The sequence below is a fragment of the Ancylobacter sp. genome (genome assembly GCF_965249975.1).
Lineage (GTDB): Bacteria > Pseudomonadota > Alphaproteobacteria > Rhizobiales > Xanthobacteraceae > Ancylobacter.
Map to the genome: position 1 here is coordinate 500,284 of NZ_CBDFNE010000003.1, position 113,295 is coordinate 613,578.

Genomic DNA, 113,295 nt, shown 5'->3' on the forward strand with positions numbered 1-113,295 from the left:
CTTGATGCCGGGCGGCACGCGGAACGGCACGGCCGGACGGTCGGCCAGAGCCAGCTTCATGAAGTCGCGCACGACCGGGGCGGCGATCAGGCCGCCGGTCGAGCCCTTGCCCATGGGCTTGGGCGTGTCGAAGCCGAGATAGACCGCAACGACGAGCTCCGGCGTGTAGCCGACGAACCAGGCGTCCTTTTCCTCGTTGGTGGTGCCGGTCTTGCCGGCGATCGGCTTGCCCAGCACCTTCAGCGCCGTGCCGGTGCCGCGTTGCACCACGCCTTCCAGCATCGAGGTGATCTGGTAGGCGGTCATCGGGTCGAGCACCTGCTCGCGGCGGTCGACCAGCACCGGCTCGCTCTGGCCCTGCCAGCCGACGGCGTCGCAGCCGCGGCATTCGCGCTCGTCGTGGCGGTAGATGGTCTTGCCGTAGCGGTCCTGCACGCGGTCGATCAACGTCGGCTTGATGCGCTTGCCGCCATTGGCGAACATGGAATAGCCGCCGGCCATGCGCAGCGCCGTGGTTTCGCCGGCGCCAAGCGACATGGAGAGCACGGGGAGCAGATTGTCGGAGACGCCGAAGCGCTTGGCGTATTCCACGATCAGCGGCATGCCGAGATCATTGGCGAGCCGAACCGTCATCACGTTGCGCGACTGCTCGATGCCGAAGCGCAGGGTCTGCGGCCCATAGAACTTGCCGGAATAGTTCTCCGGCCGCCACGTCGCCTGCCCCTGCTGAGCGAGTTCGAACGGCGCGTCCATGATGACGCTGGACGGCGTGTAGCCATTGTCGATGGCCGCCGCATAGACATAGGGCTTGAAGGACGAGCCGGGCTGGCGCATCGCCTGGGTGGCGCGGTTGAACTGGCTTTCGTCGAAGGAGAAGCCGCCGGCCATGGCCAGCACGCGCCCGGTGGAGGGATCCATCGCCACCAGCGCGCCCTCGATCTGCGGCTGCTGGCGCAGGCGCCACTGGTCGGGCTTGCCGTCGACCGGCTCGACATAGACGACATCGCCGGGCTTCAGCACGCCCGCCACGCCGCCCTTGGCGTTGCGGATCGCCCATTTGGCGCCGTCGGCGGTGATCATACCGACATCGCGCTGCGAACTCAGCACGCCGGAACGGTCGCGCTGCGGCTGCAGACCGATGCGCGCGCCCTTCGCGTCGGAATCGAGCACCACGGCGAGGCGCCAGGGAATGTCGGTGAAGGTGCGCACATCCGCGAGGCGCGCGCCCCAGTCGCCCGTGGTCTCGATGCGGGTCACCGGGCCACGGAAGCCGCGCTGTTCGTCATAGCGGGTCAGACCGTCGAGCAGCGCCTGCTTGGCATATTGCTGCAGCTTGGGGTTAAGCGTGGTGCGCACCGACAGGCCGCCGCCATAGAGCTTGTCCTCGCCATAGCGCTCGAAAATCTCGCGGCGCACTTCCTCGGCGAAATATTCGGCGGAGAAGATGTGCGCGCCGGTCGGGCGCACGGTGACGGCGAGGTCGGTCTTCTTGGCTTCCTCGGCCTGCTGCTCGGTGATGTAGCCGTTCTCGGCCATGCGGTCGATCACCCAGTTGCGGCGCTCGACGGCGGCGTCGTGGCGGCGGAACGGGTGATAATTGTTCGGCCCCTTGGGCAGGGCGGCGAGATAGGCGGCCTCGGCGATGGTCAGCTCGGAAACCGACTTGTCGAAATAGAGCAGCGAGGCGGCGGCGACACCATAGGAGCCGATGCCGAGATAGATCTCGTTCAGATAGAGTTCGAGGATCTTGTCCTTGGAATAGGCGCGCTCCATGCGCAGCGCCAGCAGCGCCTCCTTCACCTTGCGGTCGATGGAGACCTCGTTGGTGAGAAGGAAGTTCTTCGCCACCTGCTGGGTGATGGTGGAGGCGCCCTGCGGGCGGCGACCGGAGCCGTAATTCTGCACGAAGGCATAGACCGCACGGCCGATGCCGGTGAGATCGATGCCGCCATGGGAATAGAAGTTCTTGTCCTCGGCGGAGATGAAGGCTTCCTTAACCAGCGGCGGGATGTTCTGGATCGGCAGATAGAGCCGGCGCTCGCGGGCATATTCGGCCAGCAGCGAGCCGTCCGCCGCGTGAACGCGGGTCATCACCGGCGGCTCGTAATTCTGCAGCTGGCTGTAGTCCGGCAGGTCCTGCGAGAATTTCCACGCAAAATAGCCCGCCGCCGCGCCGCCGACCACGAAGACGATCGTGCCCAGCGCGAACATGAAACCCAGAAACCGCAGAAGCAGCCGCATGCGGCCAGGCCCCCATAAGCTGAGGACGCCACCGCGCGCCAGCACGATGCGAGTCCAGTGTCCGTCGTCGCCCTAAGGGCAGCGTGTGCGCGGCAACTATGGCCTAATCGCGACCGTTCAAGGCACGGTCGCGGCCAGGGGATCGCCGCCTGTCCGGCCTGCGCTGGCCGGCAGCGCCACGGGGGTACCCTCGACGGGTCCCTGAGCGGCGAAATAGGCATCGATCGCCGCAGCCATGGCCTCGGTCACACTAGCCTGCCACGCGGCCGATGTCATGAGTTCGAGGTCCTTGGCGCTGGAGAGATAGCCGAGCTCGAACAGAACGGAAGGCACGTCCGGCGCCTTCAACACCTTGAACCCGGCCGATTTCAGCGGCGATTTATGCATCCGCGCCACGCCGCTGACGCTCCCCGCCAGGCTGCGGGCGAAAAGCGAGGAGAAGTTGCGTGTTTCGCGCTGGGCGAGGTCGAACAGGATGCCGGCGACATCCGCCGGCTCCTCGGAAAGGTCGATTCCGGCGATGAGATCCGCCTTGTTTTCCGAATCCGCCAGGCGCTGCGATTCGGCGTCGGAGGCGCGGTCGGAGATGGTGTAGATCGTCGCCCCGCGCACATCGCCGTCCTTCGAGCCGAGCGAATCGGCGTGGAGCGAGATGAACAGCCGGGCGCCGTTTTCGCGGGCGAAGCGCACGCGCTGGCCGAGCGACACATAGGTGTCCTTGGTGCGCGTCATCAGCACGCGGTAGCGGCCGGTCTCCTCGAGCCGCCGCTCCAGCTGGCGGGCAATGACCAGCACCAGCTGCTTCTCATTGACGCCGAACTTGGCGTTGACAGCGCCGGCGTCGATGCCGCCATGGCCGGGGTCGAGCACGATGACCGGGCGTGTATCGCCTGCGACGGCAGCCTCGGCCTGCGGCATGTCCGGCTGCTCCGCGGCGCGCTGCGGGGCGGCGGCCGCCTGCAGGAAGCTGGCGCGGTCGGTCTTGACGAGATCGATCACGAGCCGCGCCGGCTGGTCGTCCATGGGGTCGAGCACGAAGGCCTTGTCCACCTTCACCGGCGCCGTCGCGTCGAGCACGATGCGCGCCTTGCCCGGCGCAAAGAGGCCGAAGCGATAGGCCGAGACGAGGCCGCGCCCCTCCTGCCCCGCCGAGGCCGGCAGGGCGAAGATGACATCGGGAATGTCGATGACGACGCGATAGGGATCGGCCAGGGTGAAGGCGCCGAGGGGGACCGAGCGCGAGAGGTCGATCACCAGCCTTGTGCGCTGGTCGTCACCGGCAAGGCGCGCATCGCTCGCCACCACCGGCTCGCTGGCGCCGGCGGCATGGGACGTGGAGAACCACGCCGGCAGCAGCGCGAGCGCCACCACGAGCCAGATCGTCCGCATACCCCTTGGCCACGCCATGGCTGCCCGTGTCTCCTCATGTCCCGGTCGTCCGCACGAAGGTGGGGCGCGTGCCCCGCCTTTCTAGCGAATTACGCAGGAAGGGTTAACCAGCCCTTGCGCCCGGCCCCGTTTCGCCCGGCGGGCGTGGCCGGCGGGCAACGCCCGGCGCGCGGCATGTCGGACGCGATCCTTGCCAAATCGCCATGCGTGCCGCTATTAAGAGCATGCATATGGTTCGCATTCCGGTCGCTCGTCGACGTCCGGCTTTCGCGGCCCCTGCGGCGAAGGGCTATCCAGCGATGGTGGGCCCGGCACAAGGCGCGAATTCCGTTCAGGACCCGTAGCCGTGCCTCGGCGGTCGTCATGACTGCGCGCCCGGGGAACGCGGCCCGGTTTCGTCATTCACGGACGATTGGACGTGGGGCTCCCGCGCGGTGCTTTTCGCCGTGTCGTGTTCCACGGTCTTCGCGGCCATCTGACGTGAGCCGGACCGCGCGCGGTCGCGGTTCGCCCTGTTCGGTCGTGTAAGGACGGCAACCAACGATGATGCGTCAGCCGGCAAGTGTGGGTCTCGTGCGCAAGGCGGTTCACCGCTGCGCACCTGCCCGCAGGCCCGCGACCTGCGCACCGCGTCGGCGCCCCGCCTGCGAGGCTCCCCGTCCTGCCCGCCGCATCCCCTTCGCGCTTTCAGTTTCCGCTTACTGGCACGGTCCGAGCCGTCCGGCGTCGCTGGCGACGTCGACGCGGCCGCTGCCCCATATGAGAGTTCAATGGCCAACAAGATGCTCATCGACGCCACCCATCCCGAGGAGACTCGGGTGGTGGTGGTGCGCGGCAACCGAGTCGAGGAATTCGACTTCGAGGCCGCCAACCGCAAGCCGCTGCGCGGCAACATCTACCTCGCCAAGGTCACGCGGGTAGAACCTTCCCTCCAGGCCGCCTTCGTCGAATATGGCGGCAACCGGCATGGCTTCCTCGCCTTCAGCGAGATCCATCCCGATTATTACCAGATCCCGGTCGCCGACCGGCAGGCCTTGCTGGCCGAGGAAGAGCGCCAGCAGCGGCGCGACGCCGAAGCCGAGAACGAGGACAAGCCCAAGGGCCGTCCCCGCCGGCCGCGCGGCGCCGCCAAGTCCGCCGAGGGCGACGAGAGCGTTTCCGAGGAAGCCACGACCGAAACCGCCGGCGAGACCGAGGGCGACGCCGCCCCGGCGCGGCGTTCGCGCCGTCGCCGCTCGTCCGATGAAGAGGGCGGTGGCGAGGGCGGCGAGGTCGAGGAGATCGCCGACGAGGAAGAGATCGTCGACGAGGTCGGCTCCGACGACGCCATGGAAGAAATGCCGGAGCGCGCCCCGCCGCGCGGCCGGGCCCGCACCTACAAGATCCAGGAAGTGATCAAGCGCCGGCAGGTGATGCTGGTGCAGGTTGTCAAGGAAGAGCGCGGCAACAAGGGCGCGGCGCTCACCACCTATCTCTCGCTTGCCGGCCGCTATTCGGTGCTGATGCCCAACACGGCGCGCGGCGGCGGCATCTCCCGCAAGATCACCTCGGCCGAGGACCGCAAGCGGCTCAAAGAGGTCGCCTCCGACCTCGAAGTGCCGGAGGGCATGGGCGTCATCCTGCGCACCGCCGGCGCCAACCGCACTAAGCCGGAGATCAAGCGCGACTTCGAATATCTCCTGCGCCTGTGGGAGAATGTGCGCGAGCTTACTCTGGGCTCCACCGCTCCGTCGCTGGTCTATGAGGAAGGCTCGCTGATCAAGCGCTCCATCCGCGACCTCTACAACAAGGACATCGACGAGGTTCTCGTCGCCGGCGAGGATGGCTACCGCGAGGCCAAGGACTTCATGCGCATGCTCATGCCGAGCCATGCGAAGAACGTGAAGATCTACAAGGACCTGCAGCCGGTGTTCACCCGCTTCGGCGTGGAAAGCCAGCTCGATGCGATGTTCCTGCCGCAGGTGCAGCTGCGCTCCGGCGGCTATCTCGTCATCAACCCGACCGAAGCGCTGGTCTCCATCGACGTGAACTCCGGGCGCTCGACCCGCGAGCACAATATCGAGGACACGGCGCTGAAGACCAATCTGGAGGCCGCCGAGGAGGTGGCCCGCCAGCTGCGCCTGCGCGACCTTGCCGGCCTTGTCGTGATCGACTTCATCGACATGGACGAGAAGCGCAACAACCGGGCGGTGGAACGCAAGCTCAAGGACTGCCTGAAGAACGACCGCGCCCGCATCCAGCTCGGCCGCATCTCGCATTTCGGCCTGATGGAGATGAGCCGCCAGCGCATCCGCACCGGCGTGCTCGAATCCTCCACCGAGGTGTGCCCGCATTGCGGCGGCACCGGCCATGTGCGCTCGTCCGCGTCGGTCGCGCTGCAGATGCTGCGCGGCGCCGAGGACATTCTCCAGCGCTCCAACACGCATAACCTCATCATCCGCACCCGCGCCGAGAACGCGCTCTATGTGCTCAACCACAAGCGCGCGCATCTGCACGAGCTGGAAGAGCGCTTCGGCGTGCTGATCACCATTGCGGCCGACCCGTCGCTGACCGGGCTCACCCCCTTCGCCATCGACAAGGGCGATGCGGTGCCGAACCCGATCCCGCTGCCGCGTCCGCCCGAGCTGGTCTTCGAGCCGGAGGAAGAGATCGTCGGCGAGGAGAGCGAGGACGAGGTCGAGACCGAGGCGCCGGTGGAAGCCGCTGCCGAGCCCGAGGCCGGCGAGAGCCGTGACCCGGCACCCACTGCCTCCGGCGACACGTCAGGCGAAGGTGGACGCCGTCGGCGCCGCCGGCGCCGGCGTCGGCGCGGCGGTGGCGGCAATGGCGAGAATGGCGAGCGCCATGCCGACGGCGAGACCGGTTCGGACATGTCCGGCGTCGAGTTCGAGGATGACGGCGAGGACGGCGAAGGCGACGAGCCTGCCGAGACCACCGAGGTCGCGGGCGAGGTGACGGCGGAAGCCGTCGCCGAGGTGCCGCCAACCGACGCGCCGGCAACCGACGTGCCGGCCGAGGCTCTGCCCGAGGACGCGGCGATCACCCCGGCCGAGGCGCAGGAGATTGCTGCGGCAGAGCCGGCCCCTGAAGCCGTGGCTGAGGCCGCTGCGGAAGCCGCGCCCGTCGAGGACGAGAAGCCGCGTCGCGGCCGTCGCGGCGGCGGACGCCGCACCAAGGCGGCGGCGGCCGAGGCCAGCACGGAGGCCGTGCCGGCCACCGAAGCCCCCGTCGCAGAAGCCCCTGCAGCGGAAGCGCCCACCGCGGAAGCCCCGGCGGCTGAGGCGGCGGAAGCTGCCGAGGCGAAGCCCAAGCCCCGCCGCCGCCGTTCGACGGTGCGCGAGAAGGCGCCGGCCGCAGTGGAAGGCGATACGGTAAGCGAAAGCGTGAGCGAGGCGCCCGTGGAAGCGGCCGCGCCGGAAGCCACGGTCGCGGAAAGCGCGCCGGAGCCGTCGGTTGCCGCAGAGTCGGCGCCGGTGGCCGCCGCGCCGGCTGAGGAGACACCCGCTCCTGCCGAGCCTGCTCCTGCCGAGCCCGCTCCGGCACCGGAGCCCGACCGCCCGCGCCGTACCGGCTGGTGGCAGCGCAAGATCTTCGGCGAGTGATCGCCGGAGCGAAGCTTCGACCCGCAATTCGGCGACAGGGCGCGCGCGCACGCGCGCCCACCTCGCTCCACCCCTGAGAACGGCGCCTCGCGGCGCCGTTTTTCTTTTCCTGCCCGCCTGCGCTCCTGCCGGCCGGAACCTCCATGCACGCGCGGTGTTCTGCTCGGGTATGACAGCGATGCGGGGCCTTGAATGATCACCCTACAATGCGGGTACCGGATCGAGGTCGCGTGCGACCGCCCGACCGCCGCCATCACCTTGCTCGACCCGCATCCGGAACGGCAGGTCGACATCCTTGATGTCGTGACCATGAGCGTTGTGGCGCTCGGCGATGGCAGCCCGGTTCCTTGCGAGACCTATGAAGACGGTTTCGGCAATATCTGCCGGCGCCTGGTCATCCCACCCGGCGGCGCGCGGTTCGAGAGCCGCATCAACGTCGCCGATCCCGGCACGCTTGATGTGTTCGACCTCAACGCCATCGAGCACAACCCGGCCGAGCTCCCGCCCGATGTGCTGCAATTTCTGCTGCCGAGCCGGTATTGTGAGGTGGACGAACTGTCCAACACGGCGTGGGGCCTGTTTGGCAGCTACGCCCCCGGCTGGAACCGGGTGCAGCAGATCTGCAATTTCGTCCACGCGCAGATCCGCTTCGACTATCAGTGCGCGCGCAGCACCCGCACGGCGGCGCAGGCATTCAACGAGAGGGTCGGCGTCTGCCGCGACTTCACCCATCTGGCGGTGGCGCTGACCCGCGCGATGAACATTCCGGCGCGCTACTGCAACGGCTTTCTCGGCGATGTCGGCGTGCCGCCCAACCCGGCGCCGATGGACTATAATGCGTGGTTCGAAGCCTATATTGGCGGGCACTGGCACACATTCGACGCCCGCCACAACGTGCCGCGGATCGGCCGGGTGCTGGTGGCACGTGGGCGCGATGCCGCCGATATCCCGATGCTTCACACTTTCGGCCCGCATATCCTGCAGCGCTTCGAGGTGATCACCGAACAGGTGGCGGCATAAGCAGCGCCCCGTCTCCCGGAAACCTCCGAGAGACAGGGCGCCCGCCTTCACGCCCGCAGCGCCGCCGCGTGGTCCTGCGCCCATTGCGCGACCGAGCGCGGCGCGTGGCCGGTCAGCGTCTGCACAGCATCGGTGACGCCGGCGGTCCAGCCCTCGCGCACGGGATAGAAGATGCTGGCGAGGAAGCGGGCATAATCCTCCCCGATGCCGACCCCGGTGAGAATGCCGACAAAGGTGTCGTCATCGACCGGGGTATAGGCGACCGGCTTTCCCATGACGGGGGCGAGCACCGCCGCCGCCTCGGCATAGCTCAGCGCCTCCGGCCCGGAGAGGTTGAACGCCTTGCCGTCAAAGGCATCGCTCGTGAGCACGCGGGCCGCGCTGGCGGCGATGTCGCGGGCGTCGATGAAGGCGGACTTGCCCTCGCCCGCCGGCACGGCGATGACGCCGGCATGGTCGATGCCCGGCTTCCAGAAGTTCAGGAAATTGTCGGTGAACCAGTTCGGCCGCAGGATCACATAGGGCGTGCCCGAGGCGATCAGCGCCAGTTCGACCTGGCGGTAGGGAATGGAATCGTCGGCATCGACGCCGAGCGCGGTCTGCAGCACCACCTTCACCTTGCGCGCCGCGGCTGCCTCGATCACCGGGATGAGCAACTCCCTGGAATTCACATAGCCCCCCGGCAGCATCACAAAGGCGCGGTCGACGCCGTCAAACGCCGCCGCGAAGTCCGGTGCGGCGAAGTCAAAGGCGACGCCCTCGGCGCCCTCGACCGGCTGGCCGCCGCGCGAGGCCGCCTTCACCGCCTCGCCGCGCGCCAGCAGCTCTTTCACCAGCGGCCGCCCGACATGACCGCTCGCGCCGAGAACCAGAATCTTGCCTGCCATCGTCTGCCTCCTTAGTATCTACTGGAAACCATGTTTCGGATGACAACCTACGCCCGTCTCCCATGTACGCAAGAGAGCACTTTGCGCTCACATGGTGGCGTCGAGGAAACCGGCCTGCCGGTGTCAGCCGCGAGGGAGACCGCGATGCGCTACGCCTATAATGTCTATGAAGACCGCTGCCCGACGCGGCTGGTGCTGGACCGGCTCGCCGACAAATGGGCGCTGCTGATCCTCGACCGGCTGGAGAACGGGCCGGTGCGGTTCAATCATCTGCGGCGCGACATCAAGGGCATCTCGCAGAAGGTGCTGTCGCAGACGCTGAAGAAGCTGGAGCGCGACGGGCTGGTGACGCGCACAGTGACTCCCACCGTGCCGGTCACGGTGGAGTACGCGCTGAGCCCGCTGGGACGCGCGCTGGGCGAGACGGCGGCAGCCCTCACCCATTGGGCCGAGCACAATATGGACGCCATCCTCGCCGCCCAGGCCGCCTATGACGCGGCGCTGGCGGATCGGTAAGGGCTACCGGACACCGCCCGCATGCTTCGAGGCCGGCCTTACGGCCGGCACCTCAGCATGACGGCCGTTGTGAACAGACGCAGCCCTGCGCGGCCCGTCATCCTGAGGTGCGAGCAAAGCGCGCCTCGAAGGACGCAGGGCCGTGCCGCCCTGCCCTCATCCCTTGCGCAGGAAATCGCCGATCCGCCGCACCGCCTCGCGCATCTCGTCCGGCGCGCCGGCATAGGAGAGGCGCAGATAATGGTGGCCGCGATGCGGGTCGAAATCGACCCCCGGCGTCGCCGCCACATGCGCCTCGTCGAGCAGCCGCCGGGCAAAGGCAGCGGAATCATCGGTGAAGCGCGCCACATCGGCATAGAGATAGAACGCCCCGTCCACGGGCAGGAACTCCGGCAGGCCAGCGGCGGGCAGGCCCTGCGTCAGGATCAGCCGGTTCTCCTCATAGCCGTGCTTGACCGCCTCCATCTCGCCCGCGCCATCAAAGGCCGCCTCGGCGGCGATCTGCGAGAGGGTGGGCACCGAAATCATCAGGTTCTGCTGCAGTCGCTCCACGGCACGCACGAGGCCTGCCGGCATCACCATCCAGCCGACCCGCCAGCCGGTCATGCAGAAATACTTCGAGAAAGAATGGATGATGGTGGCCTCGGAGCTCACCGCCGCCGCCGTCGAGGCGGGGAAGGCGTAGTCGAGCCCGTGATAGATCTCGTCAGAGATAAAGCGGATGCCCGCCTCTTCCGCCGTGCGGATCAGTTCGGCCAACGCTTCCGGGCGCATCATCGTGCCGGTGGGGTTGGCCGGGCTCGCCACCAGCACGCCCTTGAGCGGGGCGCGGCGGTGGGCGTCGAGCAGCGCCTCCGGCGTGATGACCCAGCGCGAGGCGGCATCGGTCTCGATCAGCACCGGCTCACAGCCGAGGGCGGTGAGGATGTGGCGATAGGGCGGGTAGCCGGGATTGGCGATCGCCACCCGGTCGCCGGGCTCGAACTGGGCGAGGAAGGTGAGCAGGAAGCCGGAGGACGAGCCGGTCGTCACCACCACACGTCCCGGATCGAGGTCGAGCCCGTAGGTCTCGCCATAATGCAGGGCGATGCGGGCGCGCAGCGAGGGGAGACCGAGCGCGGTGGTATAGCCGATGCGGCCATGGTCGAGGGCGCGCCGCGCCGCCTCGCGCGCGGTGGACGGGGCCGGCGCCGCCGGCTGGCCAACCTCCATATGGATGACATGACCGCCCGCCGACTCGATGCGCGCGGCCCGCTCCATCACGTCCATGACGATGAAGGGGGCGATCTCGCTGCGGCGGGAGGCGCCGGCAAGCCGCGCGGCGGCTGAGAGGCGATCTGACGGGAAAGATGTATCCATGATGCCGAACCTTGCCCAGGCGCCGCACCCGTGCCGCATTGTTTCGCGCGTGTCGGCGGATGTTCAATAGAAGATGATAACGGGCAGGCTTGACCCCGCCGTCACGACAGCGTCAGTTCCCCCGGAAACATAACGTGTCGATGGATGATGCCTTCGCTGCTGCTTGACAACCCCTCCTGCGCCACCCGCCGCCCGAGCGGTCGCCTTGTCGCGCGCATTGGCGCCGGCCTTTCGCGCGGCGCCACCTTTCTTGCCGCCGCCGCGCTGCTCGTCCCCGCCGCCCCGGCACAGGCGCAGAGCCGCCAGCCCGGCATCATCCGCGATGCCGAGATCGAAACGCTGATGCGCGATTACACGCGCCCGATCTTCAAGGTCGCGGGCTTGCAGCAGCAGAACATCCAGGTCGTGCTGGTCGGCAGCGACAGCTTCAACGCCTTCGTCGCCGACGGCCGGCGCATCTTCATCAACACCGGCGCGCTGCAGCAGTCGAAGACGCCGAACGAAATCATCGGCGTGCTCGCGCATGAGACCGGCCATATCGCCGGCGGGCACCTCGCCAATATGCGCCAGCAGCTGGAATCGGCGCAGACCGCAGCGATTGTCGGCATGCTGCTCGCCGCCGGCGGTGTCGCGGCTGGCGCGGCGACCGGCGCCAATATGGGCGGGGCGGCGGCAGGCGCCATCATGGCGCCGCAGGAAGTCGTCCGCCGCACGCTGCTCTCCTATCAGCGCGGTCAGGAAGCCTCCGCCGACCAGGCGGCGGTGAAGTACCTCACCGCCACCAAGCAGTCCGCCAAGGGCATGCTGACGACCTTCGAGCGCTTCCAGAACGACCAGATCTTCCTCAGCCAGCGCGTCGACCCCTATGTGCTGAGCCACCCGATGGCGACGGAGCGCATCGCGCTTCTGTCGGAGATGGCGCATAAGAGCCCCTATTTCGACGCCAAGGACCCGCCCGCCTTGCAGGCGCGGCACGATATGATGCGGGCCAAGCTGGTGGGCTTCACCCAGCCGCCGGACACGGTGAACCGTACCTATTCGCGCTCCGACACCTCGCTGCCGGCGCGTTATGCCCGGGCGATTTCCGGCTACCGCTTCGGCAGCATCCCGGACGCGCTGAACCAGATCGATTCGCTCATCGCCGAGCAGCCGAACAACCCCTATTTCTATGAGCTGAAGGGCCAGGCGCTGCTGGAGGCCGGGCGGGCGCGCGAAGCCGTGCCGCCGCTGCGCCGCGCCGTCGCGCTGTCCGATGGCAACCCGCTGATCCGCATGCTGCTCGGTCAGGCGCTGGTCGCCAGCGACGACAAGGCGTCGATGGAAGAAGCGGTGCGCGAACTCACCTTCAGCCTGCAGCGCGAGCCGACCTCGCCCGCCGGCTGGCGGTATCTCGCCATGGCTTATGGCCGCAAGGGCGACATTCCCAATGCCGACCTCGCCTCGGCGCAGGCCGCCTATATGAGCGGCGATTTCCGCCTGTCGCGCGAGCTTGCCTCCCGCGCCCGCAACGGCTTCAAGCTCGGCTCGCCGGGCTGGCTGAAGGCAGACGACATCGTCAACTACAAGCCGCCGGTGGACCCGAACGCCCGCCGCAAGCAGGCCGGCCAGTGACGGCCGGCACCGCCCCTTTCCCGCTGGAGACTCCCATGCTGCCCCTTCGCCTCCTCCGCCGCGCCGGCCGCGCGACCTTCGCGCTCGGCCTTGCCGCCGGCCTGCTGCTCGGCGCGGCGCACACACCGGCCTCCGCGCTCGACGATGCTCAGCGCAAGGAATTCGAGAGCGTCATCCGCGACTATCTCGTGAACAATCCCGAGGTGATTCAGGAAGCCATCGTGGTGCTGCAGCAGCGCCAGGCCGCGGCTGCAGCCAAGCAGCGCGAGGCGGCGGTGGCCGAGCTCAAGCCCCGCATCTACGACACCACGCGCGGCGTCGTGGTCGGCAACCCGCAGGGCGATGTCACCCTGGTCGAGTTCTTCGATTACAATTGCGGCTACTGCAAGCGCGCACTGGGCGACATGGTCGACCTCATCAAGGGCGACCCCAAGCTCAAGGTGATCCTCAAGGAATTCCCGGTGCTCGGACCGGGGTCGGTGGAAGCGGCACGCGTGGCGGTCGCCGTGCGCCTGACCGCGCCGGACAAGTATTTCGACTTCCACAAGAAGCTGCTCGGCGAACGGGGCCAGGCCAATAAGGACAAGGCGATCGAGGCCGCCGTCGCGGCCGGCGTCGACAAGGCCGCGCTGGAGAAGGCGCTCGACAATCCGGAAGTCAACGCCACGCTGCAGGACGACCTGCAACTGGCCGAGGCGCTCGGCATCGATGGCACGCCGAGCTATGTGCTGGGCGACCAGGTGGTGGTCGGCGCGGTCGGCCATGACCAGCTGAAGGACGCCATTGCCTCCGTGCGCAAGTGCGGCAAGACCCAGTGCTGACCGTCCGTGGCTGAAGCTCCGGCGCGGACCGCCCCCACGGACCGCGCCGGATGCGCCCCCGCCGCGAGGTCCGCCGGCCGGGGATAATCCAAGGGAAAGCACGGCAGGGCTTGGCGCGAGGCCAGCCATTGCCTATAAACCCGCGGCCGTCCCGGCATGGGGCCGCCGGCGGCTGGCTCAACGAGGCGCGATGCCCGACACGGTGCATGTTCTCAACGGACCGAATTTGAACCTGCTCGGCACGCGCGAGCCGGAGATTTACGGCCGTGCGACCATCGCCGATGTGGAGGCCGCCTGCCGCGCCGCCTGCGAGCGCCATGGCCTCGACCTCGTCTTCCGCCAGACCAACCATGAAGGCGAGCTCGTCACCTTCCTGCAGGAAGCGCGCGGCTCGCGTGGCGTGGTGCTGAACGCGGCGGCCTATACCCATACATCCGTCGCCATCGCCGACGCCATCAAGGCGGCCGGCCTCATTGTCGTCGAAGTCCACCTGTCCAACGTCTTCGCGCGCGAAGCCTTCCGCCATCATTCCTATATTTCGCCGGTCGCCCGTGGGGTGATCTGCGGCCTGGGGATCGACGGCTACCGGCTCGCCATCGATGCGCTCGCCACCGCCGGTGGCAAGATCAGCTGAGGGAGACGGGCGAGCGACCGTCACGGGATCATGATGAAAACCAACAAGCCGAACATCGACCCCGCGCTCGTGCGCGAGATCGCCAACCTGCTGTCCGAGAGCGACCTCACCGAGATCGAGGTGCAGCACGAGGATCTGCGCATCCGCGTCGTCCGCGCCGCGCCCACCGTCTATGCAGCCCCGGTTGCGGTCGCGCCGGCCCCCGTAGCCGCCGCCGCTCCGGCACCGGCCGCTGCGCCGGCTTCTGCCGCGCCCGTGGCCGACCTGTCGAAGCATCCCGGTCTCGTCACCTCGCCGATGGTGGGCACCGCCTATCTCGGCCCCGAGCCCGGCGCGAAGTACTTCGTCGAGGTCGGCTCGGTGGTGAAGGAAGGCCAGACGCTGCTCATCGTCGAGGCGATGAAGACCATGAACGCGATTCCCGCGCCCCGCGCCGGCACCGTGACCCGTATCATCGTGGAGAATGCGCAGCCGGTCGAATATGGCGAGCCACTCCTGATCATCGAGTGAGGCGCGCCTGATGTTCGGCAAGATCCTGATTGCCAATCGGGGCGAGATCGCCCTGCGCGTGCTGCGCGCCTGCAAGGAAATGGGCATCGCCACCGTGGCGGTTCATTCCACCGCCGACGCCAACGCCATGCATGTGAAGCTGGCGGATGAGAGCGTGTGCATCGGCCCGCCGCAGGCCCGCGACAGCTATCTCAACATTCCGGCCCTGCTCGCCGCCTGCGAGATCACCGGTGCCGAAGCCGTGCATCCCGGCTATGGCTTCCTCGCCGAGAATGCGCGCTTCGCGGAAATCCTCATCGACCATGGCGTGCAGTTCATCGGGCCGAAGCCCGAGCACATCCGCATCATGGGCGACAAGATCGAGGCAAAGAAGACCGCCAAGCGGCTCGGCATTCCCTGCGTGCCCGGCTCGGATGGTGGCGTCACCTCCGACGACGAGGCGATGAAGGTCGCCAACGAGATCGGCTATCCCGTGCTCATCAAGGCCGCCGCCGGCGGTGGCGGGCGCGGCATGAAGGTGGCGCGCTCGGAGCAGGAACTGTCCGCCGCGCTCTCCACCGCGCGCTCGGAAGCCCGCGCCGCCTTCGGCGACGACGCGGTCTATATCGAGAAGTATCTCGGCACGCCCCGGCACATCGAAATCCAGGTGCTGGGCGACGGCAAGGGCAACGCCATCCATCTCGGCGAGCGTGACTGCTCGCTGCAGCGCCGTCACCAGAAGGTGCTGGAAGAGGCCCCCTCGCCCATCCTCACGCCGGAACAGCGCGCCCGCATCGGCGGAACGGTGGCGCAGGCCATGCGCGACCTTAAATATCTCGGCGCGGGCACCATCGAGTTCCTCTACGAGAATGGCGAGTTCTACTTCATCGAGATGAACACCCGCATCCAGGTGGAACATCCGGTGACCGAGGCGATCACCGGCGTCGATCTCATCAATGAGCAGATCCGCGTCGCTGCCGGCCTGCCGATGAGCGTGACGCAGGACGACATCAAGCTCAACGGCCACGCCATCGAATGCCGGGTGAATGCGGAGCATCCGCGCACCTTCCGGCCCTCGCCGGGACGCATCGACTACTGGCACGTACCGGGCGGGCCGGGCGTGCGCATCGATTCGGCGGTGTATCAGGGCTATACGATCCCGCCCTATTACGACAGCCTCGCCGGCAAGCTCATCGTCCACGCCGCCACCCGCGAGGAGTGCCTCGCCCGGCTCAAGCGGGCGCTGAACGAGTTCGTGGTGGAGGGCATCGAAACCACGCTGCCGCTGTTCCGCGAGCTGGTCGAGAATGACGACATCAAGCGCGGCGCCTACGACATCCACTGGCTGGAGCACTTCCTCGCCGAGGGCGAGCCGGGCGCCTGAGGCGCCTTCAGATCAACTCTCGAACGACATCATGGCCGGGCATGTCCCGGCCATTTTCATGTCCGCCGTCGCCGTGCCAAAGGGCACGGCGCCTTCACAGCGCTGCGCATCTCGGTCATGCTGGCGTCATGTCACACCCGCGCGAACATCAGGTCGAGATCACCCCGGACGTGCTGCTGAAGGCCTATGCCTGCGGCATCTTCCCGATGGCCGAGAGCGCCGACGACCCCGGCCTCTACTGGATCGAACCGGAGCGGCGCGGCATCATTCCGCTGGACGACTTCACCCTTACGAGCCGCCTCGCCCGCACGGTGCGCGCCGACCGTTTCGAGATCCGCATCGACCATGACTTCGAGGCGGTGATCGATGGCTGCGCCGCCCCCGCCGACGGGCGCGGCTCGACCTGGATCAACCGGCGCATCCGCAAGCTCTATTGCGACCTGCACGCGCGTGGCTACTGCCACTCCGTCGAGGCCTGGCAGGATGGCGCGCTGGTCGGCGGCCTCTACGGTGTCCGGCTGGGGCGGGCCTTTTTCGGCGAGAGCATGTTCCACATCGCCCGCGACGCCTCCAAGGTGGCGCTCGTGCATCTGGTGGCGCGGCTGAAAAAGGGCGGCTTCGTGCTGCTCGACACCCAGTTCGTCACCGATCACCTGCGCAGCTTCGGCGCGATCGAAGTGCCCAAGCGCCAGTATAGCCGGCTGCTGGCACAGGCGTCGGAAGCGGGCGAAGGGGATTTCTACTGCTGGCCGCCCGGCGAGGCGATCACCGGGGCGGTCTGCTTGCAGTCGGTCAGCCACACATCATAGATCGGGTGCTCGACCCCGTGCAGGCCGGGGCTGGAAGCGAACATCCAGCCACCGAACAGCGGCTGCACCTTGCCGTCGAGCGCGATTTCCTGGATCTCGACGAAGCCCGTGGTGTTCTGCTGCTCGGTCTCCGGCCGCGTGTAGCAGGCGCGGGGCGTGATCCGCAGCGCACCGAACTGCACCGTCTCGTTGATCGCCACGTCGAAGCTGGTGATGCGGCCGGTGATTTTGTCGAGGCCGGAGAACTCGGCGGTGCGGTTCTCGATCTTCTGCTCCGGCGGCTGAATCACCTCGATGTCGCCGCTCGGACCGACGGTCGCCTGCCCCGGCACTTCCGCCGGCGCCTGGGCGGGCGCGCGCGGCGCACCGGCGTCGGGGTCCTCCATGATCGAGGGCACACCCGCCCCGCCCGGTGGCGAATCGGGGTCTTCGACCGGCCCTTCCATCTGCGGCGGTGGTGCCAGCGGCTGTGATTCCACCCCGCCCTGCCACCCCTGGGCAGCGACAGGCGCGGCGGCAAAGCCCGCCAGCATCACCCCGGCGAGAAGCGCGGAGCGCAGGAACGGTCGGAAAGCGGAAATGCCGTGCACCGGAAAGCCTCGCGAAGCGCACTGCCCCTCCGGCGCGCGCAGGGGGCCAAGATGCCGGGCAATGCGGCGATGTCGGGGCAGCCGCGAAAATGGCGCGCGCAGCCCCGCCTGCCCCGCCGGCGCGGCGGGCGTCACTCGGGCGTCCAGGCCTTGTAGTCGCCCGTCACGGCGGGGCGATGACCGAAGCCGATGGCCGAGCCGGGCGGGTGGTAGGCATTGACGGTGCCGGTGGGGTTCGGCCGGTGCGGCTGCTCCCACTCGCGGGCGACATAGGTTTCCTCGCTCGGCGGCACGTCGGAGCGCTGGTGCATCCAGGCGTGCCAGCCGGGCGGAATGGCGGTGGCTTCGGCATAGCCATTATAGATCACCCAGCGGCGCTCGAAGCCGAGCGAGGGGTCGATCTTGCGGCCCTTGGTGCGGTAGTAGCGGTTGCCGAACTCGTCCGTGCCGACGAACTCTCCATGCCGCCAAGTGTGGAAGCGCGTGCCCATGGTCTGGGCGTTCCACCAGGTGAAGGTCTCGGTGATGAAGTCGGAAATCTTCACGGAATTCGTCCCTGCGCCGGCCGTCGATCTCGCGCGGAACATGCCACCCGCACCGCGCGAAGTCCAGCCGCGCGCGGCCCGGCGCGGCGCTTAACCACGGCTGCGGAACTCCGTGGCATAATAGGCCAGCGCCAGCAGCAGTACGGCGCCGCCCGCCACCGTCACCGCTCCCCAGCCGCCGAGTTCGTAGAGCGGGCTCGCCACGGCGGAGCCCAGAGCGCCGCCGAAGAAGAAGGTCGCGATATAGAGCGCGTTCAGCCGCGCCCGGATTTCCGGTGCCAGCATGAAAATGGCGCGCTGGCCGAAGACCAGATTGGCCGTCACCGCGCAGTCGAGCACGATGGCGCCGAGCGCCAGCACGATCAACGAGGACGTGCCGCTGCCGAGTTCGGTCAACAAGAGGCCGGCCAGCGCCAGCGCCAGCGCCCCGCCCGTCGCGATCCTCGACCATCCCCGGTCGGCCAGCCAGCCGGCGAGCGGCGAGATGACGACGCTGGCAGCCCCCGCCAGAGCGAAAAGCGCGATTCCCTGCTGGCCGAGCCGGAATTCCGGCCCGGCGAGTTCCAGCGGCACCGCCGTCCAGAACAGCGTGAAGACCGCGAACATGGCCGCCTGATAGAGCGCCCGGCGGCGCAGTACCGGCTGCGAACGCAGCAGGGGCCAGAGCGAGCCGACGAGGCGTGCGTAGCTGGTGCGCCCGCCGGGGTGGCGGGGCGGCAAGGCGAGACGCAGGCCGACCGCCAGCGCCAGCATTGCCAGCGCGGCGATGAGGAACACCGACCGCCAGCCGAACCAGTGGGCGAGCAGGGAGGACACCGGCCGTGCCAGCAGGATGCCGGTCATCAGCCCGCTCACCACGCTGCCGACCTTGCGGCCGCGCTCTTCCGGCCGGGCCAGATGCGCTGCGAAGGGCACGGCGACCTGCGCCACCACCGAGCCGATGCCGAACACCAGCGCCGCCAGAAGGAACACGGCCGGTGCGTGCGCGAGGAACGCCAAGCCGAGACCGGCCGCGGCGCACAGCAGGATCGCGGAGATGAGGCGCCGGTTCTCGACGATGTCGCCCAGCGGCACCAGAAGCAGCAGGCCGGCGATATAGCCGAGCTGCCCGACGGTGACGACGAGGCTGGCCAGTGTCTCGTCGAGGCCGATGTCGTCGGCGATCAGCGCGATCAGCGGCTGGGCGTAATAGAGATTGGCGGCGCCGAGCCCCGCCGCGAGCGCGAGCAGGAAAAAGGTCGGGGCGCCGGCGGCGGGGGGCGCGTCGGGGATCGAGGTCATCGGGGCATGCCAGGTTGGAAGAACGGTGTTGCCGGTCATTTGGGGACCCGGGGCCGCCGCTGTCCAGATGCCGATGGGTCAGCGCGCCCTTGCCGTCGTGCGAAGGGAAAATGGCAAAAGCGCAAAGTGCGGTGATGCCCGTCATCCCCACTGTTCACCGGCTGTTTCGAAGGACGCGGATTGGCGCTGGACTCAGCGGCCGAATCCCCTCTCGATTGGGGTTCGCCCCTGGCGGGCGATGTGTGGTGCCCCCATCTAGATTTAGCGATTTTTTCACACACTCCACACTAGAGTTTGTGACGCAAGGTTGACGGGCACGAAGGAGTCGGACAGTTTGGCGCCGTCGGTCGCAGCGTGATTTTAGCGGACCGGCTCATCCAGATTGAAGCGGGCTCCATCGCCGGTACCACCTTCCGGCGGGGCGTTTATGCGTTCCACGTGCGTACCAACAACACACCGGAACGCAGCGGTCGCTTGGCCGTTCGATTTCGGATGACGGGGTATGCGGACGCAGGTCCGAGGCTTTGAAGATCGATACGCGGGCCGCGGACAGGTCCGCCCGAACCGGGGACGAACCAGAATGCGCATCCAGCGCCGTTACACGCAGGCCGGCCGTTCACCCTATGCGGACATCGCGTTCCGCAAGGCGACGAGCGAGATTCGCAATCCTGACGGATCGGTGGTGTTCCGCCTCGAAGCCATCGACGTGCCGGAGCATTTCTCGCAGGTCGCCACCGACATCATCGCGCAGAAGTACTTCCGCAAGGCGGGCGTGCCGGCGCGGCTGAAGAAGGCCGAGGAGGAGACTGTCCCCTCCTTCCTCTGGCGCGGCGTCGCCGATGAGAAGGCGCTCGGCGCCCTCCCCGAAAAAGAGCGCTATGTCGGCGAGACCGATTCCCGGCAGGTGTTCGACCGGCTGGCCGGCACCTGGACCTATTGGGGCTGGAAGGGCGGCTATTTCGATTCGGAGGAGGACGCACAGGCCTTCTTCGATGAGCACCGCTACATGCTGGCCATGCAGATGGCCGCGCCCAACTCGCCGCAATGGTTCAACACGGGCCTGCACTGGGCCTATGGAATCGACGGCCCGAGCCAGGGCCACTTCTATGTCGACTATGTCACCGGCGAGCTGACCCGCTCCAAGTCGTCCTATGAGCACCCGCAGCCGCATGCCTGCTTCATCCAGTCCGTCGGCGACGATCTGGTGAACGAAGGCGGCATCATGGACCTGTGGGTGCGCGAGGCGCGCCTGTTCAAGTACGGCTCCGGCACCGGCTCCAACTTCTCCGCGCTGCGCGGCGAGGGCGAGAAGCTTTCCGGCGGCGGCCGCTCCTCCGGCCTCATGTCCTTCCTCAAGATCGGCGACCGTGCGGCCGGCGCCATCAAGTCCGGCGGCACCACCCGCCGCGCGGCCAAGATGGTGGTGGTCGATGTCGACCACCCCGATATCGAGACCTATGTCGACTGGAAGGTGAAGGAGGAGCAGAAGGTCGCCGCTCTCGTCACCGGCTCCAAGACCGTCGCCAAGCACATGAAGGCCGTGATGAAGGCCTGCGTGAATTGCGAGGGCGAGGGTGACGATTGCTACGACCCGGAAAAGAACCCCGCCCTGAAGCGCGAGATCCGCGCTGCCAAGAAGGCGCAGGTGCCGGAGAACTATATCCGCCGCGTCGTGCAGTTCGCCAAGCAGGGCTACACGGAAATCGAGTTCCCGGTCTACGACACCGATTGGGATTCGGAGGCCTATCTCACCGTTTCCGGCCAGAACTCGAACAATTCGGTGCGCGTCGATGACGCGTTCCTGAACGCGGTCGAGGCGGATGCGGACTGGAACCTGACCTCCCGCATCACCGGCAAGGTGGTGAAGACTCTGAAGGCGCAGGAGCTGTGGGAGAAGATCGGCCATGCCGCCTGGGCCTGCGCCGACCCCGGCATCCAGTTCCACACCACGATCAATGACTGGCACACCAGCCCGGCCGGCGGCCCGATTCGCGCCTCCAACCCGTGCTCGGAATACATGTTCCTGGACGACACGGCGTGCAACCTCGCTTCGCTGAACCTGCTGCAGTTCCGCAAGGCGGACGGCACGTTCGACGTGGAGAGCTATGAGCATGCCTGCCGGCTGTGGACCGTCGTGCTCGAAATCTCGATCCTGATGGCGCAGTTCCCCTCGAAGGAAATCGCGCAGCTTTCCTATGATTACCGCACGCTCGGCCTCGGCTACGCCAATATTGGCGGCCTGCTGATGACCTCCGGCATCCCCTATGATTCCGCGGAAGGCCGCGCCTATTGCGGCGCGCTCACCGCGATCATGACCGGCGTCGCCTACGCCACCTCGGCCGAAATGGCCAAGGAGCTGGGCCCGTTCCCGGAATACACCCCCAACGCGCCCCACATGCTGCGGGTGATGCGCAACCACCGCCGCGCCGCCTATGGCGAGAAGGCCGGCTATGAGGGGCTGAGCACCAACCCGGTGCCGCTGGACCATGCCAAGGTGCCCGAGAAGCTGCTGGTCGAGCGCGCCAAGGCGACCTGGGACCTCGCCCTCTCGCTCGGCGAGGCGCATGGCTACCGCAACGCCCAGACCACGCTGCTCGCGCCCACCGGCACGATCGGCCTGGTGATGGATTGCGACACCACCGGCATCGAGCCCGATTTCGCGCTGGTGAAGTTCAAGAAGCTGGCCGGCGGCGGCTATTTCAAGATCATCAACCGCGCCGTGCCGGAGGCGCTGCGCACGCTCGGCTATTCCGAGAGCCAGCTCGCCGAGATCGAGGCCTATGCGGTCGGCCACGGCTCCATCACCCAGGCGCCGGCGATCAACCACTCCACCCTGCGCAGCAAGGGCTTCGACGACGCCATGCTGGCGAAGATCGACGCCAGCGTGAAGGCGGCCTTCGACATCAAGTTCGTGTTCAACCGCTGGACGCTCGGCGACGAGGCGCTGGCCAAGCTCGGCGTGCCGGCCGACAAGCTGGCCGACCCGGCCTTCGAGCTGCTGCCCTTCCTCGGCTTCTCCAAGAAGGACATCGAGGCGGCCAACATCCATGTCTGCGGCGCGATGACGCTTGAAGGCGCGCCCTTCCTCAAGACCGAGCACTATCCGGTGTTCGACTGCGCCAATCCGTGCGGGCGCATCGGCAAGCGCTACCTCTCCGTCACCAGCCACATTCTGATGATGGCCGCGGCGCAGCCCTTCCTCTCCGGCGCCATCTCCAAGACCATAAACATGCCGAACGAGGCGACGGTGGAGGACTGCAAGGAGGCGTATCTGCTCTCCTGGCGCCTCGCGCTGAAGGCCAACGCGCTCTACCGCGACGGCTCCAAGCTGTCCCAGCCGCTGAACTCGCAGCTCATCGCCGACGAGGACGACGAGGAGGACGCGGTCGAGGCGCTGCTGGAGAAGCCCGCCGCCGCCCGCGCCACCCAGATCACCGAGAAGGTGGTGGAGAAGATCGTCGAGCGCGTCGTCGCCCTGCGCGACCGCGAGAAGATGCCGGACCGCCGCAAGGGCTACACCCAGAAGGCGGTGGTCGGCGGGCACAAGGTCTATCTGCGCACCGGCGAATATGATGATGGCCGCCTCGGCGAGATCTTCATCGACATGCACAAGGAAGGCGCGGCGCTGCGCTCCTTCATCAACAACTTCGCCATTTCGGTGTCGCTGGGCCTGCAATATGGCGTGCCGCTGGAGGAGTATGTCGACGCCTTCACCTTCACCCGCTTCGAGCCCGCCGGCCCGGTGCAGGGCAATGAGGTGATCAAGTACGCCACCTCGATCCTCGACTACATCTTCCGCGAGCTCGCCGTGTCCTATCTCGGCCGCCACGAGCTCGGCCATGTCGAGCCGAGCGAGTCGCATTTCGACGCGCTGGGCAAGGGCGTGGAAGAGGGCAAGGCCTCCCCGACCTCGGCCGCCTCGCGCATGGTCTCCAAGGGCCTGATGCGCGGCAAGAATGTGAGCCTGATGGTGGTGCCGGCCGGCACCCCGACGGCGCCCGCCGGCGCGGCCTCCAATGTCACCGCGCTGCGCGGCGGCATCCAGGGCGCCACGGCGCTGAAGGCGGAGCCGATGGACGAGGAGGAACTGGAGCTGGGCAGCACCGACGCCCTGCCCTGGTCCGCCCCCACCCCGGCCCCGGCGGCGAGCGGCCCGACCAAGGCGGAAGCCCGCGCCATCGCCCGCGCCAAGGGCTATGAGGGCGAAGCCTGCCCCGAGTGCCAGAACTTCACCATGGTGCGGAACGGCACCTGCCTGAAGTGCGAGACCTGCGGAAGCACGACCGGGTGCAGCTGAGCAAGGTCAGGCTCATGTTCGACCACCTCATCCATGCGGACTGGAGCATGGATGAACGGAAGAGGTGGATGACGATGGCCACCCGTCAGAAAGACGGGTGGCTTATCGATTCCGCCTTTAAGGCAGCTTCTCCCTCTGTCTTTGTTCAACAGCTCGCGGAGATTGGTCGGAATGGACGCGTTCTGGTCGGCTTCGACTTTCCGATCGGCGTTCCATCGGCCTATGGCGTGCAAACCGGCTTTGCTGATTTTCCGGCCGCACTGAGAGGCTTTGGAGAGGGCGACTGGTCCGACTTTTTCAGGGTCGCCGACACTTCCTCAGAGATTTCCCTACAGCGACCGTTCTATCCCCGTGTCTCCCGGAAAGGGTCGACACGGACTGACCTCACGACCGGCCTAAGCGTCCTGACGTTCGCCGACCTGTTACGGAAATGCGAACGAAGGACCGAGCATGGCCCTGAAGGTTGTGCCCTGTTCTGGACACTCGGCGGCAACCAGGTTGGCAAGGCCGCACTGAACGGCTGGCACGGGGTAATCCGCCCGGCCATGCTGGACGGTGCGCTACTTTGGCCATTTGACGGCACGTTGGCAGACCTGTCTCGGCGTGCCGGAGTTGTTCTTGCTGAGACCTATCCGGCCGAGGCCTATGCAATTTTTGAGGGTCGCTTTCTTCGACGAGAAAGCAAGAGCCAGCAGGCTGATCGCTTAGGCAAGGCTCCCGCCATTCATCGCTGGGCAAACACCAACTCAATTCAACTGTCCCCATCACTTATCGCTCAGATCGACGCAGGCTTCGGGCCGAGAAAGACAGGCGAGGATGCTTTTGATGCCTTTGCGGGCATGGTCAAGATGATCGAGGTGGTCGAAGGTCGTCGGAAAGAAATGAGCTATCCTTGGCCAGAGGCAACCGTCTGGGAGGGATGGATTCTCGGACGATAGCCCGCCCCCCGCCCGAGCGGGCCGACACACGCCAATCTGGATCCCCGATGAATCTTCCCCCCACCCTCACCACCCCTCGCCTGTTCCTGCGTCCACACCGGATGGAGGATTTCGACGCCTATGCCGCCATGTGGGCGGAGCCGGCGGTGGTGCGCTTCATCGGCGGGCAGCCGCTGAGCCGCGAGGCGGCCTGGGTGCGCTTCCTGCGCCAGGCAGGGCTGTGGCATCATCTCGGCTTCGGCTTCTTCGTCATCGAGGATCGCGTCAGCGGGGCCCTGCTCGGCGAAGCCGGCTTCCATGACATGAAGCGCACGCTCGAACCCTCCATCGAGGGCACGATGGAAGCCGGCTGGGCGCTGCGCACGGAAGCGCAGGGCAAAGGGCTGGCGGAAGAAGCGATGCGCGCGGTGCTCGCTTGGGGCGAGGAGCATCGCCACGGCGCCCGCTTCACCTGCATGATCGAGCCCGATCACGCGGCGTCGCTCCATGTCGCCGGCAAGCTCGGCTTCACCCGTTACGCCCAGGGGGTCTATGGCGGGAAGCCGGTGGTGCTGCTGGAGCGGCGCGCGACGGCGGACGCGCCCGCGCCATAGGCGTGAGCCGGATCAGCGCGCGCGGCGTCCATTGGCGAGCACGTTGCGGATCGAGAAGCTCGAATGGATGCGCGAGAGGCCCGGAAGGGTCGACAGGATCTCGGTGTGGATGCGTTCGAACTCCGCCGGTGTCTCGACTTCGACGCGCAGCAGATAGTCCGAACCGCCGGTCATGAGGAAGCACTCGCGGATTTCCGGGTGCCGGCGTACCGCCGCTTCGAAGCGGTTGAGGTAATCCTCCGTCTGCCGTTCCAGCGTGATGTTGATGATCACGGCAATGGCGGCATCGCGCGCGGAATGGTCGACCAGCACGGTGTAGCCGCGAATGACGCCGCTGTGCTCCATCGCCTTGATGCGCCGCTGGCAGCTGGAGGGGGAGAGCCCGACCTCGGCGGCGATCTGCGCGCTCGGCATGCGCGCATCCAGGCGCAGCAGGCGCAATATGTTGCGGTCGATCGAATCCAAAGCGCTCACGGCGATTCCTTCGAAAAATTCGCTGATACGTGCAAAATGGCGCATCGATGCAGCAATCATGCACAGATCGCGGAAAATGTGCATGATTGCTCCGCTATACTCAATCCTCGTTCGGCAAGCGAGGATGAGGCGGGCGATGTTCGGCGAGATCTCCAATGACCAGACGGCGATCGACACCGCGCCGGGTATCTTGACCATCGATCTCGGGGCGCTTGCCGCCAATTACCGGCAGCTCAAGCAGCGGGTCGGGGCCGCGCGCGTGGCCGGCGTGGTCAAGGCGGATGCCTATGGCCTTGGCGCGGCGCGCGTCGTCCCGGCGCTCCATGCTGCGGGATGCCGCGACTTCTTCGTCGCCCAGTTCAGCGAGGCGCAGGCCATTGTTCGCACCCTCGGCCGCGACGCGCGGCTCTATGTGCTCAACGGCCTGCAACCCGGCGCTGAGCGCGCCTGTGCGGAGGCGGGTATCATTCCCGTCCTCAACAGCCTCGAACAGCTCGCCAACTGGTCCCACTGCGCCCGCGCCCGCGGAGCGGACCTGCCGGCGCTCTTGCAGTTCGACACCGGCATGTCGCGCCTCGGCCTGCCGCCGGAGGAAGTCGACATCCTGCTTCAGCAACCGTCGCGGCTGGAAGGCGTGCGCCTGCTGCATGTGATGAGCCACCTCGCCAGCGCCGACGAGCCGGACAGCCCGCAGAACGCCGAGCAATTGGCGGTGATGCGCCGTTTCGCGGCGGCGTTTCCCGGCATCGAGCCGTGCTTCGCCAATTCCGGCGGCATCTTTCTCGGGGCGGACTATCACGGCGCGCTCGTGCGCCCCGGCATCGCGCTCTATGGCGGCGCACCGACCGCCGGCGTGCCGAACCCGATGCAGCCGGTGGTGCGGCTCGACGCGCGCGTGGTGCAGACCCGGCTCGTGCCGGCGGGCGCCCTGGTCGGCTATGGCGGCGTGCATGTCACCTCCGGCGAGCGCCGGCTCGCCACCGTCTCGGTGGGCTATGCCGATGGACTGCCACGCGCGCTGAGCGATCGCGGCGCGGTCTATCAGAGCGATGTCCGGCTGCCGATCGTCGGGCGCGTGTCCATGGACAGCCTCACCGTGGACGCCACCGCGCTTGCCCCCGGCACGCTCACGCTCGGCACGCTGGTCGAGATCATCGGCCCGCACCAGACGCTGGAAGACGTGGCGCGCGACGCCGGCACCATTCCCTACGAAATCCTCACCGCGCTCGGCAGGCGCTATCATCGCGTCTATCGCTGAGCGCGCGGGCAGGAACAGACCAGAGGCACCTTCCGATGAAGATCGTCATACTCGGCGCCGGTGTGATCGGCGTCACTTCCGCCTATTACCTCGCCAAGGCCGGCCATGAGGTGACGGTGCTCGACCGGCAGCCGGGCCCGGCGCTGGAAACCAGCTATGCCAATGCCGGCGAAGTCTCGCCGGGCTATGCCTCGCCCTGGGCCGCGCCGGGCATACCGATGAAGGCGCTCAAATGGCTGTTCATGAAGCACGCGCCCTTGATCATCCAGCCGCGTTTCGATGTCGCGACCTGGCGCTGGATGCTGGCGATGCTGAGCAATTGCACCGCCGCACGCTATGCCGTGAACAAGGGGCGCATGGTCCGCCTCGCCGAATATAGCCGCGACTGTCTGGCCGAGCTGCGCGCGGAAACCGGCATCGCCTATGACGAGCGGATGCAGGGCACGCTCCAGGTGTTCCGCACCCAGAAGCAGCTCGACGGCATCGGCAAGGATATCGAGGTGCTGCGGGCCGACGGTGTTCCCTTCGAGGTGCTGGACCGTGCCGGCTGCGTCGCCGCCGAGCCCGGCCTCGCGCGCGCGGCCGAGAAGATCGTCGGCGGCCTGCGCCTGCCCGGCGACGAAACGGGCGACTGCTTCAAATTCACCACCGCCCTGGCCGCCCGGGCCGAGACGCTGGGCGTGAGCTTCCGCTACGGGGTCGACATTCGCGGGATCAAAACCGCGGCCGGGCGTGTCGTCGCCGTGGAGACAGCGGCCGGCGAGGTTCATGCCGACCGCTTCGTCGCCGCGCTCGGCAGCTTCACGCCGCAGCTTCTCGCCCCGCTCGGGCTCGACCTGCCGATCTATCCGGTGAAGGGCTATTCGATCACCGTGCCGATCGTGGAAGAGAGGCTGGCGCCGGTCTCGACGGTGATGGACGAGACCTACAAGGTCGCCATCACCCGCCTCGGCGACCGCATCCGCGTCGGCGGCATGGCGGAAATCGCCGGCTTCTCCACCAGCCTGCCGCCGTCCCGCCAGGCGACACTGGTGCAATCGGTGGAGAGCCTGTTCGGCGGCGCCGGCGACCAGAGCCGGGCGTCGTTCTGGTCGGGCCTACGGCCGATGACTCCGGACGGCACGCCGATCATCGGCCGGACGCGCTACCCGAACCTGTTCCTCAATGCCGGCCACGGCACGTTGGGCTGGACCATGTCCTGCGGCTCATCGCGTGTGCTGGCCGACCTCATCAGCGACCGCACGCCCGACATCGACGGGGACGATCTGGCGCTGGCGCGCTACGCGGCGTGACGCGGGACAGCGACAGCGGGGCACAGGGCCGTGACGCCCTTCAAGGGTGCGCGCGGGTTCTCCCTTGCCCCGCTTTCCCCGCGAGGACGGCTTTTACGGCCGCCTGCCTGTCGAATGCGCCGTCCCCGGCAGTGCCCCCATAGAGCGCGGCATCGAGGGCGGCGGTCTCGCAGCCGCTCACGTACAGTCCGAGGTCGCGGCGGCGGCGCAGATAGGCGTCGCACGCCCGGCGAAGGGCAAAGAGATCTCCGGAGCGGGCCGCGCGCTTCAGCTGTTGCCGCGTCGGATCGAAGGGCGAGAACCGGCGAAGCGCGCGCAGCAGCGGCGCTCGCCGGTGCGGCGTGAGCCCGGCAAGGCACAGACCGAGCCCGGTGAGCGCCCCCGCGATCCCAGCCGCCACACCGGCCGCCATAGGTCCGGCCGGCAGCCGGCCGGTGCCGCTCCGATTGTCGTGGAAGCTGGCATAGCCGAAGGGCAGCGCGGGGATTTCCGCTGTCCGCATCTCCCGGCTTGCCGTGTCGAACCACGGGATGGGGACGGGTGGCAGCACGCCGGGCTCCCCGGTCGTGGGCCGCAGATGCCATTCCCACACAACCGTCGTCACCGGGCCGGCGGGGGTCGGCCGCATGTCGCGCTGTTCCGGCGCGGCGAAGCTTATCAGCCATGGCGCGCGCAGGACGGGGCGCGGCGGCAGCCTGTGCGGCAGCGTGCCCTCTGCCGTCAGCGTGACGCGGCGCACCAGAGTCTCGCCATCGCGCAGCGCGCCTGGCGCAGCCGACAGGGCGTCCTCGATCGTCAGCTGGCGGGCCGACAGCGGCGCGCCCTCGCCGGGATACGGCGCGATGGCGAGGCTGACTGGCGGCGCCACGACGTCGAGCGGGGCTCGCAGGTTCTTCTCATCGACCACGGTGAGATGGTGCTCCACCGGGCCGAGCGTCAGCGTTCCGGCATGGCGGGGGAAGACGGCGAGGCGCCGTTCGAACACCCGGACGGTACGCCCTTCAATCTCCTCGTCGCGCCATTGGTCGCGCGCCAGCTGCAGCCAGTCATAATCCTCAGAACTGGGAAATGTCAGCGTCTCCAGCGCGATGCGACTGGTGTATTCGCCCCTCAGCGTGACCGGGATCATCTCGCCGACGACCGGGCGCGCGCCGTCCGGCAGCAGCAGGCGCAGACCGTCGCCATAGGCATCACCGGCGATCAGAAGCAGCAACAGGCCGACCCACCTCACCATTTTTCGGCCTCCTCGGGCCGCAGCAGGCCGAGCCCGGCCCGCCGCTCATATTCCTTGCGCAGACGCAGGCGCAGAAATTCGCCGGGATCGTCGGCCAGCGTCTCAAGCCACGCATCCGAGGCCGCGAAGCCGCGCGCCTCGATCGGCTTTTTCCAGGTGGGATCAGGCGTGCTGGCGATGATCGGCGCCTCCATCGGGTCGCCGGGGACGAGGCCGCCCGCGCCCGGCAGCCGGCCGGGTACGGTGGTCTCCCCCGTCGTCTTCGGCACCATCGCGTCGACCAGATCACGGAGCCGGCGCGCCTCGTCGTCGGACGGGTTGCCGAACAGCACCGCGTCGACATAGGCGACAGAGAGCGCGTGCTGTCCGGTGGCGGCGAGCGTCAGCGCCCGATTGAAGGTCTGGCTGCGCCCCGCCTCGGCGAAGGCGGCGTCGGCGCCGGCGTAGTCGCCCGCCCGGTACAGAGCGAGCCCCCGTGCTGCCGGATCGTTCAGCACGCGCGCGGCCGTGCCCGGCGCGCCGAGCCTCAACAGAAGGCGGCCCCAGGCAGCGGGACCGGCGGCAAGCACGCAGGCGAGCCCGACCACGGCGACGAGAGCGAGACGTGGGCGCAGGCCCGCGTTCATGCGCGCCTCCGGAACAGGCCCAGCAAGGGCAACCCCGCCAGCGCCGCGAGACAGGGGCCGAGATCGAGATAGGCCAGCGTCGAGAGCGCCGGATCGCGCTCCAGACCGCCCCGCTGCGCCAGCCGGGCCAGAACGGGGGAAGGGGCGCGGGCAGGCGCGGCGAGGCTTCCCAGCACTTCAAGAGCCGCAGGATCGCTCACACCGCCGGCCGATCCGGTCAAGGTCAGCACGGAGAGCCGCACGCCATCGCCAGCGAGACGCTGCGCCTCCCCCTGGGCGGCGCCATCGACACCGCCGCCATCGGAAATCAGCACGAGATCGGCGTCCGGGCTCGCCCGCAGCATCTGCCGCGCCAGCGCCAGCGCACTCGCGGGGCGGCTTCCACCGTCCGGCATGGTGTCGCGGGCGAGCACGGCGATATGGCTTTCCAGCGTCGCGGGGTCCGCCGTGGGCGCCGCCACTTCATACGCCTCGCCGGAATAGAGCAGCATGCCGACCGGCCGTCCGGACACGGCCGTCAGAAGAGCGGCGGCGGCGGCCTGCGCATCGGCAAGGGCCGGGCCTTCCGCGACCGATGGCGACATGTCGAGGGCGATGACAACCGCTCCGCTGCCCGCCAACACCGGCGCATCCGCGCGCGGCACGGCGGGACCGCACAGGCCGAGGCTCAGCAGGAGCGCTGAGGCGAGCAAGCCGACGCCCCGGCGGCGGGCCCCTCCCCCCAAATGCCCCAGCGCCCGCATCGCCTCGAACATCACCGGTGGCATCACCCGTTCCCAGCCGCCGGCGGCGGGTCCTTGCCGCCAGAGCCACAGCGCGAGGACGACGAGCAGCGGCAGGGCAAGGAGCCACCAGGGACGCAGGAGAACGAGATCGCTCATCTGCGCCTCCACGCCGCCAGCAGCACCACCAGCGCCAGCGCCGCGCCACCGGGCCACATCCAGAGCGGGCGCCAGTAGCGCAGCGGCGGGCGCTTCATCGGGTTCGGCTCAAGTTCATCCAGCGTCGCCGCCATCGCTTCGAGATCCGCCATGCTGCGCACCCGGAAGCTGGTGCCCCCGCCGGCCTCGGCGATCTCCCGCAAGGCGACCGCGTCCACGGCATCGCGCGACGCCGGCTGATGCTCGATATCCTCGGGGCCGAGCGCGATGGTATGCACCCGCACCCCATGGCCCGCCGCCAGCCGCGCGACATCCGACGCCAGAACCTTGCCCGCCGTATCCACCCCGTCCGAGAGCACGACCACGACCTTGGTGGTGGCTTCGCTGCCCATGATCCGCCGCGTCGCCAGCCCCAGCCCGTCCGAAATGGCGGTGGAGCGGCCCGAAATGCCGATCTGGGCCACCTCGATGGCGCGGGCGACGGACGCGACGTCGAAGGTCGGCGGCTGCGCGACATAGGCCCGGTCGCCGAAGATCACCAACCCGATGCGGTCGCCCTGGCGTGCCGCCACGAAACGCGCGGCGACGCGCTTGACCGCCTCCAGTCGCGAGAGCGGGGCGCCATCGAGAACGAAATCCTCCTTCAGCATGCTGCCGGAGAGGTCGAGGGCCAGCAGGATTTCCCGGCCCGACGCCGTCACCAGATCGCGCGTCGCAGCAACCTGAGGGCCGGCGAGCGCCAGAACCAGCGCGCTCCACGCCGCGAGGAGAACCGCTTGCCCGGCCCGATCCTCGCCGTGCCGCGCCGGCAGCGCTGCGGCGAAGGTGGCGGGCGCCACAGCAAGCCCGGCTTCCCCCGGCGCCCGCGCCGTCGGAAGCAGGCGCACAAGCAGCGGGAGCGGAAGCAGCAGCAGGGCGAGCGGAAAGGCGAGGGAGACAGAGCCGATCACCGCTGCGCCCGCCGTGCCTTGAGAGCGATGCGCTCGACCGATTCCGGCGACAGCGGCGGCGCGCTGCCATAGGCCATGGCGCGCAGCTCCTGCGGCAGATGGCCGAGCAGACGGCCGATCGCCAGCACCCGTTCCTGCGGCGGCATCCCCCTTGTGGCGCGGATGAGCGCGCGCCGCGACGGACGCCGCGCGAAGAAGGGGGCCGCCAGCAGCGCGAGCAGCGCCGCGGCCAGCAGCCCGGCGCCGAACAGCAGCAGCAGGTCGGCGGCGCTCATCTGCATGAGTGCCGGCGGCAGGCGCCCTTCCGGCAGGGCCGCAATGAGTTCAGCCTGCGTCATCGGCGACCACCTCGAGGCCGACATTCAGGACGCGGAGACGCTGCGCCAGCGCGGCATGGTCGAACGGGCACAGCCGCGCGAGGCGGGAAACCCCGCCGGCCCTGAGCGGCAGCGCGAAGGCAGGAGGCGCGGTCTCGATCCTGTCGAGTGGCAGCAGCACACGGACGAGACGGCGGCGGGCGAGCCGTGCCAGGGCCGGCTCGTCCTCCGGCGCCAGGCCGTCCGGCCCCGTGGCGACAAGCACCTCGCCGCCGGGCGGGCACAGCCGCACGGCGCGGGTCAGCCCCTCCTCCAGCGACGGCCAACCGCCGCCCACCCCGAGCGCGCGGTCGTGGCAACTGGCGAGCATGTGGCTGATGCGGACCATCTGCGGGACGCCGCCGGCCAGCGGTACGGTAGCCAGACCCTCGGCGCTGACGCCGATCGCCGCCAGCGAGGCCCCCCGCGCCACCGCCTGCCACCCTCGCCGCGCCGCCAGCCGCGCCGCGCGCACCGAGCGCAGCGCGGCGCCCGTGCCCCAGAGCATAGGCCGGCGGAAATCGACGATCAGCAGCAGCGTATCGTCCCGGTCCTCATGAAAGCTGCGGATATGCGGAATGCCGGTGCGGGCGGTGGCGGAGGGATCGATGCGGCGGGCGTCATCGCCTTCGGCAAAGACGCGGATCTCGCGCAGATCCATCCCCGCGCCCGGCGCCCGGGCGGGAACGGCGCCGGGCCGGCGGGACGCCGGCTGGGCGTGCCCGGTCCTGGGTGCCCCCTCGCGCAGCGCCAGCAATTCGCGCGCTTCAAGCCGAAGGCCGGGCGCCGCCAAAGCGGGGGTCACCATGGCTCGACCCGACGCAAAATGTCGGCGACGAGCGTTCGCCCGCTACGCCCCTCACCGATGGCCGACCAGCTCGGCACCAGGCGGTGCGCGAGCGCATCGGGCGCGAGGGCGATGACATCTTCCGGCAGCACATAGTCACGCGCCCGGAGCCAGGCGCGCGCCTGCGCTGACACCGCCAGCGCCAGCGTGCCGCGCGGCGAGATCGGATGCTCCACCCATTGCGCGACCGCGCCGCCGGGCCGCGACGCCATGACCAGCCGGACGATGAAATCCTTCAGCGCCGGTGCCAGATGCACCCGCGCCACTTCGTCCTTCGCGGTCCTAAGCGCATCCGCGTTGAGTGGGAGGGCGAGGAAGGCGGGGGCGTCGATGCGCTCGGCGGAGACCAGATCGAGAATGGCGCGCTCCTGCTCGGCCTGCGGAAGGTCGAGCGAGAGATGCAGCAGGAACCGATCCATCTGCGCCTCCGGCAGCGGAAAGGTGCCCTCGTGCTCGATCGGGTTCTGCGTCGCCACGACCATGAAGGGCTCGGGCAGCGCACGGCTGACGCCGGCCGTCGTCACCTGGCCCTCGGCCATGGCCTCCAGCAGCGCCGACTGCACCTTGGGCGGGGCGCGGTTGATCTCGTCCACCAGCACCAGCGCGTGGAACAGCGGACCGGGCACAAAAGCGAAGCCGCCGCTCTCGGGGAGGAACACCTGTGTCCCCGTGAGGTCGGAGGGCAACAGGTCCGGCGTGCACTGGATGCGCGCATGGCTGCCGGGAAGGTGCGCGGCGAGCCGCTTGACCGCGCGCGTCTTGGCGATGCCCGGCGGCCCTTCGATCAGCACATGGCCGCCGGCGAGAAGGGCGATCAGCAGCCGCTCCACCAGCTCTTCGTGACCTATCAGACCGGCGGCGACAGCGGCGCCGAGCTGCGCGACCGGATGGCTCATCTCGTTCATGCACCGGCTTCCCCTGGCAGACACCAGCGCCAGCATGGAGAACCCGGCCGAAGCGGCCAGAGACAGCCTCCCGCCCGATCCGGGAAGATCGCCCGGGTCAGAGCGGCAGACGGGCGACCGCGCGCATGCCGTTTTCGACCGGGGAGAGCTCAAAGCTGCCGCCCAGCGCATCGACCCGCTCGCGGATGCCGAGCAGGCCGTAGCCATCGTCGATGGCACCGTCATGGCGGGGCGAACCGTCATCGGCGGTGGTCAGGGTGATGGCGTCGCCAACCGCGATGTGCAGCGAAATATGCGTCGGCGTGCCGTGCCGAACGGCGTTGGTCACGCATTCCTGGGCGATGCGGTAGAGGCTGAGCGCCAGAGCGTCGGGCACTGCGTCGAGCGGACCGGCGAGCGTCAGATCGAAACGGACCCCCGGCACGCGCGTTCGCCAGTTGGCAATCATGCGCTCGACGGCCGGGCGCAGGCCCAGATCATCGAGGTCCGGCGGCCGCAGCCGGGACAGCTCGGCCCGCAGGCTGTCCATCATCTGGCCGGAGATTTCGGCGATGCGCGCCCCGTCCTGTGCCGTGCTTTCGCCCGATTGCGCGATCGCCGCCGCCATGGCCCGGGTGGCGGTGAGGCACTGGCCGAACTCGTCGTGCAGCTCGCGCGCCAGCGCCCGCCGCTCATTCTCCTGCACCGAGAAGAGCCGGCGCGTCAGCTCGGCCCGCACCGCCTGCGCCTCCTGCAGAGCCGCCGCCGTCTCGTTCACCGCGCGGCTCAGCCGGTCGAATTCCGTCACCCGCAGCCGTGGCAGGCGGGCGGCGAAGTCGCCATGCTGCAACCGCTCGATGCCGCGCACCACGCTGGCGAACGGCGCCAGCAGGCGGATCATGAGCAGGCCGGTCAGCAGCGCGCCGCCAATGGCCATGCCCACCGCCACCCGCATCAGGTCGCCCGTGCGGGCCCAGGCGCGGGTGACAATGACACCGGGATCGGCGATCGCCGTCACATAGGCGTCGGTGACGTAGCGTGTGCGCACCGGCACGGCGACCGGCGCCGGCACCAGGCCGAGCCGGTTGGCCAACCAGACGAACCAGTCCGGCGGCGTGGGCGCCGCCACATAGGGCCCGCAGCGGCGCTGTACCGGCTGGTCGCGGGGCCCGAGTTCGACACATATGCCCGGCGCAATGAGGCTCCAGGCCGGGAATTGCTGCCAGTCACGAAACACCGGCGTCGGCGCCACGCCGCCGAAGGCCAGCCCCTCGAAGCTGGGGCGGGCGGCGATGGCGTCGGATACGAGCGTGGCCGTCGTCTGCGCGTCGCGGCGCGCCGCATTCGCCGTGTCCCACAGCACCCATCCCGCCGCGACGACGAGAGTGAGCAGCCCGGCGACCAACACCCGCACGACGAGTTGCGGAACAAGGCCGCGCATCAGGGCACAGGCACGAGGCCGGCGCGCTGCGCCTTGAGCACGAGGTCGGCGTCGCCCGACGCGCCCAGCTTGGCCCGGATCTGCGACAGGTTGTTCTGGACGGTCTTGGACGAGAGCTGGAGATCGCGGGCGATGGCGCGCCCGTTCAAGCCCCGCATCAGCATGAGGAGAATGTCCCGCTCGCGCGGGGTGAGGCCGGCGGTCGGGTCGTCCTCGACCACGCTGCGGGCGAAGTCCTGCGCCACGTCGGTGGAGAGAGCGCGCCGCCCGCCCATCACCGTCGCGATGGCGCGGACCAGCTCGTCCGGCGGGCTGGACTTCGAGACGAAGCCGCGCGCCCCGGCCGCCATCGCCTTCTGAGCGAACACGGCCCCCTGATGCATCGACACGATGAGAATGCGCGCCCGGGGATCGTCCGCGAGGATCGCCTCCACCGCCGGGAAGCCTCCCCCGCCCGGCATGGAGAGGTCCATCAGCACGATGTCGGGCCGGTGCTCGGCGAAGGCCGCCCGCGCCGCCTCTCCATCGCCGGCCTCGGCGACGACGGAAAGCCCCGCCTGGCGTCCGAGCAGGCGGCGATAGCCTTCGCGCACAATCGGATGATCGTCGACCAGAAGAATGCGGATCGGGTCCATGGACAGACGATAGCGCGGGCGGCGCAGGGCACCAAGAGCCGCGCCCCTGACCCGCGGCGTTGCAGAGTCTCCTGCACGTCGTTGATGGTGGAGATGGTGCTCGTGATCCTCGGGACCGCCGCGACGGCGCTCGGCGTGGAGTCGCGGACGGTCGAAATCTGCGCCGAAATCTGCCGATGATCTCGGCTTCGCGATGGCCCATGAGATCGAGAAAATCGGCTTTGGAGCTTTCGTTGCGGACGCTCCTGCATCGCCCTGTCGGGAGCCGCATCGTGAGGAAGCGTTGCCGGCGTGCCGGCCCGTCTTGATCTCTGGCGCCGGTCTTGCCATCTCAGGCGCCTCGTTCATCCATGTGACGGTTCGCCATGACCACCGAGACCTTTGAGAGCCGCCCTTTCGAGGCCGATGTTTCCCGTCTGCTGCACATGATGGTGCATTCGGTCTATTCCGACCGCGACGTGTTCCTGCGGGAGCTGATCTCCAACGCCGCCGATGCCTGCGAGAAGCTGCGCTACGAGGCGATCACCCAGCCGGAGCTGCTCGGCACCGATCCCGTCCTCGCCATCACCCTCTCGGCCGATCCGGAGGCCGGCGTTCTCACCGTCGCCGATAACGGCATCGGCATGAGCCGCGACGAGCTGATCGACGCGCTCGGCACCATAGCCCGCTCCGGCACGCGCAGCTTCATGGACCGCATCGCCGAGGCGGAGGGTAAGGAAGGCGCCAAGGAAGGCACCCAGCTGATCGGCCAGTTCGGCGTCGGCTTCTATTCCGCCTTCATGGTCGCGGCGAAGGTGGATGTGGTCAGTCGCCGCGCCGGCAGCGCGGAAGCCTGGCGGTGGTCCTCCGACGGCAAGGGCGCTTTCACCGTCGCACCCGTGGCGCTGGACGAAGCCCCGGCGCGCGGCACGACGGTCACGCTCCATCTCGCCGACGACGCCAAGACCTATGCCGAGCGCTGGACGCTGGAGCGCATCGTCAAGGAGCAGTCCGGCCATGTGCCGGTGCCGATCCGCTTCATCGAGAAGCCCGGCGCGGAAGCTGCCGCCCTCTCCGACGGCGCGGCGCTATGGACGCGCCCTCGCTCCGAGATTTCGACGCAGGACTACACCGATTTCTACCGCAGCGTCGCCGGCCAGTATGACGAGCCGGCGCTGACCGTGCATTTCCGCGCCGAGGGCCGGCATGAATACACCGCCCTCGCCTTCGTGCCCGGCGCGCGGCCCTTCGACCTGTTCGACGCCGACCGCCAGGGCCGCATCAAACTCTATGTGAAGCGGGTCTTCATCACCGACGATGCCGAGCTGCTGCCGCGCTATCTGCGCTTCGTACGCGGCGTGGTCGACAGCGCCGACCTGCCGCTCAACGTCTCGCGCGAGATGATTCAGGACAGCCCGTTGCTCGGCGCCATCAAGAAGGGCGTGACCAACCGGGTGATCTCGGAGCTTGCCAAGCTCGCCGACACCGATGCCGAGGCGTTCGGCAAGGTGTGGGAGAATTTCGGCGCGGTGATCAAGGAAGGGCTCTATGAGGATTTCGAGCGCCGCGAGCAGCTGCTGAACCTCGCCCGCTTCAAGACCACCGCCTCCGGCGAGGGCACGCGCAGCCTGAAGGAGTATGCCGCCGGCCTGAAGGAGAACCAGACCGCGATCTACTACATCGCCGGCGACGACGCGGCGCGCATCGCCCACTCGCCGCATCTCGAAGGCTTTCGCGCGCGCGGCATCGAGGTGCTGCTGCTGGCCGATCCCGTCGACGCCTTCTGGGTAGCCAATGGGCTCGACTATGAGGGCAAGCCGTTCAAGTCGATCACACAGGGCGCCGCCGATCTCGGCCTGATCCCGCTCCTCGACACGCAGGCCGCGCCGGCCGACACGGCAAGCGAGGAGGTGACGTCCCTCATCGCCGCGCTGAAGGCGGAGCTGGGCGAGGAGGTCGCCGATGTGCGTCCCTCCGACCGCCTGACCGACAGTGCGGTGTGCCTCGTCGCCTCGGAGAGCGGACCGGACCGGCAATATGAGCGCTTCCTTGCCGCGTCCGGGCGCCTCGGCAGCGCGGCCAAGCCGATCCTGGAAATCAACCCGCGCCACGCCATGATTGTCGGTCTCGCCGGCAGCACGGACGCCGCCACGCGGGCGGATGCCGCGCATCTGCTGCTCGACACTGCGCGCGTGCTCGATGGCGAACGGCCGGGCGATGCCGCCGCCTTCTCGGAACGGCTGTTCCGGCTGCTGGCGCGCGGCCTCGGCACGGCCTAACCGTCGTTACTGCCCCGACCATCGCTTCCGGCTAGGCTGGGACATCGAATCGAGAGAGCCATGTCCCGCCGCACCGGAAGCGCCGACCTTCCTCTTCATACCGGCCGGGTTCCGCCCTGGCTGGCGGAGCGGATGACCCTTCTCGGCGCGGTCATCAGCGAGGCGATCGTCCATCACTATGGCCGCGACGAGCTGCTGCGGCGGCTCGCGCACCCGTTCTGGTTCCAGTCCTTCGGCGCCGTCATGGGCATGGACTGGCACTCCTCCGGCATCACCACCAGCGTCATCGGGGCGCTCAAGCGCGGCCTGCAGCCGCTCGCCGGCGAGCTGGGCATCCATGTCTGTGGCGGGCGCGGCCGGCATTCACGCCAGACGCCGCAGGAGTTGATGACTGTGGGCGAACGCACAGGCTGCGACGGCGAGGCACTGGGAAAGGCGAGCCGCCTCGTCGCCAAGATCGACAGCGCCGCCGTGCAGGACGGTTTCGACCTCTATCTGCACGGGTTCATCGTCACCGATGACGGGCATTGGGTGGTGGTGCAACAGGGGATGAACGACGCGTCCCGGCAGGCACGGCGCTATCACTGGCTCTCGGAGGGGCTGCAGAGTTTTCTCGACGACCCGCATGCCGCCGTCGACGGCCCACCGCAGGGCGACATCGTCAACCTCGCCGATGCCCGCGCCGCACGCTCGCGCAGCGGCCAGCTGGACCTGCTGGAGAGCCTCGGCCCCGACGGCATCGCCCGCGCTTACGCGGGTCTCGACGGGGCGGCAGCGCCAACCGCGCCCGCCAGCGCCCAGCTGGAGCTGCCGCACCTTGTGCTTCCGGCCCATCACGAGGTGCGCGCCAAGGACGTGGTGCTGCCGCGCCTGCAGGCGGCACTCGCGGCGGCGGCGGATCGCGGGCCGGAGGATTTCACCGACCTGCTGCTGGTGCCGGGCGTCGGCGCCCGCACGGTGGAAGCGCTCGCTCTGGTGGCGGAAGTGGTGCACGGGGCGCCGTGCCGCTTCTCCGATCCCGCGCGCTTTTCCTATGCCCATGGCGGCAAGGACCGGCATCCCTTTCCGGTGCCGCTGAAGGTCTATGACCACACCATCGCGGTGATGAAGGCAGCGGTGCGCAAGGCCAAGCTCGGCCAGTCGGAAGAGCTTGCCGCGATCCGCCGGCTGGACGACCAGGCGCGCCAGATCGAGCGCGTCGCCGGCGGGCGCGACTGGGACGCCATCGTCGCGGACGAACTTCACGCCTCGCCGCGCTATGGCGGGCGCAGCGTGTTCGGCGCGGAGGATGAACGCCGCGCCGCGCCCGGCGCCGCTTCCCTCAGAACTTCAGCGAGAACTGGGCGGTGAAGGCGTTCTGCGAGGCGTCGCCGGCGAGCTGGCCGGCATAGGTGGCGCCGATCTGCGCATTGGCCGAGAGCGCGTAGCTCAGCCCCGCCTCCAGCAGCAGCGCGTCCTCCGCCACCGGCACGCCGGACACGGTGAACGGCGTCAACCCACCGGCGAACTGCATGGTCGAGCTCGGCGTCACATCGCCAAAGGCATGCTGCCAGCCCAGCGTCGCATAGGGGGTCAGCGTGCGCCCGCCCACCTCCACCGTGGTCGCCAGCCGCACGCCGAGCGTCGAGTAGAACGTGCTCATCTCGTCGGTCGAGACGGACAGCGCCGCTGCCCCGCCCTCTTCGCCCAGCGAAGCCCCCGACACATTGACATAGGCGAGGCCGAGGAACGGCTCGAAGGCGATGGAGCCCACGTCCAGGTCATAGCCGATCTCGCCGAAGACCTGCGCCGTGCCGGTCGTGTCGCTGCCCTTCAGCGACTCGGCAAAGCCCGGGAACACCACCGAGCGCGACATAGAGAGGTCGTGCCAGGTGTAGGCGGCGCCGCCGCGCAGCGCCACCGCGCCGAACTGCGCCCCGGCATAGAGGCCGAGATCGTAATTATTCGCCGAGCCGGACGAGGAACGCCCGTCGACATCGAAGGTCGAGCGGCTATAGCCGCCGAACAGGCCGGCGCGGGCATTCTCCGCCACCGACACATCCGCGCCCATGAGGAAGCCGCCAATGGTGTTGGAGATGCTGGCGGCGTTGCCATTGGACCAGCTGTTGCCCCAGCCGCCATAGCCCTGCGCCCACAGGTTCGGCGTGTAGCCCTCGGCCAGTTGCGCCTTCACCGGGCCGGGACCATAGGCGAGCGGGGAGACGCCCGGCGCGGTCAGCGCCTGGCGCAGCCGCCCGCTCACCGCGTCGCGGACATAGATCGACTGCTGCTGCAGCACGCTGCTCACCGAGGCATAGGCCTCGCCCGAGAGGGCGTCGAAGGCGGCGGGCGCGGCGTTCTCAGGCAGCAGCAGCAGCGCGTCATAGATCGCATTGCCGCCCCCCAGCGTCTGCGCCGCCGTGGCGGTGCTGAACTGGTTCTTCGTCAGCGCGTAGTCGGCGAAGGACACGCCGTTATAGTGCAGCAGCAGGTAGATGTTGTTGGTGTCGGACTCGAGCGCGGCGTCGAGGAAGGCGTAGTTCTCGGTCACGCTGCCGAAATTGCCGGTGACGCCACCCGTCGCGGTCAGGATGGCGTATTTGGTGTCCACCTCATATTTGCCGGGCACGGCCACGACCTCGACCGTCGCGCCGCTGTCGATGGTCGCCGCTCCGCTGGCGATGATGAGATCGTGCGCGCCCGCCGGCGTCACATCCACGCGGTAGGTGGAGCCCTTCTCGAAGGAAATGGTCGTCGCGTTCAGCGTCCCGGGGGAATTGCCGGGAGCCGCCGTGCCGCCGTCATGGATGATGAGGGCATTGACCGTGCCATTGCCGGCGATGATGCCGCCGTCAAAGGCTTCGACGCTGGAGGCGAGGGCGAGCTCACTGCCCGTCAGCTTCAGAGTGGCGTTGCTGACCGACACAAACCCCTGAAAGACGTCGGACCCAGGAACAGAGGTGCCGGCATAGGTGTAGGTGCCGCCGCCCATGAAGCTGAGGGCGGTGCCTGCGGCGCCCTTGATGTTGTTGGTGATGGTGTAGGTGTCGGAGCGGTTGAAGGTGAGGGTGCCGGACCCGGTGATATCGATCTCGCCCGCCACCGAGCCGGTGGTGCCGCCGGCGCCGATCATGGCGAAGCCGGAGATGGAGGTGGTGCCGGTATAGGTGTTGTCGCCGCTGAGGGTGACGGTGCCGTTGGTGCCGGTGATGACCAGCCCGCCGCCCTCGCCGCTGATGACGCCGGCGAAGTTGGACGAACTTCCTTCCACCTGGATCGTGAGGTTCTTTTGGCCGAGGATCACCTGGCTGTCGGCCTCGGTGCTGTTCAGGCTCTTGAGTGTGGCCCCATTGGTGGTGGCGTAGATTGAGAGCAACGCGGCCTTGCCGAGCGTTAGGCTGCTGGCGTTCGCAAGGCTGCCGTCGCCGACAAGCCCCAACGCACCCGCTGAGACGGTGACGGCGCCGGTATAGCCCTTATTACCGGTTGTCAGCGTCAGCACGCCGTCGCCGGCCTTGGTCAGAGCCCCGGAGCCGTCGAGGCCTAAAACAAGAGTCAACGTCTTATCTTTCGCAACGGAAAGGCTACCGCCATTCGAGCCGACGGTGATGACGCGCAAGGCGCTTAAGGTTTCGGTCGCCAGCAACGTGCCGCCGTTCAGCGTCACGCCAACGAACCCATAGCCGAGATTATTGTCGGCGCTGATCGAGAGCGTGCCCTCACTGATGGTCCAGGGGGTGGTGCTGGCGGAGAGGTCGCCGGTCAGCGTCCAGGTCGAGGTGCCGGTCTTGGAAAGGGCGCTGAAGCCGTCCGCCAGGGGGCCAAGCTTCGCAGCGTCGATGGTGCCGTTGTCGCTGCCGCCGAGGGCGAGCGTATCGGTCTGGCCGGAATGCGTGATGCCGCCGGTAAGGGTCGCCAGATTGCCGTTAGCATCCGCGCGCAGCTCGAGCGTATTGACGCCATTGCCGAAGCTAAGCGCCGCGGTACGGGTGACGCCATCCCCGCCGAGGCCGCCCTGCACCGTGGCGGTGCCTTCGAGCACCACCCAGATATTGCTGCCGGTGATGCCGACGCCGCCGGCGCCATCGGCCACATTTCCTGTACCGACACCGCCGGCACCGCCGGAAACCGTGACCCCACTCGCCACGGTGATGAGGGAATTCATCGCGAGAATGCCTGCCCCGCCCGCGCCGCTGGTGCCGAAGGAGTTGGCGACCCCGCCGGTGCCGCCGGTGACATCGGCATTGACGTTGATGATGGCGACGCCGGGCGTCGAATCCACATTGCCGGCAAAGATGCCGATGCCGCCCTCGCCGCCGGTGATTGTCGAACCGCTGGACACCGCGCCACCCGTGCCGCCGACAAGGGCGGAATTCACATTGACGGTCAGCGGTGCCGCTTGCTGGTATGTGAGGATGTAGATCCCCATGCCACCCTGGCCACCGACCGACGGCTCACCGATGGCTGAGCCACCGGTGCCTGCCGTCACCGTGCCCTCGATCGTCACAGTCGTGGGGCCGGCCGACGCGGAGCTGAGCACCAGGCCCGCTCCGCCCGTGCCGCCGACCGAACCGTTGCCGCCGCCGGTGCCGCCGACGCCGCCCGTGGCGGAGGCGGTGGAGCCAAAGGTGACATCGGCGCCCGCATCGGTCGTCAAAATAGTAAGGCCGGCGCCGCCACCGCCGCCGCTGCCGCCCGGGAGGCCCGAGCCACCCGCGCCGCCGGCACCGCCGACGAAATCCGCGCCGATCGTGCTGGACCCGGCTCCCGACGTCACCGATCCGCCATAGCCGCCGCCGCCACCGCCGCCGCCCACGCCGCCAGCGGCGCCAGCACCGCCGGCGCCGCCGGTAAAGGTCAGGGTCGAATCGGTCACGCCCGATACGGCGCCGGCATAGCCATGGGCGCCGCCGCCGCCGCCGCCGGCCGTGCTGCCGCTGCTTCCGGCTGCACCATTGGCACCGGGGCCGCTGCCGCCGGCCCCGCCCGCACCGCCGCTATTGCCGCCACTGCCGCCCGCGCCGCCCGTTGCGCCCGCGCCGCCGCCGCCGCCGGCCTCTGACCCCGTGCTGCCGCTAGTGCCCGCAGTACCCGTGCCATTAGACGAGTTTGCAGCGCCGCCAGCGATGTTGCCGCCGCCCGTGCCGCCCCTGCCCGGCAAGGTCAGGTCCAGGGCCTGCGCAGAGCCGGCGACCATCATGGCGGCTGAGGCCAGCAGCAGGCGCCGCAGCGCGCGCGAGGAAACCTTGGGCAAGGGGAGAAGCATGCGGACCGCCTGATTCAAAAATCGATGTAAAGAACCCGGTATGATGGTAGAGCTTGAACGTCAACATTTGCGCTCATTCTCGCCATATTTCCGTATCGTGTGCGATCTTCCTGCAACGAATACCGCTGGGGCAGTGTTTGCCTGCGGTTTAACCGGCCAGGTCAGCGCTCTCAAAAGTTGAGTTTCCTCGGCGCCGGCCCGCCCGTCGATGTGCACGTGCCTCAAAACGGGCGATCTCCGGCGAACGTGCGGTGGTTCACGGTTGGAGGCGACGCGGCGGGTGCCGGCCTTTCCCGTCAGACGCTGATTCGGCTCCAGCGCGCCCCGCCTCGGGGGCTTCTGGCTGATCCGGACCCCACCGCCCGGCGTAAAGCCTGCGATGTCCAACGCACGCACCCTGTCCCCCGCGCAACGACCCACCCTCCTCGTGGCCTGGCTGCTGGCCGGGGCCGGCACCCTGCCCTTTCTCGCCGGCGCCGCCGATCTCCTCCTGCGCAATGGGGAATGGCTCGGCGCGGTGCAGATCTATGGCGCCGTCATCGCGTCCTTCGTCTGCGGCATTCACTGGGGCGCGGCGCTGTTCGCGGCCGAGGGGCTGGCGCTGCGGCTATTCCTCATCAGCAACATCGCCGCCCTGCTCGGCTGGGCGGCGGCGCTGCTGCCGGCCGGGCCGGGCTTTCTGCTGCTCGCCGTGCTCTTCACCGCTCTCCTGCTCGTCGACCGTCGTCTGTGGCGGGCGGGGCTCTGGCCGCTGTGGTTCTGGCGCCTGCGGTGCGTCATCACCGCCCTGGTGGTCGGCGCCTGTCTGGTCATCGGGGCGGTGGCATGAGCGCGCGCGCCACACCCAGCCCCACCGTCACCGTCTGGTACGATTCCGCCTGCCCGCTGTGCCGGCGCGAGATCGCCCTGATGCGGCGGCTCGACCGGCGCGGGCGTATCGCCTTCATTGATCTCGACACCGCCGCTACCTGCCCCACCGATCGCGCGACGATGCTGGCGCGGCTGCACGCCCGCGAAGATGGCGAGTTGCGTTCTGGCGCCGCCGCCTTCGCTGCCATGTGGCGGCAGATTCCGCTGCTGCGGCCGCTCGGCCTCGCGGCGCGGCATCCATGGGTGCTCGCTATGCTGGAGCGCGCCTATCTCGGCTTCCTGCGGCTTCGCCCACGGCTGCAAAGCCTCGCCCGGCGGCTGGAAGGCGCGCCCCGGTGAGCCGCGCGGTGGTGATCGGCGCCTCCGGCGGCATCGGCGCGGCACTGATGCAGGCGTTGCGGGAACAGGTGGCGTTCGAGGCCGTCATCGGCCTGTCGCGCCGCTCAACGCCCGCGCTCGACCTGTGCGCGGAAGCCTCCATCGCGCAGGCGGCGTCGCAAGTGGCGGCGCTCGGGCCGCCGACCCTTGTCATCGACGCCACCGGCCTGCTGTCTGACGCGACGCTGCAACCGGAAAAGGCGCTGAAGGCGCTGGACCCGGCGGCGATGGCGCGCGCCTTCGCCATCAACGCCATCGGGCCGGCGCTGCTGATGAAGCACTTCCTGCCGCTGCTGCCGCGCGACGCGCCCGCCGTGTTCGCGACGCTGTCGGCCAAGGTCGGCAGCATCGGCGATAACCGGCTGGGCGGCTGGTACAGCTATCGCGCCTCCAAGGCGGCGCTGAACCAGCTTGTGCGCACCGCCGCGATCGAGCTGGCGCGCACCCATCGGCAGGCAGTGTGCGTCGCCCTTCATCCGGGAACGGTGGAGACGCCGCTGTCGCGCCCCTTCGCCAAAGTGGGGCTGCAGCCGCTGACGCCTGAGACGGCGGCGCGGGAGCTTCTCGCCGGGCTGGCACGGCTGGCACCTGCCGATAGCGGCGGCTTCTTCGACCGCCACGGCGCGCCCCTGCCCTTCTGAGCCCACCCCCGGCCCGCGCGGCCGCAGGAGACGACGACGCCATGGCGCGCATGCGCAAGAAGGCCGACCTGCCGACCAAGCCGTGCCGCGCCTGCGGCCGGCCCTTCGCCTGGCGGCGCAAATGGGCGCGTGACTGGGAGCGGGTGCTCTACTGCTCCGACCGCTGCCGCGCCGCCGGCACCATTAGCGGCGCGAAGGAGGATCGCGCATGAGCGGGCATCTGCGCTTCGTGCTCGGCGACCAGCTGACCCGAGAGGTCTCCTCGCTCGTCGATCTCGACCCCGCCCGCGACATCGTGCTGATGGTCGAGGTCGAGGCCGAAGCCCGCTATGTCCCGCATCACAAGCAGAAGATCGCCTTCCTGCTGGCCGCCATGCGCCATTTCGCGCAGGCGCTGCGCGCGGAGGGCATACGGGTCGACTATGTCCGGCTCGATGAGGCGGACAACACGCAGAGCTTCACCGGGGAACTCGCCCGCGCGGTCGAACGCCACGCTCCCGCCTCGGTGATCGTCACCGAGCCCGGCGAATGGCGGGTGCGGGAGATGATGGCGGACTGGGCCGAGACCCTGCCGGTGCCGGTGCATATCCGCGAGGATGACCGCTTCTTCTGCTCGCACGCCGCATTCGCCGCGCTGGGCCGGGCGCGCAAGACCGGGCGGATGGAGTTCTTCTATCGCGAGATGCGCCGGCGCACCGGCCGTCTCATGCGGGGCGACGCGCCGGAAGGCGGCCAGTGGAACTTCGACCCGGAAAACCGCCGGGCGCTGCCGCGCGGCCTCCGTGTCCCACCGCGCCAGCGCTTTACCCCGGACGCGCTCACGCGCGCGGTGATGGACCTCGTTGCCCAGCGCTTCGGCGGGCATTTCGGCGATCTCGAACCTTTCGGCTGGGCGGTGACGCGGACGGACGCGCTGCGAGCACTCGACCATTTCATCGAGGACACGCTGCCCGGCTTCGGCGACTATCAGGACGCGATGAAGGCGGGCGAGGACTTCCTGTTCCACAGCCTGATCTCGCCCTATCTCAATTGCGGCCTGCTCACCGCGCGCGAGGTCTGCGCCCGCGCGGAGGCGGCCTTTCGCAGCGGCGCGGCGCCGATCAACGCGGTGGAAGGCTTCATCCGCCAGATCCTCGGCTGGCGCGAATTCGTGCGCGGCCTCTATTGGGCGGAAATGCCGGCCTATGCCGGCAGCAACCATCTGGGCGCCACACGCGACCTGCCGGCGCTGTACTGGACCGGCGAGACGCCGATGCGCTGCATGGCCGAATGCATCGGCGCCACCCGCCGCCATGCCTATGCCCACCATATCCAGCGGCTGATGGTGACCGGCAATTTCGCGCTGCTCGCCGGGGTGGCGCCGGCGCAGATCGAGGAATGGTATCTCGCCGTCTATGCCGACGCCTTTGAATGGGTGGAACTGCCCAATGTGCATGGCATGGTGATGCATGCCGATGGCGGGCGGCTGGGCTCCAAACCCTATGCCGCCTCCGGCGCCTATATCGACCGCATGTCGGATTACTGCAGCGGCTGCACCTTCGACCCCAGGATCAAGCGCGGCCCGGGCGCCTGCCCGTTCAACTATCTCTACTGGAACTTCCTCATCACCAACGAGACGGTGCTTTCGCCCAATCCGCGCCTCGCCATGCCCTACCGCACGCTGGCGCGCATGCCGGCGACGCAGCGCACCGAGATCGTCGCCGACGCCACAGCCTTTCTCGATAGCCTGCCGTGAACAGGCGCGGCGGTGCCTGCGGCGTCAGTCGTCGAGGTGCAGATAGGTGGCGTCGAAATCGGCGACGGCGCACAGGCGGTCCCAGTCGAGGATGGTCAGCCGCTTGTTGCTAAGCTGGATCAGCTTCTCCGCCCGCAGCTTCTGCAGTGTCCGGTTGACATGAACGACGGAAATGCCGGCGGCGTCGCCGAGTTCGGCCTGGGTCATCGGCCATTCGCAGGAATTCTGCTCGGTCAGGCCGACGGCGTTGAGGCGGAGGAACAGTTCGCAGAACAGATGCGCGAGCCGCGCATCGGCGCTGCGCTGCCCGACGGTCGCCACCCATTCGCGGTAGATCGCCGCGTCCACCAAGGTCGCCCGCCACAGCGCGGAGGCGAGGCGCGGAAGGTCGTTGCACAATTGCTGCAGGGCTTCGTGCGCCACCAGCGCCACCGTGCACGGCGTCACCGTGTCGAAGGCGATGTCCATCACCCTCAGATGCAGGCTCTGCAGGTCGGGAATATCGCCCGGCACATAGAAGGAGGCGATCTGCCGCCGCCCCTCGCCCAGATGCTTGGACGCGCAGATGAAGCCGTCGAGCAGCACGAAGCAGCGCTTGGGCCGGTCGCCCTCGCGCACCAGATGATGGCCGGCGCGGAAGGAGGCGATCTGCACCGGGAGCCGGCGCAGCACCTCCTGCTCCTCCGGCGTGAAGCGCCGCCCATAGTCGAGCTTGCGCAGCACGTGGTCGGAATTGGCGATCATTGTAGCTTCCACCATGCCGGGCGGAAGCTCCGCACTTTCAGCCATCGGCTCGCCCTCTACGCGGCAGAAGTCGGGTGAGCTATTACATAGGCTAATCGGGCGCGTTACCTAGGCCTCGCCGTCCCCCGGGCGCTGCCGGGTGCGGATGGTAATGGCGAGGACAACCGCGCCTGTGGCGTCGCGCACCGTCATCTCGAACTCGCCCGGCAGAGGAAGAGACCCGTCCAGATCCCGCAGGATTTCGCCCGTCGTCGCCACCGCCTGCCCCCATGCCGCGGCCTCATCGGGCAGGTCGACAAGCGCGGGAATGGTTTCTCCCGTCCAATGGAAGGCGAATGTCGGCACGGCGGACCCGCTCTCAACCTAGGGATATCTGGGGACGAACGCCGGGGTGGGGCGGGCGTTCCCGCTCGCATCCCGCCGCGTCGCCCCGTCTCGCCGCCGATTATCCTGTGTTAATGAGCCGCGCCGACGTTTCTGATCTTGGTGAAGGGTGACATTCGCCGATTCCGCGCTCGGGGCAGGCTCAACACAGGCGGGGTGATGCCAGGCTCGGAAGGCTTCCTGTTCGCACTGCCGTCAGACGCCGACGCCAGGTCAAAGCCACGCATAGCGCTCGGGGGCAATGGCAAAAGTACTGGTGCGCAGCGGTGCTCGGCCCTTGGCACGCGGCGCCGCACTTGCGATGGTTCGCGCGGCTCCCACCGGTTGCGATCATAAGCCCATGGCCTCGTCCCTCGGAATTGCAAAATCGCTCACCGGCATAACGGGCTTCGATGAGCTCACCCATGGCGGACTTCCCACCGGCCGGCCGGCGCTGGTGTGCGGCTCGGCCGGCTGTGGCAAGACGCTGTTCGCCTCGACCTTCCTGCTCAATGGCGCGCGCAGCTTCGGCGAGCCCGGGCTGTTCGTGACGTTCGAGGAGCGTCCCGCCGACATCGTCGACAATGTCGCCTCGCTCGGCTTCGACATGGGCGAACTGGTCGACGCGCAGAAAATCGCCTTCGAGCATATCGCCATCGACCCCTCGGAGTTCGCCGAGGCGGGCGAGTACGATCTCGAAGGGATTTTCCTGCGGCTGGAATTCGCCATCGACCAGATCGGCGCCCGCCGCGTGGTGCTCGACACCATCGAGAGCCTGTTCTCGGCCTTTTCCAATCCGGCCATCCTGCGCGCCGAAATCCGGCGGCTGTTCGACTGGCTGAAGGAAAAGGGCATGACCACGGTCATCACCGCCGAGCGCGGCGATGGCACGCTGACGCGCCAGGGGCTGGAGGAATATGTCTCGGACTGCGTGATCCTGCTCGATCACCGGGTGCAGAACCAGATTTCGACGCGGCGCATGCGCATCGTCAAATATCGCGGCACCGCGCATGGCACGAACGAATACCCGTTCCTGATCGATGAGGAAGGCTTCAGCGTCCTGCCCGTCTCCGCGCTGGGGCTGAACCACAAGGCGCTCGAGGAGCGCATCTCCAGCGGCATTCCCGATCTCGACGCCATGATGTCCGGCGGCGGCTTCCACCGCGGCTCGTCCATCCTGCTCTCCGGCGTCGCCGGCTCCGGCAAGTCCTCGGTGGCGGCGAGTTTCATCGATGCCACCTGCCGGGCCGGGCAGCGGGCAATCTATTTCTCCTTCGAGGAATCCGCCGATCAGGCGGTGCGCAACATGCGCTCGGTCGGCACGGATGTCGGCCACTGGCTGAACACCGGCAGCCTGAAATTCGTCGCCGCGCGGCCGACCTTCTACAGCCTCGAAATGCACCTCGCGGTGATGCTGCGCGAGATTCTCCGCTTCGGCCCGGCGACGGTGGTGCTCGACCCGATCTCCGCCTTCATGGAAAGCGGCGACAAATTCGAGGTGCAGGCCATGCTGCTGCGCATGGTCGATTTCCTGAAGAATCGCGGCATCACCGGCATCTTTACCCATCTCATGCATGGCCAGGACGGCACCGCCGCCACCGATGCCGGCCTGTCCTCGCTGATGGACGGCTGGATCCTGCTGCTCAACCGGGAGGCCGGCGGCGAGTTCAACCGCGAGCTTTACCTGCTCAAGGCGCGCGGCATGGCCCATTCCAACCAGGTGCGCGAATTCGTCATGACGGATAACGGCATCCGGCTGCTGCCGCCCTATCTCGGCGCCGACGGGGCCCTCACCGGCTCGGCCCGCAAGCAGGAAGAAGCCCGCGCCCGGCAGGACGAGATGCGGCGCCTGGCGGAAGTCGACCGGCTGCGCCAGCAGATCGAGCAGCGCCGCCGGCGCACTGCGGCGCAGATGGAAGCGCTGCGGGCCGATCTCGACGCCGACGAGGCGGACCTCAGCGCCCTGCTGCGGGCGGAAGAAGACTATCTGCGCTCACGCGCGGAAACCCAGGCTGCACTCATGGCAAGCCGCAAGGCCCAAGCGCGGGGAGATGTATCGACATGACCGAGGAACCGGCGCGCCCGCGCAAGCTTATTCTGTACGTCGCCGGCCAGACGCCCAAGTCGCTGGCGGCGATCTCCAATCTGCAACGCATCTGTGCCGAGAAGGCACCGGGCCGGTACGAGGTCGAGGTGGTGGACCTGAAGAAGAACCCGGAACTGGCCAAGGCGCACAGCATCGTCGCTATTCCCACCCTCGTGCGCGAACTCCCCGTACCGATCCGCAAGATCATCGGCGACCTCTCAGACGAGCAGAAGGTGTTGGTCCACTTAAGGATCGGCGACGAATGACCACGTCCCCGGACGACGCCAGCGCCGTCATCGCCGAACTGGAACGGCGTCTGGCGGAAGCCGAAGAGACCCTCGCCGCCATCCGCCTCGGCGAGGTGGACGCGCTGGTGGTGCGCGGGGCGCATGCGGACGAAATCTTCACGATTGAGGGCGAGGCCGGCTATCGCGACTTCATGGAGGCGATGGACCCCGGCGCGGTCGCGCTCGACAGCCATGGCCATGTGCTCTACGCCACCCAGCGTGTCGCCACGCTACTCGGCGTGCCGTTCGACCAGCTGCAGGGCCGCCATTTCAGCGAAACGCTGAGCACGGAGAACAGCGCCCGCTTCGAAGCCCTGCTCGCCGCCGCCGCCGCCGGACAGCCCGTGGCCGGCGCGCGCTTCGCCGGGCGCAGCGACAGCCATTTCGATATTTCCATCGGCGCGATGCGGATCGGCACCGTCTCCGGCTATGCGGTGACCTTCACCGATGTGACCGAGCGGGTGCGCACCGAAGTCGCGGAGCAGAACGAGCGCATCGCCCGCGCGGTCATCGCCTCGGCCAATGAGGCGGTGCTGGTGTGCGACCGCGCCGGCATCGTCACCCATGCCAATGCGGCGGCGGCGGGCGTGCATGATGGGGAACTGGTCGGTCACCGCTTCGCCGATGTCGTCACCCTGGTGTTTCCGGGCGCCACCGGGCTGATGCAGAGCGAGGACTTCATCGCCCTCGCGCTTTCCGGCACCCCGGTGCAGGGCATCGAGGCCGTGGCGCCGAACGCGCCGAAGGTGAAGGACTATCTGGTCAGCATCGCGCCGCTGCGCGTGGTCGGCGACCAGATCAGCGGCTGCGTCATCACCATGGTCGACCTCTCCCAGCGCAAGGCCGCCGAGCAGCAGCAATTGCTGCTGATGGCCGAGCTCGACCATCGGGTGAAGAACACGCTCGCCCTCGTGCAGTCGATCAGCAGCCGCACCCTCTCGGCCGAGGACACGCTGGAAGGTTACCAGGTCGCCTTTTCCGGCCGGCTGCAGGCGCTCGCCGCCACGCATAATCTGCTGGCGGTGCGGTCCTGGTCGAATCTGCAAATCGGCGATCTCTTGGCCGCCGAACTCGCGCCCTATCTCGATCACGGCGCCGATCGCATCGCGGCGGAAGGGTTGACCTTCTCCGTGGTGCCGCGCGCCGCCGTGGCGCTGGGGCTCATCCTGCACGAGCTCACCACCAATGCGGTGAAATATGGCGCCTTGTCGAACGATCAGGGCAAGGTGACGGTGTTCGCCGCCGAGCGCGCCTCGGAGGATGCGCCCTTCGTCATCGAATGGCGCGAGAGTGGTGGGCCTCCGGTCGGCGCACCGACGCGCCGGGGCTTCGGCCGCACGGTCATCAGCCACAGCCTGCGTTATTCCGCCACCGGCAGCGCCGAGCTGAATTTCGAGCCCGGCGGCGTCCGTTGCCGCATCGTAGTGCCGCACGAAGACGTGGTGATCTGACACCGCGCCGGGCCGGCGCGGCGTCCGTCCGCTGGCCTCACTTCCGCGCGGCGGCCGTCAGGCACAGGATCTCGAACAGAACCTGTGCGGCGATCTGCGCGGTGTTGCTGGTGGGGTCGTATTGCGGCGCCACCTCCACGACATCGCCGCCCACCACCTGAACACCGGACAGGCCGCGCAGAATGCCCAGCGCCTGCGCCGAGGTCAGCCCGCCGACCTCCGGCGTGCCGGTGCCGGGCGCGAAGGCGGGGTCCAGCGCATCGACATCGAAGCTGATATAGGTCGGGCCGTCGCCCACCACCTCGAGCGCCTTGGCGATCACCGCCCTTATGCCGAGATCGTCCACCTCCTCGGCATGGATGACGGTCATGCCCGAGGCGAAGGAGAACTCCCAGAGATATTCGGAATTGCCGCGAATGCCGATCTGGATGGTGCGGCGGGGATCGAGAACCCCGTCCAGCACCGCCTGCCGGAACGGCCCACCATGGTGGAACTTGCAGCCCTCGAACGAGCCGCCCGTGTCGCAATGGGCATCGATATGGATCATGCCCACCGGCCGCTCCCGCCCGACGGCACGCAGCAGCGGCAGGCCGATGGAATGATCGCCGCCGACCGACAGCGGCACCACCCCCGCCGCGACGAGACGCGCGACGAAGCGCTCAATGTCCTCGTGGCAGGTCGCGAGGTCGAAGCGGCTACGGAACGGCACGTCGCCGATATCGGCCACGCGCAGCCGCGCCGTCGGCACCGCTTTCAGCACATGCTCATAAGGGCCGACGCGTTCGACATTGCGCACCGCACGCGGGCCGAGCCGCGCACCGGAACGGTTGGTGACGCCGAGATCCATGGGGATGCCGAGCAGCGCCACGTCGAGATCGGCGAGGTTCGCCAGCGCCTCGGGCCGATACGGCGCCTTCAGCAGCGTGGGCACGCCGCAATAGGGCGCCGGCCGCTTGTCGCCGTCTTTGAACACGCCCTCCGCCACGGCGCGGAAGGCCGGGTCGAAGATGTCGGCGCCCGAGGCGGAGGCGTAACGCGCGCGCAGCTCGTCAAGATCGAGAATGGTCATGGTCCGGTCCCTCCCCTCAGATGCCGAGCGCGCAGCCATCCTTGCGTGGGTCCGAGCCGCCGGCCAGCGTGCCGTTCGCGCGGTCGATGCGGATCGCCTGCGCCCCGCCGACCGGGCGTCCCGAGGGCACGAGGCTGAAGCCGCGCCGGCGCAGTTCGGCGAGGGTCTCGGGGGCGAAGCTGTCTTCGACCTCGATGTCGTTGGTGCCGGGGATGGGGAAGAGGCGCGGCAGGTCGATGGCGGCCTGCAGGTCGAGCCCGAAATCCAGCACCTTGCTGATGAAATGCGCGTGGCCCATCGCCTGGTAATGGCCGCCCATCACGCCGAAGGGCATGAACGGCTTGCCGTCCTTCAGCACCATGCCGGGGATGATGGTGTGCATCGGCCGCTTGCGCGGGGCCAGCTCATTGGGGTGCCCGGCTTCCAGCACGAAGCTCTGGCCGCGATTGTGCAGCAGCACGCCTGAGCGCGGCGCCAGCAAACCGGCGCCATAAGGATGGAAGATTGAGTTGATGAAGCTCGCGCAGTTCCGGTCCTTGTCGACCACGCTGATATAGACCGTGTCGCGGTGCTCGCCGCCGGGGAAGGCGGGCATGTCGGCGAGCGCACGGTCGAGCCGGATGAGCCCGGCGAGTTCGTCCGCCAGCGCGTCGGACAGCAGATAGTCCACCGGCACGCCGGCCTGCGCCGGGTCGGCAAGGAAGCGGTCGCGCGCGGCATAGGCAAGGCGCGTCGCCTCGATCTCCACATGCAGCCGGTCCGCCGCCAGCGGGTCGCCCTCGGCGGGGAAGCGGGAGAGGATGTTGAGGATCATCAGCGCAATGATGCCCTGCCCGTTCGGCGGGCACTCATACACGTCGTGGCCACGGAAGCCGGTGTGGATCGGCTCCACATACGCGCCGGCCGCCGTGGCGAAGTCGTCGCGCGTGTGCAGCCCGCCGAGACCGTTGAGATAGGCGACGATGTCCGCCGCCACCGCGCCCTTGTAGAAACCGTCCCGCCCCTCGCGGGCGAGGATTTCCAGCGTATCGGCGAGTTCCGGCTGGCGGTGAACCTCGCCGGCGACCGGCGCGCGCCCCTCGGGCAGGAACACGCGCGCGGCATTGGCGTCGCCCGCCAGCAGCGCCGCCTCACGGCCCCAGTCATAGCTCACGCGCGGCGCCACGGCGTAGCCATGCCGGGCGAGGTGAATGGCGGGGGCCATCAGTTCCGCGAAGGGCAGCCGCCCATGGTCGGCATGCAGCCGGGTCCAGGCATCCACCGCCCCCGGCACGGTGACGGCGTGCGGCGACTGGCGGGGAATCTGGGTCAGCCCCTTGTCGCGCAGAAAGGCGGCGGTGAGCGCGGCGGGCGCACGGCCCGAGCCATTATAGGCGTGGACCTTGCCGTCCTCGCCGGCGAGCAGGGCGAAGCAGTCGCCGCCAATGCCAGTGGAGCCTGGCTCGACCACGCATTGCACGGCGCAGGCGGCGATGGCCGCGTCCAACGCGTTGCCGCCGGCCTTGAGGATATCGGTCGCCGCCAGCGTCGCCGCGGGATGGGAGGTCGCCGCCATCGCCTCGCGGGCATAGACGGTCGAGCGGCCGGGCTTCTGGAAATCACGCATGGTCCTCGTCTCCCTCACGCCATCAGGCCGGCGCTGCGCGCCCAGTCGCGCGTGTCGTCCAGCGCCCGCTCGATGCGCTGCATCAGTTCGTCGATCTCGCCCTCGGTGATGATCAGCGGCGGGCAGAGGCTCAGCGTGTCGTTCATGCCGCGGGTGATGACGCCGTGGTTCTGGGCGAAGCGCGCCGCCTGGCTTGCCACCAGCAGGCTGGGGTCGAAGGCGGTGGTCTTGTCGGGCGAGAGTTCCAGCCCCGCCACCAGCCCGACGCCGCGCGCCTCGCTGACCAGCGGATGGTTGCCGAGCCGCGCCACATGCGCCTGGAAGCGTGGCGCGACCGCGCGCACATGGTCGAGAATGCGGTCGTCCTCGTAGATGCGCAGCGCCTCCAGCGCCACGGCGGCCGCGACCGGGTGGCCGGAATAGGTGTAGCCATGGCCGAACGTGCCGATCTTCTCGCTCTCGGCGACGATCGCGGCGTAGATCTTTTCGCTGATCATCAGCGCCGAGATCGGCAGGTAGGAGGCGGAAAGCTGCTTGGCCAGCGTGATCATGTCGGGCTTGAGCCCATAGGTCTCGGTGCCGAACATGTTGCCGGTGCGGGCGAAGCCGCAGATCACCTCATCGGCCACCAGCAGCACGTCATATTTCTTCAGCACCGCCTGGATTTTCTCGAAATAGGTCTTCGGCGGAACGACCACGCCGCCCGACACCATCACCGGCTCGGCGAAGAAGGCGGCGACCGTCTCCGGCCCCTCGCGCAGGATCAGCGCTTCCAGCTCGTCCGCGCAGCGGCTGGCGAAGGCTTCCTCGCTCTCGCCCGGCTCGGCGTGGCGGCGGTAATGCGGGCACATTGTGTGCAGGATGCCCGGCAGCGGCAGGTCGAAATCGCGATGCGCATAGGGCAGCCCGGTGAGGCTGCCGGAGGCGACGGTGACGCCGTGATAGCCGCGCAGCCGCGAGATGATCTTCTTCTTCTGCGGCCGGCCGAGCGCGTTGTTGTAGTACCAGATCAGCTTGACGGCGGTGTCGTTGGCCTCCGAGCCGGAATTGGCGAAGAACACCTTCGACATCGGCACCGGCGCCATGGCGATCAGCCGCTCGGCGAGCGCGATGCCCGGCTCCGTCGCCTTGTGGCCGAACGCATGGTAGAAAGGCATCGTCTTCATCTGGCGATAGGCCGCTTCCGCCAGCCGGTGCTCGCTGAAGCCGAGCGAGGCGCTGAACAGCCCCGCCAGTCCCTCGATATAGCGCTGCCCGCTGGCATCGGTGACATAGACGCCCTCCCCGCCGGTCAGCACCAGCGGTCCCTCGGTCTGGTGCTTGGCGGCGTTGGTGTAGGGGTGGAGGTGATAAGCGATATCACGCGCTTCGAGCGAATTCGGACGGATGGTCACGGCAACCTCTTGGGTTGGGGCACGGGCCGGCGGGCAGCCGGTCTTAACGCTGGGCGGAAATGAACTGGCGGAAGCGCTCGGAGCGCGGCGCGGCGAAGACCTCGGCCGGCGCGCCGTCCTCCTCCACCGCGCCCTGATGCAGGAACAGCACGCGGGAGGAGACATCGCGGGCAAAGCCCATCTCATGGGTGACGACGAGCATGGTGCGGCCCTCGTCGGCCAGCGCCCGCATCACCCGCAGCACCTCGCCCACCAGTTCGGGATCGAGCGCGGAGGTCGGCTCGTCGAACAGCAGGACCTGCGGGTTCATCGCCAGCGCCCGGGCGATCGCCGCCCGCTGCTGCTGCCCGCCGGAGAGATGGGCGGGGTAGTAGTGCCGGCGCTCGGCGATGCCGACCTTGGCGAGCAGCGCTTCCGCCTCGGCGACGCAGTCGGCGCGCGGGCGACCCAGCACATGGACGGGCGCCTCGATGATGTTCTCCAGCACCGTCATGTGCGACCAGAGATTGAAGTTCTGGAACACCATGCCGACCGAGCGCCGCAGCCGCTCCACCCGGCGGTGGTCGATCTTCGCCGGGCGGCCGGCCGCGTCGCGCCCGAAGCGCAGCGTCTCGCCGGCGGCGGCGAGCGTGCCGGCATCGGGTGTTTCCAGCAGGTTGAGGCAGCGCAGCAGCGTCGACTTGCCGGAGCCGGACGAACCGAGGATCGACACCACGTCGCCCTCACGCGCCGTCAGCGAAATGCCCTTGAGCACTTCCAGGCTGCCAAAGCTCTTGTGCAGATCATGGACGGCGATGGCGTCCGGCCGGGCGGACGCGACGGCGGCGCACGGCGTGGAGGATTGCGGGGCGGAGGATTGCGGGGCGGTCATGCCGCTTCTCCCTTCAGCGTCGCGGAACGCGCGGCCGGCGGCGGGCGCAGATGCGGCGACAGGCGGTGTTCGAGCCACGCCAGGGCGCGGGTGATGGCGAAGTTGAGGATGAGGTAGATCGCCCCGGCGCAGATGAAGACCTCGATGGCGCGGTAGGTCTGCGAGATGATCTGATGGGCGATGCCGGTGACTTCCAGCAGTGTGACGATGGAGGCGAGCGAGGTGCCCTTCACCATCAGGATGATCTCGTTGCCATAGGCCGGCAGCGCCTGCCGGAAGGCGAGCGGCAGCACGATGCGCCGGTAGAGCAGCCCGCGCGACATGCCGCAGGCCAGCGCCGCCTCGATCTGCCCGGCCGGCACGGATTGCAGCCCGCCGCGCAGGATTTCCGCGCCATAGGCCGCGGTGTTTAGGGTAAGCGCCAGGATCACGCACCAATAGGGCTCGCGAAACAGCCACCACACACCCATCGCCTGCAGCGAGGGCCGGAACTGGCCGAGGCCGTAATAGATGAGGAAGATCTGCACCAGCAGCGGCGTGCCGCGAAACAGCGCGACATAGCCGCGAAGCGGCAGCACGACGAGGGGGGAAGCCTCGTGCAGCGCAATGGCCAGCACCACCGCGAGAACGAAGCCGATCGACAGCGAGATGCCGGCGAGTTGCAGCGTCAATGGCACGCCGCCGAGCAGCCGGAGGAAGACGTCCTGAAAGAAGGCGATGTCCATCAGGCCCTCCTCACGCCGCGCAGGCTGCGCTTTTCGGCGCGGCGGATAAGGGCGCCGCTGATGAAGGTGATGACGAGATAGAGCACGGCGGCGGCGATGTAGAACACGAAGGGCTGGCGGGTGGAGCCGGCGCCGATCTGCGACTGGCGCATCAGCTCCACCAGCCCGATCACCGAGAGCAGCGCGGAATCCTTCAGGATCAGCTGCCAGACATTGCCGAGCCCCGGAATGGCGTAGCGCAGCAGCTGCGGCAGGATGATCCGGCGCAGCATCAGCGGCCCGGGCATGGCCAGGGCGCGCGCGGCCTCGATCTGCCCGGCGGGAATGGCGAGCAAGGCGCCGCGATAGACCTCGGCCTGGTAGGCGCCGGAGATGATGGCGAGCGCCAGCACGCCGGTGGCGAAGGTCGGCAGGCCGACAAAGCCCTGCGCGCCGAAGAACCGCCCGACCGCCGTCAGCAGCGAACTGCCGCCGAAATACAGCAGGTAGATCGTCAACAGATCCGGCACGCCGCGAAACAGCGTGCAATAGGCATCGGCGGTGCCGCGCGCGAGCCGGCCGCCCTTGAGGCGGGCAAAGGCGGCGATGCCGCCGAACAGCGCGCCGAGCAGGACGCCGGAGGCCGAGAGCAGCACGGTCATGCCGGCGGCGGTCAGCAGCGCAGGTCCCCATCCCTGGGCACTGAAGCCGAGCAGGGAGACGAAAGCGGGCAGGTCCATCGGGTGCTCCGAAAGCCGGACGGCCCCCGCCTCAGCGACGGGGGCCGCGCCTCGTCACTGGGGAGGGGTGACGTCGGACTTCAGCCACTGCTCCGACAGCCGCTTGATGGTGCCGTCGGCGATCGCCTCGCCGATGGCGGCGTTGAACTGGTCGCGCAGCGCGGTGTCGGTCTTGCGGAAGCCGGCGCCGGTGCCACGGCCGAACACGCCGCCGAGGAAGCCGGGGCCGGCGATCTCGAACTCGGCATATTCCGGCTTGGCGAGGGTGGCGGCCAGCGAGGTCTGCTGGGCGAACAGCCCATCGACGCGGCCGGCGGCGAGGTCGAGGTCGTGCTGCTCGGTGGTCTTGTACTCGCGGATGTCGACCACGCCGTCGAAATACTTCTTCAGGAACTGCTGGTTGGTGGTGGCGGCCTGCACGCCGATGGTCTGCCCCTTCACCAGCGGCTTGATCTTGTCGATGGTGGCCTGCGCCTCGCCTTCCTTGTTCAGGTCGAACTTGCCGCCGAGGCCGGACTTGGCCAGCGCGCTGGTCTTTGCGACGGCGAAGCTGGAGGGGTCGATGGCGTAGGGACGGGAGAAGTCGATCACTTCCAGGCGCTTGTCGGTGATGAACATGGAGGCCATGATCACGTCGAACTTGCCCACCGTCAGCGCGGGAATGAGCCCGTCCCAGTCCTGGATGACGATGGTGCACTCGATCTTCATCCGCGCGCACAGATCCTTGGCGAGATCGACCTCGAAGCCCGCCGCCTTGCCGTCGGGACCGGTGAAGTTCCACGGCGCATAGGCGCCTTCGGTGGCGATGGTGATCGCCTTGGGCGCGGTCTGCGCCTGCGCGCCGGTGACGGCCGCCAGGCTGAGCGCGGAAGCGGCCAGCCATTTGAAGATGTGTCGCATAATCTTCCCTCTTTCAGGTTTTGCGATGTGCTGGAAAGGCTCGCCCCGTTTCAGCCGCCCCCGCGCGTTTCAAGCGCGAAGCCGGTCAGGGTCGGGGCTGTTGTTAGAATGTGTTCGCTCATCAGCGCCTCGGCGGCGGCGGCATCGCCGGCGCGCAGGCTGTCGATGATGGCCTGATGCTCCTCGCGCGCGGTCAGCGGCTTGGCGGCGTGATGAAACCAGATGCGCAGATAGGGCTCGATGGTCACATGCAGCGACGCGATCTGGCGCAGCAGCTTCGGCCGGTTGGCGAAGGAGCAGATATATTCGTGAAACTCGCGGTGGCGGGCAACCCAATCCTGCCCGCCATCGCCGGAACGCTCCATGCGGTCGAGCAGCCGGTCGAGTTCGGCGAAGGCGTCGGCATCGAGCCGCGGTACGGCGAGCCGCACCGCCAGCCCTTCCAGCACCGAGCGCATCTCGAACACCTCGAAGATCTCCTCCACCGTTAGCCCGGCGACCACGCAGCCGCGATTGGGGCGGATCAGCACCAGCCCCTCCGTCGCCAGCCGGCGGAACGCCTCGCGCACCGGCATGCGGCTCATGCCGATCTCGGTGGCGATCTCCTCTGGAATCAGCCGCTCACCCGCCTTGAAGCGGGCGGTGCGGATGCCGGCGAGGATGAAGCGATAGGCTTCGCCTTCAGCGGTGCTGGTCGTCGCCATGGAAGAGAAGCCAGTCATTCCGCGCCCGTTTGGATGAGTGTATCCACTTATCCAGTCTTGATCGGACCACGCGGGTTCGTCAACGGGTCAGCCGCCGCGATACCGATTTTATGTGGGGGAAGGCCGCTCGCGGCGAGCAAAGGCCGGTGGTGGCAGGCAGCCGCGCCCGCGCGCCGGCGCCAGCCTTGTCAGGCGGACGCTACTTCAGCAGGTCCTGCAGGCTGGTCGGCGGGCTGTCCTTGCGCGCGAGGTCGAGCCCCAGCAGCAGCTCGGTAATATGCTCGCGCATGATCGCGGCCGCCTTCAGCGGCTCGCCCTCGGCGATGGCGTCCACCAGTTCCTTGTGCGCCTCGCATTTGCAGGTGGTCTCGCGCTGCGTCCAGTACAGCGCGATGATCAGCGAGGAATGCGAGACGAGGTCGCGCACGAACCCGGTATAGATCGAATGGCCGGCGATCTCGGCGATCTCGACATGGAAATGCGCGGAAAGGGCGATGGCCTCGGCGGCATTGGCGTCGGTCGCCAGCGCCTCGCGCTCCCGGGCGAGATGCGCCCGCAAATGGGCGATGTCGGCGGGCGTCGCCGTCCGCGCCGCCAGCGCCGCCAGTTGCGGCTCGATCAGCCCGCGCGCCTCGAACACCTCGCGCGCCTCCTTGGTGGAGGGGCTGGCGACGAAGGCGCCACGATTCGGCTCCAGCCGCACCAGCCGGTCATGCGACAGCGCCTGCAGGGCGGCGCGCACCACGGTGCGGCTCACCGCATAGATCGCGGCAAGCGCGTCTTCCGGCAGCTTGGTGCCCGGTGCGAGCTTGCGGCCGATGATGGCCTCGCGCAGCGCGGCATAGACGCCTTGCCAGCGGGCGGCGGGCTTTTCAGGTTCGGGAACGGTCACAAGCATCTTCTTCGCTCTTGCCGTTCCGGCATTGGCACGTAACGTGAATCCGGGTCCCCCGATCAGTCGTAATATCGAGTGCCGTCCGTCACGTCGTCAAGCGCCGGGGGCCAGCTGGGAAAAAATCCCCGAATAGGTCTTGGGGCGCGGCGGCGCGTAGCCGCCGACCTTGGAGGTGCGCAACCCGAGTTGCACCAGCGACTCGGCGAGCTTCACCGCGCAGGCGACGCCGTCGAGCACCGGAACGCCCACCTCCTGGGAGAGGCGCCCGGCAAGGTCCGCCATGCCGGCGCAGCCGAGCACGATGGCCTCGGCGCGGTCCTCGGCCAGCGAACGGCGGATTTCGTCCAAGATGCGCGCAGACGCGTTCGAGCCGGGCTCCTCAAGCTCCAGCACCGCCACCTCGGAGGAGCGCACCCGGGCGCAACGCTCCATCAACCCGTAGCGCTTCAGATTGTGCTCAATGGCCGGCACGGAGCGCGCCAGCGTCGTCACCACACCGAACCGGCCCGCCACAAGGCTCGCCATGTGGAACGCCGCCTCGCCAATGCCGATCACCGGCGCCGAGGTGGCGCAGCGGGCGGCGTCGAGCCCGGTATCGTCGAAGCAGGCAATGATATAGGCGTCCATATCCGGCTGCTTGCGGATCTCCGCGATCAGGCCGGGGATCGAGAACACCTCGTCATAATAGCCCTCGATGCTCACCGGCCCGTCCGGCGGGTTGACGGCGAGCACCTGCGTGCCCGGCGCGGCGGCGCCCTGCGCGGCGGCGCCGATCTTCGCGGTCATCGACGCGGTGGTGTTTGGATTAACGACAAGAATACGCATCGATTGATCCTAGATCTCTCCGCCGAGATAGAGCTTCTTCACGCGGTCATCGTTCAGCATGTCGGCGGAATCGCCGCTCAGCGCAATGGAACCAATGGTCAACGCATAGGCCCTCTGCGAAATACGCAGCGCCATGCGCGAGTTCTGCTCCACCAGCAGCACGCTCACCTTGTCGTCGCGGTTGATGGCGACGATGGAGCGGGCAATGTCCTGCACCAGCTTCGGCGCCACGCCGAGCGAGGGCTCGTCCAGCAGCAGCAGGCGGGGACGGGCCATCAGCGCGCGGCCGATCACCAGCATCTGCTGCTCGCCCCCGCTCATCGTGCCCGCCGCCTGGGAATAGCGCTCCTTCAGCCGGGGGAAGCGCGTCAGCACCATGTCCAGCGATTGCTGGATCTCGCTCTTGGAGGAGCGGGTGAAGGCACCCATCAGCAGATTGTCGCGCACCGACATCAGCGGGAACACCCGCCTTCCCTCCGGCACCATGGAGATGCCGGCGCGCACGATGTCATCGGAGGCCATGCCGTCGAGGCGACGGCCATCGAAGGTGATCTGGCCGGAGCGGATTTTGCGCAGGCCGGTGATGGCCCGCAGGATCGAGGACTTGCCGGCGCCGTTGGCGCCGATCAGCGCCACCGTCTCGCCCTCGTTCACCGCGAGCGAAACGCCCTTCAGCGCATAGACGTGGTCGTAATAGAGATGAACGTCGTCGAATGAGAGAAGGCTTGTCATCGCTACATTCCGATCGACTCGTCCTCGACCCCGAGATAGGCGTCGATGACGTTCTGGTTTTCCTGGATGTCCTTCGGCGTGCCCTCGGCGATCTTCTGGCCGAAATTCAGCACCACGATGCGATCGGAAATATTCATCACCGCCGGCATGTCGTGCTCGACGAGCAGGATGGTGACCCCGCGCGCCCGCACCGCCCGCACGATTTCCACCGCGCGCCGTGTCTCGTCATGGTTCATGCCAGCGAAAGGCTCGTCGAGCAGCAGCACCGCCGGGTTGGTGGCGAGGCCGATGGCGATGCCGAGCGCACGCAGATGGCCGTGCGGCAGGTTGCTGGCGATCTCGTGGCGCTGGTGGCCGAGGCCGAGGAAATCGATGATCTCGTCGGCCGAGCGGGCGAAGGCCGCCTCGTCCTCGCGCGCGGTCCGCGTGCCGAAGAAGAAGCCGGCGAGCCCGGTGCGCGCGCGCAGCTGGTGCGCGATGATGATGTTGTCGCGCACGCTCATCGTCTTGAAGATGGTGGTTTCCTGGAAGGTCCGCACCACGCCGAGCCGCGCCACCTTGTGCGGCGACAGGCCGGAAATGCGTTCACCCCGGAAGCGCACCTCGCCCTCGGTGGGGGTGACGAAGGAGGCGATCTGCTTGAACAGCGTCGACTTGCCCGCCCCGTTCGGCCCGATCACCGAGAGGATTTCATGCTCCTTCACCCCGAAGGAGATGCCGCTATTGGCGATCAGCCCGCCATAGCGCTTGGTCAGATTGGAGACTTCGAGAATGTAGTCCATGCTCAGGCTCCCTTCTTGCGGGGCAGCCGCAGGCTGAGCAGCCCGTTGGGCAGCACCAGCATCAGCACGATCAGCGCGCTGGAGAAGATGAGAAGCTGGTAGACGCCGGTCTGGAACAGCAGGTCCCAGCCGAAATACAGCGCGAAGGTGCCAAGGATCGGCCCCAGCACATAATGCAGGCCGCCGAGGAAGCAGTTCAGCATGAAGTTGACGGAATCCGCGACCGTGAAGCTCGACGGATAGATCGACTGCGAGATCGCCGCGAACATCGCCCCGCCCAGCCCGCCGAGGAAGGACGAGATGGCATAGGCGAGCACGCGGATGGAGGCGATGTTGACCCCGATGGAGGAGGCCAGCTCCTCATTCTGCTGCAGCGACAGGCAGATATGGCCGATGCGCGAATGCACGAGCCGGTACAGCGCACCGAAACACAGCACCAGCAGCAGCACGGAGGCGAGGTAGAAGGCGAGGCGCGGATTCTCCAGCGTGGCGAAATCCGGGATCAGCGTCAGGCCGAACAGGCTCACCCCGCCCGGCAGCGGGATGGAGACGATGCCCTTGGCACCATTTGTGATCGGCACGGCGAGCGCGAGAAGCCGCATCACTTCGGTCAGCGTCAGCGTCACCATGGCGAAATAGACGCCGCGCAGCCGCAGGATCGGCAGGCCGATCAGCACGCTGGCCAGCGCGCAGACGAGCCCCGCCGCCGGCAGCGTGAGCCAGAAGGACACGCCATAGGCCGTGACCAGCACCGCCGAGACATAGCCGCCGAGCAGCGCGAAGGCGCCCTGCCCGATATTGATCCGGCCGATATAGAAGGTCAGCCACACGCCGCCGCTGATGATTGAGAGCAAGGCGACGGAAGTGAGGGTGTAATAGAGGTCGTTGCGCCCGGTCGCGGCGATCAGGGCCGGCACGCCGGCCAGCAGAAACAGGACGAAGGCTGCGGCAAGGAGAAGCTTGGTTGCGTTGTTCACCGGTTCAGCCCCACGGCTTGCCCATCAGCCCGTTCGGGCGAAGGCTCAGGAACACCATCAGCAGCACGAAGATGACGAGATAGGTCACGTCGCCGAACTCGCGCAGCACGTTGAGGCCGACCGATTCCATCATGCCGAGGATGAACCCGCCGGCGATGGCGCCACCGACGACACCCGCGCCGCCGATCATCACCATGAGAAACGCCTTGATGGAGATCGGGCCGCCAATGCCGGAATTGACGCCGGTAATGGTGACGAGCAGGCCGCCGACGACACCGGCGAGCAGCGCGCCGAGCGCGAAGCCGATCATCGAGTAGCGGTCGACATTCACGCCCATCAGCTGCGCCGCCACGCGGTCCTGCGCCAGCGCCCGCATGGCGCGGCCGGTGCGGCTGTACTGCATATAGGCCATGAAGGAGGCGATCATGGCGATGGCGATCACCCCGACGAGGATGCGGTCATAGGGCATGACCAGGCTGTCGGAGACGAACACGCCGTTGATGATCTTCGGGACGCCGCGCTGCTTCTCGCCGAATAGGATGAGAATGATGGCGTCCATCAGGAAGGCGATCGCCGCGGCGAGCAGCATGGTGCTCTCCTCGCGCGAACTTCGCCGGATCACCGGGCGGAAGAGGAATTTCTCCACCAGCGCGCCGACAATGGCGAGGGTCAGCGCCGAACAGGCCAGCGCCAGCACGAAGGGCAGGCCGAGCTGGCCATAGATCGTGTAGGTGACGAAGCCGCCGAGGACGTACATCTGCCCATGGGCGAAGTTGAGCACGTTCATCAGCGCGAAGATGAGGGTCAGTCCGAGCGCGATCAGCGCGTATTGCGCGCCGAGATACAGCCCGTTGGCGATAACCTGTTCCATCCGAGGATCTCCATCGGTGAGAGGCCGGCACGCAGGCGCGCACCGGCCTCAACGGGGGTGAAGGAGCCTCAGTCGACTTCGCCGACGAACAGGGTCTCGAACGCGCCGTCCTTGTACTGCGTCACCACCATCGGCACGGAAAGCTGGCGCTTCTGGCCGAAGGAGGTGGTGCCGACATATTTGAGCGTGCCTTCCTTCACATAGGGATTGGGCGCGCTGAACGTGTCGACGGTCTTCTTGAACTCGGCGACATCGTTGATCGCCTTCGGATTGGCCTTGAGTGTCTCGATGATGTAGTCGAGCGCATAGACCTTGGTGTTGGACTCGTCGTTATACTCGCCGAACTTCTTGGTGTAGCGGGCGATGAACTCGTCCATCGTCTTGGAGCGGATCGCCGGCGTCGAGGCGCCACCGACCGAAATGAAGCCGTCGGCCAGTTCGCCCGCGCCTTCCTTCAGCACCGCCGCGTCATGCGCGGTCTCGGTGGAGATGAGGCCGGTATAGCCGAGCTCGCGCGCAGCGCGGATCAGCAGCGGCGCATTGCCGGGCGAGACGCCGGAGAGCACCAGCAGGTCAGGCTTCAGCCGGATGATGGGCGTCAGCACCGGGGTGAAGTCGCGGGTGTCGTTGGGATAGGTGTCGTTCTGCGCCACCACCTCAAGGCCCAGCGCCTTGGCCGCCGCCACGCCGCCATCGCGCTGGCTCAGCGGATCGGACTCATTGGCAGCGATGAACGCCACCTTCTTCACGCCCTTGTTTTCCTTGAGGTATTTGTAGATCGCCGGCGCGGACTGATAGTTGGCGATCATGCCCAGCACGGCGTTGGACGCCGGCTTGGTGTACAGCTCCTTGGGGAAGGCATAGGGGAAATAGATGATCCCCTTGGATTCCGCGACCGGCCGCACGGCGGCGGCGCCGTCATCGACATTCGGCCCCACGACATAGTGGATGCCCTCCTGCGCCATCTTCTCCATGCCGGCGATGGCGCGCTTGGGGTCCTTCTGGTCGTCGAAGGTGACGACATTGATCTTGTAGGTGTCGTCGCCGATCTTCACCCCGCCCAGCTCGTTGAGCCAGTCGGCGCGCACCTGCATGGAGCGCACATTCGAGGTGCCCCAGGCGGCGGCGGGGCCGCTGGTGACGCCGACGAAGCCGATCTTCAGCTCCTTCTCGGCGGCGGTGGCGGGGGCGAGGCCGGCCGAAAGGGCGAGGCCGGAAACGGCGGCGAGGGCAGTGCCCATCAGAACGGAGCGGCGCGTGGTCATCGGGGTGTTTCCTCTGTGAACTTGACGCGGGCGGCGACCTTGCTCGGCGCTCTGTTCTCCCGCGTTCTGCTGTCATGAGAGGGCACGCCCACAGGATTGTCAACATTGACGGAGATTTTTGGATACAATACCGTATGCGAAGAAAACGAGGACGAAACGGATGGCCGGCGCACCCCTTGCCAGCCCCCGCAACTCCCGCGATTTTCCATGATCTTGCAGCGCCGGTGACAGAGCATGGCCCATCCCCCGCCCTACCCTCGCGATCTTCTCGGCTATGGCAGTGCGCCGCCCGATCCGCGCTGGCCGGGCGGGGCCCGGGTCGCGGTGCAGTTCGTCGTCAATTACGAGGAAGGCGGCGAAAACTGCCTCCTGCATGGCGACGCCGCCTCCGAGGCCTTCCTCTCGGATGTGCTCGGCGCTCAGCCCTGGCCGGGCCAGCGGCACATGAATGTCGAGAGCATGTATGAATATGGGTCGCGCGCCGGGTTCTGGCGGCTGCGACGGATCTTCCGCGAGCGCGACCTGCCGGTAACGGTCTATGGCGTCGCCACCGCGCTGATGCGCTCGCCGGAGCAGGTAGCGGCGATGAAGGAAGATGGCTGGGAAATCGCCAGCCACGGCCTCAAATGGATCGACTACCGCAACATCCCCGAGACGGAGGAGCGCGCGCATTTGCGCGAGGCCATCCGCCTTCACCGCGAGGTCACGGGCGAGCGGCCGCTCGGCATGTATCTCGGCCGCACCTCGGAGAACACGCAGCGCCTGGTGATGGAGGAAGGCGGCTTCCGCTATTCCTCGGATTCCTACGCCGACGACCTGCCCTATTGGCTGACCGGGCGCGGCGGGCCGCATCTCGTCATTCCCTACACGCTCGACGCCAACGACATGCGCTTCACCAATGCGCAGGGCTTCGCCCATGGCGAGGACTTCTTCGTCTATCTGCGCGACAGCTTCGACCAGCTCTATGAGGAGGGCGCCGACGCCCCGCGCATGATGACGGTTGGCCTGCATTGCCGCCTCGCCGGCCGCCCCGGCCGCGCCCGCGGGCTGGTGCGGTTTCTCGACCATCTCGCCCGCCATGACCGGGTGTGGGTGCCACGCCGCATCGACATCGCCGAGCACTGGCACCGCGAACACGCGCCGGTGGCGGCATGAACCACGCCCCCTCCACCCTGCCGCGCGGTGCGGCGCTGATGGCGCGCCTTGACGAACTCGCCCGCCATTCCGATGAGCCGGGACGGCTGACCCGCCTCTATCTCTCGCCCGCCCATCGCAGCGCGGCGCGGCTCGTTGCCGGCTGGATGGAAGAGGCCGGCATGAGCGTGCATATGGACGCTGTCGGCAATGTCGTCGGGCGCTATGCCGGCCAGAGCGCGGACGCGCCCGTGCTGCTGCTGGGCTCGCATATCGACACGGTGCGCAACGCTGGCAAATATGACGGCAATCTCGGCGTGCTCGCCGCGATCCAGGCGGTCGGCGAGCTGAACGCGCGCGGCGAGCGCCTGCCCGTCGCCCTTGAGGTCCTCGCCTTCGGTGACGAGGAAGGCGTGCGCTTTCCCGTCACCCTCTCCGGCTCCCGCGCCGTCGCCGGCACGCTCGACCCCTCGGTGCTGGACGCCGTCGACGCCGACGGTGTCCGCCTGCGCGACGCGCTCCTCGCCTTCGGTGGCTGCCCCGACGCGCTCGCCAGTGCCCGGCACGAGGCGAGTGCCGTGGCGGGTTATGTCGAAATCCATATCGAACAGGGTCCGGTGCTGGAGAGCGAGGACCTCGCCGTCGGCGTCGTCACCGCCATCAGCGGCGCCAGCCGCTTCACCATCGACATTGACGGCGAGGCCGGCCATGCCGGAACCGTGCCGATGCATCTGCGCCACGATGCGGTGGCGGCGGCGGCGGAGATTGTGCTCGCGGTGGAGGAACTGGCGCAGCGCACGCCCGATCTCGTCGCCACGGTGGGATGCTTCACCGCCCTGCCCGGCGCGGTGAATGTGATCGCCGCCGGCGCGCGCCTCACCCTCGATATCCGCAGCCCGTTTGATGCGGTGCGTCGCGCCGCCATCGAGCAGTTGTCGAGCCGCTTCCAAGCCATCGGCACCCGGCGCGGCGTCAAGGTCGCAATGGCCTGCTTCTATGAGGCGCCGGCGGTGGCCTGCGACGACGCGCTGCAGGCCCGGCTGCAGCGGGCGGTGGAGCGGCAGAACATCCCGCCCCGTCACCTGCCGAGCGGCGCCGGCCATGACGGGCTCGCCATGGCCGCGCTCTGCCCCGTCGGCATGTTGTTCGTGCGCTGCGCCGGCGGCGTGAGCCACAGCCCCGCTGAATCGATCACCGTCGAGGATGCCGGGACGGCGGTCGCCGTGCTTCTCGATTTTCTCCGCGATTACGCGCCGCCCCGGCGCCCAGCCTCCTGACGGGTACCCCATGTCCACGCTTGCCCACCGCCTGAACGACATCATCGACCATGAGCGCGACCGTCAGATCGGCTTTCTCGCCGCGATCGTCCGCATGCCCTCCGACAATCCGGCCGGCGACTGCACCCCGCATGCCGAGGCCACCGCGCGCCTGATCGAGGCGCTTGGCTTCTCCGTCGAGCGCCACGCGGTGCCGGACGAACTTGTGCGCGCCAATGGCATGGTGTCGGCGACCAATCTGATTGTGCGCCACCGCTTCGGCGACGGCCCGGTGGTGGCGTTGAACGCCCATGGCGACGTGGTGCCGCCCGGCGAGGGCTGGACCCATGACCCCTATGGCGCCGAGATCGTCGATGGCTGGATGTATGGGCGCGGCGTCGCTGTCTCGAAGTCGGACTTCGCCACCTATCTCTGGGCGCTGATCGCGCTGAAACAGAGCGGCGCGGCGCTGGGCGGCACGGTGGAACTGCACTTCACCTATGACGAGGAGGCCGGCGGCGAGATCGGGCCGGGCTGGCTGCTGCGCGAAGGGCTGAGCCGGCCGGACTACGCGCTTTCCGCCGGCTTCTCCTATGGCGTGGTCAACGCCCATAATGGCTGCCTGCATCTGGAAGTCGAAGTGAACGGCCGCTCGGCCCATGCCGCCAAGCCGTTCACCGGCATCGACGCGCTGGAGGCGGCCAATCATGTGCTGAGCGCGCTCTATGCCTGGCGCAAGGGCCTGGCCGCGCGCGTCTCGGCCATTGCCGGCATTGGCAGCCCGCAAATGACAGTGGGGCTGATCCGGGGCGGCATCAATACCAATGTCGTGCCCGACCGCATCACCTTCCGCCTCGACCGGCGGATGATCCCGGAAGAGAACCCGGTGGAAGTGGAGGCGGAACTGCGCGCGGTGATCGCGGCGGCGGCGCAGGATTTCCCCGAGGCCCGGGTCGAGGTGCGCCGCATCCTGCTCGCCACCCCGCTCACCCCCACCCCCGCTTCCGAGCGGCTGAGCGAGATGCTGTGCCGCCATGCCAGCGCGGTGATGGGCGAGCCGATCAAAGCCGTCGGCGTGCCGCTCTACACCGACGCCCGGCTCTATGCGGCGGCCGGCGTGCCGACCGTGCTCTATGGCGCCGGCCCGCGCTCCATCGAGGAGGCCAACGCCCACCGCGCCGATGAGCGCCTGCCGCTGGCCGATCTGACGCGCGCCACCAAGGTCGTTGCGCGGACGCTGGCGGATGTGCTCGGCGGCGACCTGAGCTAGGCAAACGCGCCGGGCCGCCCTCACCCGCCCCCAAGGCGGCCCGGCGCGCCGTCTCCCGGCCGGACAGGCCGGGAGAGCTTCACGCGACAGGCGCGTCAGGCCGCGCGGCTGGCGGCGGGCACGGTGTCGGCGTGGCGGATTTCGGTGCCCAGCACCTTCAGGCATTCGCGCATGAAGGCGGCGAGCGCCGTCCAGCCCTTGGCCGAGACCATATTGCCGTCGACCAGCGCCTCGGTCGGGGAGAGGTCGACATAGGTGCCGCCGGCGAGGCGCACTTCCGGCTCGCAGGCGCCGAGCGCGCCAACCCGCTTGCCCGTCACCACCCCGTCGACGGCGATGAGGATCTGCACGCCGTGGCAGATGGTGAAGATCGGCTTTCCGGTCTCATGGAAGTGGCGGACCATGGCCTGGATGCGCTTGTCGGTGCGGATATATTCCGGCCCGCGTCCGCCAGCGCAGTAGACGGCGTCATACTCCTCCAGCTTCACCTCGGAGAAGGTCTTGTTGATGTCGGCGAGGTGGCCGTAGCGCTCGATATAGGTCTGGTGGCCCTCGAAATCGTGCAGCGAGGTCTGGATCTTGTCGCCGGCCTTCTTGTCCGGGCAGACGACGTGAACGGTGTGGCCGACAGCTTCCATTCCCTGCTGGAACACGAAAATCTCGTATTCCTCGGTGAACTCGCCGGTGAGCATCAGGATTTTCTTACCCGCCATGGTCGTTTCCTCAGCTTTGTCGTGGTTTATGAATCTGACGTAGCCCCGCGCCTCAGAAAGGCGAGTCCGGGAAATAATACTCGTCCGCGTTCTCCTTGGTGATCAGCGGCGCGTCGAGCTTCAGCGTGCCGCGCACCGGGGCATGGCCGGCGAAATGCGCGGCGGTCAGGTAGATCGCGGTCTTGATCATGGAGGGCGGATAGGGCGTCTCAACCGGCGTCACCGCGTCACCCGCCTTCACCTTCTCGATGATCTCCTTCATGCCGTTGCCGCCGAGGGCGAATTTGATCTCCTTGCGGCCGGACTGCTTGATCGCTTCCAGCACGCCGAGCAGCATGTCGTCGTCATTGGCCCACACCGCGTCGATCTGCGGGTATTTGGCCAGATAGTCCTGCATCAGCTTGAACGCCTCGTCGCTGTTCCAGTTGGCGTACTGGATGTCGAGGATCTTCATCTGCGTGCCGGCGATGCCGTCCTGGAAGCCCTTGATGCGCTCATCGTCGATCACGGTGGGGATGCCGCGCAGCACGACGAGATTGCCCTTGCCGCCCATCTTCTCCACCAGGAACTTCGCGGTGTTGTAGCCGACCGCGATGTTGTCGCCGGCGACATAGAGATCCTGGATCTTCGGATCGTTCAGCCCGCGATCGACCACGGTGATGAAGCTGCCCTTGTCCTTGATCGCCTTCACCGGCGTGGTCAGTTCCTCCGACGTGTGCGGCAGGATCACCAGCGCGTCGAGCTTGCGCGTCGCCGACAGGTCCTCGATGGCGCTCACCTGCGCGCTGGCCGAGGGCGAAGTCTTCACGATCACCTCGATGCCGGGAAACGCCTTGTTGATCTCCTTGGCGGCGGCATTGGCGTGATAGACGACGCCAGCGGTCCAGCCATGGTCGGCGGCGGGAATGGAGACGGCGATGGTCTTCTTCTCGGCGGCGAGGGCCGGGCCGGCGGCCAGCAGCGCCGTCGTCACGCCGGCGGCGATCAGGGTATGCTTGAGCATTGTTTCCTCCATGGTGCGGCAGTCTTGATTGATCGCGGCCCGTCGCGGCTGCCTCGCGCGGGGCGGTTTCTCAGGCACGCTACCTCTTCGACATGCGCTGGATCAGCATGGCGATGATGATGATCACCCCCTGCACGGCGGCGACGAGGTACTCGGAGACGAAGTCGGACAGGACCATCAGATTGGCGATGAATTCGAGGATCACCGCACCGGCGACCGTGCCCCACACCCGCCCGCGCCCGCCCCGCAGCGCGGTGCCGCCGATCACCACGGCGGTGATGACCTGCAATTCCCACAGCACGCCGGTGGTCGGCGTCGCCGCCCCGAGGCGCGGCACGTAGCAGATGGCGGCGATGGCGACGCAGGCGCCCTGGATTACGAAGGCCAGGGTGCGCACCCGCGCCACCGAGATGCCGGAGTAGCGGGCCACGTCCTCATTCGCCCCGACCGCGACGCAGCGCCGGCCGTAGCGGGTGCGGTAGAGCACATAGGCGGCCACCAGCGCGACGGCGAGCGAGACCAGGATCGGGATCGGCACGCCCAGCACATCGCCGAAATAGACCGGCCGATAGGCCTCGCGCAGGCTGCGGTCGATCGCCACCGTGCCGCCATCGGTCATATAGGTGATGAGCGCGCGGAAGATGCCCATCGTGCCGAGCGTGGCGATGAAGGGCTCGATGCGGCCGAGGGTGACGATGGTGCCGTTGAGCAGGCCGCAGGCCAGCCCCGTCACCAGCGCCACCGCCATGCCGAGCGGGATGGCCGCCGTGCCGACGCTCGGCGCCGCCCAGTTCATGAACAGGATCATCACGCCGGTGATGAAGGCCGCCATCGAGCCGACGGAAAGATCGAGCCCGCCCGAGGCGATGACGAAGGTGGCGCCGATGGCGATGATGGCGATGAAGGCACTGCGGGTGACGACATTGGCGATGTTGTTGGCCGACAGGAAGTCGGGATTGATGAGGAATCCGATCAGCACCAGCGCGGCCAGCGCCAGGAAGGGGCCCGCATCGCCCCAGCCGATCGACCAGCCATGCGAAGCGCGCGGGGGCGCGGCGGCCAGGTCAGCCATCTATGTTCCTCCCAGATATTGTTCATTGGCCGCGCTGCTGGTGGCGCAGAGCGCGACATTGCTTTCGGTCATGGCGTCGCCGGCGAGTTCGCCATTGATCCGGCCGGCCCGCATGACGAGGATGCGGTCGCACAGGCCGATCAGCTCCTGCATTTCCGAGGAGATGACGATGCAGGAGCGCCCCTCGCGCACCAGCGACTGGATGAAGGCGTAGATCTGGCTCTTATTGGCGATGTCGATGCCGCGCGTCGGCTCGTCGATGATCAGCACCGTCGGCTCGTTGAGCATCACCTTGGCGAGCAAGAGCTTCTGCTGGTTGCCGCCGGAGAGCTGGCCGGCCTTCGCCTCGCGGCTGCGCAGGCGGATGTCGTAACCCGTCACCGCGCGGTCGAGCAGCCGGGCCTCGCCGGCGAGGTCGAGCCCGGCGGCCGGGTGAACCCGGTCGAGCGCAGCGAGGGTGAGGTTCGGCGCCAGCTTCTCGTCCAGCAGCAGGCCCTTGCCCTTGCGGTCCTCGGTGAGATAGCCGACGCCGCGCGCCGCCGCCTGCGCCGGGGAGTGGAAATGCACCGCCTCGCCATGCAGCCGCACCGCGCCGAAGCTGGCCGGCCGCAGGCCCAGCAGCCCCTCGAACAATTCGGTGCGGCCGGCGCCGATCATGCCGGCAAGGCCGAGGATTTCCCCCTCGCGCAGGCTCAGCGACACATCGCGCACGAAGCCGGGGACATGGGCGTTCTCGATCTCCAGCGCGGGAGCGGCGTCCGCACCGGCAAGCCGTGCCGGGTCCTGCCGCGCGGGATAGAGGCTGGAAAACTCGCGCCCGACCATCAGGCTCGCCATGCGCTGCGGCGTCAGGCCCTGCGCGTCATAGGTGCCGACCATGCGGCCGTCGCGCAGCACCGTCACCCGGTCGGCGAGTCGCTCCACCTCGTCCAGGCGGTGGCTGATATAGAGAATGGCGACGCCGCGGGTCCGCAGCTCGGCAATGATGTCGAGCAGCGGATCGACCTCGTCATGGGTCAGCACGGCGGTCGGCTCGTCGAAGATGACGACGCGCTGGGTGCCGAGCAGCGCCTTGGCGATCTGCACCAATTGCCGGTTGGCGAGCGAGATGTCGCGCACCAGCGCGGTCGGCGACACCTTGCAGCCGATCTCGGCCAGCCGCGCCGCCGCCGCCGCGCGCATGGCGCGCTCGTCCAGCCGACCGAAACGGGCGATCTCGCGGCCGATGAAGATGTTCTCGGTGACGGTCAGCGCATCGGCGAGCAGGATTTCCTGATGCACCAGCGCGATGCCCGCGGCCTGCGCCTCCTTCGGCGCGTGGAAGGCGACCGGCGCGCCATCGAGGAACAGCGTCCCCTCGCTGGGCTTGAGATAACCCGAGAGCAGCCGCATCAGCGTCGACTTGCCGGCGCCGTTCTCGCCGATGACGGCGTGAATCTCGCCGGCACGCAGATCGAGCGAGACATCGGAGAGCACCCGCACCCCGCTGAATTCCTTGGCGAGATGTTCGGCGCGCAGCACCGGCGCTGCCGCCACACCGGCCGGAGCGAGGGCGAGCGGCGCGGCGGTCATAGGTCGAACGCCGGCAGCAGCCGGTCGCGCGAGCGCTCGATATGCAGACGCATCGCCTGCCGGGCGGCCTCGGGATCGCGCGCCGCGAAGGCCGCGAGGATCGCCGCGTGCTCGTCCAGCGCCTCCTCGGTGACGCGGGCGTGGAACATCAGGCGGAAAATGTGGAAGTGGGTGTGCTGGTGGGCCAGCGTCTCGCGGATCAGCGCGTTGCCGGCGACCTCCAGAATGCGGTCATGGAACAGCGCATCCTGGCGGGCGAATTGCGAATAGCGCGCCCGGTCGTCGGCGCCGCCCTCGCGCGACATCACCCCGGCCGCTTCGGCAAGGTCGGCCAGCGCGTCATCCGTCATGACCGCCGCCGCACGGCTGGCAGCGTCCGGCTCCAGCAGCAGGCGCAGTTCGTACAGCTCGTTGAAACGGGTGCGGGTGATCTGCGGCGCGGCGCTGTAGCCGACGAGGTGGGTCTTGACCACCAGCCCCTCGCCCTCCAGCCGGCCGAGCGCCTCGCGGATCGGCGTCTGCGACACGGCGAGCTCGCGCACCAGATTGTCGACCGTGATGCGCGAACCCGGCGGGATCTTCAGCGCCATCAGCCGGGCGAGGATGGCCTCATAGACCTCCTCGGCGAGGCCGGCATTGCGCTGAATGGCCTGCGAACCGTCACGCGGTGCGGCGGAGAGAGCGGAAGTGGCGAGAGCTTTCGGACTGCGCACGGTTTTGCCCCTTGACAATGATCCAGAGCTAGCATGATCCTCTGCGGCATTCAATACGATATCCTATACGATTTCGTGTAGGGCGCACCGGCAGGCTGAAATGCCGTGCCTTTTCAGATGGATAAAGCCGTGACCTCCTTCGCCGCCCTTCGGCTCCCCAGCGAAATCCTGTTCGGCAAGGGCCAGCGCCACGCTTTGCCCGCCGTCGCCCGCCGCCTCGGGTCACGGGCGCTGATCTGCACCGATGAGCGCCTGTCCGCCTCAGCCGACTTGGCGCAGATGATCGCCGGGCTGCAGGAGGCCGGGCTCACGGTGCGGGTCGATAACCGCGTGCTGCCCGACGTGCCGCGCGACAGCGCGGCGGAATGCGCCGAGGCCGCGCGGGCCTTCGCCCCCGATCTGGTGATCGGCATTGGCGGCGGCAGCTGCCTCGACATGGCCAAATGCGCGGCGCTGCTCCTCAGCCATGGCGGGCGGCTGCCGGACTATTACGGGGAGTTCAAGGTCCCCGGCCCCGTGCTGCCGATCATCGCGGTGCCGACCACCGCCGGCACCGGCTCGGAGGCAACGCCGGTGGCGGTGATCTCCGATCCAGACCGCACGCTGAAGGTGGGCATTTCCAGCCCGCATCTCCTGCCCCGCGCGGCGATCTGCGATCCCGACCTCACCCTCTCCTGCCCGCCCGCGCTCACCGCCATTGCCGGGGCCGACGCGCTCACCCATGCCATCGAGGCGTTCACCGCCGGGCGCCGGGCGCCATCGCCGGAACTCGCGCAGCGCCATGTGTTCATCGGCAAGAGCGCGCTGACCGATCATTTCGCCCGGCTCGCCATAAGCCTGCTCGGCCGCAGCCTGGAGCGGGCCTGCCGCGACGGTGCGGACGAGGAGGCGCGGGCCGATGTGATGCTGGCCGCGCTCGCCGCCGGCTGCGCTTTCGGCACGGCCGGCACCGCCGCCGCCCATGCCATCCAGTACCCGGTCGGCGCCCTCACCCACACCGCGCACGGGCTCGGCGTCGCCACGCTGCTGCCCTATGTCATGCGCTTCAACCGCGACGCCGCCGAGGACGAGCTGGCCGAGATCGCCCTCGCGCTGGGCCTGCCCGCCGAGGTGCGCTCGCGCGCCGCGCTGGCGCAGGCAGCGATCGACGAGGTGGCGCGCCTCCTCGCCGCCATCGGCATCTGCCCGACCCTCGCCGGTCTCGGCCTCACCCGCGACCAGCTGGCCTGGACCGGCGAGCAGGCGCTCGCCATCGAGCGGCTGATCCGCAACAATCCCCGTCCCATCGCCGCCCCGGAGATGGCCCGCCTGCTGGAGGCCGCGTACATCGGCGATCTCGCGGCGGCGGCCGTCGTCCTCGAACAGGAAGTCCTGCCATGAACATCGCCACCGCCCCGCTCGCCGCCGGCGCTGCCCCTCATATCGCGCCGGCCGATGGCGCGCGCGGGCTCTATATTGGCGGGCAGTGGAGCTGGCCGGAGGCGGGGGCGCGCATCCCTGTCATCGATCCCTCGAACGGTGCGGTGCTCGCCGAGGTGCCGGATGCCGGGGTGGCTGAGGCGATGGCGGCGGTGGACGCCGCCGCAGGCGCCGCCCCCGCCTGGCGCGCGACCCCGCCGCGCCGCCGCTCGGAAATCCTGCGCCGCTGCTTCGAGCTGATGACCGCCCGGGCCGACGATCTCGCCCGGCTGATTTCGCTGGAAAACGGCAAGGCGCTGCGCGATGCGCGCGGCGAAGTCGCCTATGCCGCCGAATTCTTCCGCTGGAACGCCGAGGAAGCCGTCCGCATCAGCGGCGATTTCGCGCTCTCCCCCGCCGGCGGCAACCACATCATCGTCGATTATGAGCCGATCGGCATCGGCGTGCTCATCACCCCGTGGAACTTTCCCGCCGCCATGGCCACCCGCAAGATCGGCCCGGCACTGGCGGCGGGCTGCACCGTGGTGCTGAAGCCGGCGAGCGAGACGCCGCTCACCGCCTACGCCCTCGCCGCGCTCTATGAGGAAGCCGGCGTCCCGCCCGGCGTGGTCAATGTGCTCACCACCTCCACGCCCGGCCCGGTCACCGCCGCGATGCTGGGCGACCTGCGTGTGCGCAAGCTCTCCTTCACCGGCTCCACCCCGGTGGGCCGCGCGCTGCTGGCCGAGGCGGCCAAGAACGTCATCAGTTGCTCGATGGAGCTTGGCGGCAACGCCCCGCTCCTTGTGTTCGACGATGCCGATCTCGATGTGGCGCTGGAAGGCGCGATGCTCGCCAAGATGCGCAATGCCGGCGAGGCCTGCACCGCCGCCAACCGCATCTATGTGCAGGCCGGGCTTTATGACCGGTTCGCCGAAGAACTCACCCGCCGCATGGCCGCGCTCAAGGTCGGCCCCGGCGTGGATGCCGCCACCGAATGCGGGCCGATGATCACCGGCAAGGCGGTGGACAAGATCGAGCGGCTGGTGGAAGACGCGCTCGCCCGCGGGGCGCGGCTGCTGTGCGGCGGCGTGCGGCCGGAAGGGCCGGGTCATTTCTACCCGCCCACCGTGCTCGTCGATGTGCCGGCCGACGCGGCCATGGGGTGCGAGGAGATTTTCGGCCCCGTCGCCGCGCTCAGCCGCTTCGAGACCGAGGACGAGGCGGTGGCGCTCGCCAATGCGACGGAATACGGCCTCGCCGCCTATGTCTTCACCCGCGATCTCGCGCGCGGCCTGCGCGTGTCGCGGCGGATCGAAACCGGCATGGTCGGCCTCAATCGCGGCCTCGTCTCCGATCCCGCCGCGCCGTTCGGCGGCACCAAGCAGTCCGGCCTCGGTCGCGAGGGCGGGCATCACGGCGTGATGGAGTTCCTGGAGGCGAAATACATCGCCACCGGGCTCTGAACCCGGCCGCGCTGATGGTTCACACGCCCGATCCGTTCCGCACCCGCGACCACGTGCCGGATTTCGACCGGCACGTGGCCGATTACGCCGCCCGCAGCGCCGCCACCCGCGCCCGTCTGCCGATGCGCGCCGACATCGCCTATGGGCCGACGCCGGCGGAACGGCTCGACCTGTTCTTCCCGCCCCCCGACACGGCGACGGGGGCGGTGCACCTGTTCATCCATGGCGGCTATTGGCGGATGTTCGCCAAGGAGGATTTCTCCTTCGTCGCGGAAACCGTCACCCAGGCGGGGGCGATCGCGGTCATCGTCGATTATGCGCTCATGCCGGCGGTACGGATGGAGACCCTCATTGCCCAGCTGCGGCGTGCCTGCGGCTGGTTGCGCGGCCATATCGGCGAGTTTGGCGGCGATCCCGCGCGCCTCACCCTCTCCGGCCATTCGGCGGGGGGCCATCTCGGCGCGCTGATGCGCGCCGATCCCGCCCTTGCCGGCGCGATCAACGGCACCCTGCTGCTCAGCGGGCTCTACGATCTCGCGCCGCTGCAAGGCTCCTTTCTCAAGGAGCTGATCGCCCTCACCGATGAAGAGGTCGCGCACTACAGCCCGCTGCGCCACGCCTATGGCCCGGGCGGGCAGGTGGCGCTGCTGGTAGGGGAGCGCGAAACGGCGCCGTTCCACGCGCAGTCCGCCGCCTTCGCCCGGCATCTCGCCCACGCGGGTGTCGATGTGGACGCCGCGACTGTCGCGGGGGCGGACCATATGAGCCTGGTCGCCGATCTCGGCACCCGCGGCACGGAGGCCGCGCTTCGGCTCGCCCGCCTGCTCGCCCCCGCGCCGTGAGAATCAGGCCCCCGCGCCACGCGCTGCCGGGGTTGGCGTGACGGGCCGGCACCCGAACGCCCGCCGCGTCGGTTCGGGCTGACGCTCCGACACCCATGCCTCGGCCCCGGCCACCTTTCGGCCGGGCGGCGGCGGCCAAAAGGAAAGAGCCGCCGGCCCGGCGGGGCCGACGGCTCTCCCTTGTTTACGCAGAAGCCGGCGGCGGCCGCCGGCCCCGGAGGGCTGGCTCAGCCGACGCGCAGGTTGACCGCGGAGGTCTTGCCCGAACGCTGGTCGGTCTGCAGCTCGAAGGAGACCTTCTCGCCGTCACGCAGGCCCTGGAGGCCCGAACGCTGAACCGCGCTGATGTGGACGAACACGTCCTTGCCAGCGCCATCGGGCTGAATGAAGCCGTAGCCCTTCTGATCGTTGAACCACTTCACGGTGCCGGTCTGGGTAGACATTAGGATAGTCTCACGTATCGAGGTTGCACATCCGGCGTGGCCGGGGCCAAGCCGCTGGGTCGAATTTGGAAGAAAAGCTGAACGTGCACCCGCAGGTGAAACGGCCCAGAGTCCAGCCAAAGTCTGCGCGAGAGACTAGCGCGAATAGCTGTGTTTGCAAGAGGCGCGCGTGGCAGAAGCAAGGCTTCCGCAGCGAAATGTCGCCGCCCCGAAAAGCGACGACATTCCCTCGATTTTCATCGAATGCGACCGACCGAAATCGGCCCTGTCGGCTCAGGCCGGACGCAGATTGACCGCCGAGGTCTTGCCCGAGCGCTGGTCGGTCTGCAGCTCGAAGGACACCTTCTCCCCGTCGCGCAGCCCCTGCAGGCCCGAGCGCTGCACCGCGCTGATGTGGACGAACACGTCCTTGCCGCCATTATCGGGCTGGATGAAGCCGTAGCCCTTCTGCTCGTTGAACCACTTAACCGTGCCGGTATCCGCCATCAGACACAACCTTCGAGACCAGTGAGACACCGGCGAATCCCCGCGGGACCCGCCGAACTGCGCCGACCCCCGCCGCCCGGCGGCGCCTTGCGGCAACCGGCGTACGGCGAATTCGGGCTGTGGGTAGCTTGGGCAAAAATATGTCATTTCCACGGCATAGGCCGCCATATTCGAGCCATAAAGCAACCAGAGGGCGAGAAAATTCCGTTACGTCAGACCCGTACCGCCGGGCGCCCGTCCGGCAAGGCCGGAACGGCGCGCGCCGTCAGACCGAGACGTCGCCGGACATGACCGGCACGCAGGCGCCGCCGATCACCACGGCATCCGGCGTCACCTCGATGGCGATCCGGCTCGGGCGGCCCATATCGACGCCCTGCGCGACCTCGAAACCGCGCGGCGCCCCGCCTTCGAGTGCGGCGAGCCAGGCGCAGGCCGCCGCCGTCGCGCTGCCGGTCGCGGGGTCTTCCGGCAGATTGTCGAAGGGGGCGAACATGCGTGCGGTGACGTCGACGGCGCCGTCAGCCGCGCTCAGTTCCCGGCAATAGAGGTAGATGGCATCAGCGCCGTCGCAGGGCAGGCGCGCGGCGAAGGCGGGCAGGTTCGCCTTGGCGCGCGACAGGGCGGCGCGGCTGGCGATCTCGACCACGACGAAGGGCAGGCCCACCGAGGCGACACGGGGCGGATGCCGGTCGCAGCGGATGTCCGCCGGGCTCAGCGACAGGCATTGAGCGATGGCGTCCGCCGGCAAGGCCCGGCCGAGGCGCAGCGGCTGCGGGGCGCTCAGCCGTATCTGCGCGATGCGGTCGCCGTCGCGCCGGATGTGTCCCCGCACCAGGCCGGCGGCTTCCTCGAAGGTGAACGTCTCTCCCATGGCGGCGACGCCGGCGCTCGCCAGGACGAACGCGGTGCCGACATTGGGATGCCCGGCAAACGGCACCTCCACCGTGGGGGTGAATATCCGCACCCGGGCGGTATGGGCCGGATCGGACGGGCGGAGCACGAAGCTGCTCTCGGAATAATTGAACTCCCGCGCGATCGCCTGCATCTGCGCGGTCGTCAGGTCATCCGCATCCAGCACGACCGCGAGCGGATTGCCGCCGAAGCGGGTCTGGGTGAATACATCGACCGTGTGATAGCGCAACCGCACAAGTTTCTCCCGCCGCGCCGTCACGGTCGCCCTGGCTAGATCATTTCACCGTTTCACGGAAACAGTGAAATGATCTAATTCTTTGTTTTGTCGCGTTTTCTTCATGCGAACCGGTATCCACTTCGCTCGAAAACGCTCCACCATGGTTGCGAAGCTCCTTCCGCCCGCACCCACTGCCGGGGGGCGAGACGGTTACCCGCCATCAGTGAATCCGACCGGCTGTCGCGACAGGAAACGGCTGCGGCCGCTGGATGGCGCGCCGTTTTCAGGTGAACCGGCGATTCCGTCTGATCAACAGGACGCTCAGTAACAGTAATTCTTGCTGACCTTTACCACCTGCCCATTAGGGTAGTGGTACAGGCACTTGCCGTTCGACCAGTAGTAATAGGACTTCTTCTTGTTCTTGTCGCTCTGGTTGCCGATGATCGCCCCGGTGGCGCCGCCGATCACCGCGCCGGCCACGGCGCCGCCGGCCTTGCCGGTGGCCGCACCGCCGATGATGGCCCCGGCCGCGCCGCCGATCAGCGCCCCGGCGGCGGTGTCATTGGCCCGCGCCATGCCGGGGGCGACGGCGAGAAGACCGCCGGCCAGCGCCGCGACCGCACAGGAATAACCAAGACGCATGATGAAACCCTCCGCTGGCGCGGGCGCGCCTGCCGGGCCCCGCTGAGACCGGGGCCGGCGACTCGCAGCAGTTTCCTGTCACGACCGGCCCCAGGGTAAGGGTATCATGAAGCCGCAGCGGAACGAAGCGCGCCGCGCGGCGCGCCCCGTCGCCTCCGGCTCAGCCGTGCTGCGCCTCGACCACGGCGATGGCGGTCATGTTGACGATGCCGCGCGCGGTGACCGAGGGGGTGAGGATGTGGGCGGGCTTGGCCGGGCCGAGCAGGATCGGGCCAACAGGCAGCGCGTCGCCGAACACCTTCACCATCTGGTAGCTGATATTGGCCGCGTCGAGATTGGGCATGACCAGGATATTGGCCACGCCCTGCAGCCGCGAGCCCGGCAGCACGCGCTCGCGCATTTCCGGCACCAGCGCGCTGTCGCCTTCCATCTCGCCCTCGACCATGAGATCGGGGGCGCGCTGCAGTACGAGGTCGAGCGTGCGGCGCATCTTCTTCGCGCTCTCATCGTCGCGGCTACCGAAGTCGGAATGCGAGAGCAGCGCCACTTTCGGCTCGATGCCGAAGCGCCGCACATGGGCGGCGGCGAGCTGCGCCATCTCGGCGAGGTCTTCGGCCGTGGGGTCGGTCTGCACCTGGGTGTCGCACAGGAAGAACGCGCCCTTCTGCGTCAGCAGCATGGACAGCGCCGCCACGTCCCGCACCCCCGGCGCCAGGCCGATAATGGTGCGGATATGGCGCAGATGGCGGATGAACCGGCCTTCCACGCCGCACAGCATGGTGTCGGCATCCCCGCGGACCACGGCGAGCGCGGCGATCACGGTGGGCGTGGTGCGCACCAGCGTGCGGGCGAGTTCGGGCGTCACGCCGCGCCGGCCGGCCAGCTCGACATAGGTGGTGACATAGTCGCGGTAGCGCGGATCGTCCTCGGGGTTGATGAGGTCGAATTCCCGCCCGGGGCGGATCGACAGGCCGAAGCGCTGCAGGCGGGTTTCCACCACCGAGGGGCGGCCGATCAGGATCGGACGGGCGATGCCCTCTTCCACCACCACCTGCGCCGCGCGCAGAATGCGTTCATCCTCGCCCTCGGCGTAGATCACCCGCTTGGGCGCCTGCTTGGCGAGGGCGAAAATCGGCTTCATCACCAGGCCGGAGCGGAAGACGAAGCGATCGAGCTGTTCCTGATAGGCGTCGAAATCGGCGATCGGCCGCTTGGCGACGCCGCTCTCCATCGCCGCCCGCGCCACCGCCGGCGCGATGCGCAGAATGAGGCGCGGGTCGAAGGGCGAGGGAATGAGCGAGGCCGGACCGAACACCGGCGTCTCGCCGCCATAGGCGCGGGCGACCACGTCGGAGGGCGTCTCGCGCGCCAGTTCGGCGATGGCGTTGACCGCCGCCACCTTCATCTCCTCATTGATCGTCGTCGCCCCCGCATCGAGCGCGCCGCGGAAGATGAAGGGGAAGCACAGGACGTTGTTGACCTGGTTGGGGAAGTCCGAGCGGCCGGTGCAGATCATCGCGTCGGGGCGCGCGTCGCGGGCGAGATCGGGCATGATCTCCGGCGTCGGGTTGGCCAACGCCATGATCAGCGGGCGGTCGGCCATGGTCTTGAGCATTTCGGGCTTGAGCACGCCGCCGGCGGAGAGGCCGATGAAGATGTCGGCGCCCTCGATCACCTCGGCCAGCGTGCGCTTGTCGGTCTTCTGCGCGAACACCCCCTTATAGGGGTCCATCAGCTTTTCGCGGCCCTCATAGACCACGCCCTCGATGTCGGTGACCCAGATGTTCTCGCGCCGGGCGCCCATGGAGCGCAGCAGGTTCAGCGTGGCGATGGCGGCGGCGCCGGCGCCCGAAGTGACGATCTTCACGTCTTCCAGCTTCTTGCCGCCGATGTGCAGCGCATTGACGATGGCCGCCACGACGATGATGGCGGTACCGTGCTGGTCGTCATGGAAGACCGGGATCTTCATGATCTCGCGCAGCCGGGTCTCGATCTCGAAACACTCGGGCGCCTTGATGTCCTCAAGGTTGATGCCGCCGAAGGTCGGTTCCAGCGCCGCCACCACGCTCACCACATGGTCCGGCTCCAGCGCGTTGATCTCGATGTCGAACACGTCGATGCCGGCGAATTTCTTGAACAGGACCGCCTTGCCTTCCATGACCGGCTTGGAGGCTTCCGGGCCGATATTGCCGAGGCCGAGCACGGCGGTGCCGTTGGAAACCACGGCGACGAGGTTCTGCCGGGCCGTCAGTTCCGCCACCAGCTCCCGGTCGGCGGCGATCGCCTCGCACACGGCGGCGACGCCGGGCGTATAGGCCAAAGCGAGGTCGCGCTGGTTCGCCAGCGGCTTGGTGGCCTGGATCTCAAGCTTACCGGGTCGCGGATTGCGGTGATAGAACAGCGCGCCAGAGCGCAGATCGTCGGAGATGTAAGAGGCCATCGTTTTTCCTTCCCCGGAGCGTGGCGGGGGAGCATAGGCATTCTGTTCCGCCGCACAACGGCTTTCCGATTTTCTGGTGCTGTACTTTGGACGGTTGGTTTAAGGTGAATCCGCCGCCGGCACGCTGCGGCGAATCCCGTCCGTCCCCGCTCCGCCCCCAGGTCAGCCTCGCATGCGCAAGCCGTTTATCATCGCTCTCGTCGCCCTCCTCATCCTCGGAATCGGCGGCTATTTCGGCATCGGGCTCTACGTCAACCACGTGGCGCGCAGCGAGGTCGATTCGGCCCTCGGCACGCTCCGGGCCGGCGGCGCGACCGCGAGCGTCGAGGATGTGCGCTACGACCTGTTCGCCGGCCGCTTCGAGATGCGCGGCCTTTCCCTCGCCGGTCCCGGACAGGGCGCGCTGAAGATCGGCACGCTGGTCGCCAGCGGCGTCGAGCGGCGCGGCAATGAGCGGGTGTTCGCGCGCGATGTTGCCCTTACCGATGTCGCGCTGAGCCCGCCGCTCGGCCTTGGCGGCACCGACACCTCGGAATACCGCGCCCCGCGCGCCGAGATTACCGGGCTGGAATTCCCGATGCGCGCGCCGGTGGACGGCACCCCGCCGCAGATCGCGCTCAGCTTCCTGCGCCAGGTCACGGCCGAGCGAGTCGATATCCCGGTCTCCACCAACACCGGCAGCAGCGGCACGGGCGACACGCGGATCGTCAGCGAGGAGACCAATGGCGCGATCCGCCTCGACGCGCTCGCCAAGGGCCGCTTCGCCCGCGTGACCGCCGAGCCCTCGCGCTTCACCCTCAGCGGCCCCACCGGCAGCAGCGGCAAGGGCTCGGTCGGACGTGTCGAGATCACGGGGTTCGACGTGGCGGCGGTTCTGATCCTCTTGGATTCGGAACTGCGCGAGGCCAGCGATGCGTTCATCACTGTCCATGATTCCATTGTCATGGCCGACTATGAGCTGACGCTCGAAGGCGGCGTGTCGCAGCGCATCAAGAACATGACGATGAAGGAGGTGGCGATCCGTCCCTCCGCCATTCCGGTCGAGCAGATCCTCGCCATGCGCGGGCAGCTGGAAAAGCTCGCCGCCGCCGGCCGCGAAGCCCCGCCGGAGGAAGCCGCCGAGCTGTTCCGGCTGTTCGCCAGCATTTACGACGAGGGCATCCGCATTGGCGGCATGTCCCTCGACACGCTGGACGCCACCGCCCCGGGCGGCATCGCCTTCAGCCTCGGCGCGTTCACGCTGGGCGCCGTGGAAGGCGGGCGGATCGACAGCCTGACGCTCGACAAGCTCGCCGGCACCGGGCCGGCGGGCGAAAGCTTCAAGATGGGGCGCTTCGCCCTTGGCGGCCTGCGGGCCGGCACGCTGATGACGCTGCTGGCGGACACCGCCGAGCATCCGGCGCAGGTCGGCCGCTGGCCGGCACCGTTCTTCAACACGCTCGAATCGCTTTCCATCGACAAGCTGGAAGCCCCCACCGAGCAAGGCTCGCCGCTCGACATCGACCGCTTCGCCCTCACCTGGACCGCCGAGCCGGACGCGCTGCCGACCCGCATCTCCGCCACGCTGCGCATGAGCGGGCCGACCGCGCTGGTCAATAGCGGCAAGTCTGCCTTCGCGCTGGTGCCGGGGCAGCTGAACCGGGCGAGCCTCGCCGTCGATTTCGGCGCCGCCTGGAACGAGGCCGCCAATACGGTGGTGGTGGAGCCGGCCTATGTCGAAGTCTCCGACGCCTTCTCGCTGAACGCCCGCCTCCGCCTCAGCGGCGTCGACGATTCCGTGTTCTCCACCGAGCCGGACGAGGCGCTGGCGGGGGCAGCGGAGGTCAATCTCGACTCGCTCGACCTCACGCTCACCGATGCCGGCCTCTACGATCAGAAGCTGGAAGAGGCGGCGAAGGAACAGGGGCTGAAGCCGGAGGAAATCCGCCAGCTCTTCGCCGGCTTCGCCGATCTGCTGCTCGGCCAGGCGGTGACCGACCGGCCGGAACTCGGGCCGGCGGTGGATGCCTTCATCCGCTTCGTGCAGAAGCCGATGGGCACGCTGTCGCTGCGCGTCACCCCCCGCAACCCGCCGCTGCCCATGCTGCTGATCGTCGAGGCGCTGAACAGCGAGGACCCGCTGTCGCTGGTGGACGAACTCAACGTCACCACCCCCGCCGCGCCCTGAGCGCGGCGCCCCCCGAAAGCAGAAAGGGCGGCCGATGGCCGCCCTTTTCGTTTCTCGCCGACCGCGCCGCTCTCACTTCTCCGGCAGGTTGGTGCGGATGTGCAGTTCGCGCAGCTGCTTCGGGCTCGCCTCATTGGGCGCGCCCATGAGGATGTCCTGCGCCTGCTGGTTCATCGGGAAGATGGAAATCTCACGCAGGTTGGTGGTGCCGCACAGCAGCATGACGATGCGGTCGACACCCGCCGCCATGCCGCCATGCGGGGGCGCGCCATACTGGAAGGCGCGGTAGAGGCCGCCGAAGCGCTCCTGCACCGTCGCCTCGTCATAGCCGGCGATCTCGAACGCCTTCACCATCGCCTCGGGGCGGTGGTTGCGGATGCCGCCCGACGCGATCTCATAGCCATTGCAGGCGATGTCGTACTGGAACGCCTTGATGGTCAGCGGGTCCTGGCTGTTCAGCGCCTCAAGCCCGCCCTGCGGCATGGAGAAGGGGTTGTGCGAGAAGTCGACCTTCTTGTCCTCCTCGCTCCACTCATAGAACGGGAAGTCGACGATCCAGGCCAGCTCGAAACGGTCATGGTCGACCAGCTTCAGCTCCTCGCCCACCTTGGTGCGGGCGGCGCCGGCGAACTTCACGAACTTCTCCGGGTTGCCGGCGACGAAGAAGGCGGCATCACCCTCCTTGAGGCCAAGCTGGGCGCGGATGGCTTCCGTGCGCTCCGGGCCGATATTGTTGGCGAGCGGGCCGGCACCCTCCCCGCCCTCGCGCCACATGATGTAGCCGAGGCCCGGCTGGCCCTCGCCCTGCGCCCACGAGTTCATGCGGTCGCAGAAGGCGCGCGAGCCGCCGCCGGTGCCGGGGATCGCCCACACGCGGTTCTTCGGGTCTTCCAGCATGCGCGCGAAGACCTTGAAGCCGGAACCGCGGAAATGCTCGGACACGTCCTGCATCTCGATCGGGTTGCGCAGATCCGGCTTGTCGGTGCCGTATTTCTGCATCGACACCGCATAGGGAATGCGCGGCCAGTTCTTGGTCACCGGCTTGCCGTCGGCGAACTGCTCGAACACGCCGGTGATGACCGGCTCGACGGCGGCGAAGATGTCTTCCTGCTCGACGAAGCTCATCTCCAGATCGAGCTGGTAGAACTCGCCCGGCAGGCGGTCGGCGCGCGGGTCCTCGTCGCGGAAGCAGGGGGCGATCTGGAAGTAGCGATCGAAGCCGCTCATCATGATCAGCTGCTTGTACTGCTGCGGCGCCTGCGGCAGGGCGTAGAACTTGCCGGGGTGCAGGCGCGAGGGCACGAGGAAGTCGCGCGCGCCTTCCGGCGAGGAGGCGGTGAGGATCGGCGTCTGGAATTCGAAGAAGCCCTGCGCCTTCATCTTCGCGCGCATCGCGTCGACGATGGCGCCGCGGGTCATGATGTTCTTGTGCAGCTTCTCGCGGCGCAGGTCGAGGAAGCGGTAGCGCAGCCGCGTCTCCTCGGGGTACTCGACATCGCCGAAGACGGGGAGCGGCAGCTCGGCGGCGGGGCCAAGCACCTCGATCTCGGTGGCGTACATCTCCACCTGGCCGGTCGGCAGTTCCGGGTTCTCGGTGCCGGCGGGGCGCAGGCGCACCCGGCCATCGACCCGGATCACCCATTCCGCCCGCACCGTCTCGGCCAGCTTGAACGCCGGGCTGTCGGGATCGACCACCACCTGGGTGAGGCCGTAATGGTCGCGCAGGTCGATAAACAGCACGCCGCCATGGTCGCGGATGCGGTGGCACCAGCCGGACAGCCGCGCGGTGGTGCCGACATCGCCGGCGCGAAGGGCGCCACAGGTGTGCGAGCGATAGCGGTGCATGGCGTCTTCCCGGAGTTGGTGCCGCCGCAAGAAGGCGGAACATAGCAGAACACCCCTCACGCGGGGCGCGCGGAGGGGTGCCTGCGAGGCTTGGATTTGTCAAGACGAGACGGCCGCCCGCAAAGGAGGGCGGCCTGCTCTCAGGGCACGTAGCGCAGGTTCAGCCCGCCGACGCCCAGCGCCAGCGAGGCGCCGACATTGCCCTCGACCGACACCGGGTTGAGCGCGATCGACCGGTCGGAACCGACCAGCACGTTGGCGCCGACGCCGACACCCAGCGCCACATCGCCGGTCACGCCGCCATAGGGGCCGGCCAGCGCGCCGGGGGCGACCGACTTGGTCAGCGCCAGCACGCCCCAGGTCAGCACGCCGCCGCCGGTGACGCCGAGTTCGAGGCCGATATTCTTGATGGTGCCGGCATAGCGCTGCTCGGGGCTGTTGTCGGCCGGCGTGAAGGTGCAGGTCAGTTCCTGCTTGGATTCGATCAGCATGCCGATGCTGGCGCCGGCATTGCACACCAGCACGCCCGCATTCACCCGCTCGGCGGCGGAGGCCGGCACAAAGGAAAGCGCCAGAGCGGCGGTGGCGAGAGCGAAGACAGTCTTCTTCATGGATATCCCCCGGAGATGGCGGCAATGCCGCCGTAAAGGCTTGGCGACTCGTCGCCGGCCGTCGATCATCGTCGGCGTAGATTACGGCATGATTTCGGGGTCGAAACGGCGCCGCGAGTCCGATATGTAAAAATCGACATGAACATGATCACAACCACCGACGACCTCGCCGCGGCCTGCGAACGCCTCGCCCGCCATCCGTTCATCACCATCGACACGGAATTCCTGCGCGAAACCACCTTCTGGCCCAAGCTCTGCGTCGTGCAGCTGGCCAGCGTGGACGAGGCGCTGGTGGTCGACGCGCTGGCCGAGGGGCTCGACCTCGCGCCGTTCTTCGCGCTGATGTCGAATCCGGACGTGCTCAAGGTGTTCCACGCCGGCCGGCAGGACATCGAAATCGTCTGGCACCTCGCCGGCATCATCCCCACCCCGGTTTTCGACACCCAGGTCGCGGCCATGGTGCTCGGCCATGGCGATTCCATCTCCTACGACCAGCTGGTGCAGCGCCTCACCGGGGAAGTGCTCGACAAGTCGCTGCGCTTCACCGACTGGTCGCGCCGCCCGCTGTCGGCAGCGCAGGTCGCCTATGCCGAAGCCGATGTCACCCATCTGCGCGATGTGTTCCTCAAGCTCGACGCCGACCTGAAGAAGCGCGGCCGCGCCGACTGGGTGGGCGAAGAGATGGCGGTGCTCACCTCGCCCGACACCTACCGGCAGGAACCCGAACGGGCCTGGGAGCGGCTGCGCTCGCGCGCCCGCAAGCCCAAGGACCTCGCCGTGCTGATGGAGGTCGCGGCCTGGCGCGAGCGCGAGGCGCAGTCGCGCGACACGCCGCGCTCGCGCATTCTGAAGGATGACGTGATCGGCGAGATCGCCTCCCAGCACCCGACCACCGTCGAGAAGCTGGGCCAGCTGCGCGCCATCCCCAAAGGCTTCGAGCGCTCCCGCGCCGGCGAGATGATCGTCGAGGCGGTGAAGGCCGGCCTTGCCCGCGACCCCAAGACCCTGCCGCGCATCGAGCGCGACCGGCCGCTGTCCAATGGCGCATCGGCGACGGTGGAACTGCTGAAGGTTCTGCTGCGCATGACCTCCGAGCAGCACGGCGTCGCCGCCAAGGTCATCGCCACGGTGGACGATCTCGAGCGCATCGCCTCCGAGGACGAGCCCGATGTCGGGGCGCTGCGCGGCTGGCGGGGCGAATTGTTCGGCGACCGCGCCATGGCGCTGAAATCCGGCCGGCTGGCGCTCGCCATGCAGCGCGGGCGTGTCATCGCCATCGAGCGGACGGCACTGGAGAAGGCGGGCGCGGCGGACTAAGCCCGCCTCACGCCTCGCCTTGCCGGGCGAGCCGCAGCTCCACCAGCAGCGCGCGCAAGAGTTCCGGCTCGTCCCAGGGCACGGCCTGCCAGACCGCCCGCAGCTCGGCATCGGGCGGGCCGTGCATTACCGCCTGCGGAAACAGCGCCACGCGCGTCTCCTCGCCCACGGTGCGCGGCGACGCCGCCTCCCCGTCCGCCGGGGCGTGGAGATGGGCGAGCAGCAGCGCCGTCAGATCGAGCCCGGCGCGGGCACCGAAAGGCAGCACGGGCGTCGGCCGTGCGTTGCATTCGAGCAGCCACGCCTTGTCCTCGGCATCGATGAGGAAATCGAACGAGACGAAGCCCGAGGCGCCGAACGCCGCCACCAGCGCCGCCGAGGCGGCGACGAGATCGGGCCGGGCGACATAGCGCAGCACGTCGGCCGGCAGGATGTCGCGCGACCGCCGTTCCGCCACGGCGGTGAGCACGCCGAGCGTGCGCCCCGCGATCGCCGCCGCGCAGCTCACCGCCAGCCGCCCCTCAATGTAAGGCTGCACGCTCACCTCGGTCGGCGGAGCGATCCAGTCGCGCGCCAGCAGCCGCGCCTTGAGCCGGGGCCAGCGCGATTTCCGCCGCATCCAGCGCGCGCCGATGGCGTCGAGTTCTCCCGGCGTGCGGCAGATCGCGACGCCGCTGCCGCCGCAGCTGCGCGGCCGCTTGATGACGACGGGGTAGCCGAGTTGCTGCGCCGCCGCCCGCGCCCCCTCCAGCGTCGCCGCCGGGATGTCCACCGGCGCCCGCACGCCGATGTCCCGCGCGAGTCGCTGGGTCAGCGGCTTGTGGATGCGGTCGGGCAGCGTGTCGAGCCGGCCGAGCGAACGGACAAGGCAGGCCGCCAGCGCCGGCGAAAGCGGGGCGCGCCCGGTGCGGCCGGCCTGGGTGCTGAGATGATCCAGCAGCCACAGCGTGCGCTCGTCGCACGGCACGAGAAGATCAGGCGCGAAGCCGGCGACGGCGCGCTCCAGCTGCGCCCGCAGGCGGCGGGCGTTCAGCGTCGCCTCAAGCGGAAAGCGCGCGGCGATATGGCGGGAGCGGAACATCAGGCTGTCCGGCGCCGCCAGCGCCGCCAGCTCGGCCCCCGCCGCCGCGAAGGCGGCCGGCAGCCGGCAGCTGGAAATGTGCCGCGCCTCCAGGGCAACCAGCAGCACCCGCGCGGGCGGGCGCCCGCCGGCCGGCCGAACCGTGGCGTGGTCATCAGGAGAAAGCACGGAACGGCCCCCGCCGGCGCAAACTGCGCATCCGGCGGGCTTCTACCGGTCCTGGGCCGACAAATCCAGACCCCGCCACCGTCGTCGGGGCTAGAGCACGTTCCGATCCGATTGCACCACAATCAGATCGGTAAAACGTTCTCTATCCATGACTTAGAGACTGATTCACCGATCGGCTTGTTTCAACCTGATCGGATCAGGCTCTAGCCGGCGACGACCACCGAATCGCGTCCGATCAGCCGGCCGAGCGTGCGCAGGCGGCTGGCGATGCGGTCGCCGCTGAGCGGGGCGAGTTCGCCGCGCAGCTGCAGCGAGAGCTTGCCGCGCTCCACGGTGAGCGGCGTCAGCGGCAGCGTGCCTGGCATGGCGGCGGAGAGAATATAGCCCACCCGCATCGCCGCGCCGAGAATGCGCGCCCGGTCCAAGAGCCGCGCGGAGACCAGTTCGCGGATGCGCGGCGACAGGTCTTCGTCCACAAGCCCGACATGCCGATAATAGATGGCGAGCGCCAGGAAGGCGCGGCCGGGATGGTCGACGCCGATGAAGGAGGCGTGGGCAATGAGGTTCAGGCTCTGCTCGCCGCGATAATCGGGATGCGCCCGCCAGCTGATGTCGGAGAGCAGACAGGCGGCATGGCGCAGCCGCTTCTCCTCCACGCTTTCGTCGATATGGCTGGATTTCATGAACTGGTCGGTCCAGTCGATGAGTTCCCAGCCATGGGCGGGGGAGCGGGCGCGAACCTCGTTCAGCTCGGCGGCGGCGGAGATCAGCGGGTCGAGGCTGCGATCTTCCTCGCTGAGCAGCTCATAGAGCAGCCCCTCGCGCACGCCCTGCGCCGAGATGAAGACATTGGCCGGCTTGCCGATGCGGATCACATGTTCCAGCACCAGCGCGCCATAGGGCAGCAGCGGCCGGCGCACATCGGACACGGTGTCGATGCGCGACAGCGTGTCGATCGGCACCTGCCGCACCAGCCGGCAGAATTCCAGCGCTTCGCGCGCGGGGATGATGTAGCCGTGCATCACATGCAGGGGATAGCCGCGCTGGAACATGTGCAGCCGCGCCAGCGCGCGCCAGGTGCCGCCAACGGCGTAGAAGGTGCGCCCCTTGAGATGTTCGAGATGCGGGTCCTTGGCCAGCAGGTCCTTGACGATCTTGTCGGCCTTCTTCAGCGAGCGGCCGGACGTGTCCTGCAAGGCGAGGCCGCCGAGCGGGAAGGTGACGCCGGACCCGATGCGCTGGCCGTGCAGGTCGGCCAGTTCCAGCGAGCCGCCGCCGAGATCGCCGACCACGCCATTGGCGTGATGCACGCCGGAGAGAATGCCGAGCGCGGAAAGCTGCGCCTCGCGCTTGCCGGAGAGCACCTCCACCTCGGTGCGGCAGATGTCGCGGCAGGCATTGACGAAGTCCGGCCCGTTGGCGGCATCGCGGGCCGCCGCGGTGGCGAGCACATAGAGCGTGCCCACCCCCATGCGGTCACAAAGCACCCGGAAGCGGCGCAGGGCGGCGAGCGCCTTCTCCACCGCGTCCGGGTTCAGCCGCCCGGTGGTCAGCACCTCCCGGCCGAGCCCGCACGAGGCCTTCTCGTTGAAGATCGGCGTCGGCGAGCGGGACAGGCGCTCATAGACGACGAGTCGGACAGAGTTGGAGCCGATATCGATGACGGCGATCGACATGCCGGACAACAGGCCGTGTCCGGCATCACGCAAGGCTTCGGTCATGCGCTCACGTCCGCTCGCGTCGGCGCAGGAGGTTTCGGGGCGAGGATTCCTTGAGCGACTTACCACGTCCCGACAGGCTCGGATTGGTCATGAAATATTGCTGGGCGTTGAATTTTTCCTCGCCCTCGCCGGGAACTATGCGCTGCGACGAGCCATCGGGCAACACCCGCCAGCTCTGCTGGTTGTCCTGCAGGTTGGCGACCATGATCTGGTCGAGGATCTGCATGTGCACCGTCGGGTTGGTGATCGGGCACAGCGATTCGACCCGGCGGTCGAGATTGCGCGGCATCAGGTCGGCCGAGGAAATGTAGACGGCGGAATCGGCGTGCGGCAGGCCGTGGCCATTGCCGAAGCAATAGACGCGCTCATGCTCCAGGAAGCGGCCGACGATGGACTTGACGCGGATATTCTCCGACAGGCCCGGCACGCCCGGCCGCAGGCAGCAGATGCCGCGCACCACGATGTCGATCGGCACGCCGGCCTGGCTGGCGCGGTAGAGCGCGTCGATGATCATCGGGTCGACCAGCGAGTTCATCTTCAGCCAGATCGCCGCCGGCTTGCCGGCCTTGGCGAATTCCACCTCGCCATTGATGTGGTCGAGGATGCGCTTCTTCAGCGTCAGCGGGGCGATGGCCAGCGCTTCCAGCTCCACCGGCTCGGCATAGCCGGTGATGAAGTTGAAGATGCGCGCCACGTCGCGACCGATCGCCGGGTCGGCGGTGAAGAAGGACAGGTCGGTGTAGATGCGGGCGGTGATGGGGTGATAATTGCCCGTGCCGACATGGCAGTAGCTCGCCAGCGCGCCGCCCTCGCGGCGCACCACCAGCGAGAGCTTGGCGTGGGTCTTCAGCTCCAGGAAGCCGAACACCACCTGCACGCCGGCCCGCTCCAGATCGCGCGCCCAGCGGATATTGGCTTCCTCGTCGAAGCGCGCCTTCAGCTCCACCAGCGCGGTCACCGACTTGCCGGCCTCCGCCGCCTCGGCCAGCGCCTTGATGATCGGGCTGTCGGAAGAGGTGCGGTACAGCGTCTGCTTGATGGCGACGACGTTCGGGTCGCGCGCCGCCTGGCGCAGGAACTGCACCACCACGTCAAACGACTCATAGGGGTGATGGACCACCAGGTCCTTCTCGCGGATGGCGGCGAAGCAGTCGCCGGCATGGTCGCGGATGCGCTCGGGGAAGCGCGGATTATACGGCTTGAACTTCAGGTCCGGCCGGTCGATGCCGACCAGCTGGCTGAACTCGTTCAGCGCCAGCACGCCGTCGACCAAAAACACCTCGTCCCCGGCCACGCCGAGTTCGCGGGCGACGAAGACGCGCAGTTCCTCGGGCATGGAAGCGTCCACCTCCAGCCGGATCACCTGCCCCAGCCGGCGGCGCTTCAGCGCCGTCTCGAACTGGCGCATCAGGTCCTCGGCCTCTTCCTCGACTTCGAGATCGCTGTCGCGGATGACGCGGAAGCCGCCCTGGCCCTTCACCTGATAGCCCGGGAACAGGCGGCCGATGAACAGGCCGATCATCTGTTCGAGGGTGATGAAGCGCTGCACCCCGCCCTCGCCGTCCGGCAGGCGGATGAAGCGGTCGATTTTGGCCGGCACGCGGATGAGCGCGTTCATCGCCCGCCCGTCATGGATGCGCGCGAGCTGCAGCGCCAGCGAGAAGCCGAGATTGGGAATGAAGGGGAACGGATGCGCCGGGTCGATGGCGAGCGGGGTGAGCACCGGGAACACATGGGCGAGGAAGAAATCGTCCAGCACCGCCCGGTCGGCACGCTCCACATCGGCGCCGTCCACCAGCACGATGCCGCAGCCGACCAGCGATTGGCGCAGGTCGCGCCAGCGGGCCTGCTGGTCCTCGGCGAGTTCCGCCGCCGCCGTACCGATGCGGGCGAGCTGCTCCACCGGGTTCAGCCCGTCCGGGCTGCGCACCGTGTAGCCCTCGCGCACCTGCTCCTTCAGGCCGGCGACGCGGACCATGAAGAATTCGTCGAGATTGTTGGCCGAGATGGAGAGGAAGCGCAGCTGTTCGAGCATCGGGTGCTCGGTGTTGGCGGCTTCTTCCAGGACGCGGCGGTTGAATTCGAGCCAGGACAGTTCGCGGTTGATGAAGCGCTCGGGCGACTTCATCAGCTCGTCCTCTAGAGGACGCGGGGGGACCGTCGGCTGGATGGCCATTTCGGTCAGTTCGACAAGCTGTTCCACCGGCGTTTCCGTCTCGCTCACCGTCGGCACTCCATCCTCTTTGCGGGGGGCCCGCTTCGGCCGGCGCGAAGGTCGCCGGGCAACATGACGGCTGGATGACATGTCGGTATTAACCCGTGGTCAAGTCGGTGGAGGGGATGTCGCGCTCGTCCGGCCCGGCCTCGCCCGAGGCACCGGCCCGCTCGCGCAGCAAGGTGGCCACCAGCGCGCGGGTCAGCGGGCGCTTGCGCGCCAGCGCCTCGCGGTCGAGTTCGGCCACCACGTCGCGCAGCCCGGCGATGGAGCGCTCGACGCGCGGCAGCAGATAGGCGAGCAGCGCCTCGTCGGGCAGGATCTGCCGGTCGGCGAACAGCTTCACCGCCACCGCCGCCAGCAATTCCTGGTCCGGCGGGCCGAGCCGCACCACCGGCAGCGCCCGCAGCCGCGAAGCGAGGTCGGCGGTGGCGAGGCCCTCCGACAGCGCCGAGGGCAACCGCGCGGAGGTGATGAGCAGGTTCGCCTTCTGCTCGCCCACCAGATTGAGCAGATGGAACAGCGCCGCCTCGGGCACCGGCCCGCTGCCGAGGTCCTCCAGCACCAGCGCGCCGCCGGCGAGAAGGCCGGGCACGGAGGCGATGTCGAGCGCGGAGGCGGGCAGGATCGGCGCGCCGGAGGCTTCGGCGAAGATGGCGGCGAGATGCGACTTGCCCGACCCCGCCGGCCCGACCAGCGCCACCGAGCGGGCCGGCCAGTCCGGCCAGGAATCGATCAGCGCCAGCGCCGCCTCATTGGCGAGGCCGGGCAGGAAATCGTCGCGCGACCGGCTGTCGGCATGCGGCAGGTCGAGCGCGAGCTGGCGGCTGCCCATGCTCAGCGCGCCCGGCTGTCGGGGAGATAGGGCACGGGCGCGGGTGCGCTGAGCATCTCGTTCTCGCCCTCCCCGGTATAGAGCGGGCTTTCCAGATACTGGTTGATGGCGAAGCGCACCAGCACGCCCACCGCCGCCGCCAGCGGCACGGCGAGCAGCAGGCCGAGGAAGCCGAGCAGATAGCCGAAGGCCAGCAGGGCGAACATCAGCCACACCGGGTGCAGGCCGACACTGTCGCCCACCAGCTTGGGCGACAGGATGTAGCCCTCGACGAACTGGCCGAACACGAAGATGCCGATGACGATGGCGATCATCGAATAGTCCGGGAAGAACTGCACGATGGCGACGCCGCCGGCGAGCACCAGCCCGGTCAGCGAGCCGACATAGGGGATGAAGGTGATGATCCCCGAGACGAAGCCGATGACGAAGCCGAAATTCAGCCCGGTCATGGTCAGGCTGATGGCGTAGAAGCTGCCGAGGATCAGGCACACCAGCGACTGGCCGCGCACGAAGCCGGCAATGGCGCCGTCCATCTGCCGGGCAATGTCGCGAATGGTGTGGCGGTGGCGCACGGGCAGCCAAGAATCCACCTTGTGGACCATGCTGTACCAGTCATTGAGAATGTAGAACGCCACGACCGGGGTGATGACCAGCAGCGAGAACACCGAGAGCAGCGCCTGCCCGCCGGTCCACAGCCCCTGGATCAACGTCAGCATATAGGCGGCGCCCTGCGACACCAGTTCGTTCACCCCGGACTGGATGCTGGGCAGCCGGTCGCCGACGAAATCGCGCAGCCACGCCGCGCTCTCACCCTCGCCGGTCAACAGGTTCTGCAGCTTGCCGATATATTCCGGCAGGCGCTGGATGAAGGCGGCCAGCTGCGAGCCGAAGATCGGCAGCACCAGCAGCATGAGCAAGATGCCGAGCAGCAGGGTAAGCGTGATCGTCGCAAGCGAGGCCACCAGACGGTTCACGCCGCGCCGTTGCAGCCAGGTCGTTACCGGGTTGAGGAAATAGGCCAGAGCGAGGCCGGCGACGAAGGGCAGGAGCACGCTGGACAGCAGCCAGGCGGCCGCGATGAACAGGCCGAGCATGGTCAGCCAGAACGTCACCTGCTTGTGCCACGCCATACGTCAAACCGCCTCTCGCCCGACCCGCGCCTCGCGGCGGTGCTTCGCCCATATACATACAGAAAAACGACGCGCGTGCGATGCACAAGCGGCGCGAGGGCCATCGCTGCCCCCGCCATTCACAGCACGGTTCCAACGCCGGCATGGCCCTGTGCGTTCCGCCATGGCAGAAGGCGGGGGTTCGCTAGGGGAGGCGCAGGATGGAAGACCCGCTCTATACCGATCCGTCGCTGGTCGCCTTCTACGATGCCGAGAATGACGGCGGCGCCGACCACGCCTTCTGCGCCGCCCTTGCGCGCGGCGCGCACTCCGTGCTCGATCTCGGCTGCGGCACCGGCGCGCTGCTGGCGGGGTTCTCCAACCCCGTGCGTGTCGGCGTCGATCCGGCGGGCGCGATGCTGGAGGTGGCCCGGTCCCGCCCCGGGGCGGAAGGCGCCGAATGGATCGAGGCGGACGCCCGCACGCTGCGCCTCGGCCGGCGCTTCGATCTGGTGATGCTGACCGGGCACGCCTTTCAGGTGTTCCTCACCGATGACGACCAGCGCGCCGCGCTCGCCACCATCGCCGCCCATCTGGCGCCGGGCGGGCGCTTCATCTTCGACAGCCGCAACCCGGCCGTCCGAGAATGGGAGGAATGGCAGCCGCACAATTCGCGCCGCTGGGTCGATCACCCCGCCCATGGCAGGGTCGAGGCGTGGAACAGCGCCATGTGCGACGAGGCAACCGGCATCGTCACCTATGGCACCTGGTACCGCCTCGCCGATGGCCGCACCCTCTCCGCGCAGAGCCGCATCCGCTTCACGCCGCGCGCCGCGCTGGAACAGCTTATCGCTGAGGCCGGGCTGTCGGTGGAACGCTGGCTCGGCGATTGGAACGGCGCAGCTGCGGGCCCGCACACCCCGGAGTTCATTCCGTTGGGGCAGCTTTCGCCGGCGTCCGCGCCCTGATGACGGCGCCGGCCGCGCATGCCAAAAGGCAGCGTCGCGCCGGCCCGGCGCCGCGTTCGGATGGTCCCATGCGTTCCTCGCTCGTCACGTCAGGCATCGTCGCCGCGCTTGTCGGCTTCGGCGGCACCCTCACCCTCATCGTCGCGGCGGCGCAGGCGCTGGGGGCGACGCCGGGCCAGATCACGTCCGGTGTCATCGGCCTGTGCCTGTCCATGGCGTTCACCTCCGCCTGGCTCGGCTGGCGCCACCGCATGCCGATCATCACCGCCTGGACCACGCCCGGCGCGGCGCTGATCGCCGCCTCGCATGGCCTGACCATCGAGCCGGCGGTGGGCGCCTTCCTGGTCGCCGGAGTGCTCATTCTCGTCACCGCCGCGGTGAAGCCGCTGGGCGCACTGGTGCAGCGCCTGCCGGTGGCGATCGCCGCCGCCATGCTGGCGGGCGTGCTGTTCCGCTTCTGCACCGGCGTTTTCACCGCCGGGCAGGCCGACCCGCTGCTGGTGCTGCCGCTGGTGCTGCTGTTTTTGGTGGCGCGGCGCATCTCGCCCTTCGGCGCGGTGCTGGCGGTGCTGGTGCTGGGCATCGCGCTGGCCTTCATTCTCGGCCGCGTCGGCCCGCTGCCCGATGGCGTGCCGTGGCCGAGCGTCGAGCTGATCGTGCCGCAATTCGACCTGCAAGCGCTGATCGGCGTCGGCATCCCGCTTTACATCGTCACCATGGCGTCGCAGAACCTGCCGGGCTTCGCGGTGCTGCAGGCGGCGGGCTACAAGCCGCCGGCGCCGTCCATCCTCGCCTCGACCGCCCTCGCCTCGCTGATAACAGCGCCCATCGGCTCGCTCACCAGCAACCTTGCCGCCATCACCGCCTCCATCTGCACCGGGCCGGACACCCATCCCGACCCAAACAAGCGCTGGCTGGCGACGCCGTTCTATGCGCTGACCTATCTCGTGCTCGCCGCCTGCGGCGCCGGGGCGGTGGCGCTGATCGCGGCCCTCCCGCGCGAACTGGTGGCGACCTTCGCCGGGCTCGCCTTGCTCGGCCCGCTGGTCAATGCGCTGTCCTCCTCCATGGGCGACGCGGCCAAGCGCTTCCCCGCCGTGCTGACGCTGGCCGTCACCGCCTCCGGCCTGTCGCTGTTCGGGCTCGGCTCCGCCTTCTGGGGACTGGCCGCCGGCCTCATAGCGCTCGGCATCGACCATGCCGGGCGGCGGGCGTGAGGGGGAAAACCGCGCGCGAGCTTGCCCGCCGCGGCATAAGCGGCTAATCCGCCACCATTCCTAGAGGGCATGCGATGACCGGTACGGACAAGGGACTCAGCTATCGCGATGCGGGCGTCGACATCGACGCCGGCAACCGGCTGGTCGATCTCATCAAGCCGCTGGTCAAGGCGACCCGCCGGCCGGGCGCGGACGCGGACATTGGCGGCTTCGGCGGCGTGTTCGATCCCAAGGCCGCCGGCTTCAAAGACCCGCTCATCGTCGCCACCACCGACGGCGTCGGCACCAAGCTGAAGATCGCCATCGAGACCGGCCGGCACGAGACCATCGGCATCGATCTTGTCGCCATGTGCGTCAACGATCTCGTGGTGCAGGGCGCCGAGCCGCTGTTCTTCCTCGACTATTTCGCCACCGGCAAGCTGGCCCCCGAAGTGGGCGCCACCATCGTCGCCGGCATCGCCAAGGGCTGCCAGGAATCGGGCTGCGCGCTGATCGGCGGCGAGACGGCGGAAATGCCGGGCATGTACGCCGAAGGCGATTACGACCTCGCCGGCTTCTCCGTCGGCGCGGTGGAGCGCGGCGAGCTGCTGCCCTCGCCCAATGTCCGCCCCGGCGACGTGCTGCTCGGCCTCGCCTCCTCGGGCGTGCATTCCAACGGCTATTCGCTGGTGCGCCGCATCGTCGAGGTCTCGGGCCTCGCCTGGGACGCGCCCGCCCCCTTCGCGCCCGCGCAGGCGCTGGGCGAAGCGCTGCTCACCCCGACGCGGCTCTATGTGAAATCGGCGCTCGCCGCCATCCGCTCCACCGGCAAGGTCAAGGCGCTCGCCCACATCACCGGCGGCGGCCTCACCGAGAACCTGCCGCGCGTGCTGCCGAAGCACACGGTCGGGCGCATCGACCTCGACGGCCTGCCCGTGCCGCCGGTGTTCCGCTGGCTGGCGCAGGTCGGCAAGGTGGCGCCGGAGGAAATGCTGCGCGCCTTCAACTGCGGCATCGGCATGGTGGTGGTCTGCGCGCCGGAAGACGCGGAGACGGTGGCGGACGCCTTTGCCAATGCCGGCGAGCAGGTGGTGCATCTCGGCGCCATCGAGCCGGGCGACGGCGCGGCCCACACCGTCTATGACGGCACGCTCGCCGTCGATACGCCGCTCTGACAACCCTCCTTCGAGGCCCGGCGACGCCGGGCGCCTCAGGATGACGTTGTTTTAGAAATCCCCGTCATCCTGAGGTGCGAGCAAAGCGAGCCTCGAAGGATGCTGAAGCAGAGGACGCCCGTGATGACCAAACCCCGCGTGGCCGTCCTCATCTCCGGGCGCGGCTCCAACATGATGTCGCTGATTGAGGCGGCGGCGGCGCCGGACTTCCCGGCCGAGATCGCGGTGGTGATCTCCAACCGCCCGGACGCGCATGGCCTCGCCCGCGCGCAGGCCTGCAACATCCCGACCCGCACCGTCGATCACAAGGCGCATGCCGACCGCGCCGCCTTCGACGCCGCGCTCGACGCGGTGCTGGTGGAGGAACAGGCGGACCTCGTCTGCCTCGCCGGCTTCATGCGGCTGCTCACCGCGCCTTTCGTGGAGAAATGGGCCGGGCGGATGATCAACATCCACCCCGCGCTGCTGCCGAGCTTCAAGGGTCTGCACACCCATGAGCGGGCGCTGGCCGAGGGCGTGCGCATCCATGGCTGCACGGTGCATTTCGTCACGCCGGAAATGGATGTCGGCCCCATCCTCATGCAGGCCGCCGTGCCGGTGCTGGACGCGGATACGCCGGAGACGCTTGGCGCCCGGGTGCTGGCGCAGGAGCATGTGATCTACCCTGCCGCGCTGCGCATGGTCGCCGATGGCCGCGCCCGGCTGGAAGGCGGGCGGGTGGTGCTGGACGAGTACGTGCTCGCCCCGCCGGCTCTGGTGGTGCCCCCGGTCGGCTGACAGCACCGGCCGGGAGCTTTTGCCTATCCGGCCACGAACGCGCTCATCGTGCTGACCAGCAGCACACCGACCGTGGCGCCGGCATCCTGCAGCCCAACGGTCTTTTCCTGAAACGCCGCCGCCTTGCCGTGCTGCGCCACCATGGTCTTGGTGCGCTCCAGCGCCGCCTCGGCGGCGTCGCTGGCTTGCTTCAGCGCCGGCGCCAGCGCGAGGCCGGAGGCCGCCGCCTGTTCCAGCGCACCGGCCACCGGGTCCAGCACGTCGAGAATGGTCTTGTCGCCCAGCTTGGCCTTGCCGCGCTCGGCGATGCCGGTGGCGAAGGCGCGCCAGAACGCGGCCGCCTCGGAAGTGCCGATCGCCTCCGCCCCCTCCAGCGCCTTGGCGCCGCGCAGGAAGCCGGTGGCGGTGAGCGTGCCCATGGTGGACGGCGCGGTCTTGGCCATGATCGCGCCGGCGGAACGCAGCAGCCGGGTGATGCCCGCCGCCGCCCCTTCCGCCGTCACCGTGTCGGCGGCGGCGGCGAAGGATTTCGCCATGGTGATGCCGAGATCGCTGTCGCCGACCTTGCCGTCGAGCGCGATGAGGAATTCGCGCTGCGCGGCGAACATGTCGCGCCAGCGCTGGAAGAGGCCGATCAAATCGTCGGCGCGGAGCGCGTCCATGCGCAAACCTCAGGCCTTGATGTGGGAGAAGAACGGCGTGTGGACCGGGGCGGCGACCAGCGGGTCGAGCTCGGCGTCGAGCTTCAGCACCGAAATGGAGGCGCCGGCCATTTCCATCGCGGTGGCGAACTCGCCGATCCACACATGCTTGACCTTGGAACCGCGCGCCTCGAACAGCTGCGACACCCGGCGGAACAGGATGTAGAGTTCTTCCTTCGGCGTGCCGCCGAGGCCGTTCACCAGCACCGCGAACTCGTCGCCATTGCCGGCGGGCAGCTCGGCGAAGATGCGCTGCATCATCTCGTCCACCACCGCATCGGCCGGAGCCAGCTTGGTGCGGCCGATGCCCGGCTCGCCATGGATGCCCATGCCGATTTCCATCTCGTCCTCGCCGACTTCGAACGTGGCGTGGCCGACTTCCGGCACCACGCAGCTCGACAGCGCGACGCCGATGGTGCGCACATTCGCCCGCGCCTTGTCGGCGAGCCGCGTCACCTCGTCGAGCGAGAGCATGTTGGCGGCCGCCGCGCCCGCCACCTTGTAGACGAAGAAGATGCCGGCGACGCCGCGCCTCTTGTGCTCCTCGCCGACCACGGAGGAGGCGACATCGTCATTGCCGATCACCTGCTTCACCGTGATGCCGTCAATGTCCGCCAGCTCGGCGGCCATGTCGAAATTGATGATGTCGCCGGTGTAGTTGCCATAGATGTAGAGCACGCCGGCGCCCTGATCGATGTACTTGGTCACCTCGTGCATCTGGTCGGCGCTGGGCGACTGGAACACGCCGCCCACCGCGCAGCCGTCGAGCATGTTGTCGCCGACATAGCCGAGGAACAGCGGCAGGTGGCCGGAGCCGCCGCCGGTGGCGATGCCCACCTTGCCCGGCTTGCGCGTGGCGACGACGAGGCAGCGCTTGTCCTCGTTCACATAGGTCACCTGGGGATGAGCCCGGTAGATGCCGTCCAGCATCTCGTCGACGAAATGCGCGGGATCGTTGAGAAACTTCTTCATGTCGGTCCTCGTGAGCTCATTATCTGGCGTCTGTTTCAGGTCTTCTTCTGGCTGAACACGAAGAAGGCGGCGGCCAGCAGGATGAAGCCGCCCACCACCACGCGCTGCCAGGTGGAGGGAATGCCGACCATGACCAGCACGCTGTTCACCACCACCACCAGCAGCACCCCCAGCAGCGTGCCGAGCACGCTGCCGGTGCCGCCGGTGATGCGCGCGCCGCCCAGCACCACGGCGGCGATGACGTTGATCTCGCTGCCGACGAGGTCGAACGGGTTGGCCTGCCGGTTGGCGCAGGTGTGGATGATACCGGCGAGGCCCGCGAGGCCACCGGCATAGGCGAACAGGAAGATGTGGATGGTCCGCAGATTGTAGCCGAGCCGCTCCGCCACGCTGGCATTGCCGCCGACCGCGAAGATGGCGCGGCCCATCAGCGTGCGGTTGAGCATCCACCAGGTGATCAGCGCGGCGATGGGCAGCACGAGGAAATAGAACGGCAGGGTGATGGTGCGCCCGTCGGCGGCGTCGAACTGCAGCAGCGGCATGCGGCCGAACGCGCCCATCTGCGGCGGCAGCGACATGATCCACACCGTGCCGATGAAGGCGAGCAGGATGCCGCGAAACAGATATTGCGTTCCGATGGTCACGATCAGCGACGGCACGCGCAGATAATGCACCAGCAGGCCGTTGACCACGCCGAGCCCCGCCCCGCCAAGGATCGCCGCGAGCACGATCAGCGCCATCGGCGCGTCGGGAAAGTGGTTCTTCACCAGCAGGGTGAGCGAATACATGGTGAAGGCGGCGATGGCGGTGAAGGACACGTCGATGCCCCCCGCCGCCAGGATGATGAACACGCCCAGCGCGAACAGGCCCATCACCACGCTGGCGCGGCCGATATCGATCAGCGAGGAGGGCTGAAGGAAGGCGGGGTTGGCGATGGCCACCGCCACGCAGATCGCCACCAGCAGCACGAAGGTGATGACCTCCGGTCGCCGGCGCACCAGTTCCAGCAGCGGGCGGCGCGGGGCGACGGGCAGCGCCGCGACATCGGTGGGGGTCGTGCTGCTCATGAAAGCGTCTCCGGCGAGGCGGAAGGCTGCGGCCGCGACGCCAGCATGGCCTGATAGAGCTGTTCCTCGGTGGCGCTGGCGGCGTCGCACTCCGCGACGATGCGGCCATTGCTCATCACGAGGATGCGGTCGCAGTTCTGCAGCAGTTCGGGCAGGTCGTCGCTGACGATGACGAGGCCCATGCCGGCCTCGGCCAGCTGCTGGATCACCTTGTAGATCGTGTCCTTGGAGCCGACATCGACGCCAACCGTCGGGCCGTGCAGGACGAGGAGTTTCGGCAGGATGGAGAGCCAGCGGCCGATCAGCACGCGCTGCTGGTTGCCGCCGGAGAGCGCACCCACCGGCAGGTCGATATTGCCGGTGTTGAGCCGCATGTCCCTGGAGATCTTGTCCGCCAGCGCCCGGCCCTTCGCCCGGTCGACGACGCCCACCGCATTGGCGAGGTCCTGCACGACAAGGGCGATCTCGTTCTCCAAGATCGACTTGTCGAGGAACAGCCCCTCGCCCAGCCGGTCCTCCGGCACATAGCCGATGCCGAGACGGATGGCCTGCGAGGGATGGCCGATGCGCTGCGCCTTGCCGTCGATGCGGATGACGCCTTCCGCCGCCGGGGTGACGCCGGCAATGGCGGTGGCAAGTTCGTTACGGCCGGAATCGGCGAGGCCGGTAATGCCGAGGATTTCGCCCCGCCGCAGGGTGAAGCTGACGCGGCCGAGGCTCGGCGGCAGCGCCAGCCCTTCTGCCGCGAACAGCTCCTCGGCCAGCGGCGCGCCGGTGCGGTAGCGGGCGCCGTCGATGTGGCGGCCGGTCATCATCTCGGTGAGCTGGTGCTTGCTGTAATCGGCGAGCGGCCCCTGCCCCACGCATTGCCCGTCGCGGAACACGATGGCGTGGCCACCGATGCGGTAGCACTCATCCAGCTTGTGGGTGACGAACAGCACCGCGACATTCTCCGAGCGCAGGCGCTCGACCACGGCGATGAGATTGTCGACCTCGCGGCGGGTGAGCGAGGTGGTCGGCTCGTCCATGATCACCATCTTCGCCCGGGTGGCGATGGCGCGGGCGATGGCGACCAGCTGGCGCTGCGCCAGCGGCAGGTCGGACACGATGGTGGAGAGATAGGCCGGCGCCGTCGGCAGCCCGACCACATCGAGCGCCGCCTCGGCGGTGCGCCGCAGCCGGTCGCGATCGAACAGCCGCCCGAGCCGGCCGCCATGGGCGACGAGCTGCTCGTTGAGCGCCACATTCTCCGCCACGGTCAGGTTCGGCAGCAGGGAAAGGTCCTGATAGACGGTCTCGATGCCGGCGGCGAGCGACTGGATGGGGTTGAGCGCGCGGAAGCTGCGCCCTTCCAGCACGATCTCGCCCTCATCCGGCGCATGGGCGCCGGACATGATCTTGATGACGGTGCTCTTGCCGCAGCCATTCTCGCCGAGGAGGTGATACGCCTCGCCCGGCACGATGGAAAAGCCGACGCCGCGCAGCGCATGCACGCCGCCGAAGCGCTTGTGGATGCCGCGCAGTTCCAGGAACGCGCGGGGAGCGGTGTCACGGGAGACCGGAGCGTTGGACACGGAACCGTGGGACACGGGGGACCCCTTCGTCGATGGGCGGCGCGGCGGAACGGCGCGGTGAAAGGCGGCCGCAGGCGCGTGGGAAAGCCCTCCGCAGGCGCGCGCGGCGCCTGCGGAAGTCCGGTTGGTCAGGGGATCAGAAGAGGTATTCCTTGTAGTTCTTCTTGTCGGCCAGGACCATGCCATTGCCGATGATCAGCACGCCTTCGCCCGGCCCCTTGGTGACCTTCACCTTCTCATAGCCCGGCACGCCGAGATTGGCGCCGTCCTCGATCTTCTTGCCGGCGATCAGGCTCTTGGCGACAGAATTCATCGCCATGCCGGCCTTCTGCGGATCCCAGAAGCCGATGGCGGTGATGGCGCCGGATTCCAGCAGGTCCGCCGAGGGGTTCGGCAGGCCGGTGCCGACCAGGCACACCTTGCCGGAGAGGCCGGCCTCGTCGATGGCGCGGCCGACGCCGAGCACGTCATTGCCGGCCGAGGTCTGGAAGCCCTTGATATCCGGGTGCTTGCGCAGGATTTCCTTGGCCTTCTCATAGGTGGCGTTGGCGTCGTCGAACGACTCATTGTTCGCGTCGACCAGCACCATCTCCGGGTGGCTCTTGGCATTGGCCTCGCCGGCGCCGACCCACTGCATATGCGTGCGGCTGCCGAGCGAACCGACAAAGGTGGTCCACTTGCCCTTGCCGCCCATGCACTGCGCCAGACGCTCGTTCAGCGCCTTGCCGTAATCGGCATTGTCGAAGGCCTCGACATCGGCATGGGTGTTCTTCTGGTTGTCGGCCTCATGGGTGACGACGATGATGCCGCGATCCATGGCGCGCTTCAGCGTGCCTTCGAGCACGGACGGGTCCATCGGCACCACGGCGAGGCCGTTCACACCCTTGGCCACGAGATCGGTGACGATCTGCAGCTGCTGGGCGGCATCGGCGGTCGCCGGGCCGTACTGGGTGGCGACCACGTCCGGGTTTTCCTTCTGGAACAGCTTCACGCCGGTTTCCATACGGTCGAACCACGGAATGCCGCTGATCTTCACCACGGTGGCGATCACCGGCTTGTTCTGCGCCATCAGCGCGCCGGCCGAACCCGCCACGAGCGCCACGGCCATGGCCGAGCCCAGCAGCAGCTTCTTGGAAAGAGCTCCCATCGTTTCCTCCATTGTTGTTGCTTCCCTCATGTCGAGTTTCGATGCGTGAGGGGGGCGCATCACACGAGCCGTTTGCTCTTGTTGGGCATCAGGAAGCCGGCCACGTCGTAGCGGCCGACCGCCAGGAAGGTCAGAAGCAGCGCGCCCCAGGCGAAGTCGCGCACGAAGTTCGACAGCCCGCCGAAATTCAGCATGCTGGACATCAGCTGCAGGGCGATGGTCGCCAGCACCACGCAGATCACGCGGCCATAGCCGCCTTCGGGCCGCACGCCGGCCATGACCGCGATGAGGATGGCGATGAGCAGGTAGGAGGTGCCGTAATCCCACTTCACGTTGACGTTGCGCGCCGCGATGATGATGCCGGCCAGGCCGGAGAGCAGGCCGCTCGTCGCATAGGTGGCGATCAGCACCCGCGTCTTGGGGAAGCCGGCATAGAGCGCGGCCTTGGGGTTGGTCCCCATCAGCATCAGCCACAGCCCGAACGGCGTGAACTTCAACAGGGCGGCGATGAAGGCGGCGACGCCGATGAAGATCAGGAAGCTGATCGGCACGCCGAGAAACAGGCCGTTGCCGATCTCGGACAGCAGGTCCGGCGTGCCCACCGCCACCGCGCGCCCGTCCGAGGCGACCACCGCCAGCCCGGTGAACAGCATCTGCGTGCCGAGCGTGCACAGGATCGGGGTGATGTTCATCCGGCTGATCAGCAGCCCGTTGAAGGTGCCGCCGATGAGCCCGATCACCAACGCGCCGGCGATGAAGGCGAGCGAATAGGCCGCCGGCTGGTCGGCACTCGACAGGAAGGAGCCGACGACCACCGCCGAGAGCACGCCGGAGAGATTGGCCAGCGCGATGCCGGAGAGGTCGATGCCGCCATTGCCGGCGCACATGGCCAGCATGACGCCGATGGCGAGGAAGCCGATTTCGGGCAGCTGCCCGGCCATGGACTGGAGATTGAACGGCGACAGGAAGGCGCCGCCGGATATGGCCGCTCCCAACGCCAGCACCGCCACATTGATGGCGATGAGCATGACCAGCTGTCCGCCGGTGGCTCGCATGGTCTCCTCCCGGAGTCGCACCGACCTATTTAGTAAACTCTGGCCGGCTTCACTAAATTCGTAGCAAAGGCTTTTGCGCGACGCAAGCGGGCTGCGGCGCCCCTGCGACACCGTTTGCGCGACGGTTCAGCCCCTGCCGCAAACCGCAGCGAGATGAAAAAATCAGCACGGCGCCGCTGCGGAGGCCGGCGAACCGCCGTGTGGGATTTCGTATGCCAAAGCCTTATGGGACAGTATGTCTGACGCATTTGCGCGCCCTTGCCGCCGCGCCCGGCAGCCACCTCCGTCGGTGGACGATGGACACCGACTGCGCAAATCGCGGGCAGAGGCTGCGGTCGAGACCCGGGCCGGACGCACCGTTCTTGCAAGACAGTTGCAAGGCCGGGATATTTGGCTTAACGCTCAAAAAGAGACCCGAATGTTTACTAAACAAATTTTGCCGCGAACCGCATCGGGTTCCATCGGGACGTGCAGCCGGACATGAAAGCCAAAACGTCTTTCACCATTCGGGACATTGCCGGGGCGGCGGGCGTCTCGCCGGCCACGGTCTCGCTGGTGCTGAACGGCAAGGGGGAAATCTCCGGCCTCACCCGCGCCCGGGTGCTGGAAGCCGCCGCCCGGCTCAATTATGTCCCGCGCCTCGCCAAGCCACGCCCCGACGCCACCGGCACCATCCGCTTCCTCAAGATCGCCAAGCACGGCCACACCGTGAACCGCGACCACAGCGTGTTCGTGTCGGACTACATCGACGGCATGTCGGCGGAAGCGACAAGGCGCGGCTATGCGCTGGAAGTGGTGAGCCATGAGGGCCAGGGCATGACGGCGGTGGCCGACATGATCGCCGTCGCCCCGGTCAGCGGCATCATCGCGCTCGGCACGGAAATGTCGGAATCGGACATTCGCGTGCTGCAGGGCGTCGGCCGGCCCATCGTGTTTATCGACACGTTCTACGACGTGGTCGAAGCCAATTTCGTCAATATGAACAATGAGGACGCGGTCCATCAGGTCATGGCCCGGCTGGGCCAGCAGGGCTTTTCGCGCATCGGCTTCGTGGCGAGCCATGTCGAGACCACGAATTTCCAGCTGCGCCATCAGGCGTTCCACCGCAACGCCGCGCGGCTGGGGCTCAGCATCGATCCCGCCCATATAATCTCGGTCGAATCCACCTTCGACGGCGCCCATACCGACACGGTGAAGGCGCTGAGCGAGGGGTTGGAACTGGCGGACGCCTATTTCTGCACCAACGACGTGATCGCCTATGGCTTCATCAAGGCGCTGCGCGAATTCGGCATCCGCATCCCCGAGGATGTCGGGGTGATCGGCTTCGACAATCTCCCGCTCAGCGCCACCATGGAGCCGGCGCTCACCACCATCGATGTGTCGAAGCGCAAGATCGGCAATCTCGCCGTGACCATTCTCGACGATCTCATCAACGCCGCCGAACCGCAGCGGCCGGTGAAGATTCTCGTCGGCGCCAGCCTCGTCACCCGCGCCAGCGATCGCGGGCCGGCCGATCCCCGCCCCGCCCCGCGCGCCGTGCGCCGGCGCGGCGTCGCCCAGACCGCGTGAGGAGAGAACCCATGCCGATTCTGGCGATGATTCACACCGTGCCCGCCCTGCCCGCGCGGCTGGAACCGCTGGCGGCGCAAGCGCTGCCGGGATGGAGCTTCGCGCACACGGTCGATGAGAGCCTGCTTTCCGAGACCATCCGCGCCGGCGCCCTCACCGAGGCGACGCGGGACCGCCTCGCCGCCCATGTACGCGACGCGGCCGGCAGCGCCGACGCCGTGCTCGTCACCTGCTCGACGCTGGGCGAGGCGGTGGACGCGCTGCGCCCGTCCACGCCGGTGCCGCTGTTCCGCATCGATCGCGGCATGGTGGAAGAAGCGGTGCGCCGCGCCCGCCGCATCGGCGTGCTGGCGACGCTGTCCACCACGCTGGAACCGACCGGCCGCCTCATTGAGGCCACCGCTGCCGCCACGGGGCGCGAGGTCACGGTGGTCGCCCGGCTGTGCGAGGGCGCCTTCGGCCATCTCGCCGCCGGTGACCGGGAGACGCATGACCGGCGGGTGCGCGAGGCCTTCGAGGAAGTCGCGCCGCAGGTCGATCTGGTCGTGCTGGCGCAGGCCTCGATGGCGGACGCGCTGCCGGCCGCCGCGCGTGCGGGCGGCACCGTCCTCACCAGTCCCGAACTCGGCATCGCCGCTGTCGCGGCCACATTGACAGGTCGCAGCCCAGCGACCGCGCTTTCCGGGAGAGAGCCCTGATGAAATACCGCACGCTCGGCCGCTCCGGCCTCAAGGTTTCCGCCCTCAGCATGGGCACCTTCTCCTTTGGCGGGGTCGGCGCCTTCGCCATGGTCGCCAATCACGGTGTCCCCGAGGCGCGCCGACTGGTCGATACCTGCCTCGATGGCGGCATCAACGTCATCGACACCGCCAACATGTATTCGCTCGGCCGCTCCGAGGAGATCGTCGGCGAAGTGCTGGAAGGGCGCCGGGATCGCGTGCTCATCTCCTCCAAGGCGCGCATGCGCATCGGCGACGGGCCGAATGACGAGGGCGTGTCGCGCTATCACCTCATCCGCGAATGCGAACGCAGCCTCAAGCGCCTGCGCACCGACCATATCGACATCTATTTCCTGCACGAATGGGACGGGCTGACCCCGCTCGACGAGATGCTCTCGGCGCTCGACGCGCTGATGCGCCAGGGCAAGATCCGCTATATCGGCTGCTCCAACTATTCCGGCTGGCACGTCATGAAGGCGCTCGGCATCGCCGAGGCCAAGGGCCTGCCGCGCTTCGTCACCCAGCAGATTCACTACACGCTGGAAGCGCGCGAGGCGGAATATGAGCTGCTGCCTATCGCCGTAGATCAGGGCGTCGGCGTCATGGTGTGGAGCCCGCTGGCCGCCGGCCTGCTCTCCGGCCGCTTCGGCCGCGACAAGTTCCCGGCCGATTCGCGCCAGGCCGCCGGCTGGAGCGAGCCGCCGATCCGCGACAGCGAGCGGCTGTGGCGCATCGTCGATGTGCTGAACGACATCGCGAGCGCGCGCGGGGTGACGGCGGCGCAGATTTCCATCGCCTGGACGCTCTCGCGCCCCGGCATCGCCTCGCTGGTCGTCGGCGGCACCGAGGAAGCCCATTTCCGCGACAACATCGCCGCCGTCAACATCACGCTCACCGCCGAGGAGCTGGAACGGCTGAACCTCGTCAGCCGCCCGCCCTATCTCTACCCCTATTGGCACCAGCACAATTTCGCCCGCGACCGCTTCAGCGACGGCGATTGGGCGCTGCATGGTAGCTATGAGGACCTCGGCCACGTCTGATGCGGCCACGTCTGACGCGGCCACGTCCAGCTCGGACCGGCCTCCGGACGGCCCGGCCTCAGCGGAGACGTTTGCCGGCAAATAGGTTCCGGCGCACCTGCCGGGCGGCGCTGAGCGCGCGGCGGATCAGGCCGGCGCGAGGCCACGCCGCCGCCACGCCCGGCAGGGCGGCGAGCTGCGCCAGCAGATCGCGCGCCACGGCTGCGGGCACGATGCTCTCCTCGATATGCCGCGCTGCCCGCGCGCCCCGCCGCGCCGCCTCGGCGGGGTCGGTCGCCACCGCCCGCAGTGCCGCGACAGCGCCGGCATGGTCCGGCTCGGCCCAGTGCTGGTCCGGCGTATAGCTCGCATTGGCCTCGCCCGGCTGCACCGGCACCATCGCCCAGTCGACGAGATAGGCGTCCTCCGGCCGGAGAAAGGCCAGCGGCCCGCCCCAGCCGGTGACGATCACCGGACGGCCGGCGCACGCCGCCTCGAAGGCGCCGAGCCCCCAGCCCTCGGCCCGGCAGAGCGAGACATAGCAATCGCCCAGCTCATGCAGCGCCTCGATCTCGCCGTCCGGCAGATCGTCGGTCACCAGGCAGATCGGCGGCGGCAGCCGGCGATGGCGCAGCACGGCGCGGCCGATCATCGCCTCGAATTGCGGCCGCACCGGCACCGCCTCGCCCTCATGCCCGGGATCGCGCCGCACGCGCTCGAGATCATGCGCCGTGGTCTTGATGACCAGCGCCACCTTGTCCTCGGCGCCGAAGGCCTCCGTGAAGGCCGCCACCAGCGGGCCGATGGATTTGCGCTCCAGCCAGGTCGAGATCGTGTAGAACACCCGCCGTCCCACGAGCGGCGGCAGGCGCTGGCGCAGATGGTCGCGGTCCACCGCGGTGACGACCCGCGCCGGCCGGGGCAGATGCGGGACGACAAGGATCGGGATCACCACGCCACTGTCGCGGAAGACCTGCCGGTTCCACTCCGAGGGCACGATCACCGCGTCGAGAAGGTTGATCAGCGCCGGCCAATGAGCCGGCAAACGATCCGTCTCCCACACGGTGTGGCCCACCACGGCGCGCGTGCCTCGGCCACGCTCGCGGGCGATGAAATGCGGGTAATATTCCGGCACGAGATGGACAATGGCCACGTCGCACGCCGCCGCCTCATTGCGCAGGGCGCGCAGATCCTCCGGCCCGGCCTCCTTTGCGCGGGCCGGCGCATAGCCGAGGCCGAGCCCGCCGCCGGGCAGCAGCGGTTCCCAGGCGATACGGACGCCGGCCGCGCCCAGCGCGCGCACCAGAGCCGCCGCCGCCACGGCATAGCCGCTCACATCGCCGAGGCCGATATAGCGCAGCGAGGCCGGCGACACGGAGGACGGCACGCTCATGCGCAGCCCCCGCCTTCGCGGGGTGAGAAAAGGCGACGCATGGGTTGATCGGCTCCTCCGGATGGTGTGGCGTGGGGGGTCGCCCCGCCCGCGACGCGCCGCGTAGGTGGCACCCCGGCAAGGCGAAGGCAAGGCCGGCTGCCGACCCCTTATGATACCATCTCCGCACCGGCCGTGCCTGTCAGCTCCGCGCAACGCCGGCAGGTTAAGTGAAAAGTCGCCGTCCCCTCGGAATTGCGAATTGAAACCGTCGCGTCCTCTGTATATCGCTCTCCGACCCGGCATGAGCGGCCATGCGCGGGCGAGTAAGATCATGTAATCTTTCGGGTAACGAGATTTAATGGGAATGAACGCAAAGATCACGCGCGTATCGTGTCGGCGGCTCGCCCACAATGCAGCGCTGGTATTTCGTTCTTGCGCCCGATTCGACATCAGCCTTGCGTCGCTTGATGGACAGCGCCACCCTGAATGCACGTTTAACCGTCTGCCTGGCAACGAATGTTCAACCCTGGCGCGGCCGCTGTGACCGATCTTCCCTCACCCGCCCGGCCCTCACCCGGCACGACGCGCATCCCCAATGTCTACCACTTCGTCTTCGGCCTGCTGCCGCAGACGGAGCCGTTTCACCTCATGCACTATCTCTGCCTCGCCTCTTGTCTGGAGGTGAACCGGCCGGAACGCGTGGTCGTGCATCTGCTCAACCAGCCCTTCGGCCCGCTCTGGGAGCTGATCCGCCCGCGCATTGTGGTGGAGCCGATCCGCGCCGACGAACGCCACCTCGCCGTCGACTCGCCGGACGAAGCCGTGGCCCGCTTCGCCTATGCGCACCAGTCCGATTTCATCCGCCTGCGCGTGCTGGAGGAACAGGGCGGCGTCTATGCCGACATGGACACGCTGTTTCTGGCGCCGCCGCCCGCCGCCCTGTTCGCGCAGTCCTGCGTCATGGGGCATGAGCGGGTGGATCGCGGCGCCCCCTCGGCGCCCGAAGGCTCGCTGTGCAACGCGCTCATCATGGCCGAGCCCGGCGCGCCCTTCATC

The 113,295-nt window shown here is 68.4% G+C and carries 99 protein-coding genes (2 of these 99 cut by a window edge); 40 read left to right on the forward strand and 59 right to left on the reverse strand.

Features of this window, described 5'->3' with window-relative positions:
- On the reverse strand, positions 1 to 2,241 hold the 5' portion of the coding sequence (locus tag ACP2AH_RS02600; RefSeq protein ID WP_425104363.1) for a penicillin-binding protein 1A. Its footprint begins 198 nt before the window's first position; only the first 2,241 of its 2,439 coding nucleotides appear in the window; it begins with the start codon at positions 2,239 to 2,241; its stop codon lies off the left edge, out of view.
- Positions 2,242 to 2,358: 117 nt separating this feature from the next.
- Positions 2,359 to 3,648, reverse strand: a complete 1,290-nt coding sequence (locus tag ACP2AH_RS02605; protein ID WP_425104364.1) for an N-acetylmuramoyl-L-alanine amidase — start codon at positions 3,646 to 3,648, stop codon at positions 2,359 to 2,361.
- A gap of 752 nt (positions 3,649 to 4,400) precedes the next feature.
- Between ACP2AH_RS02605 and ACP2AH_RS02610 the strand changes: the two genes are divergently transcribed.
- Both ACP2AH_RS02610 and ACP2AH_RS02615 read left to right on the forward strand, forming a co-directional pair.
- Entirely contained in the window at positions 4,401 to 7,232 is a 2,832-nt protein-coding gene (locus ACP2AH_RS02610; RefSeq protein ID WP_425104365.1) for an Rne/Rng family ribonuclease, read from the forward strand.
- Between the two features lie 195 nt (positions 7,233 to 7,427).
- The gene (locus tag ACP2AH_RS02615) at positions 7,428 to 8,252 is read left to right on the forward strand and encodes a transglutaminase-like domain-containing protein (RefSeq protein WP_425104713.1); all 825 of its coding nucleotides are present in this window, start codon (positions 7,428 to 7,430) and stop codon (positions 8,250 to 8,252) included.
- Between the two features lie 47 nt (positions 8,253 to 8,299).
- Here the strand turns inward: ACP2AH_RS02615 and ACP2AH_RS02620 are convergent, their stop codons facing one another.
- The gene (locus ACP2AH_RS02620; RefSeq protein ID WP_425104366.1) at positions 8,300 to 9,139 is read right to left on the reverse strand and encodes an SDR family oxidoreductase; all 840 of its coding nucleotides are present in this window, start codon (positions 9,137 to 9,139) and stop codon (positions 8,300 to 8,302) included.
- 144 nt (positions 9,140 to 9,283) lie between these two features.
- On the opposite strand from ACP2AH_RS02620, the gene ACP2AH_RS02625 reads away from it, so the two are divergent.
- A complete protein-coding gene (locus tag ACP2AH_RS02625) occupies positions 9,284 to 9,655 on the forward strand; it encodes a winged helix-turn-helix transcriptional regulator (protein WP_425104367.1) in 372 nt (123 codons plus the stop codon).
- 156 nt (positions 9,656 to 9,811) lie between these two features.
- On the opposite strand, the gene ACP2AH_RS02630 is transcribed toward ACP2AH_RS02625, so the two are convergent.
- Positions 9,812 to 11,014 carry a pyridoxal phosphate-dependent aminotransferase gene (locus ACP2AH_RS02630; RefSeq protein ID WP_425104368.1) on the reverse strand — a complete coding sequence of 401 codons (1,203 nt, stop codon included), beginning with the start codon at positions 11,012 to 11,014 and terminating at the stop codon, positions 9,812 to 9,814.
- A gap of 144 nt (positions 11,015 to 11,158) precedes the next feature.
- Between ACP2AH_RS02630 and ACP2AH_RS02635 the strand changes: the two genes are divergently transcribed.
- From ACP2AH_RS02635 to aat, 6 genes are all read left to right on the forward strand, one after another.
- Positions 11,159 to 12,625, forward strand: coding sequence for a M48 family metalloprotease (locus ACP2AH_RS02635; RefSeq protein WP_425104369.1), 1,467 nt, complete (start codon positions 11,159 to 11,161; stop codon positions 12,623 to 12,625).
- Positions 12,626 to 12,660: 35 nt separating this feature from the next.
- A complete protein-coding gene (locus tag ACP2AH_RS02640; RefSeq protein ID WP_425104370.1) occupies positions 12,661 to 13,446 on the forward strand; it encodes a DsbA family protein in 786 nt (261 codons plus the stop codon).
- 190 nt (positions 13,447 to 13,636) lie between these two features.
- Positions 13,637 to 14,080, forward strand: coding sequence for a type II 3-dehydroquinate dehydratase (aroQ, locus tag ACP2AH_RS02645; RefSeq protein WP_244377093.1), 444 nt, complete (start codon positions 13,637 to 13,639; stop codon positions 14,078 to 14,080).
- 33 nt (positions 14,081 to 14,113) lie between these two features.
- Positions 14,114 to 14,590, forward strand: coding sequence for an acetyl-CoA carboxylase biotin carboxyl carrier protein (gene accB, locus ACP2AH_RS02650; protein ID WP_425104371.1), 477 nt, complete (start codon positions 14,114 to 14,116; stop codon positions 14,588 to 14,590).
- Positions 14,591 to 14,600: 10 nt separating this feature from the next.
- Positions 14,601 to 15,953 (forward strand): acetyl-CoA carboxylase biotin carboxylase subunit, encoded by a 1,353-nt coding sequence (gene accC / locus ACP2AH_RS02655; protein WP_425104372.1) that lies wholly within the window; start codon positions 14,601 to 14,603, stop codon positions 15,951 to 15,953.
- 128 nt (positions 15,954 to 16,081) lie between these two features.
- Positions 16,082 to 16,762, forward strand: coding sequence for a leucyl/phenylalanyl-tRNA--protein transferase (aat, locus tag ACP2AH_RS02660; protein WP_425104373.1), 681 nt, complete (start codon positions 16,082 to 16,084; stop codon positions 16,760 to 16,762).
- Here aat and ACP2AH_RS02665 read toward each other — a convergent pair.
- From ACP2AH_RS02665 to ACP2AH_RS02675, 3 genes are all read right to left on the reverse strand, one after another.
- A complete protein-coding gene (locus ACP2AH_RS02665) occupies positions 16,693 to 17,352 on the reverse strand; it encodes a DUF2155 domain-containing protein (RefSeq protein WP_425104374.1) in 660 nt (219 codons plus the stop codon). The genes aat and ACP2AH_RS02665 overlap by 70 nt on opposite strands.
- A 131-nt stretch (positions 17,353 to 17,483) precedes the next feature.
- The gene (locus tag ACP2AH_RS02670; protein ID WP_425104714.1) at positions 17,484 to 17,891 is read right to left on the reverse strand and encodes an NADH:ubiquinone oxidoreductase subunit NDUFA12; all 408 of its coding nucleotides are present in this window, start codon (positions 17,889 to 17,891) and stop codon (positions 17,484 to 17,486) included.
- Positions 17,892 to 17,987: 96 nt separating this feature from the next.
- Entirely contained in the window at positions 17,988 to 19,178 is a 1,191-nt protein-coding gene (locus ACP2AH_RS02675) for an MFS transporter (RefSeq protein ID WP_425104375.1), read from the reverse strand.
- Between the two features lie 580 nt (positions 19,179 to 19,758).
- Between ACP2AH_RS02675 and ACP2AH_RS02680 the strand changes: the two genes are divergently transcribed.
- Genes ACP2AH_RS02680 through ACP2AH_RS02690 form a run of 3 tightly spaced genes read left to right on the forward strand, consistent with a single transcriptional unit; the run spans position 19,759 to position 25,006 of the window.
- Positions 19,759 to 23,475 carry a vitamin B12-dependent ribonucleotide reductase gene (locus ACP2AH_RS02680; protein WP_425104376.1) on the forward strand — a complete coding sequence of 1,239 codons (3,717 nt, stop codon included), beginning with the start codon at positions 19,759 to 19,761 and terminating at the stop codon, positions 23,473 to 23,475.
- A gap of 14 nt (positions 23,476 to 23,489) precedes the next feature.
- Positions 23,490 to 24,413: a DUF429 domain-containing protein gene (locus ACP2AH_RS02685; RefSeq protein ID WP_425104377.1), complete on the forward strand. Its 924-nt coding sequence runs from the start codon at positions 23,490 to 23,492 to the stop codon at positions 24,411 to 24,413.
- Between the two features lie 47 nt (positions 24,414 to 24,460).
- Positions 24,461 to 25,006 carry a GNAT family N-acetyltransferase gene (locus ACP2AH_RS02690; RefSeq protein WP_425104378.1) on the forward strand — a complete coding sequence of 182 codons (546 nt, stop codon included), beginning with the start codon at positions 24,461 to 24,463 and terminating at the stop codon, positions 25,004 to 25,006.
- A 12-nt stretch (positions 25,007 to 25,018) separates the two neighbouring features.
- Here ACP2AH_RS02690 and ACP2AH_RS02695 read toward each other — a convergent pair whose 3' ends face one another.
- Positions 25,019 to 25,480: an Lrp/AsnC family transcriptional regulator gene (locus tag ACP2AH_RS02695; RefSeq protein WP_244377105.1), complete on the reverse strand. Its 462-nt coding sequence runs from the start codon at positions 25,478 to 25,480 to the stop codon at positions 25,019 to 25,021.
- A gap of 136 nt (positions 25,481 to 25,616) precedes the next feature.
- Here ACP2AH_RS02695 and alr point away from each other — a divergent pair, with 136 nt between their 5' ends.
- Both alr and ACP2AH_RS02705 read left to right on the forward strand, forming a co-directional pair.
- The gene (alr, locus tag ACP2AH_RS02700) at positions 25,617 to 26,738 is read left to right on the forward strand and encodes an alanine racemase (RefSeq protein WP_425104379.1); all 1,122 of its coding nucleotides are present in this window, start codon (positions 25,617 to 25,619) and stop codon (positions 26,736 to 26,738) included.
- Between the two features lie 35 nt (positions 26,739 to 26,773).
- Positions 26,774 to 28,030 (forward strand): D-amino acid dehydrogenase, encoded by a 1,257-nt coding sequence (locus ACP2AH_RS02705; RefSeq protein WP_425104380.1) that lies wholly within the window; start codon positions 26,774 to 26,776, stop codon positions 28,028 to 28,030.
- A 40-nt stretch (positions 28,031 to 28,070) separates the two neighbouring features.
- On the opposite strand, the gene ACP2AH_RS02710 is transcribed toward ACP2AH_RS02705, so the two are convergent.
- The 9 genes from ACP2AH_RS02710 to ACP2AH_RS02750 form a co-directional block, all read right to left on the reverse strand.
- Positions 28,071 to 29,243, reverse strand: a complete 1,173-nt coding sequence (locus ACP2AH_RS02710; RefSeq protein WP_425104381.1) for a hypothetical protein — start codon at positions 29,241 to 29,243, stop codon at positions 28,071 to 28,073.
- 14 nt (positions 29,244 to 29,257) lie between these two features.
- Positions 29,258 to 29,890, reverse strand: a complete 633-nt coding sequence (locus ACP2AH_RS02715; RefSeq protein WP_425104382.1) for a hypothetical protein — start codon at positions 29,888 to 29,890, stop codon at positions 29,258 to 29,260.
- A complete protein-coding gene (locus tag ACP2AH_RS02720) occupies positions 29,887 to 30,771 on the reverse strand; it encodes a vWA domain-containing protein (RefSeq protein WP_425104383.1) in 885 nt (294 codons plus the stop codon). Before ACP2AH_RS02720 ends, ACP2AH_RS02715 begins: the two co-directional genes overlap by 4 nt.
- Positions 30,768 to 31,721 (reverse strand): VWA domain-containing protein, encoded by a 954-nt coding sequence (locus ACP2AH_RS02725; RefSeq protein ID WP_425104384.1) that lies wholly within the window; start codon positions 31,719 to 31,721, stop codon positions 30,768 to 30,770. Before ACP2AH_RS02725 ends, ACP2AH_RS02720 begins: the two co-directional genes overlap by 4 nt.
- Positions 31,718 to 32,059 carry a hypothetical protein gene (locus ACP2AH_RS02730; RefSeq protein WP_425104385.1) on the reverse strand — a complete coding sequence of 114 codons (342 nt, stop codon included), beginning with the start codon at positions 32,057 to 32,059 and terminating at the stop codon, positions 31,718 to 31,720. Before ACP2AH_RS02730 ends, ACP2AH_RS02725 begins: the two co-directional genes overlap by 4 nt.
- Positions 32,046 to 32,885, reverse strand: a complete 840-nt coding sequence (locus ACP2AH_RS02735) for a DUF58 domain-containing protein (RefSeq protein WP_425104386.1) — start codon at positions 32,883 to 32,885, stop codon at positions 32,046 to 32,048. The genes ACP2AH_RS02730 and ACP2AH_RS02735 overlap by 14 nt, the downstream gene beginning before the upstream one ends.
- Positions 32,879 to 33,829 (reverse strand): AAA family ATPase, encoded by a 951-nt coding sequence (locus tag ACP2AH_RS02740; RefSeq protein WP_425104387.1) that lies wholly within the window; start codon positions 33,827 to 33,829, stop codon positions 32,879 to 32,881. The genes ACP2AH_RS02735 and ACP2AH_RS02740 overlap by 7 nt, the downstream gene beginning before the upstream one ends.
- 97 nt (positions 33,830 to 33,926) lie before the next feature.
- Positions 33,927 to 35,249 (reverse strand): histidine kinase, encoded by a 1,323-nt coding sequence (locus ACP2AH_RS02745; RefSeq protein WP_425104388.1) that lies wholly within the window; start codon positions 35,247 to 35,249, stop codon positions 33,927 to 33,929.
- Complete coding sequence (locus ACP2AH_RS02750; RefSeq protein ID WP_425104389.1) at positions 35,249 to 35,884, reverse strand: response regulator; 636 nt, start codon at positions 35,882 to 35,884, stop codon at positions 35,249 to 35,251. Before ACP2AH_RS02750 ends, ACP2AH_RS02745 begins: the two co-directional genes overlap by 1 nt.
- A gap of 365 nt (positions 35,885 to 36,249) precedes the next feature.
- On the opposite strand from ACP2AH_RS02750, the gene htpG reads away from it, so the two are divergent.
- Entirely contained in the window at positions 36,250 to 38,142 is a 1,893-nt protein-coding gene (gene htpG, locus ACP2AH_RS02755) for a molecular chaperone HtpG (RefSeq protein ID WP_425104390.1), read from the forward strand.
- 60 nt (positions 38,143 to 38,202) lie between these two features.
- A complete protein-coding gene (locus ACP2AH_RS02760) occupies positions 38,203 to 39,492 on the forward strand; it encodes a DUF763 domain-containing protein (protein WP_425104391.1) in 1,290 nt (429 codons plus the stop codon).
- Here the strand turns inward: ACP2AH_RS02760 and ACP2AH_RS02765 are convergent.
- Positions 39,464 to 43,387 (reverse strand): autotransporter domain-containing protein, encoded by a 3,924-nt coding sequence (locus ACP2AH_RS02765; protein ID WP_425104392.1) that lies wholly within the window; start codon positions 43,385 to 43,387, stop codon positions 39,464 to 39,466. The two genes, ACP2AH_RS02760 and ACP2AH_RS02765, sit on opposite strands and share 29 nt — an antisense overlap.
- A gap of 379 nt (positions 43,388 to 43,766) precedes the next feature.
- On the opposite strand from ACP2AH_RS02765, the gene ACP2AH_RS02770 reads away from it, so the two are divergent.
- Genes ACP2AH_RS02770 through ACP2AH_RS02790 form a run of 5 tightly spaced genes read left to right on the forward strand, consistent with a single transcriptional unit; the run spans position 43,767 to position 47,011 of the window.
- Complete coding sequence (locus ACP2AH_RS02770; protein ID WP_425104393.1) at positions 43,767 to 44,216, forward strand: DUF3429 domain-containing protein; 450 nt, start codon at positions 43,767 to 43,769, stop codon at positions 44,214 to 44,216.
- Entirely contained in the window at positions 44,213 to 44,596 is a 384-nt protein-coding gene (locus ACP2AH_RS02775) for a thiol-disulfide oxidoreductase DCC family protein (protein ID WP_425104394.1), read from the forward strand. The genes ACP2AH_RS02770 and ACP2AH_RS02775 overlap by 4 nt, the downstream gene beginning before the upstream one ends.
- A gap of 8 nt (positions 44,597 to 44,604) precedes the next feature.
- Positions 44,605 to 45,276, forward strand: a complete 672-nt coding sequence (locus tag ACP2AH_RS02780; RefSeq protein WP_425104715.1) for an SDR family NAD(P)-dependent oxidoreductase — start codon at positions 44,605 to 44,607, stop codon at positions 45,274 to 45,276.
- A 41-nt stretch (positions 45,277 to 45,317) separates the two neighbouring features.
- Positions 45,318 to 45,488, forward strand: a complete 171-nt coding sequence (locus ACP2AH_RS02785) for a DUF2256 domain-containing protein (protein WP_425104395.1) — start codon at positions 45,318 to 45,320, stop codon at positions 45,486 to 45,488.
- Positions 45,485 to 47,011 carry a cryptochrome/photolyase family protein gene (locus ACP2AH_RS02790; protein WP_425104396.1) on the forward strand — a complete coding sequence of 509 codons (1,527 nt, stop codon included), beginning with the start codon at positions 45,485 to 45,487 and terminating at the stop codon, positions 47,009 to 47,011. The genes ACP2AH_RS02785 and ACP2AH_RS02790 overlap by 4 nt, the downstream gene beginning before the upstream one ends.
- A gap of 24 nt (positions 47,012 to 47,035) precedes the next feature.
- Here the strand turns inward: ACP2AH_RS02790 and ACP2AH_RS02795 are convergent, their stop codons facing one another.
- Together ACP2AH_RS02795 and ACP2AH_RS02800 are read right to left on the reverse strand one after the other, a co-directional pair.
- A complete protein-coding gene (locus ACP2AH_RS02795; RefSeq protein ID WP_425104397.1) occupies positions 47,036 to 47,800 on the reverse strand; it encodes a Crp/Fnr family transcriptional regulator in 765 nt (254 codons plus the stop codon).
- Positions 47,801 to 47,863: 63 nt separating this feature from the next.
- Positions 47,864 to 48,100, reverse strand: coding sequence for a DUF6894 family protein (locus ACP2AH_RS02800; protein ID WP_425104398.1), 237 nt, complete (start codon positions 48,098 to 48,100; stop codon positions 47,864 to 47,866).
- A gap of 379 nt (positions 48,101 to 48,479) precedes the next feature.
- On the opposite strand from ACP2AH_RS02800, the gene kaiC reads away from it, so the two are divergent.
- The 3 genes from kaiC to ACP2AH_RS02815 are packed head-to-tail and all read left to right on the forward strand — an operon-like array spanning position 48,480 to position 51,942.
- Positions 48,480 to 50,183: a circadian clock protein KaiC gene (gene kaiC / locus ACP2AH_RS02805; protein ID WP_425104399.1), complete on the forward strand. Its 1,704-nt coding sequence runs from the start codon at positions 48,480 to 48,482 to the stop codon at positions 50,181 to 50,183.
- Entirely contained in the window at positions 50,180 to 50,470 is a 291-nt protein-coding gene (locus ACP2AH_RS02810; RefSeq protein ID WP_421697342.1) for a circadian clock KaiB family protein, read from the forward strand. Before kaiC ends, ACP2AH_RS02810 begins: the two co-directional genes overlap by 4 nt.
- Positions 50,467 to 51,942 carry an HWE histidine kinase domain-containing protein gene (locus ACP2AH_RS02815; protein WP_425104400.1) on the forward strand — a complete coding sequence of 492 codons (1,476 nt, stop codon included), beginning with the start codon at positions 50,467 to 50,469 and terminating at the stop codon, positions 51,940 to 51,942. The genes ACP2AH_RS02810 and ACP2AH_RS02815 overlap by 4 nt, the downstream gene beginning before the upstream one ends.
- Before the next feature lie 37 nt (positions 51,943 to 51,979).
- On the opposite strand, the gene speB is transcribed toward ACP2AH_RS02815, so the two are convergent.
- From speB to ACP2AH_RS02890, 15 genes are all read right to left on the reverse strand, one after another.
- Complete coding sequence (speB, locus tag ACP2AH_RS02820) at positions 51,980 to 53,011, reverse strand: agmatinase (RefSeq protein ID WP_425104401.1); 1,032 nt, start codon at positions 53,009 to 53,011, stop codon at positions 51,980 to 51,982.
- Between the two features lie 16 nt (positions 53,012 to 53,027).
- On the reverse strand, positions 53,028 to 54,617 hold the full coding sequence (gene ggt, locus ACP2AH_RS02825; protein ID WP_425104402.1) for a gamma-glutamyltransferase: 1,590 nt from the start codon (positions 54,615 to 54,617) through the stop codon (positions 53,028 to 53,030).
- Between the two features lie 14 nt (positions 54,618 to 54,631).
- A complete protein-coding gene (locus tag ACP2AH_RS02830; RefSeq protein WP_425104403.1) occupies positions 54,632 to 56,011 on the reverse strand; it encodes an aspartate aminotransferase family protein in 1,380 nt (459 codons plus the stop codon).
- 43 nt (positions 56,012 to 56,054) lie between these two features.
- Positions 56,055 to 56,882: an ABC transporter ATP-binding protein gene (locus ACP2AH_RS02835; protein WP_425104404.1), complete on the reverse strand. Its 828-nt coding sequence runs from the start codon at positions 56,880 to 56,882 to the stop codon at positions 56,055 to 56,057.
- A complete protein-coding gene (locus ACP2AH_RS02840) occupies positions 56,879 to 57,610 on the reverse strand; it encodes an ABC transporter permease (RefSeq protein ID WP_425104716.1) in 732 nt (243 codons plus the stop codon). Before ACP2AH_RS02840 ends, ACP2AH_RS02835 begins: the two co-directional genes overlap by 4 nt.
- Positions 57,607 to 58,326: an ABC transporter permease gene (locus ACP2AH_RS02845; RefSeq protein ID WP_425104405.1), complete on the reverse strand. Its 720-nt coding sequence runs from the start codon at positions 58,324 to 58,326 to the stop codon at positions 57,607 to 57,609. Before ACP2AH_RS02845 ends, ACP2AH_RS02840 begins: the two co-directional genes overlap by 4 nt.
- 54 nt (positions 58,327 to 58,380) lie before the next feature.
- Complete coding sequence (locus ACP2AH_RS02850) at positions 58,381 to 59,226, reverse strand: transporter substrate-binding domain-containing protein (protein ID WP_425104406.1); 846 nt, start codon at positions 59,224 to 59,226, stop codon at positions 58,381 to 58,383.
- Positions 59,227 to 59,276: 50 nt separating this feature from the next.
- On the reverse strand, positions 59,277 to 59,948 hold the full coding sequence (locus ACP2AH_RS02855) for a GntR family transcriptional regulator (RefSeq protein ID WP_244377159.1): 672 nt from the start codon (positions 59,946 to 59,948) through the stop codon (positions 59,277 to 59,279).
- 181 nt (positions 59,949 to 60,129) lie between these two features.
- Entirely contained in the window at positions 60,130 to 60,828 is a 699-nt protein-coding gene (locus tag ACP2AH_RS02860; RefSeq protein WP_425104407.1) for a GntR family transcriptional regulator, read from the reverse strand.
- 90 nt (positions 60,829 to 60,918) lie between these two features.
- Complete coding sequence (locus ACP2AH_RS02865) at positions 60,919 to 61,650, reverse strand: aspartate/glutamate racemase family protein (RefSeq protein ID WP_425104408.1); 732 nt, start codon at positions 61,648 to 61,650, stop codon at positions 60,919 to 60,921.
- Between the two features lie 9 nt (positions 61,651 to 61,659).
- Positions 61,660 to 62,382: an ABC transporter ATP-binding protein gene (locus tag ACP2AH_RS02870; RefSeq protein ID WP_425104409.1), complete on the reverse strand. Its 723-nt coding sequence runs from the start codon at positions 62,380 to 62,382 to the stop codon at positions 61,660 to 61,662.
- Between the two features lie 2 nt (positions 62,383 to 62,384).
- Positions 62,385 to 63,164, reverse strand: a complete 780-nt coding sequence (locus ACP2AH_RS02875; RefSeq protein WP_425104410.1) for an ABC transporter ATP-binding protein — start codon at positions 63,162 to 63,164, stop codon at positions 62,385 to 62,387.
- A 2-nt stretch (positions 63,165 to 63,166) separates the two neighbouring features.
- Positions 63,167 to 64,141, reverse strand: coding sequence for a branched-chain amino acid ABC transporter permease (locus tag ACP2AH_RS02880; RefSeq protein ID WP_425104411.1), 975 nt, complete (start codon positions 64,139 to 64,141; stop codon positions 63,167 to 63,169).
- A gap of 4 nt (positions 64,142 to 64,145) precedes the next feature.
- Entirely contained in the window at positions 64,146 to 65,012 is an 867-nt protein-coding gene (locus tag ACP2AH_RS02885) for a branched-chain amino acid ABC transporter permease (protein WP_421697331.1), read from the reverse strand.
- A 68-nt stretch (positions 65,013 to 65,080) separates the two neighbouring features.
- Positions 65,081 to 66,277, reverse strand: a complete 1,197-nt coding sequence (locus ACP2AH_RS02890) for an ABC transporter substrate-binding protein (RefSeq protein ID WP_425104412.1) — start codon at positions 66,275 to 66,277, stop codon at positions 65,081 to 65,083.
- Between the two features lie 234 nt (positions 66,278 to 66,511).
- On the opposite strand from ACP2AH_RS02890, the gene puuE reads away from it, so the two are divergent.
- From puuE to ACP2AH_RS02905, 3 genes are read left to right on the forward strand one after another with little or no spacing between them, the layout of a single operon-like run.
- Positions 66,512 to 67,432 (forward strand): allantoinase PuuE, encoded by a 921-nt coding sequence (gene puuE, locus ACP2AH_RS02895; RefSeq protein ID WP_425104413.1) that lies wholly within the window; start codon positions 66,512 to 66,514, stop codon positions 67,430 to 67,432.
- Positions 67,429 to 68,688 carry an allantoate amidohydrolase gene (locus tag ACP2AH_RS02900; RefSeq protein WP_425104414.1) on the forward strand — a complete coding sequence of 420 codons (1,260 nt, stop codon included), beginning with the start codon at positions 67,429 to 67,431 and terminating at the stop codon, positions 68,686 to 68,688. The genes puuE and ACP2AH_RS02900 overlap by 4 nt, the downstream gene beginning before the upstream one ends.
- Positions 68,689 to 68,698: 10 nt before the next feature.
- The gene (locus ACP2AH_RS02905) at positions 68,699 to 69,937 is read left to right on the forward strand and encodes a M20/M25/M40 family metallo-hydrolase (protein ID WP_425104415.1); all 1,239 of its coding nucleotides are present in this window, start codon (positions 68,699 to 68,701) and stop codon (positions 69,935 to 69,937) included.
- Between the two features lie 95 nt (positions 69,938 to 70,032).
- Here the strand turns inward: ACP2AH_RS02905 and ACP2AH_RS02910 are convergent, their stop codons facing one another.
- The 5 genes from ACP2AH_RS02910 to ACP2AH_RS02930 form a co-directional block, all read right to left on the reverse strand.
- A complete protein-coding gene (locus tag ACP2AH_RS02910) occupies positions 70,033 to 70,650 on the reverse strand; it encodes a DJ-1/PfpI family protein (protein WP_244377181.1) in 618 nt (205 codons plus the stop codon).
- Between the two features lie 52 nt (positions 70,651 to 70,702).
- Positions 70,703 to 71,653 (reverse strand): substrate-binding domain-containing protein, encoded by a 951-nt coding sequence (locus tag ACP2AH_RS02915; protein ID WP_425104416.1) that lies wholly within the window; start codon positions 71,651 to 71,653, stop codon positions 70,703 to 70,705.
- Positions 71,654 to 71,732: 79 nt separating this feature from the next.
- Positions 71,733 to 72,725, reverse strand: coding sequence for an ABC transporter permease (locus tag ACP2AH_RS02920; RefSeq protein ID WP_425104417.1), 993 nt, complete (start codon positions 72,723 to 72,725; stop codon positions 71,733 to 71,735).
- Positions 72,726 to 74,297, reverse strand: coding sequence for a sugar ABC transporter ATP-binding protein (locus ACP2AH_RS02925; RefSeq protein ID WP_425104418.1), 1,572 nt, complete (start codon positions 74,295 to 74,297; stop codon positions 72,726 to 72,728). It lies immediately after the preceding gene.
- Positions 74,294 to 74,944 (reverse strand): GntR family transcriptional regulator, encoded by a 651-nt coding sequence (locus tag ACP2AH_RS02930; RefSeq protein ID WP_425104717.1) that lies wholly within the window; start codon positions 74,942 to 74,944, stop codon positions 74,294 to 74,296. The genes ACP2AH_RS02925 and ACP2AH_RS02930 overlap by 4 nt, the downstream gene beginning before the upstream one ends.
- A gap of 195 nt (positions 74,945 to 75,139) precedes the next feature.
- Between ACP2AH_RS02930 and ACP2AH_RS02935 the strand changes: the two genes are divergently transcribed.
- The 3 genes from ACP2AH_RS02935 to ACP2AH_RS02945 are packed head-to-tail and all read left to right on the forward strand — an operon-like array spanning position 75,140 to position 78,716.
- The gene (locus ACP2AH_RS02935) at positions 75,140 to 76,390 is read left to right on the forward strand and encodes an iron-containing alcohol dehydrogenase (RefSeq protein WP_425104419.1); all 1,251 of its coding nucleotides are present in this window, start codon (positions 75,140 to 75,142) and stop codon (positions 76,388 to 76,390) included.
- Entirely contained in the window at positions 76,387 to 77,874 is a 1,488-nt protein-coding gene (locus tag ACP2AH_RS02940; RefSeq protein WP_425104420.1) for an NAD-dependent succinate-semialdehyde dehydrogenase, read from the forward strand. Before ACP2AH_RS02935 ends, ACP2AH_RS02940 begins: the two co-directional genes overlap by 4 nt.
- 14 nt (positions 77,875 to 77,888) lie before the next feature.
- On the forward strand, positions 77,889 to 78,716 hold the full coding sequence (locus tag ACP2AH_RS02945) for an alpha/beta hydrolase (protein ID WP_425104421.1): 828 nt from the start codon (positions 77,889 to 77,891) through the stop codon (positions 78,714 to 78,716).
- Between the two features lie 227 nt (positions 78,717 to 78,943).
- Here the strand turns inward: ACP2AH_RS02945 and ACP2AH_RS02950 are convergent, their stop codons facing one another.
- From ACP2AH_RS02950 to ACP2AH_RS02970, 5 genes are all read right to left on the reverse strand, one after another.
- Complete coding sequence (locus tag ACP2AH_RS02950) at positions 78,944 to 79,159, reverse strand: cold-shock protein (protein WP_013165949.1); 216 nt, start codon at positions 79,157 to 79,159, stop codon at positions 78,944 to 78,946.
- Positions 79,160 to 79,432: 273 nt separating this feature from the next.
- Positions 79,433 to 79,645, reverse strand: a complete 213-nt coding sequence (locus ACP2AH_RS02955; protein ID WP_244377193.1) for a cold-shock protein — start codon at positions 79,643 to 79,645, stop codon at positions 79,433 to 79,435.
- Between the two features lie 265 nt (positions 79,646 to 79,910).
- Positions 79,911 to 80,792, reverse strand: a complete 882-nt coding sequence (locus tag ACP2AH_RS02960) for a PhzF family phenazine biosynthesis protein (protein WP_425104422.1) — start codon at positions 80,790 to 80,792, stop codon at positions 79,911 to 79,913.
- A gap of 303 nt (positions 80,793 to 81,095) precedes the next feature.
- Positions 81,096 to 81,416, reverse strand: coding sequence for a glycine zipper domain-containing protein (locus ACP2AH_RS02965; RefSeq protein WP_244377197.1), 321 nt, complete (start codon positions 81,414 to 81,416; stop codon positions 81,096 to 81,098).
- Between the two features lie 160 nt (positions 81,417 to 81,576).
- Positions 81,577 to 83,856 (reverse strand): NADP-dependent malic enzyme, encoded by a 2,280-nt coding sequence (locus ACP2AH_RS02970; RefSeq protein WP_425104423.1) that lies wholly within the window; start codon positions 83,854 to 83,856, stop codon positions 81,577 to 81,579.
- 172 nt (positions 83,857 to 84,028) lie between these two features.
- Between ACP2AH_RS02970 and ACP2AH_RS02975 the strand changes: the two genes are divergently transcribed.
- Entirely contained in the window at positions 84,029 to 86,023 is a 1,995-nt protein-coding gene (locus ACP2AH_RS02975; RefSeq protein WP_425104424.1) for a hypothetical protein, read from the forward strand.
- A gap of 72 nt (positions 86,024 to 86,095) precedes the next feature.
- Here ACP2AH_RS02975 and aspS read toward each other — a convergent pair whose 3' ends face one another.
- Together aspS and ACP2AH_RS02985 are read right to left on the reverse strand one after the other, a co-directional pair.
- The gene (gene aspS / locus ACP2AH_RS02980; RefSeq protein WP_425104425.1) at positions 86,096 to 87,868 is read right to left on the reverse strand and encodes an aspartate--tRNA ligase; all 1,773 of its coding nucleotides are present in this window, start codon (positions 87,866 to 87,868) and stop codon (positions 86,096 to 86,098) included.
- A 140-nt stretch (positions 87,869 to 88,008) separates the two neighbouring features.
- Complete coding sequence (locus ACP2AH_RS02985) at positions 88,009 to 88,479, reverse strand: DUF992 domain-containing protein (RefSeq protein WP_421697317.1); 471 nt, start codon at positions 88,477 to 88,479, stop codon at positions 88,009 to 88,011.
- 138 nt (positions 88,480 to 88,617) lie between these two features.
- Between ACP2AH_RS02985 and rnd the strand changes: the two genes are divergently transcribed.
- Positions 88,618 to 89,796, forward strand: a complete 1,179-nt coding sequence (gene rnd, locus ACP2AH_RS02990) for a ribonuclease D (protein ID WP_425104426.1) — start codon at positions 88,618 to 88,620, stop codon at positions 89,794 to 89,796.
- 7 nt (positions 89,797 to 89,803) lie between these two features.
- Here the strand turns inward: rnd and ACP2AH_RS02995 are convergent, their stop codons facing one another.
- From ACP2AH_RS02995 to ACP2AH_RS03015, 5 genes are all read right to left on the reverse strand, one after another.
- Positions 89,804 to 91,045 (reverse strand): hypothetical protein, encoded by a 1,242-nt coding sequence (locus ACP2AH_RS02995; protein WP_425104427.1) that lies wholly within the window; start codon positions 91,043 to 91,045, stop codon positions 89,804 to 89,806.
- A gap of 203 nt (positions 91,046 to 91,248) precedes the next feature.
- Positions 91,249 to 92,766: a Ppx/GppA family phosphatase gene (locus tag ACP2AH_RS03000; protein ID WP_425104428.1), complete on the reverse strand. Its 1,518-nt coding sequence runs from the start codon at positions 92,764 to 92,766 to the stop codon at positions 91,249 to 91,251.
- A gap of 4 nt (positions 92,767 to 92,770) precedes the next feature.
- Positions 92,771 to 94,942: an RNA degradosome polyphosphate kinase gene (locus tag ACP2AH_RS03005; protein WP_425104718.1), complete on the reverse strand. Its 2,172-nt coding sequence runs from the start codon at positions 94,940 to 94,942 to the stop codon at positions 92,771 to 92,773.
- 136 nt (positions 94,943 to 95,078) lie between these two features.
- The gene (locus ACP2AH_RS03010) at positions 95,079 to 95,816 is read right to left on the reverse strand and encodes a chromosomal replication initiator DnaA (RefSeq protein ID WP_425104429.1); all 738 of its coding nucleotides are present in this window, start codon (positions 95,814 to 95,816) and stop codon (positions 95,079 to 95,081) included.
- A gap of 2 nt (positions 95,817 to 95,818) precedes the next feature.
- Positions 95,819 to 96,946, reverse strand: a complete 1,128-nt coding sequence (locus ACP2AH_RS03015) for an AI-2E family transporter (RefSeq protein WP_425104430.1) — start codon at positions 96,944 to 96,946, stop codon at positions 95,819 to 95,821.
- A 200-nt stretch (positions 96,947 to 97,146) separates the two neighbouring features.
- On the opposite strand from ACP2AH_RS03015, the gene ACP2AH_RS03020 reads away from it, so the two are divergent.
- From ACP2AH_RS03020 to purN, 4 genes are all read left to right on the forward strand, one after another.
- Positions 97,147 to 97,893, forward strand: a complete 747-nt coding sequence (locus ACP2AH_RS03020) for a class I SAM-dependent methyltransferase (RefSeq protein WP_425104431.1) — start codon at positions 97,147 to 97,149, stop codon at positions 97,891 to 97,893.
- A gap of 68 nt (positions 97,894 to 97,961) precedes the next feature.
- Entirely contained in the window at positions 97,962 to 99,110 is a 1,149-nt protein-coding gene (locus tag ACP2AH_RS03025; protein WP_425104432.1) for a benzoate/H(+) symporter BenE family transporter, read from the forward strand.
- A 74-nt stretch (positions 99,111 to 99,184) separates the two neighbouring features.
- Positions 99,185 to 100,264 (forward strand): phosphoribosylformylglycinamidine cyclo-ligase, encoded by a 1,080-nt coding sequence (gene purM, locus ACP2AH_RS03030; RefSeq protein WP_425104433.1) that lies wholly within the window; start codon positions 99,185 to 99,187, stop codon positions 100,262 to 100,264.
- A 123-nt stretch (positions 100,265 to 100,387) separates the two neighbouring features.
- Positions 100,388 to 101,041, forward strand: coding sequence for a phosphoribosylglycinamide formyltransferase (gene purN / locus ACP2AH_RS03035; protein ID WP_425104434.1), 654 nt, complete (start codon positions 100,388 to 100,390; stop codon positions 101,039 to 101,041).
- Positions 101,042 to 101,064: 23 nt separating this feature from the next.
- Here purN and ACP2AH_RS03040 read toward each other — a convergent pair whose 3' ends face one another.
- The 6 genes from ACP2AH_RS03040 to ACP2AH_RS03065 form a co-directional block, all read right to left on the reverse strand.
- A complete protein-coding gene (locus tag ACP2AH_RS03040; protein ID WP_425104435.1) occupies positions 101,065 to 101,703 on the reverse strand; it encodes a dihydroxyacetone kinase family protein in 639 nt (212 codons plus the stop codon).
- Positions 101,704 to 101,712: 9 nt separating this feature from the next.
- Entirely contained in the window at positions 101,713 to 102,714 is a 1,002-nt protein-coding gene (locus tag ACP2AH_RS03045; protein ID WP_425104436.1) for a dihydroxyacetone kinase subunit DhaK, read from the reverse strand.
- Between the two features lie 35 nt (positions 102,715 to 102,749).
- A complete protein-coding gene (locus ACP2AH_RS03050) occupies positions 102,750 to 103,781 on the reverse strand; it encodes an ABC transporter permease (RefSeq protein WP_421697305.1) in 1,032 nt (343 codons plus the stop codon).
- On the reverse strand, positions 103,778 to 105,370 hold the full coding sequence (locus ACP2AH_RS03055; RefSeq protein ID WP_425104437.1) for a sugar ABC transporter ATP-binding protein: 1,593 nt from the start codon (positions 105,368 to 105,370) through the stop codon (positions 103,778 to 103,780). Before ACP2AH_RS03055 ends, ACP2AH_RS03050 begins: the two co-directional genes overlap by 4 nt.
- Positions 105,371 to 105,491: 121 nt before the next feature.
- Entirely contained in the window at positions 105,492 to 106,502 is a 1,011-nt protein-coding gene (locus tag ACP2AH_RS03060) for a substrate-binding domain-containing protein (RefSeq protein WP_425104438.1), read from the reverse strand.
- Between the two features lie 59 nt (positions 106,503 to 106,561).
- Positions 106,562 to 107,557 (reverse strand): ABC transporter permease, encoded by a 996-nt coding sequence (locus ACP2AH_RS03065; RefSeq protein ID WP_425104439.1) that lies wholly within the window; start codon positions 107,555 to 107,557, stop codon positions 106,562 to 106,564.
- Positions 107,558 to 108,037: 480 nt separating this feature from the next.
- On the opposite strand from ACP2AH_RS03065, the gene ACP2AH_RS03070 reads away from it, so the two are divergent.
- The 3 genes from ACP2AH_RS03070 to ACP2AH_RS03080 are packed head-to-tail and all read left to right on the forward strand — an operon-like array spanning position 108,038 to position 110,885.
- Positions 108,038 to 109,126, forward strand: a complete 1,089-nt coding sequence (locus ACP2AH_RS03070; protein ID WP_425104440.1) for a LacI family DNA-binding transcriptional regulator — start codon at positions 108,038 to 108,040, stop codon at positions 109,124 to 109,126.
- A gap of 11 nt (positions 109,127 to 109,137) precedes the next feature.
- Positions 109,138 to 109,824 (forward strand): aspartate/glutamate racemase family protein, encoded by a 687-nt coding sequence (locus tag ACP2AH_RS03075; RefSeq protein WP_425104441.1) that lies wholly within the window; start codon positions 109,138 to 109,140, stop codon positions 109,822 to 109,824.
- The gene (locus ACP2AH_RS03080; protein ID WP_425104442.1) at positions 109,824 to 110,885 is read left to right on the forward strand and encodes an aldo/keto reductase; all 1,062 of its coding nucleotides are present in this window, start codon (positions 109,824 to 109,826) and stop codon (positions 110,883 to 110,885) included. The genes ACP2AH_RS03075 and ACP2AH_RS03080 overlap by 1 nt, the downstream gene beginning before the upstream one ends.
- Positions 110,886 to 110,943: 58 nt before the next feature.
- Here the strand turns inward: ACP2AH_RS03080 and ACP2AH_RS03085 are convergent, their stop codons facing one another.
- The gene (locus ACP2AH_RS03085) at positions 110,944 to 112,257 is read right to left on the reverse strand and encodes a hypothetical protein (RefSeq protein WP_425104443.1); all 1,314 of its coding nucleotides are present in this window, start codon (positions 112,255 to 112,257) and stop codon (positions 110,944 to 110,946) included.
- A 522-nt stretch (positions 112,258 to 112,779) separates the two neighbouring features.
- On the opposite strand from ACP2AH_RS03085, the gene ACP2AH_RS03090 reads away from it, so the two are divergent.
- On the forward strand, positions 112,780 to 113,295 hold the 5' portion of the coding sequence (locus tag ACP2AH_RS03090; RefSeq protein ID WP_425104444.1) for a glycosyltransferase. It continues 405 nt past the right edge of the window; the window shows 516 of its 921 coding nt (coding positions 1-516); it begins with the start codon at positions 112,780 to 112,782; its stop codon lies off the right edge, out of view.

Excerpts from the sequence above, each read along its gene's own strand:
- ACP2AH_RS02765 (WP_425104392.1), bottom strand. The coding sequence starts at position 43,387 with ATGCTTCTCCCCTTGCCCAAGGTTTCCTCGCGCGCGCTGCGGCGCCTG.
- ACP2AH_RS03085 (WP_425104443.1), bottom strand. The coding sequence starts at position 112,257 with ATGAGCGTGCCGTCCTCCGTGTCGCCGGCCTCGCTGCGCTATATCGGC.
- ACP2AH_RS02760 (WP_425104391.1), top strand. The coding sequence starts at position 38,203 with ATGTCCCGCCGCACCGGAAGCGCCGACCTTCCTCTTCATACCGGCCGG.
- ACP2AH_RS02915 (WP_425104416.1), bottom strand. The coding sequence starts at position 71,653 with ATGCTCAAGCATACCCTGATCGCCGCCGGCGTGACGACGGCGCTGCTG.
- ACP2AH_RS02950 (WP_013165949.1), bottom strand. The coding sequence starts at position 79,159 with ATGTCTACCCAGACCGGCACCGTGAAGTGGTTCAACGATCAGAAGGGC.
- aat (WP_425104373.1), top strand. The coding sequence starts at position 16,082 with ATGTCACACCCGCGCGAACATCAGGTCGAGATCACCCCGGACGTGCTG.
- ACP2AH_RS02785 (WP_425104395.1), top strand. The coding sequence starts at position 45,318 with ATGGCGCGCATGCGCAAGAAGGCCGACCTGCCGACCAAGCCGTGCCGC.
- ACP2AH_RS02975 (WP_425104424.1), top strand. The coding sequence starts at position 84,029 with ATGCGCAAGCCGTTTATCATCGCTCTCGTCGCCCTCCTCATCCTCGGA.
- ACP2AH_RS02720 (WP_425104383.1), bottom strand. The coding sequence starts at position 30,771 with ATGAGCGATCTCGTTCTCCTGCGTCCCTGGTGGCTCCTTGCCCTGCCG.
- ACP2AH_RS02810 (WP_421697342.1), top strand. The coding sequence starts at position 50,180 with ATGACCGAGGAACCGGCGCGCCCGCGCAAGCTTATTCTGTACGTCGCC.
- ACP2AH_RS02745 (WP_425104388.1), bottom strand. The coding sequence starts at position 35,249 with ATGCGCGGCCTTGTTCCGCAACTCGTCGTGCGGGTGTTGGTCGCCGGG.
- ACP2AH_RS02910 (WP_244377181.1), bottom strand. The coding sequence starts at position 70,650 with ATGGCGGGTAAGAAAATCCTGATGCTCACCGGCGAGTTCACCGAGGAA.
- ACP2AH_RS02640 (WP_425104370.1), top strand. The coding sequence starts at position 12,661 with ATGCTGCCCCTTCGCCTCCTCCGCCGCGCCGGCCGCGCGACCTTCGCG.
- ACP2AH_RS03050 (WP_421697305.1), bottom strand. The coding sequence starts at position 103,781 with ATGAGCAGCACGACCCCCACCGATGTCGCGGCGCTGCCCGTCGCCCCG.
- ACP2AH_RS02965 (WP_244377197.1), bottom strand. The coding sequence starts at position 81,416 with ATGCGTCTTGGTTATTCCTGTGCGGTCGCGGCGCTGGCCGGCGGTCTT.
- ACP2AH_RS02630 (WP_425104368.1), bottom strand. The coding sequence starts at position 11,014 with ATGGATACATCTTTCCCGTCAGATCGCCTCTCAGCCGCCGCGCGGCTT.
- ACP2AH_RS03075 (WP_425104441.1), top strand. The coding sequence starts at position 109,138 with ATGCCGATTCTGGCGATGATTCACACCGTGCCCGCCCTGCCCGCGCGG.
- ACP2AH_RS02870 (WP_425104409.1), bottom strand. The coding sequence starts at position 62,382 with ATGACAAGCCTTCTCTCATTCGACGACGTTCATCTCTATTACGACCAC.
- ACP2AH_RS03060 (WP_425104438.1), bottom strand. The coding sequence starts at position 106,502 with ATGGGAGCTCTTTCCAAGAAGCTGCTGCTGGGCTCGGCCATGGCCGTG.
- ACP2AH_RS02620 (WP_425104366.1), bottom strand. The coding sequence starts at position 9,139 with ATGGCAGGCAAGATTCTGGTTCTCGGCGCGAGCGGTCATGTCGGGCGG.
- ACP2AH_RS02750 (WP_425104389.1), bottom strand. The coding sequence starts at position 35,884 with ATGGACCCGATCCGCATTCTTCTGGTCGACGATCATCCGATTGTGCGC.
- ACP2AH_RS02680 (WP_425104376.1), top strand. The coding sequence starts at position 19,759 with ATGCGCATCCAGCGCCGTTACACGCAGGCCGGCCGTTCACCCTATGCG.
- puuE (WP_425104413.1), top strand. The coding sequence starts at position 66,512 with ATGGCCCATCCCCCGCCCTACCCTCGCGATCTTCTCGGCTATGGCAGT.
- ACP2AH_RS02775 (WP_425104394.1), top strand. The coding sequence starts at position 44,213 with ATGAGCGCGCGCGCCACACCCAGCCCCACCGTCACCGTCTGGTACGAT.
- ACP2AH_RS02855 (WP_244377159.1), bottom strand. The coding sequence starts at position 59,948 with ATGACTGGCTTCTCTTCCATGGCGACGACCAGCACCGCTGAAGGCGAA.
- ACP2AH_RS03065 (WP_425104439.1), bottom strand. The coding sequence starts at position 107,557 with ATGCGAGCCACCGGCGGACAGCTGGTCATGCTCATCGCCATCAATGTG.
- ACP2AH_RS02900 (WP_425104414.1), top strand. The coding sequence starts at position 67,429 with ATGAACCACGCCCCCTCCACCCTGCCGCGCGGTGCGGCGCTGATGGCG.
- purN (WP_425104434.1), top strand. The coding sequence starts at position 100,388 with ATGACCAAACCCCGCGTGGCCGTCCTCATCTCCGGGCGCGGCTCCAAC.
- ACP2AH_RS03070 (WP_425104440.1), top strand. The coding sequence starts at position 108,038 with ATGAAAGCCAAAACGTCTTTCACCATTCGGGACATTGCCGGGGCGGCG.
- ACP2AH_RS02675 (WP_425104375.1), bottom strand. The coding sequence starts at position 19,178 with ATGACCTCGATCCCCGACGCGCCCCCCGCCGCCGGCGCCCCGACCTTT.
- ACP2AH_RS03080 (WP_425104442.1), top strand. The coding sequence starts at position 109,824 with ATGAAATACCGCACGCTCGGCCGCTCCGGCCTCAAGGTTTCCGCCCTC.
- accC (WP_425104372.1), top strand. The coding sequence starts at position 14,601 with ATGTTCGGCAAGATCCTGATTGCCAATCGGGGCGAGATCGCCCTGCGC.
- ggt (WP_425104402.1), bottom strand. The coding sequence starts at position 54,617 with ATGCGTGATTTCCAGAAGCCCGGCCGCTCGACCGTCTATGCCCGCGAG.
- ACP2AH_RS02890 (WP_425104412.1), bottom strand. The coding sequence starts at position 66,277 with ATGACCACGCGCCGCTCCGTTCTGATGGGCACTGCCCTCGCCGCCGTT.
- ACP2AH_RS02850 (WP_425104406.1), bottom strand. The coding sequence starts at position 59,226 with ATGCGACACATCTTCAAATGGCTGGCCGCTTCCGCGCTCAGCCTGGCG.
- ACP2AH_RS03045 (WP_425104436.1), bottom strand. The coding sequence starts at position 102,714 with ATGAAGAAGTTTCTCAACGATCCCGCGCATTTCGTCGACGAGATGCTG.
- ACP2AH_RS02690 (WP_425104378.1), top strand. The coding sequence starts at position 24,461 with ATGAATCTTCCCCCCACCCTCACCACCCCTCGCCTGTTCCTGCGTCCA.
- ACP2AH_RS02970 (WP_425104423.1), bottom strand. The coding sequence starts at position 83,856 with ATGGCCTCTTACATCTCCGACGATCTGCGCTCTGGCGCGCTGTTCTAT.
- purM (WP_425104433.1), top strand. The coding sequence starts at position 99,185 with ATGACCGGTACGGACAAGGGACTCAGCTATCGCGATGCGGGCGTCGAC.
- ACP2AH_RS02885 (WP_421697331.1), bottom strand. The coding sequence starts at position 65,012 with ATGGAACAGGTTATCGCCAACGGGCTGTATCTCGGCGCGCAATACGCG.
- ACP2AH_RS03040 (WP_425104435.1), bottom strand. The coding sequence starts at position 101,703 with ATGGACGCGCTCCGCGCCGACGATTTGATCGGCCTCTTCCAGCGCTGG.
- ACP2AH_RS03005 (WP_425104718.1), bottom strand. The coding sequence starts at position 94,942 with ATGGCCATCCAGCCGACGGTCCCCCCGCGTCCTCTAGAGGACGAGCTG.
- aspS (WP_425104425.1), bottom strand. The coding sequence starts at position 87,868 with ATGCACCGCTATCGCTCGCACACCTGTGGCGCCCTTCGCGCCGGCGAT.
- ACP2AH_RS02795 (WP_425104397.1), bottom strand. The coding sequence starts at position 47,800 with ATGGCTGAAAGTGCGGAGCTTCCGCCCGGCATGGTGGAAGCTACAATG.
- ACP2AH_RS03015 (WP_425104430.1), bottom strand. The coding sequence starts at position 96,946 with ATGGCGTGGCACAAGCAGGTGACGTTCTGGCTGACCATGCTCGGCCTG.
- ACP2AH_RS02860 (WP_425104407.1), bottom strand. The coding sequence starts at position 60,828 with ATGCTTGTGACCGTTCCCGAACCTGAAAAGCCCGCCGCCCGCTGGCAA.
- alr (WP_425104379.1), top strand. The coding sequence starts at position 25,617 with ATGTTCGGCGAGATCTCCAATGACCAGACGGCGATCGACACCGCGCCG.
- ACP2AH_RS02740 (WP_425104387.1), bottom strand. The coding sequence starts at position 33,829 with ATGAACGAGATGAGCCATCCGGTCGCGCAGCTCGGCGCCGCTGTCGCC.
- ACP2AH_RS02625 (WP_425104367.1), top strand. The coding sequence starts at position 9,284 with ATGCGCTACGCCTATAATGTCTATGAAGACCGCTGCCCGACGCGGCTG.
- ACP2AH_RS02730 (WP_425104385.1), bottom strand. The coding sequence starts at position 32,059 with ATGACGCAGGCTGAACTCATTGCGGCCCTGCCGGAAGGGCGCCTGCCG.
- ACP2AH_RS02705 (WP_425104380.1), top strand. The coding sequence starts at position 26,774 with ATGAAGATCGTCATACTCGGCGCCGGTGTGATCGGCGTCACTTCCGCC.
- ACP2AH_RS03010 (WP_425104429.1), bottom strand. The coding sequence starts at position 95,816 with ATGGGCAGCCGCCAGCTCGCGCTCGACCTGCCGCATGCCGACAGCCGG.
- ACP2AH_RS02735 (WP_425104386.1), bottom strand. The coding sequence starts at position 32,885 with ATGGTGACCCCCGCTTTGGCGGCGCCCGGCCTTCGGCTTGAAGCGCGC.
- speB (WP_425104401.1), bottom strand. The coding sequence starts at position 53,011 with ATGACCATTCTCGATCTTGACGAGCTGCGCGCGCGTTACGCCTCCGCC.
- ACP2AH_RS02875 (WP_425104410.1), bottom strand. The coding sequence starts at position 63,164 with ATGGACTACATTCTCGAAGTCTCCAATCTGACCAAGCGCTATGGCGGG.
- ACP2AH_RS02715 (WP_425104382.1), bottom strand. The coding sequence starts at position 29,890 with ATGAACGCGGGCCTGCGCCCACGTCTCGCTCTCGTCGCCGTGGTCGGG.
- ACP2AH_RS02770 (WP_425104393.1), top strand. The coding sequence starts at position 43,767 with ATGTCCAACGCACGCACCCTGTCCCCCGCGCAACGACCCACCCTCCTC.
- ACP2AH_RS02955 (WP_244377193.1), bottom strand. The coding sequence starts at position 79,645 with ATGGCGGATACCGGCACGGTTAAGTGGTTCAACGAGCAGAAGGGCTAC.
- ACP2AH_RS02790 (WP_425104396.1), top strand. The coding sequence starts at position 45,485 with ATGAGCGGGCATCTGCGCTTCGTGCTCGGCGACCAGCTGACCCGAGAG.
- ACP2AH_RS02940 (WP_425104420.1), top strand. The coding sequence starts at position 76,387 with ATGAACATCGCCACCGCCCCGCTCGCCGCCGGCGCTGCCCCTCATATC.
- ACP2AH_RS02845 (WP_425104405.1), bottom strand. The coding sequence starts at position 58,326 with ATGGACCTGCCCGCTTTCGTCTCCCTGCTCGGCTTCAGTGCCCAGGGA.
- ACP2AH_RS02635 (WP_425104369.1), top strand. The coding sequence starts at position 11,159 with ATGATGCCTTCGCTGCTGCTTGACAACCCCTCCTGCGCCACCCGCCGC.
- ACP2AH_RS03025 (WP_425104432.1), top strand. The coding sequence starts at position 97,962 with ATGCGTTCCTCGCTCGTCACGTCAGGCATCGTCGCCGCGCTTGTCGGC.
- rnd (WP_425104426.1), top strand. The coding sequence starts at position 88,618 with ATGAACATGATCACAACCACCGACGACCTCGCCGCGGCCTGCGAACGC.
- ACP2AH_RS02610 (WP_425104365.1), top strand. The coding sequence starts at position 4,401 with ATGGCCAACAAGATGCTCATCGACGCCACCCATCCCGAGGAGACTCGG.
- htpG (WP_425104390.1), top strand. The coding sequence starts at position 36,250 with ATGACCACCGAGACCTTTGAGAGCCGCCCTTTCGAGGCCGATGTTTCC.
- ACP2AH_RS02985 (WP_421697317.1), bottom strand. The coding sequence starts at position 88,479 with ATGAAGAAGACTGTCTTCGCTCTCGCCACCGCCGCTCTGGCGCTTTCC.
- ACP2AH_RS02925 (WP_425104418.1), bottom strand. The coding sequence starts at position 74,297 with ATGACCGCCGCGCCGCTCGCCCTCGCTCCGGCCGGTGTGGCGGCAGCG.
- ACP2AH_RS02905 (WP_425104415.1), top strand. The coding sequence starts at position 68,699 with ATGTCCACGCTTGCCCACCGCCTGAACGACATCATCGACCATGAGCGC.
- ACP2AH_RS02945 (WP_425104421.1), top strand. The coding sequence starts at position 77,889 with ATGGTTCACACGCCCGATCCGTTCCGCACCCGCGACCACGTGCCGGAT.
- aroQ (WP_244377093.1), top strand. The coding sequence starts at position 13,637 with ATGCCCGACACGGTGCATGTTCTCAACGGACCGAATTTGAACCTGCTC.
- ACP2AH_RS02865 (WP_425104408.1), bottom strand. The coding sequence starts at position 61,650 with ATGCGTATTCTTGTCGTTAATCCAAACACCACCGCGTCGATGACCGCG.
- ACP2AH_RS03020 (WP_425104431.1), top strand. The coding sequence starts at position 97,147 with ATGGAAGACCCGCTCTATACCGATCCGTCGCTGGTCGCCTTCTACGAT.
- ACP2AH_RS03000 (WP_425104428.1), bottom strand. The coding sequence starts at position 92,766 with ATGACCGAAGCCTTGCGTGATGCCGGACACGGCCTGTTGTCCGGCATG.
- accB (WP_425104371.1), top strand. The coding sequence starts at position 14,114 with ATGAAAACCAACAAGCCGAACATCGACCCCGCGCTCGTGCGCGAGATC.
- ACP2AH_RS02605 (WP_425104364.1), bottom strand. The coding sequence starts at position 3,648 with ATGGCGTGGCCAAGGGGTATGCGGACGATCTGGCTCGTGGTGGCGCTC.
- ACP2AH_RS02835 (WP_425104404.1), bottom strand. The coding sequence starts at position 56,882 with ATGACCGCCCCGCAATCCTCCGCCCCGCAATCCTCCACGCCGTGCGCC.
- ACP2AH_RS02920 (WP_425104417.1), bottom strand. The coding sequence starts at position 72,725 with ATGGCTGACCTGGCCGCCGCGCCCCCGCGCGCTTCGCATGGCTGGTCG.
- ACP2AH_RS02685 (WP_425104377.1), top strand. The coding sequence starts at position 23,490 with ATGTTCGACCACCTCATCCATGCGGACTGGAGCATGGATGAACGGAAG.
- kaiC (WP_425104399.1), top strand. The coding sequence starts at position 48,480 with ATGGCCTCGTCCCTCGGAATTGCAAAATCGCTCACCGGCATAACGGGC.
- ACP2AH_RS02815 (WP_425104400.1), top strand. The coding sequence starts at position 50,467 with ATGACCACGTCCCCGGACGACGCCAGCGCCGTCATCGCCGAACTGGAA.